Genomic DNA, 98,139 nt, shown 5'->3' on the forward strand with positions numbered 1-98,139 from the left:
CTTGTCTTATCTAACTTACTAATACTTTACTGTCTAATGTTTTTATGATACAGAAAAAATAATAAAATTGCAAGCTTAAAAAACAATTATATCCTATTCTGACATCAACTCATTGAGGTCATCAAAAGTCAGCCTAGATAGAGGATAGTCCTTTGCTTCTAACATCATATCGTAAAAATATTTCAGATTTGTTTCATTTTCAGGTTCATAAAACACATAGGCCTGATCGGTATTGTCAATGAGAAACTGGTTAAACTGTTTGAATTGAGCTGGTGATTGGTAGGCAGGAAAACTATACTTAACAAAATCGACCTGCTTAAAAGCTGCAAGTTTGGCCTGATTCGCTTCATTCCAATTCTGCCCATGCGTTTCAAATGGAAAAAGGGTGGCTAATTTCAAAGAGTAATCTTCTTGAAGTTCCTTAGCCACTTCCAACGCCCAAAATTCAAAACCAAGATTTCCAGTAAAAATTATCCAGTCTACCCCTTCATCCAAAAAACGCTTAAAATCACGCTTAATAGCTTTTTTTATGATAGTTACCTTGGGATCATTATCTTTAAAAACACCAAGTTCAAAGCTCTTATAGCCAGTTACCAGTAGTGATGTCATTCCTTGTTTTCCTCGTTCATTTTATGGTATAATGAAATAGTCTTTATGCATATCTTATAAAGAAGAAGGGAAAGAAATGGTAAACTATCCCCATCAGATATCTCGTAAGATTGCACAGGCACGTCCTAAAAAATCCAATAGTGTTGACTTTGCCAATCGGGGAATGAGCTTTGAATCTGCTATTAATGCGACTAATGATTATTATTTGTCACGTGGTTTAGCTGTTATTCACAAAAAACCCACTCCTGTTCAGATTGTCAAAGTTGATTATCCAAAGCGTTCAAGAGCAAAGATTGTAGAGGCTTACTTTAGACAAGCCTCCACTACCGATTACTCTGGTGTTTACAAAGGATACTACATTGATTTTGAAGCCAAAGAGACACGACAAAAGACATCGATGCCTATGAAAAATTTTCATGCGCATCAAATTGAACACATGTCTCAGGTTATCAATCAAGATGGGATTTGCTTTGTGCTACTTCATTTCTCAACGCTTAAGGAAACCTACCTTCTGCCCGCTAAAGACCTGATTGCCTTTTATCAGATTGATAAGGGGACAAAATCAATGCCTCTTGATTATATCAAAAAAAGAGGCTACGCAATTGCAGAAGCAGCTTATCCTCAAGTTCCTTATTTAGAAATCATTGAAAAATTATTAGGTGGTAACACATAATGGCTAAATTTAATTTCAGCAACTTTAAAGAATCACTTAACGGTTTGACTAAACGTGCTAAAAACATAAAGATCAATCGTTCAGATTCTTCTCGCTATAGTAAAGGAAAGCGTTCAGCTTCGTCTGATCAAAGTCTCGGTTGGCGTATTGCAAAATACGGATTCATTGGACTACTAACTTTCTTTGTAATCTGTGTCATCGCAGGTGGTGGGCTCTTTGCTTACTATGTTAGCAGTGTCCCTAAACTCACCGAAAACAAACTTCAATCCACAAACTCAAGTAAGATCTACGATACCAATGGTAGTCTTATCGCTGACTTGGGGTCTGAAAAACGTGAAAGTGCATCAACAGATGAAATTCCAACAACTCTCGTTAATGCCATTACTTCTATCGAAGACAAGCGTTTCTTTACTCACCGTGGTATTGACGTTTATCGTATCATGGGAGCAGCCGTTAATAACCTTCGTCATAGTAGCACCCAAGGGGGATCTACACTTGACCAACAGTTGATTAAATTGGCTTACTTCTCTACAAATACCTCAGACCAAACTCTTAAACGTAAATCTCAAGAAATCTGGTTGTCTCTTCAGATGGAGCGACAATTCACTAAGCAAGAAATCTTGACTTTCTATGTTAACAAGGTATACATGGGTAACGGTTATTATGGTATGAAGACCGCTGCAAAATCTTACTTTGGTAAAGATTTGAGTGACTTATCTGTGGCTCAAGCTGCCTTGCTTGCTGGTATTCCACAGGCTCCGACACAATACGATCCGTATGCTAATCCTGATGCAGCAACAGAACGTCGTAATACTGTTCTTAAAGAAATGTATGACGATAAAAACATTTCTAAAGACGAGTATGAGAAGGCAAAGGCAACAAGTGTATCAGATGGCCTTCTCCCACTTACGAAAAAAGCTAGCTATGAACCTTATTTAGATAACTACATTAAACAAGTTATTGAACAAGTATCTGACGATGCTAATGCTGACATCTACTCAGCTGGATTGGACGTCTACACTAACCTTAATCCTGACATCCAAAAATACATTTGGAATGTCTACAACTCAAACGATTATATTGCTTATCCTGACGATAAACTTCAAGTAGCTTCTACTATCATTGATGTTACTAATGGACATGTGGTTGCTCAATTGGGATCACGTCACCAAGACGAAAATATCGCCCTTGGTACAAACCAAGCGGTTCAAACTGACCGTGACTGGGGTTCTACAATGAAGCCTATCACCGATTACGCACCTGCTATTGAAAAAGGGGTATACACTAACACCGGTACTACCGTTTATGATAACCCTTATAATTTCCCAGGTACTTCAACTCCTGTTTATGACTGGGACCACAAGTATTACGGAAGCATCTCTCTGACTTATGCGCTTCAACAATCACGTAACGTCACTGCGGTTAAAGCCCTTCAAGCGACTGGTTTGGAGTATGCTCAATCCTTCTTGAAAGATTTGGGTATTGAATACCCAGAGATGTTCTACTCAAACGCCATCTCATCTTCAACATCATCATCAGATTCTAAATATGGTGCCTCAAGTGAGAAGATGGCAGCCGCCTATGCAGCCTTTGCCAATGGTGGTACTTACTATAAACCATCTTATATTAGTTCAATTAAGTTTGAAGATGGTTCAACGAAATCATTTGATTCTAAAGGTACCAAGGCCATGTCGCCACAAACAGCTTATATGATGAATAGCATGTTGAAACAGGTTTTGACAGGTGGTACGGCGACTGAAGCTTATGTTCCTGGTACGATTAATGCCGGTAAGACAGGTACATCTAACTACGGTGATGATGAGTACTACCAAGTACAACGATCAAGTGGTGTCTATGCTGACCTTATGGTTCCTGACGAAACGTTCGTTGGTTATAATACTAAATATGCAATGGCCATTTGGACAGGTTATAAAAACCGTAAAACTCCACTTTATGGCTCAGACCTTGATATCGCTAAACAAATCTACGGTATCACAAGTAGCTATCTGAACCAAATGTATGGTGCCGGTTCTGAAGATTTTGATATGCCTAGCGGTGTTTATAACAATGGTAGCTATGTCTTCCTTACTGGTTCTTCGACATCAAACGTCTATACAGGTTCACTTGGAACTTCTAGTTCTTCATCAAGCCTAGGTTCAAGTCAAAGCAGTGATTCATCAAGCTCACAAGATAGTCAACAGTATGGCCCTGATGCATCAACAAATCCTTCAACATCGGGTTCTAACAGCTCTGAACATTCAAATTCAAACACCTCTACAGCTGATGAGTAAAAGCAATCGAAAAGAGTTATCCATTGGATAGCTCTTTTTTACAACCATAAATTCTAATGAAGCCAACTAAAAACACTGGATAAAATTCCAGTGTTTTTGAAATATCCTCTTATTTTGAAGCAAGGGCTCCCATTGGATCCCAAGGCGCAAGCACTTGTGGATCTGCTTCATAGGCAGCCAATTCTTCAGCTGTAAGGAAGTCTTTGCGAACAACGATTTGATAGGTGTATTCATCCATCCAAGCATCGGAAGCAACAAAGTATCCTTTTTGTCCGACCTTATCTCCCCAAGAATTTTCAACCTTCCATTTAACCGATTTGCCATCAGCGTCCAAATCCACTCCGGTCAATACCATGGCATGGGTCATGAGAGATTCACTGTAATCCAAACGTCCTGCCTTGTCTTGCGTCAAGTTAATATCCATGCTTGCTGTAAAATCATATACATTAGTTGCAAGAATACCTTTTTGACGATCTGAGACTTGACCAACATCTGAACCAAACCAAACAGTTTCTCCTGACTTCATTTGTGCAATAGCAAGCTCTTTGAAACGATCCATCGGAAGGTTAAGATAACGAACACTTGGCGCTCCTACAACATTTCCCAACATCTCAACAGTGTATGATTTTCCATAAGGTTTATCAGCTGTTGGAGCATTGATGACTGACACATAGTCGCTAAGTTTAAGACCTACATATTTCTCAAAGAAAGCTTGTGGAGTGATATTTTGCTCAGATTGGTAGTTGTTATCTTTATCACGGTAAGCAAAATCAAACTGACGTGGTGGTAAGCCAAGAGTCATAGCTAGATAATTGAAGATTTCTTGAAGAAGTTCTTCTTTCTTAGCTTGAACAGCAGCTTGATCAGCACCACCAGCAATCAAATCACGCAAAATCTGAGCATCTTGGCGAAGGAGTTTATTAAGGTATTGGTTAAGTTCGCGACTATTACTTGAAGCTACAGACTCTGGATATACTGATTTGGGAACGACACCATATTTTTCGAAAAGTGATACGACCATATCCCATTGTCCACCATCTTGTTGAGGGGTATCCAGAAGGAATTTAACCTTACGACTGCCAATCTCTTGATCTGCTGTAGCAATGATTTGTTCCAAGAACCAATTTGATTTTTCATACTTGTCCCAGAAGAAAGTATGAGCTTGAGAAAGCTCAAAGCTTTCCAATTTGAAGTCTGAAATCAATTTGTGACGGAAAGTATTAAGTGCCGCAAACATCCAGCAACGACCTGAAGCCTTTTGGTTAGACACTTCATCTTTAGTCAAATCAATTGAAAATACATGATCATTTTCAACTGCTGATTGACGTGTTTCGATGGATTTAAGCAAGCCGTTGTGTGTTACAGCATTCTCAATAGCACTGTATTTAGCATTGGCTTCATAATCCGCAAATAGTTTATCTGTGAAATCTCTTGATAGTGAAGTCATAAGATTCCTCCTTTTAAGCCTTATTCCTTACTATTTTATCACTAATTTCTGAAAATTCAATTTAAAAATAACCCTAGGTCAAACCTAGGGTTACCAACAATCTTATTCCGCTTGATTAAAAACTGTTTGAGGCTCTGCTTTACTTGGCATACAAGACATGATTAAAAGTGCAATGCTTCCGAAAATTGAGAATAAAGCCACGATCGGTATGAACCCCATACAACTTAGAAGTACCCATGCTGGATGAAAGCCTGCATCTCGCAAGCGACGTGTTTGGAGGGACAATTGTGGGATGAGTTCAATTAAACCAAAGAGCATGACTGGCCATGCATAGCCCATAATCAATTGTCGCAGTTCAGCCGGATTATTTAACAGAGCTGGGTCGTTAAAATCAACATTACTGAACAATGGAATGAGAATACAAAATACGACAAGAATGGTCATAATAATGACATTAACCAAATAAGTCCACCAAAAATCTGGACGTGTTGAACGTCCTCTAAAGTCAAAAGCACGCTTCCAAAAGTCAATGTAAGCTTTAATCATAAATCATATTCTCCTCTTATTTCCAAAAATCGTCAAAAATAGTGATTGGCAAATGGCGTTTGTGTTGACCTTTACGCCACCAATTTTCAATGGTTTCTTGAGCTTTTGCTGATACTTCCTTGCCTTCAAGGTAATCATCAATCTCACGATAGGTCACACCAAGAGCCACTTCATCAGCGATTCCTGGCCGGTCCTCTTCCAAATCTGCTATTGGCACTTTTTCATAGAGAGCCTTGTCAGCACCAAGTTCCGCAAGAAGGGCTGCACCTTGACGCTTGTTCAGACGAAAAAGTGGCAAGATATCGGCACCACCATCACCAAATTTTGTGAAAAAGCCTGTAAGATTTTCAGCAGCATGGTCTGTACCAATGACTGCTCCACTATTTTCACCAGCAACTGCATATTGAGTAATCATGCGTTGACGAGCCTTAATATTTCCCTTGTTAAAGTCAGAAATACTTACACCTGCCCTGGCAAGCTCAGCAACCTGACCATCAACAGCTTCCTTAATGTTAACCGCAAGACTCACATCTGGCTTGATAAAAGCAAGGGCATGTTGGGCATCATCCTCGTCTGCCTGCACTCCATAAGGCAAGCGAATGGCAATAAACTGATAGTCTTTCCCTGTCTCTGCACGAAGCTCTTCAACGGCAAGTTGGGCTAGACGGCCAGCCAAGGTAGAATCTTGACCTCCGGAAATCCCTAAAACATAAGACTTAAGGAAAGGATGTTTGAGCATATAAGCCTTCAAAAAATCAACAGATTTTCGAATTTCTTCTTTTGGATCAATGTTAGGTTTAACCCCTAGTTGATCAATAATTGTTTCTTGCAAAGTCATAATGTCTCCTTTTACTCTGGCAAGTTATGGGCTTTCTTTCGTACATTGTCAATAAGGGTCATCTTGTTATCCCATACGTCTTTAGCTAAGTCAACTGGATAATCTTGAGGGTTTAGCATGCGCTTGTACTCATTCCAAAGCTCATCCAATTCCTTAGTCGCATAAGCCTTGATTTCATTAAGACTAGGCAAGTCATAGATGAGTTGACCCTTATCGTAGATAGGTACCAAGAGTGGTACCGCATCAAAACCACGGACAGTTTTATTGATGTAGGTGTAGGTCGGGTGGAACATATTAATTTCTTCTAAAGCATTAACATCTGTGTCCGCAAAGGTGATATAGTCACCTTCTGATTTACCCTTAGCACGACTTGTAATACGCCAGACTTGCTTCTTACCTGGTGTTGATACCTTCTCAGCATTGTTGGACAATTTGATAGTATCATGCATGACACCCTGATCATCCTCGATTGAGACAATCTTGTAGACAGCACCCAAGGCTGGTTGGTCATAAGCAGTGATAAGTTTGGTACCGACACCCCAAACATCAATTTTGGCCTTTTGCATCTTCAAGTTAAGGATGGTATTTTCATCAAGATCGTTTGAAGCATAAATCTTGGCATTAGGGAAACCAGCCGCATCTAGTTGCTTACGTACTTGTTTAGACAGGTAAGCCAAGTCACCTGAATCAAGACGGACACCCAAGAAATTGATCTTATCACCCAGCTCTTTAGCTACACGAATGGCATTAGGAACACCAATTTTGAGAGTGTCATAGGTATCCACAAGGAATACACAGTCTTTATGAGTAGATGCATAAGCTTTGAAGGCATCGTAATCATTGCCATAGGCCTGAACAAGAGCATGAGCGTGAGTACCAGAAACTGGAATGCCGAAAATCTTACCGGCACGAACATTTGATGTCGCATCCGCACCACCAATCACAGCTGCACGGGTACCCCAAATTGCTGCATCCATCTCTTGTGCACGACGTGTTCCAAACTCTAAAAGAGGGGCATCACCAATTACTGAGCGGATTCGAGCTGCCTTGGTCGCAATCAGCGTCTGATAATTGATAATATTAAGCAAAGCAGTCTCTACGAGTTGACACTGGGCCAAGGGACCTTCCACCTGGAAAATCGGTTCATTAGCGAACACTAAATCTCCCTCAAGTGACGAATTGATGGTCAATTCAAGTTTTAAATTAGCTAGGTAATCTAGAAAATCAGCAGGGTAACCAAGGTCCTTCAAATAGGCAATATCGGTTTCTGAAAACGTCAGATTTTCAAGATAGTTAACAATACGTTCCAAACCGGCAAAAACGGCGAAACCATTCTTGAAAGGGAGCTGACGGAAAAAGACTTCGAAAACAGCTTTCTTATTATGAATGCCTTGGTTAAAGTAAACCTGCATCATATTGATTTGGTACAAGTCGGTATGCAAGGTTAAACTATCATCTTTATACATAGAATTTCTCCAATCTAATCGGTGCTTCATTTTGTTGTCAATAGCTTTTACATGCGACTATTATAGCATTTTTGGGCAATTGTCTCCACTTTTCAGAAAGTTAATTATTATTTGGATTTTCAAATTTTTCTAATGTTTGTATATTAAAAAAGAGTAGTCTTGGTGAACTACTCTTCATTTCTATTCATATCTTAGGGACTCGACAGGGTCCATTTTACTGATTTTACGGGCTGGAAGGTAGGCTGATACATAGCCCATCAAGAGCGAGAAGCCAAACATGATAAGAATTGATGTCAGGTTGAGGTCAAATACCTTGCTGACACTTGGGTAGAAATGTGAAACAATCATATTGGCCAAGCTTCCAACTCCCTGCGATACAAGGAGGGCAAGAGCCAGGGAGATACCCGTGATCCAAAGGGCCTCGTAAACAAAGATGGCTTTCACATCACGATTAAGGTAACCTACGGCCTTCATAACACCAATCTCTTTTGAGCGTTGCATGATATTGATATAGATGATAATCCCAATCATAACAGCTGAAACTAGGATAGCTTGTGACGAAAGGATAATCAAGAGAGCCTGGATAACACGGATGAATTTAATAATCACATCTAGGATGGCCTGTTGAGAAAGCACCAGGTACTTTTTGTTTCTCTGCAATTTTTTAGTGACTTGCTCAGTCTTGGCTGGATCCTTAAGTTCCAAAAGCATGTAAGAGACTGTCTTGGTAAAACCATTTTCTTTGAGTAGGGCTTCCAATTGTTTGGCAGGCATATAACTAGTGCTTTCTTCAGCATCCTCGCTGTCATCAACAATACGGACAATCTTAGTCTTGATATCCGCTACTTTAGTTTCCTCAGCAGTATTTTCAACAATCTGAGCTGAGATTTCTTTGTCGATAAAGTCTTTAGCCTTGAGCTTCTTGCCGGTTTCTTGGTTGTAGTATTTGACAAAGCTCATCGGAAGGGTCAAGCCCTCTTCATCTGCAGATTTAAAAGGTTTCCCGGCTGAAATCTTATCCTTACCATTGCGAGATGTAGATATTTTTGTGTTCTTGTAGAGACTGATAACCTGAGAATAGTTAGGAAGGTCCTTGCTGAAATCCATGGTCTTACCATCAAGGGTAAGACTGGTCATATTCATGCCAAAGGGACTTTCCAAATATTTAATGTCATCACTCTTAATCTGGCTACGAATAAACTTTTCGTCATCTGCATTGAGAACCCCTCTGCCTGCTGACTTAGCACTAAGACTAATCTGAATTTGAGATGGAATGTTACCACCATCGGTACTGTCATTAATCATACCAACAATAGCATTTCCCAAACCAAAGGAAATCAAGACACCAATAAAACCAATGGATGTGGCCGTCGCAATCAAAAGATTACGCCACTTACGTTCCATAAAGTTGTTCAATGACAATTTAAGTTTATGCTTGAGGGTCAACCCCTTATTTTTCGATTGTTTCAACGACTTCACCATCCTTCATTTTAATGACAACATCCGCATAATCCGCCACTTCAGGGTTATGGGTTACGATAATCACAGTTTTGCCTGCCTCAGCTAGCTCTTTAAAAATTTCTAGAACATTTTCCTGAGACTGAGAATCAAGAGAACCTGTCGGTTCATCCGCTACAATCATTTCTGGATTATTGACCAAGGCACGGGCAATGGCCACACGTTGTTTTTGCCCACCAGAAAGCTGCTTAACATTTTTCTTGATAAAGCCTCCAATTCCAAGACGATTGAGCTCTTTTGCCGCAATCTCGACCATCTCTTTGTCAGTCATATTTTTAACGTAAAGAGGCATCTTGACATTTTCAAGGACTGATTGATGAGGGATCAGATTGAAATTTTGAAAAACAAAGCCAATATGGGCCTTTCTAAAATAGGTCAGGTCACGCTCTGAAAAATCACGCATGTTCTGATTCTTGAAATACAGATTTCCCTGATAATGACTATCCAAGCCGCTAATAATACTGAGCAGACTGGTTTTACCACAGCCAGATGGACCGTAGATAGCAGTAATCTTGCCTGGTGCAATCTCAAGTGTGACATCGTTCAAAGCGCGCTCTTGGTTTGTACCATCGAGATTATAGTACTTTGAGATGTGGTCAATGGTTAAAATGGACATGATTTCCTCCGTAAAATTGATTTAGATTAGATTTTGATTAGATTTCCTCTGGTTATCTGTAAGAAAATTTCAAGCAAAATAGCAGAAAAACTTAACTAATCGCCTTCTAAAACGATACATTAATTATAAACATTAAATGATTATAAAAATAGTGACATAAATGTCACTATGGCATGAGAAAAAGCCAAAGTCCCTAAGACTTTGGCTTTGGCTTTAGTTTATTGACAATAAATACGAATGGCTTCTGCAAGGAAGACTGCAGTACCTGGTCCTCCGACTTTATCGATAAAGCTAGAAAAGCGATTATCTGTTTGGTACATCTGACCTAGACCAGCTAATACCGTTTGGTCACATGGATAAAAATGCTGACTAATATAATCTTGTAGCACCTTTACTTGCTCCTGAACACTATTGTCATTAGGATTAGACTCCTTGAGCTGTCCAAAGGTAGACATGATTGCAGTCATCTCTTTGGTAACTTCAGGGAAGGACTCTTCCCCCTTAGCCGCAAAAGCTTGATAAGCTTCTGTCTGACCCCATCTAGCCTGAGCTTCTTCCTGAAATGCTTCCACAGCTTTTTGATCAAATGCTTCAAATGACATTTCTTCTTCCTCCATTTGTAAGGCCTTGGCATGGGCTATGACGGCTTCTAAACGGGACTTTTTCAGCTCTAAAAGCTTGATTTGGTCCTTAAGCGCTTGGACTTTATCATAGCCTGCTTGACCTACGATTTCCTTAATTTTTTTGAGAGGAAAGTCTAACTCACGGTAAAGCAATATTTCCTGCAAACGGACAACCGCATCGCGATTATAGTAACGGTAGCCATTCTCAGCCACAACTGACGGTTTCAGCAAATCAATTTCGTCATAATAATGAAGGGTGCGCACACTGACACCTGATAGTTGGCTCACTTCTTTTACAGATTTCATTAGAACTCCTCTCTGATTAAGAGTATAGGCTATGACGTGACGTGAGGGTCAAGGGGCTAAAGAGTCTTTTTTGAAGTTCGTATAATTTCTTACTTTTCTTTCTTTTTCTGGCTTCGACGATGTAATAAGGCTTGGTTAATACGTTGGGTTCTCATATGCATTTGCCAAATGAGGTAAAGCCAGATAATAATATAAACGGAAATGAAGACAACCCATAGGATAGGATTCAGCACAGCATCAATCCAACCCGCTATTAGACAAGTCCCTATCAGTACAATCGCCGTCAACAAGAAATGCAAGATTACTCTAAGTCTGTAGGACATACGGTCAAGGTCTTCCAAAATCCACGAGAGCATCCCCATTAAGCCACTCATCATAAAGAGGGCTAAAATATTTCCCACACTAACTTTTGGATAGATAATCTGGGGAAATAATTGACCTAATAAAAGGAGGGCAAGATAGAAGAACGATCCCGTTCTCACGCCGGATACAAAATAAGCAATAAAACGTTTCATAGGTTCCTCCTAGACCCCTAAATAATCCATCAAGGATTTGACATATTTTCGGCTGACACTAGACTTCACTCCACCTGTCATTTTGGCCATCATATTGCCAGAAAAACTATCTGATAGGGATTCCAAATGGTCTATATTCATAACAGCATGACGTGATATCTGTAAAAAACTTCGACGATTGATGCGATGCTGAAAGTTTATCAGTGTCTCTTTGATCGTATAGGTTTTGTCTATTGTATAAATCGTTAACACATTCTTATCAATTTCAGCTAGGATAATATCATCAATTTTTACCATAACCAAATGATCATCCGTTTTAATAGGAATCACCACTTGATTTACAACTGAAAAGTGTTCGAGGTAATCCATTACCTCTCGTGCTTGATCAGACAATCGCTCTGCTTGGATAACCACACAGGGGTCCTTTGTCGAAATATCTGATTTTTCTTCAAAACGAAGTTTCATTCCTATTCCAACTCTCACTTATTTTTTCTTACTAGACTTTTTCACTAAAACAGCCCAAAGAATGCCTACTAGAAGAATACCTCCTAACACTATAAAGTAAGTATTTTCCTTTGTCAACAACTCTTGCCACTTGAGTTGAACACCCATTTTCTCTTGGAACTCTTGGCGAAGATCATCTTGACCTTTAAAGGTCTCACTTAATGTTTCATTCATGAGGACTTGCCGATAAAGTGCAGCAATATAAGTTGCTGGGGTAGATTTCATTAGTAGTTGAGCAAAATTAGGTAGAACGCCCAAAGGTACATAAGTCCCTACCAAAAAACCGGAAGCTGTACCCACTATGGTCGCAAACTTTCCAAGACTATCTACTGATTGGAAAAAGTGAACAAAAATGGCATTCACCAAGCTAGAAAGCAGGCTACTAAGCAACATAATAAGGAGAACTTCAGGTAGTATGGATAGTTTGGGAACTTCTCTAAAATAGCCACACATCAGCACATACATAAGGACCTGCATGGCAAAAGAAATGATGATTGCACTCGCTAGATATGAAGATGGTAACCGCCATTTTCCATGATTCGATAAATAAAGGTCCCGATCTACTTGACGTTCACGGTCCTTTACTAACTGAGTCAGGGCAGCCAGACTTGTCGTAATCCCTGTCACAGCCAGCGTCCCACTCATCAGCCAATTATTTAACAAAGGACCACTATTGGGAAGCTGAGCCCAGGCATCTGTTAGATTCTTTTGAAGAAAAATAATATAGAGAATAAAGGAAATCAAGGCTCCCAACAGGGAGAAGAAAACCCCTGAAAGATTCCTAAAATACAATAAAAAATTCCGCTTTAGTAAGGCTAGCATTAGCGAACCTCCCTTCCTGTAAGTGCAATAAAGGCATCATCCATGGTCCCTGGACGAAACTCAAAATGGGCTATTTTATCTCTAACTTGCGCCAGGTAATCAATGGCTTCCCTTTCACTCTCGGGTTGAAGAACATACTCCAATTGACTTTGTTGCTCTACTGACATTCCCAAAGATTTGAGACTTTCTATCTGCTGTCTCTCCTTGAAGCGAATCTTCAAGATGTTTTTTGCATACTGACTCTTAATATCTAATGCCGATCCTTGAGCAATCACTTTTCCATGGTCCACAATATAAATCTGATCAGCTTCATCTGCTTCATCAAGATAATGCGTGGTCAGTACAACGGTCATCCCCTCTTCCCTCTGCAATTGATAGAGCAAATCCCAAATAGACTTTCGAGTTTGGATATCCAAACCCGTTGTTGGCTCATCCAAGAATAAAATATCTGGTTGTGAGAGAAGTGCACGCGCAATGTCAACCCGACGCTTTTGGCCACCTGAAAGCGTCCCGTATTTTTGTTTTTGGAAGGCTGATAGACCTAATTGATCAATGAGATCTGACACACGATTAGGTTTAAGACCTTTATACTGTTTAGCACGAATAATCAGATTTTCCCTAACCGTCAGCATCTCATCTAAAACACTGGTTTGGAAGACCACTCCAATTTTAGTACCGGGTTCATAGATAATTTCGCCTTGCGTTGGTTGCTTCAAACCAATCAACATGGAAATTGTCGTCGATTTGCCGGCCCCGTTCGGACCTAGAATCGCATTGAACGTCCCTCTTTTAAATTGTAAGTGAATATTATCCACGGCAAGATGATTTCCGTAACGTTTGCTTATGTTTTTAGCTTGTAATATCATGTTCTCTCTCCTTTTGATAGAACCAGTCTAGCAAAAAAGCCGTTTAAAAAACGGCCTTTTGGGATAAGTGGTCAAAATGAGAGTCCAAGTGGTGAGATGGGAGAGATAAAAATGAGGACAAATTTATTGCAGCCATTCTTTACCCCATTGATTCAAGTCCCTTAAAATCGGCATTAGTGACTTGCCTTTTTCTGTCAGCTCATATTCTGTATGAAGTGGCATAGACTCATAATCATATTTTTCAACCAATTGCTTCTCTATTAAAACATCTAGTCCACGTGTCAAACTGATAGTTGTAATCCCTTCAACTTCTCTTCTCAATTGATTGAAACGAACTTTCTTATGCTTATTTATAACCCATAATATATTCATTCTCCATTTCCCACCAACCACATCTAATACCCGAGACATACTGCAATTCCATTTTTTATTTGTTAACATTTTTTCTCCTTACAAAAATGTGCCTACTATTCAATTTATTTGTAGAGTATTATAATCTATTTATCATTCATTTTAAAGGAGTCACTTATGTTTATTGTAAATCTTACCTATATTAAGCCCCTTGATACAGTTGAAAAATTCTTAGAAAAACACATAGATTTTTTAAATCAGTATTATACAAAAGGTCATTTTATCGCATCTGGAAGAAAAAATCCAAGAACTGGCGGTATCATTCTCATGAGAGCTAAAAATAAAGAAGCCGTTCAAGAAATCATTACACACGATCCATTCTATCAAAATGAGATTGCTCAATATGAGATTATTGAATTTGAGGCAAGTAAATATTGTCCAGAATTTGAAACTATCGTCAGTAAATCTTTTGACGACAAGTAGGTTTATTAGGAATCTATATACAAAAGGAATTTTCAACACAAGTAAAAACAGCTCTTTTTATACGAAAAGAGCTGTTCTATTTTATGAAAGAGAAAGTCACTAGTGACCTTTGTGCTTCTCTCTTCGTTTTTGCTGTTTGCGTTCAAATTTCTCTTGTTTGAGCAATTGCTTTTGGACACTAGATTGATGTTTTGAAATCTTTTTCCTTTCCTCATACTGCAACTGCAATAGTTCTTTCGACTTGGAAGAAACTTTCTGATTTACTTGTTTCTTCACCATTCGCTGTAATCGTTTAGGATTCTTGACTTTTACATGTTGCTTAACTATAGCTTCTGGACTAAAAGATAATTGAGTAAACTGAGTCTGTAAGATCTCTAGAATTTCATCATCTTTTGGCTTCTGACCAAATGTCACACGACAAACTTGATAAGTTTCTAGATACACTTGTTCGAACAAACCATGCCAAAATCCATCTTCAAAATAAACTGTCAATCCAATTGAAATTGTTTCCACGACAGCACCTCCTTAAATCTATCCCTAAGAATGGACAACCAAGGAGGAAGGTTACTGATAGGCTTACCTACGTCTGGACTACCAACCAGAACTGTGTTTTTATCTTAGTTGGGACTATTATAGCATATAGCGATACAAAAAATCCCCCAGAGCTTAGCTCTGAAGGATTCATTTTTATTTAACAACGATGTTAACAAGTTTAGTTGGATCAAACTGTTTGGGAAACTGTTTGAGGTTGCAAATGAGCAAATAAATTGGTTATTTTACAACAATATTAACGAGTTTATTAGGTACCGCAATCACCTTAACAATTTCCTTGCCGTCAATCTCTGCTTTGACTTTGTCGTTAGCAAGAGCTACTTCTTGCAACTCTTCGCGTGATAGGTCTTTAGCAACCATGAGTTTAGCACGGACTTTACCTTTGATTTGGACGACGATTTCGATTTCGTCTTCAATCAATTTGCTTTCGTCCCATGTTGGCCAAGCTACGTAAGAGATTGACTCACCTGTTGCTGCGACTGTTTGCCAGAGTTCTTCTGCCAAGTGAGGAGCAAATGGGGCAATCAATTGGACGAAGCCTTTGGCGTAATCCACATAGAGTTTGTCTTCCTTGTTAGCAGCATTGACAAAGACCATGAGTTGGGCAATGGCTGTGTTGAATTTCATAGACTCGACTTGCTCAGTAACAGATTTAACCGTTTCGTTATAAACCTTGTCAAGAGCGCCATTGTTTTCCGCAACGATTTCTTTACTTGTGATCAAACGGTAAACACGGTCGAGGAATTTACGACTTCCTTCCAAGCCTTCTTCAGACCAAGCGATAGAAGCATCGAGTGGTCCCATGAACATTTCATAGACACGAAGGGTATCCGCACCGTATTGTTCCACCACATCGTCTGGGTTCACCACGTTCTTGAGGGATTTAGACATCTTGGCTGGTGCTTGCTCCAACTCTTCTCCTGTTTCCATGTGGAAGAAGGAACCGTCACGTTTTTCAACCTTGTCAGTTGCCACAAGAGCTCCACGGTGGTCACGGTAGCTAGTTCCTAAGATCATTCCTTGGTTAAAGAGTTTTTGGAATGGCTCTTTAGTCGGAACAACACCGAGGTCATAGAGGAACTTGTGCCAGAAACGAGCGTAAAGCAAGTGGAGAACGGCGTGTTCTGCACCACCCACATAGATATCTACTGGCAACCATTGTTTGAGGAGGTCCTCATCAGCCAATTTTTCTGTGTTATGTGGGTCGATATAGCGAAGGTAGTACCAACTTGAACCAGCCCATTGTGGCATGGTGTTGGTTTCACGACGACCTTTGACACCATCTTCGCGAGTCACTTCCAGCCAGTCGGTCAAGTTAGCCAATGGGCTTTCACCAGTACCTGAAGGGCGGATGTCCTTGGTGACTGGCAAGACAAGTGGCAATTCACTTTCTGGAACAGCTGTTGAAGTTCCGTCTTCCCAATGAATGATTGGGATTGGTTCACCCCAGTAACGTTGACGGCTAAAGAGCCAGTCACGAAGACGGTAAGTGATTTTTTCTTGACCGAAACCTTTTTCTTCCAACCAAGCCACGATTTTAGCAATCGCTTCTTCTTTGTTGAGACCGTTCAAGAAGTCAGAGTTGACGTGAAGGCCATCTTCTGTGTAAGCAGCCTCTTCAACGTTGCCACCTTCAAGCACTTCTACGATTGGAAGATCAAACTGTTTAGCAAATTCCCAGTCACGTTCATCGTGGGCAGGTACGGCCATAACGGCACCTGTTCCGTAGCTAGCAAGAACATAGTCGGCAATCCAGATTGGAATTTCTTTACCATTGACAGGATTGACGGCATAAGCACCCGTCCAAACCCCTGTTTTTTCCTTGGCAAGGTCTGTACGAGCCAAGTCTGATTTCAGGCTAGCTTGGTGTTTGTAGTCCGCTACAGCCTCAGCTTGTTCAGGTGTTGTGATGGCATCTACTAGTTCATGCTCAGGTGCCAAGACAGTGAAAGTTGCACCGAAAAGGGTATCTGGACGAGTCGTAAAGACGGTGAATTCCTTGTCAGTCCCTTTCACTTTGAAAGTGACATTGGCACCAGTTGATTTACCAATCCAGTTGCGTTGCATGTCCTTAATAGATTCTGGCCAGTCAAGGTCATCCAAGTCATTGAGCAAGCGCTCTGCATAGGCAGTGATTTTGAGCATCCATTGGCGCATTGGTTTACGGACAACCGGATAGCCACCACGCTCAGAGGTTCCATCTGGAAGAACTTCTTCGTTGGCGATGGCTGTACCCAATTCTTCAACCCAGTTTACAGGCACTTTAGCTTCATAGGCCAAGCCTTTTTCGTAAAGTTTGGTGAAAATCCATTGCGTCCATTTGTAGTAGTTTGGATCTGTTGTGTTGACTTCACGATCCCAGTCGTAAGAGAAGCCAAGCGCATTGATTTGGCGTTTGAAGTTGGCAATATTCTCTGCTGTGAATTCTGCTGGGTCATTCCCTGTATCCATAGCGTATTGCTCAGCAGGCAAACCAAAGGCATCCCAACCCATTGGGTGAAGGACGTTGTAGCCTTGTGCACGTTTGAAACGGCTGAGGATATCAGTTGCTGTATAACCTTCTGGGTGTCCTACGTGAAGACCCGCTCCAGATGGGTAAGGGAACATGTCAAGCGCATAAAACTTAGGTTTTGAGGCATCTGTTCCTGTCTTAAAAGTGTGATTGTCAGCCCAATATTTTTGCCACTTAGGCTCGATTTCTTTATGATTGTAAAAACTCATGGTTTCTCTCCAATATTCGTAATGCTTCTATTATAGCATTTTTGAGGGATTTTTAAAGATGATAAGGGAACTTTAAGAGGCAAATTCACCCTAGTAAGTTTTGCGCTTTTTTCGTTCTTTTTAAGTTTTTTTGCGACTTTATGTTGCAAAAAAGCAAAAAGATGCTATACTAGAATCAGAAAGAAGGTGACTCATGTATCAGGAACAACGATTTGAGAAAATTTTGGATCTCTTAGACGAGCGAGGAAATCTATCCGTCAAGGAAATGGTTGACGCATTAGGTGTTTCCAAAGATACCGTCAGAAGAGATTTCGACTGTCTCAGCCAGAGGAATCTGGCTCAACGTACCCATGGTGGCATTCTGCCAGTTAAAAATACCACTGTTCTTGGCTTCCAAGAACGTCAGAAAGGACTAACAGAAGACAAGAAAAAAATGGCAGACCTAGCACTTAGTTTTGTCAAAGACCAATCTCTCCTCTTCTTTGATGTCTCTACCTTGATGCTTGAGGTTTCTCAAAAGCTAGATAAAAGCGTTACCGTCTACTCCCACTCTTTGGACAACGCCTTGGTCCTAAGTGGCAAGGATGGCATTGATTTTCATCTCTTGGGTGGAAAATTCTACAGCAAAAACCGCTTCTACTATTCACTTCACGAAGCCCAGTTCCTGCAACATCTACAATTTGACTTAGCCTTCTTTGGAGCGGCTAGTCTCAGTCAAGGATTGGTTAGCTTTGAAGATGAAGAGGACGTTGCCATCAAACAGCTAGCCATGCAGGCTGCCAGAACCAAGATACTTATTGCTGAAGTAGACAAGTATGAAAAACATTCCAAATATATATTGGGCAAGATTGAAGACTTCGACTACTGGATTACAGATAAGAAACCTGAGCCTGATTTAGTCGAAGCTCTTAAAGACAAGGTAACAATTTTATACGACGGGAAGGAAAGCAATTATGAGTAGTATTCGTTTGATTATCAGTGACATTGATGGCACTATTCTCACCAGTCACCACCAGGTAGATGAGCAGCTGATTGAGGTCATGCCAGAGCTTGAAAAGGCAAAGATCCCCTTTGTTTTAGCTTCTGCCCGTTCTCCACTAGGGATGCAACCAATCGCTCATAAACTGGGACTTCCTGAAAATCCTATCGCCTGCTACAACGGCGCCTTAGTACTCGAGGATAATCGTACTATCATCGAACATCCTGTGGATAAAACTGAAATCCAAGAACTTCTTAGATACTTATCCACAGACTACCCGAGTGTATCTGTTAATATCTACTCTGGCAAGGATTGGATTACCAACCAACTAGACAAATGGTCTCAGCTGGAAGCAGGTATCACAGGTGAATCTCCTATTCTTAAGGAACTACAAGAAACTGTCTCAGACTCTGAACCACCTATCCACAAGCTTTTGTTGATTGATGAACCTAAAGTTATTCAGGACCTCCATCAAAAACTCCTAAGCATGGATTTTCCACAGACAGCCTTCTACTTATCCAAAGATAACTACCTTGAAGTCACAGCCAAACATGTTTCTAAAGAGCATGCTCTCCTTGAGGTTGCCAAATATTATGACATCCCGCTTGAACAGGTTATGACTATTGGTGATAACTTCAACGATAGCCCTATGCTGGCTCTGGCTGGACTAGGAATTGCTATGGGCAATGCACCTGAAGGGGTCAAGGAAACTGCAAACTTAGTAACGGCTTCAAACGATGATAATGGTGTCGCTCAAGCCATTACAGAGCACGTCCTAAACTAAATACTATTCAATGCTGGAAACAACTTTTAATTGCTAACTCGATTTTAGAACAGAAGGAAAGGTACCCTAAGGGGCCTTTTCTTTTTTCAAGGAAAAAAGCCTTCCTCTATCGAAGAAGACCAAAATTTTCTAAAGGTAAAGAAGGAGACCTACAAGAATTCCAATGACATAGCCTGCCAAAACATCACTAGGATAATGAACGCCACCTAGCACACGCAAGATAGCCAGAATTGCTGCCAAAAAAAGCATAGTCCCACCTAGACAGGGGTTAATCATCAGTGCCAACATAGCAATGACAGTCGCTGAGAAAACATGCCGACTGGGAAAAGATTTGCCAAGACTGTCCTTCTTAATAAGGGGCTGAATATCCCAAGTCTGATAAGGGCGTGGGCGATTATAGAGCCTACGACTAAGAGAAAGGAGGAAGAAGCCTCCTCCCATAATAAGCACTGTCGTAAAAAGAACAAACCAGCCATTCCTCAGCCAAATCAAACTAAGAAATATAGGAAAAAGTAGGTAAAAAGTCCTAGTTATAACCTTATTAAGCCTCTCTAAAATACTAGTATAAGGACGCAATGGACCGCTAATCCTATCGTAAAATTGTTTATAATTCATCATCATCCGTTAGAAAAAGGGAGTGACACAGAACTAAATTTAAAAAATCTAGCTTCTTGTCTCTCCCTCATGTTTAATGAGATAGTCTTCCGAGGTTGAAATCTCTATCTCGACCTCTTTTTGTCTATCTTAAAGTTCAGCGATTTGGTAAAGTTCAAGTTCGGCTGCTGTTTCAGAACCAAACATGTTAATCATGATTTTAACCTTGTTATTGTCAATTTCCACAACACGGCCTTCTTGACCCATAAAGGCACCATCAATGATTTGAACCACATCACCAACCTTGATATTAGTATCAAAGACATCAACAGTTTGACCCATTGAAATCAAGATTTGACGAATTTCTTCTTCCAAGAGTGGAGTAGGTTTAGAACGGTTACCGTGAGAACCAACGAAACCAGTAACGTTTGGAGTGTTACGAACAACGAACCATGCTTCGTCTGTCATTACCATCTCAACAAGAACGTATCCTGGGAAGCGGTTTTCTTCCACTTCTTTAACCTTACCATTTTTCTCAACATTGACAGTTTGAGTAGGGATTTCAACGCGCAAGATATTTTCAAGCATGTTGTAAGTCTGAGCACGTTGCAAAAGGTTTTCTTTAACTTTGTTTTCGTATCCTGAATACGTTTGAAGGACGAACCAGCCCTTATCGAATGAATCTAACATTTTAGGATTCCTTTCTTTTTTACTAAAATGGCACTTAGACTCAGAGGAATCTGGATGAGATAGCCATCTGAGTGGTAAAAGCACGTGGAGTATCTGTTTTCATTCAAAGCCTAATAAAAAAGCCTCGTGGCCTTTGTTTTCGCTTTTATCTGCACTTATTATAACAAAAAAGAGCAGGCATTCCTACTCTTTTTGTATTTTCTTTAGAAAAAGTTAATCAGTGCTGACATAGCGCGACTCAACAATACATCAAACGCATAGATGATGACTGTGAAGAACGCAGTATACTCAAGAACTGAAATAAAATCGTGCCAGCGTTGTTTGCGATCTGGCCAAGTCGTGTCTTTCAAGACTTTGAAAATACTTCCAGTTTGTCTCACGGTGTCTCCTATCTTGTTTCTTTATGCAAGGTATATTTTTTACAATTTTTACAAAACTTGTTCACTTCTAGTCGTGTTGGTTTGGGAGTGCTACTAACACTAATCGAGTAGTTTCGGTTCCCACAATCTGCACACGCTAGGCTTGCTTTTTTTTGTGCCATAACGCCTCCGTTCTTTTTATCTTACCACTTTTAAACTTAATTGACAAGCTATCTGAATAGACCTGAGAAGGAGTCTGAGATCTTATCCCATAGGCTACTTGCCTGGTCTTTGACATCATTCACAACGTCAGAAGCCTTGTCTGTCCATGACTTATTATTGCTATTACGTGAATCGTTTGGATTTGCTGTATAATCTAAGGTTTGACCATCAGCCGCATAAGCATTTTCAACAGTAAACTCAGTTCCTGGTGTATTTGGCAAAACATCTGCAGCGATATAGCTGAAAATAGTTGAAGCCGTTCCTGAGCTAGCCCCTGTCAAGTAGTGACTCTCATCGGTCTTGTCAAAACCAATCCAAGTTGTCATCACCACATCAGGCGTATAACCAATCACCCACTGGTCACTGGTCAAATCTTTGTTAAATTCTGCCTGAACAGTACCTGTCTTACCTGCCATAGTATAACCTGTATAATTGGCATTAACAGCAGAACCATTTGAATAGGTTCCAAGCATCATGCTGGTCATTTGATTGGCAACTGACTGGCTGATAACACGTTTAGACTTCTTACTATGAGTAGCGATGATATCTCCACTGGCATTTTCAATTTTAGTAATGAAATAAGCAGTGTTCATCTCACCACCGTTGGCAAAGGTCGCGTAAGCCTGAGCCATTTGAAGAGGACTAGCTGTCACACCACCACCAAGGGCAACTCCCAATTCTTCTGGGACATTGTCAAAGTTAAGACCAAATTTCTGACCATAACTAATTCCTTTTTGAATACCGATTTGATTAAAGAGGTAAACTGCTGGGATATTGTACGAATTAGCCAAAGCTTGATACATAGGCACATCCTCTGTCTCAACACCACCGTAGTTGGTTGGCGTATACCCGTTGTAGTCAATCGGTTTATTTGGAAGGTCCTTGTTAATACTCCATCCCGAAGCAAGAGCTGGGGCATAGACTACCAAAGGTTTGATGGTCGAACCAGGACTACGCTTCCCTTGAGTGGCATAGTTGAAGTTACGGAAGGTTGCATCACTGGTACCACCTACACGACCGACTAAACCACGGACTGCTCCAGTCGACGGATCGAGGGCCACACTGGCTGACTGAGCTGTACTACCATCACTTTCTGATGTTGGGAAGAGATAGGTATTTTCATAGGTCTGTTGCATATTAGCCTGTGAATTGGCATCCATCTCTGTATAGATTTTATAGCCGTTCTTAACAATCTCATCCTCACTCAAGCCGTAGGTCTTAGTGGCTTCTTCGATGACGGCATCAAAGTAAGAAGGATACTTGTAGTCATCACCAGTTCCTTGATAGGTATCATCCAAACGACTCGCCATATCTACTCCAGCAGCACTGTCAGCGTCAGCCTGGCTCAACTTCTTGTCATCAACCATGTTGGCAAGGACTGTGTTTCGACGGTTGGTCGCATTTTTGATATTGTCAATGGGATTGTAAATTTCAGGTCCCTTAAGCATACCAGCAAGGGTAGCCGCCTCATCAACGGTTAGATTAGCAGCACTCGTACCAAAATATTTTTGGCTGGCATCTTCAACACCCCAAACCCCATTGCCGAAATAAGCATTATTAAGGTACATGGTGAGGATTTCTTTTTTGCTATACTTCTTGGTTAATTCCAAAGAAAGGAAGAATTCCTTGGCCTTACGTGTCACTGTCTGCTCTTGAGTCAAAAAGGCATTCTTAGCCAATTGTTGCGTAATGGTTGAACCACCACCAAAGTGTCCCATAGACACAATCGCCAAGAGGAAACGTTGAACATTGACACCACTATTTTTGTAGAAAGTCCGGTCTTCTGTTGCGATAACAGCATTTTCCAAGCTATCACTAATAGCATCAAGCTCCACATAGGTTCCTTTTTGTCCTGACAAAGAACCGGCTTGATTGCCATCTTTATCATAGATAACCGTAGTTGCCTTCAGAGCATCTTGAAGATCTGAGACATTGGTTGTCTTAGCAATGTAAAAGAGGTAGGAACCTATAGTCAGAACCAGTATAGCCACTAAAATAAAGAGAATCTTGCCAATATGATAGCGACGCCAGAAACGACGAATAGGATTTCTTGGTGAAAGGGTGAATTTGCTCAAGAAAGCCTGAACCTTACCCAGTGGCTTGCTTGTATCAATAGGTTTCTTTTGCTTAGAACGTTGATAACGTGAGGTTTCTTGATTTTCTCGAGACATATCTAGGTCTTCAACAGCCTGTTCGACCTCATCAGGCTTCTTGGCGAAAAGACCCTTAATCTTGTCTTGAAAATCCTTAGATTTTCCTACAGATTGATCATTCTTAACCCTTTTGCCATTTTCTTCTTTAAAAAGTTTGTTTTTTAGATTATCAAAAAATGTCATAACTCTATTATACCAAGTTTTAAGGGATTCTGTCCTCTTTGAAGCGTTCATGATATAATGAAACCATGACTTTACACGTAGATATTATCAATCCCTATCCCGCAACAACGGTCAAAGACCTGCTTGAGTCAAAACTCCTTATTCCTCGTAAAATTCGTCATTTCCTACGCACTAAAAAACACGTGCTCATCAACGGAGAGACCATTAATTGGCAAAGTCCAGTTGAAAAAGGCGATAAAATTAGCCTGACCTTTGACACAGAGGACTATCCTGATAAAACTATTCTCATGGGGGAAGCCAGTCTTGTAGAACCTCTCTATGAGGATCAGCATCTCATCGTTGTCAATAAACCCGAGGGGATGAAGACGCATGGTAATGAGCCTACAGAGATAGCCCTGCTTAACCATGTCTCAGCCTACTGTGATCAAACCTGTTATGTTGTTCATCGACTAGACATGGAGACCAGCGGAGCTGTTCTTTTTGCTAAAAATCCTTTTATTCTGCCAATTCTCAACCGACTCCTGGAAGACAAGCTAATCCAACGTCAATATTGGGCTTTGGCAGAAGGAAGGTTTCAGACTAAGGAAACCGTTTATAAAGACAAGATTGGTCGTGACCGCCACGATCGCAGAAAACGTGTGGTGGACCCTCGAAAAGGACAGCGTGCTTATACGACGGTCACGCGCCTCAAAACCTTCAATGGTGCTAGTCTGGTCAACTGTCAGTTGAAGACCGGCCGTACCCACCAAATTCGTGTTCATCTAGCCCATCATGGGCATGCTATCTTGGGAGATCCACTATATAGTCGCCGACATGCATCCCGTCTCATGCTCCACGCCCACTCCCTTAGTTTCACCCATCCCTTAACACTCGAAAAAATCACTGTACAGGCTAGATCAGAAAGTTTTGAACAAGGGTTGAGAAATCACAAACCATAGAAGCAAGCTCATTCTCAGACATGGTGCGAAAGGATTATTCTTATTTATAGGACAGTGGAAGCTTGCAAATAAGTTGCTTTTATTGACTTCGCAAGCCTTGACCACCTTGAATCTCCCTAGACATTATGTTAAGCTTTACATATCATATAAATTAGAGGAGTATTTCATTATGAATCCAGCAGATCAATGGTTAGCTATCAATGCCAAGTATTTCCCAACAGAACAAGTTCAATATATTCGCCAACGTATTGAGGCTCTTCCAGAGGCACAAGTCCAATTACTCTATACACTTAGTTTCTAAGACCCAACCATGATGTTGGTTATCTCACTTTTCGGTGGATCTCTTGGAATTGACCGCTTTATCTTAGGACACGTGGGATTAGGTGTTGGTAAACTATTGACAGGCGGTGGCTGTGGTATCTGGACAATCGTTGACTGGTTCCTTATCATGGATGCTACTCGTCAAGCAAATGCTCAAAAACTTTATTCTCTTATCGGCTAATGAAAATTTATTTCACACGCTTGTGGGCTTACCACCAGCGTTTTTTTAGACTGTACCTCTTACTTTTAGTGGCTATCTACGGAATTTATCTTCTACACCTTCCAACACCACTCAGCCTTATCCTTAAACCTTTTGGCATAAAAAGTTGGAGTGCCGGATTAACACGGGCTAGTGTTAGGCTTTTTCACCTAGATTGGCAGGGAGCTTGGGACTATAATCCCCTAATCTATCCTCTGGTGATATACATCTTTGCCTATGTCTTTCTTTTTCCTATTTTCAGCGATAAGAACGTTAATACAAAAGTGCCAGGCAAATAAAGTAACCATTCCTATATGACTCCCATTGCACATCATTAACACTATTGCTATAATTGTAATTATCAAATTTTATAATCAACTCAAACGGAGGTTAAAAACATGAATCAAAAAGATTGGATTGATTTTTTCCAGGCAGTTAACGGACGCAATCCAAGTATCCAAGAAATGGCTGACGCAGCCAAGAGAGGCGAGTTTGTCCGAGAAAACTCTAAAAGACAGGAACAACCTGTTGAAGCAAACAAACTTGAGGAAACGGTAGAAATCAAGGAACCCTTGGCACCTGTCGAACCAGCCAAAACTGAAAAAACAGTAGAAACGACACCCCCTAAAGAAGCCGCAGAAAGTATTGAACCTGTCGTTGAGAGCTATGATGTCGCTGAAGAACCCTTAGTTGATTCTAGTATTGAAAAAAGACAAACTTTCCAAACTCCTAACCTAGGTCAAGAAGCTCCAACAGCTAACTTTCAAGCGCAAGTAAATCCAATACAAGGCACTACTAATAAGTCTTTAAATTCCTTTGCAGAGCAAGCTAATGCAAGCTTCCAACAAACAAATAGCACCCTCAACCAGCCTTGGAAGAAACCAGAAAAGAAATCCCCAACAAACCTCATCATGATAGCCATCGCTACCATCCCTGTTATCCTTTGGGCTCTTGGGATGTTCATACTTGGAGTTGTTGGAGACGAGTCTAGTATGGGCTTGGGTTTGGCATTTTGGACTTTGATTGTGGGTCTACCAGCAATCATTATTGACATCCTACCAGCACTTCTAAACAAAACAGATAAGAAATGGCTAATCTTTGTTTTCTCAATACTATTAAGCTGGACTTTCCTTGGATGGATCATCTTACTCATTGTTTCCATCAACATGAATAAGGAAGCAGAACGTCTTAAACAGCAACAAATGATGATGCAGATAACAGGAGAACCCGGAAACACTGCTGCCTACAATTCCTTCCAAACACAAGCAAGGACAGCGCAACAATTCCAAGATGCTTCGTTTGGCCCTAACTCAAATCCAAATAATAATAACTAAATTTCCTTAGTTGACACAAAAAACCTAGAAAAGTGAAAACTCTTCTAGGTTTTTATTGTTTATTTCTTAAAATCTTAGTAACCCATCATACCTGGATCCATAGCTGGCGCTGCTGGAGCCTCTGGTTCAGGCTTATTAGCAACGACTGCTTCTGTTGTCAAGATAAGACTAGCTACAGAAGCGGCATTTTGAAGGGCAGAACGTGTTACCTTAACTGGGTCAATGATTCCTGCTTCAACCATATCTACCCACTCACCGTTGGCAGCATTAAAGCCTGTACCAACTGGACTATTCTTCAATTTATCAATGATAACTGAACCTTCATAACCAGCATTGAAAGCAATTTGACGAACTGGTTCTTCCAAGGCACGAAGGACAATGTTACGTCCTGTAGCGTCGTCACCTTCAAGGTCAAGTTCAGCTACCTTAGCAATAACATTGACTAGAGCTGTACCACCACCAGCTACGATACCTTCTTCAACAGCGGCACGAGTGGCATTAAGGGCATCTTCGATACGAAGCTTCATTTCTTTAAGGGCTGTTTCAGTAGCTGCACCAACCTTAACGACAGCAACCCCACCTGACAATTTAGCCAAACGTTCTTGAAGTTTTTCACGGTCAAATTCAGAAGTTGTTGTTTCCAATTGAGATTTGATAAGGTTGACACGGTTGGCAATAGCTTCTTGGCTTCCTGCTCCTTCAACGATAACTGTGCTATCCTTTTCAACAGTTACTTTCGAAGCTTGACCAAGCGCTGCCATAGTCGCATCCTTAAGCTCAAGGCCAAGGTCTTCTGTGATGACAGTTGCTCCTGTCAAAACGGCAATGTCTTCCAACATCGCTTTACGGCGGTCACCAAAGCCAGGGGCCTTAACAGCTACGACATTGAAGGTTCCACGAATCTTGTTAAGAACAAGTGTTGGAAGAGCTTCACCATCCACGTCATCAGCAATAATCAAAAGTGGACGGCTTGTCTTAAGCACTTCTTCCAAGAGTGGAAGAACATCTTGGATATTTGAAATTTTCTTGTCAGTCACAAGGATAAATGGATTATCAAGGTCAGCTACCATTTTTTCATTGTCAGTCACCATGTATTGAGAAAGATAACCACGGTCAAATTGCATACCTTCGACCACTTCCAGTTCTGTCTCCATACCACGAGACTCTTCAATAGTGATAACTCCGTCATTACCAACACGTTCCATAGCTTCTGAAATGTATTCACCAACTTTTTCAGAGCGAGATGAAACCGCTGCGACTTGAGCAATAGCTTCCTTATTGGCAACTGGTTGGGCAATGGCTTTAAGCTCTTCCACAGCTGTAGCTACAGCTGCTTCAATCCCACGACGGATACCAATTGGATTAGCACCAGCTGTTACGTTTTTGAGCCCTTCACGGACAATAGCTTGTGTCAAAACGGTTGCTGTGGTTGTTCCATCACCGGCAATATCATTCGTTTTTGAAGCCACTTCGCTAACGAGTTTGGCCCCCATATTTTCAAAGTGATCTTCAAGTTCAATTTCTTTAGCGATTGTCACACCATCATTAGTGATAAGAGGTGATCCAAAAGCCTTTTCCAAAACAACATTACGACCCTTAGGGCCAAGCGTTACCTTAACTGTATCAGCTAAAGCATCAACACCACGCACCATTGCTGCGCGTGCATCTGATGAAAATTTAATATCTTTTGCCATAGTTACTCCTTCTTTATCTTAGTTTATATTCTGATTAGCAATGCCTAGGCTAGGACTGCTAAAATATCTGCTTCACGAATAATAGAAACGGAATCATCACCGTCTTTAACAGTGACACCTGCACCATTTTCGACAAGGACTTTTTCGCCTGCTGCAACACTAGGTGCAATCAATTCACCAGTAAGCGTACGAACGCCTTCACCTACTGCCAAAACCTCTGCAGTCTTTGTAGCTTCATGACTAGCTCCTGCCAATACAAAGCCACTGGCTGTTTTTTCTTCTGTTTCTTCAAAACGGACGACGATGCGGTCGCCCAATGGTTTCAATGCCATACCAATTACCTCCAAATGTTATTTCGTATAAGTAACGTTTTAAACGTTGTTTTTAGCACTCGTACACGATGAGTGCTAATCTATATATTCATTTTAGCACTTGGTCAAAAATAGTCAAGAAAAAACTACCCAAAACATAAACTTTGGATAGTTTCTTTTCTAATCTCTTAACCAAGTACCAAGGCATCGTCATTGAGGACCTGTCCACTATTTTTATGGAAGAGATCCATAAGTTCTGCCACAGTGAGGTTTTTCTTTTCTTCACCACGCACATCTACGACGATCTTACCATGATAGAGCATAACTAGACGATTTCCATATTCAATGGCGTGTTCCATATTATGGGTAATCATGAGAGTCGTTAACTCTTGTTCTTCGACAATCTTACGAGTTAGGTGCATGACCATGTCACTTGTCTTAGGATCTAGCGCCGCAGTATGTTCATCTAAGAGCAAAATCTTTGGACGGACTAGGGTTGCCATAGCAAGTGTTAAAGCCTGGCGTTGACCACCTGACAAGAAATTGGCATCGGTCTTCATACGATTCTCAAGACCAAGACCAAGGTCTACCAAGGCTTCCTTGAAAAGTTGGCGTTCACTTTCGGTGATTGACTTTTTAAAGAAGCTACGTTTCTTACCACGACGGTAGGCAATCGCCATATTTTCTTCGATAGAAAGGTTGGTCGCTGTCCCCATTCGAGGGTCTTGGAAGACACGGCTAATATCCTTAGAACGCACATCTACAGATGCTTTCTTAATAGACTGCCCTTCTAATAAGATATCTCCCTCATCAATGCTGAGGACACCAGCGATGGAATTCATCAAGGTTGATTTACCAGCACCATTTCCTCCGATAACAGAGATAAAATCTCCTTGTTCGATGTCAAGATCCAAACCACGTAGGACGTGATTTTCATTGACTGTCCCTTTTTCAAATGTTTTATGAATCTTTTGTAAACTAAGCAGAGCCATTACTTGTCACCTCCTGGAGTCAATGATTTATTGGGCTTGATTTTCAATTTTCCTCGCACTTCAGGTACATAAAGAATGATAGAAAGCAAGATAGCTGAGGCCAATTTCAACATCTGTGCGTCAACGTTCATAGCAAGGATGATAACCAAAACCAAACGATAGAGAACAGCACCTAGGACAATTGACCAGAGACGTTTGCCAAGTGGTAAGTACTTAACAATAACTTCAGCCAGGATGATAGCAGCCAAGCCGTTTACGATTGTACCAGTACCCATGTTCATATCTGCATAGCCATTATTTTGGGCTAAGAGGGCACCTGAGAGGGCAATCAATCCATTAGAAATCATGTAGCCAAGAATTTTCATACGGTCTACCTTGATACCATTGGCTTCACCCATAGCAAGGTTATCACCGGTCGCACGAAGAGCTAGACCAACCTGCGTATTGAGAAGAACAACCAACATGAGCACGACTAGGCTAACAAAGATAAGCCCGAGTAGAATGACACCATTTAACTTAGACAAACCAAGCCCCATAACCATGGTCACGAGCGTGTTATGCCCTGCAAGAGAGACGTTGGCGCTACCAAGAACCAAAAGGTTAACTGAATAGAGACCGGTCAAGGTGATGATCCCCGTTAAGAGAGCCGGTATTTTCATTTTGGTATGCATAAATCCAGAAACAGCTCCTGCAAACATACCAGCTACAAAACCACCAATAGTCGCAAAGATTGGGTTAATCCCACGGATAATCATGATAGTTGTTGTCGCAGCACCAAGTGGGAAAGCCCCTTCAGCTGTCAAATCAGCAAGGTCCAAGATACGGAAGGTAATGAACACCCCAATGGCCATAATGGCCCAGAGAAGACCTTGAGAAATAGCTGTCAACACCACATTCGATAAACCATTTTTAGATGATTTCTTCACTTGAAGCTTGATGACACCCTTGTCTTTTTTAGCGATAGGTTTGTCATCTTTCATTGCAGAATTAGATTCCTCATCACTAATACTAGACATATCAATACCGAGTTCCTTGGCCATGTCATGGTTAATCACAACATTCAAGGTCTTAGGATATTCGGCATCTACATCCTTGATTTTCTCACCTCGGATAACACGACCTGCCAACTTACCGGTTTGGCGACCAAGTGCTTCATAGTTCGTTCCGTAGGTAAAGAGAACACCTTTTTCAACACTTCCAGCATCACCACCGACAACTGGTATCTTCGTCTCCTTCGAAAGGTCGACCAAGGTATTGATTGCACTAACAATGGTATTGTCAGTCGGGATAAAGATAACTTCTGTCTGACTCATTAAGCTCTTGGCTGTATCTTGGATATCATTGGTTGATGAAATTCCCTTAACAACTGTCTCTATACCAGCTTTCTTGAAGTATTTCTTGGCTTCTTCAACCTGAACTTCTGAATTACGCTCACTAGTCGTGTACATAATCCCAACTTTTTTAGTGTTCGGAAGGACCTTTTTCAATAATTCAACTTGTTTATTGATAGGTGACATATCACTCGTTCCGGTGACATTGCTACCAACATTGTCCATAGACTTAACCAACTTAGCTGAGACTGGATCCGTAACAGCTGTAAAGAGAATGGGTTTATCCTTTGTCAAACTACTCAAAGACTGGGCCGCAGGGGTTGCGATAGCCAACATGAGATCGTTATCTTCAATGAGCGATTGAGAAATCGTCTGTAAGTTAGACTGATCTCCTTGCGCATTTTGATAATCAATCTTGATGTTCTTACCATCGACATAGCCTTCCTTTTTGAGTTCTTCAATGAACCCCTTACGTGCTGCTGACAAGGACGGGTGCTCCACATATTGGAGAACACCAACGTGAACCATTTTTTTGTTAGAAACATTGGAACATGCAACCAAGAGGACAGCTGTGAGAACAGCCATCATACTGACCAAGAATTTCTTCATCTTGTATACCTCTATTTTTTTATTCTATCTATTTTCGATTCCTTTTTCTGAAGCGGTCAGACTACAAACATGCGTCTTCGTCGTTTCATTGTTTACTTCAAGGAAGCACTTTCCCAAGTCATCCATCAAGTAAACACTGGCACGCTTTACATCTCAGCGACAAGTAACCAAGATATAGAAAATGCGTGTGGTAAAAAGAGATATCAAAAATAGACCACGGCATGGAAAAACCAGCTAGGACAGGCCCAACTGGTTTTCTGCATCTTGACTAGCATAAGCTAGCTTATGTCACCGGTTAGACCTATTCATCTAATCGGCTAATCCACCACAAAATGCTTTAGCTTCATAGATACAAACTGACTGACGCTTGTATCCTGAAACACAAACGTCCTATCTAAAGAAACCAAAGTAATAAAAAGCTTTAAGATTTCCCAAATGGGTCGCTTTATTAAGCATGTGATGCCTCCGTAGTTAAGATAGTTTTAAGTTTACACTATTTAGACAATTCTGTCAAATTGGAATTTGTCTCCTTCTCCTTTCTTAACCATATTTACACTTAAGACAAAAAATCTCTTCCTGCTCCTGCAAGAAAAGATTTTTTAAAGATTAAAGCATTTGTTCTGTTGTCAAGATAGCGAGTGTTTCAATCAAGTTATCTGCGTTAACTTCAATAGTATCACCAGTTGCCTTAATTTTAACTTCAACAACACCTTCGCTGGCTTTTTTACCAACTGTCACACGGATTGGAAGTCCGATGAGGTCACTATCAGAGAACTTAGAACCGACACGTTCGTTACGATCATCTGTCAAGACATCATAACCTTCAGCCATAAGAGCAGCTTCCAAACGTTCTGTCAAGGCAGTTGCTTCCTCGTCTTTAGTGTTAACCGTAATCAAGTGAACATCATAAGGCGCCAATTCTTTAGGGAAATTAATACCCCAAGCATAACGGTATTGACCTTTTGGAGTCTTGTTAACAAAGAGACGTGCATGTTGCTCGATAACCGCTGATAAGATACGGCTAACACCGATACCGTAACATCCCATGATAATTGGAACTGCACGACCATTTTCGTCAAGAACATTAGCCCCCATACTTTCTGAGTAACGCGTACCAAGTTTGAAGATATGGCCGATTTCAATACCACGCGCAAACTTAAGAACTCCTTGACCGTCTGGAGAAATCTCACCTTCTTTGACTTCTCGAATATCCACGTATTCCGCCTTGAAGTCACGCTCTGGGTTAACTCCTGTCAAGTGGTAGCCATCTTCGTTAGCTCCAGCGACAGCATTAGCCACATCTTGAACCTTACGGTCGGCAATGATACGAATATCGTCAGGAAGGTTGACCGGACCAAGAGAACCAAAGTTAGCACCAAAGACTTGACGAGCCTCGTCTTCTGTAGCTGGTTCAAGGAAGTCCGCTGCAAGGAAGTTCTTCAACTTCACATCATTAACATGATCATTACCCACGAGGAGGGCCACTACAGGCTCATCATCCGCCACAAAGAGTAAGGTCTTGATAGTTTGTTCTTCTGGAACATTCAAGAAAGCAGCAACTTCATCAATTGACTTGCAATTTGGTGTTTCAACACGAGTCACTTCTTCTTGCGTCACAACCTTGGTCGCTGGTGTGTAGGCATTTGTTGCCATCTCAAGGTTAGCGGCATAGCTTGATTCTGTAGAGTAAGCAATCGTATCTTCACCTGATACCAACCATGATGTCAATTCATGCTTGATGTCTTCCATGACATCTTCTGGGATTTCATCTAATGAAGCGATTGACTTGTCAAGAACGACCCAACGATCAAGGTCTGTACGCTCAGGAGTAACCGCCATGAATTCTTGAGAATCCTTACCACCCATGGCACCACCGTCACCGATGATACCCTTAAATTCAAGACCAGCACGTGTGAAGATAGCCTCATAGGCCTTACGGTAGTCTTCATAAGTGACATCCAAATCTTCATAGTTTTGGTGGAAACTATAGCCATCTTTCATGATAAACTCACGTGTACGGAGAAGACCGTTACGTGGACGTTTTTCATCACGATATTTAGATTGGATTTGGTAGAGGTTAAGTGGCAATTGCTTGTATGATTTAACCGCATCACGAACCAAGGCTGTGAACGTTTCTTCATGAGTTGGACCTAAGATAAAGTCAGATTTATCACGGTTTTTCAATTTATACAGGTCTTCACCATAGGTTTCATAACGGCCTGATTCACGCCACAAATCTGCTGTCAAAAGCGCTGGCGCCAACATTTCAACCGCACCGATTTTTTCAAATTCCTCGCGCATGATCGCTTTGAATTTTTCAATAGCACGATTTGCTAATGGCATATAAGCGTAAATACCAGCAGAGACCTGACGCACGTAACCCGCACGTACCATAAGGGCATGACTGATAACTTGAGCATCACTTGGCATTTCACGAAGTGTTGGAATCAACATTTTACTTTGTTTCATCATTTACATACTAAGGAGCTGGCCCTTGGGTCAAGTCCCTTAGACTTCCTTTCATTTCCATTTTTGTTTCTAATTAAAAGAAAGCACGTATAATATCATTCCAAGTGACTGCAATCATGAGGACGACCATGACCGCAACACCTGCAAGTGTGATATAGCTTTCAATTTCTTGATTAAGGGGTTTACGACGAATGGCTTCAATAAGGTTCATGACAATTTTACCACCGTCAAGGGCTGGAATTGGAATAAGATTGAAAATTCCCAAGTTAATAGAGAGCATTCCCATAAGATTGAGAATATCAACCAACCCATTTTCAGAAGCTTGAGCAGACATCTGGAACATGGCAACAGGTCCACCGAGCTTGTTCAAACTAAAGTGGGTAATAAGGCCCTTCAGCGCCACAAGAATGGTTGTTGTCCCTTCCCAAGCCATTTGGAAACCACCAAAAATCTTATCTTTAAGACCTGTCTTTAAGGCAGGAGAGACACCCAAAAGATAGCTACCTTGGCTCTCCTTCGGTTTAATAGAAACTGTTTCTTCCTGACCACTACTTCTCTTAACTGTCACAGAAAGGCTGTCACCTTTGGAGAATTTTTGAGTATTACTTGTCAAAGCTGCTTTTAAACTATCCCAATCCGTAACCTTGTCCTTATTGATAGCCTCAATGGCATCTCCATTTTTCAAGCCTGCCACCTGAGCAGCACCACCATCTGCCACTTGAATACGGTTGGTTGATGTGTCGTGGACACCTCCTTGAACAAAGGCTAAGATAATAAAAACAAGCACTCCAAGAATGAAGTTATTCATAGGACCAGCAAAGTTGGTTATTAAACGTCCCCAAATGCTAGCATTTTGATATTGGACGTCCTTTGGAGCGATACGAAGTTCTGTACCATCTTCCTCAACAATAGTAGCATCATGGTCAACGTCATAAGTCTTGGTTTCATCTAGAACTAGACCAGTAATGGTCAACTTATCTTCTAAATCATAGGCAGTGACATTCATAGGCAAAGCCGTCTGGTCAACCTGACGATTAGAAAGATTAATACGCCTTACCTTACCATCAGTCCCAATCGTTAGACTGGCAGGGCTACCCGTCTTAATCTCAGTTGTATCTTCACCCCAACCAGCCATACGGACATAACCACCCAAGGGGAGGATACGAACAGTATAAACGGTACCATCCTTACCAGTGTGGGCAAAGATTTTCGGTCCCATTCCGATGGCAAATTCACGAACCAGAATGCCCGAGCGTTTGGCAAAGAAGAAATGACCAAATTCATGGAAGACGACAATTACACAGAAAATCAGTAAAAAAGTAATAATAGCTTTCATTTAGACACCACCACCCTTAAAAAAGTCCTAGGAAGTGCATAATTGGGAAAACGACAATCCAGCTATCACAACGGTCCAAAATACCACCGTGCCCAGGAATGAGATTTCCTGAGTCTTTAACGCCGAAATGACGTTTAATAGCTGATTCCACCAAATCACCAAATTGACCGAAAATACTAAAGAGAATCGTACAGATAAGCAACCAGAAGAAGTTGTGTGGAGCATAGACTCCATGGTTAATCAAACCAAAAACAAGTGCTACAATGATTGCTGATAAGATACCACCAACACTACCTTCAATGGTTTTGTTTGGTGATACTTTTGGCAATAACTTATTCTGACCAAATTGACGCCCAAAGAGGTAGGCTCCAATATCTGTCGCCCAAACAATGAAAAGCGCAAAAAGAACTTTTTCCCAACTATCCAAACGTGCCGCAATAAGATTTTGGAAACCGAAACCAACATAAAAGGCAGATGCGATCGGATAGGCTGCATCGTCAAAAGAATAGTGGTCGCTATTAAGGACAATCCCTGCTAAAATCAAAAAAGAAATAATAGCAAAGCCTGTCACACTGGCATTTGTCGGAAGACTGACAAAGTAATGGTCAATCGGCACTGCCAAAATAAAGGCTGCCAACATAGACAAAATACCTTCGATAGAGAAAATCTCCAAGTGCTTCATACGAAGCATCTCAGACACTGCAACCATGGCCATAGCCCCAACCAAAAGCTGGAAAGGAAGACCACCGATAAAGAGCAATGGGAGGAAAATGGCTGCTGCCACACCCCCACCAATTAAACGTTCTTGCATGAGAGGTCCTTTCTAGACACCACCGAAGCGACGGTGACGTTTATTGTAGTCAGAGATGGCTTGGCGTAGCCCTTTCTGGTCAAAATCTGGCCAGAAAACATCTGTGAAGTAGAACTCACTGTAGGCAGACTGCCAAGGTAAGAAATTACTTAGACGAAGCTCCCCACTCGTACGAATAATCAAATCCGGATCACGGTAGAGGTACGGCAACTTATCCGTCATCAAATGCTTTGCAATAAGATCTTCATCAATAGCCTCAGAACTAAGTTTACCTGCTTCAACTTCTTTAGCAATGGCTTGAACAGCAGACACAATCTCCGCACGGCCACCATAATTAAGCGCAAAGTTAAGAACCAGACCTGAATTATGTTTAGTCTGCTCAACCGCCTTTTCAAGAGCCTCCAAAGTTTCCTTAGGTAGACGACTATTATCCCCAATCGTCAAAATACGAACATTGTTTTTGTCTAATTCTGGTACATATTTGTTAAAAAATTCAACTGGCAAATTCATGATGAATTTTACTTCATCTTGTGGGCGTGACCAGTTCTCCGTTGAAAAGGCATAAACCGTCAACACCTTGACTCCAAGTTGTGACGCTTCGATGGTTACCTTTTGCAAAGCATCCATCCCAGCCTTATGACCCATCACACGTGGTTGCAGACGCTTTTTAGCCCAACGGCCGTTCCCATCCATAATAATACCAATATGGTTAGGAATCTTGTCTAGAACCTCTTGATGAGATTTTTTTCTAAATTTAAACATGGAATATCCTCTAAATATAGTTTACCCTTTATTTTACCATATTTTTAGGGGTTCTGAACAGTTTTTAACACTAGGGAGATTAGAAAACGTAAAAAGAGGCTGGAACAAAAGTCGCCAACCTCTGAATTGGAATTATAACTTCACAACTTACTTTTCATCAGAAGACTCAATGGCTGAATCTTCTTCAATGACAGTCTCTTCACTAGTTTCTGTTTTTTCTAAACTTGGTGCAGGCGTAATCACTTTCATGATTGAACGGCTCAAATCGAAGGTCAAGAAAACACCTTCAGCATCCAAAACGATACGATTATTTTCTTTATCAACCTCATCAACGATAGCAATTAAACCACCAATTGTTTCAACTTCAGCACCTTTAGCAAGACCTGAAAAGCGGTCTTCTTGAGCTTTTGCCTGACGACGACGGCTATAAGCGATGTAAGCAATAAATGCAATCACATAAATAGCAAGAATAGGTATTATTTTCATATTTCGTGTTCCTCCAATAATTCACTTGGCTACTACTATATCAGATTAAAGCAGGACAAGCAAGGCAAATCTTTAGACAAATCACATAAAAACACTTTCCATTCTGAGGAAAGTGTTTAATCACATTACAAGTCTGCTACGTTATGATAAACTTTTTGAACATCGTCATCTGCTTCAAGTGCATCAACGAGTCCTTCAAAGACCTCAAGGTCTTCACCTTCGAGAGTAACTTCAGATTGTGGAATCATTTCAAGTTCAGTGACTTGGAATTCCTCTTGACCATTAGCACGGAGAGCTTCCAAAGCTTTGTGAAGGTCTGTTGGTTCTGTGTAAACAGTAATTGTTCCATCTTCTGCTTCTACATCTTCAACGTCTACATCTGCTTCAAGCAACTGCTCAAAGATAGCGTCTGCATCTTCGCCAGCAAATACAATAACACCTTTTTTATCGAACATGTATGATACTGAACCTGAAGCACCCATGTTACCACCGTTTTTACCAAAGGCAGTACGTACATTGGCAGCTGTGCGGTTAACGTTTGAAGTCAAAGTATCTACGATGATCATAGAACCATTAGGCCCAAATCCTTCATAACGCCCCTCAACGAAAGTTTCATCTGTGTTACCTTTGGCTTTATCAATGGCCTTATCAATAACGTGTTTTGGCACTTGTGCTTGTTTAGCACGTTCCAAAACGAATTTCAAAGCTGAGTTTGATTCTGGATCTGGTTCACCTTGTTTAGCAGCTACATAGATTTCAACACCAAACTTAGCGTAAACCTTTGAGTTAGCACCATCTTTAGCAGTTTTCTTAGCAACGATATTAGCCCATTTACGTCCCATGGGATTCACCTCTTCTAAGAGATGTTCTGACATCTCTGATTTGTTTTTTTCTTTTTTGAAAATAGCAAAACACGCTAAATTCACAATCCCTTACATTATAGCACTTTGACTGCCGTTAGTAAAATTGAAATAAAGACGAACCACTTAGCTTACAAAACATCTACTCATCACTCTCTCCCAAACGAACAATCTTATCAAAATATAGTTCATTTCCCTTTATAAGATGGTGGGTAACCGTGATAAAAGTGATATCGGGATCACTTAATAATTGGTACTCAATACGAGTAGCATTATCATGGTCAAGATTTGCAGTAGCTTCATCAAAAATCACAACTGAACTTCCTTTTAAGAATGCTCTTATAAGACCTATTCTTTGTTTTTGTCCCTCCGAAAAGCTTCCATCATTTACTTGCTCATCTATACGACTTAGGAAAGATAAAAGATTAACTCTTTCAAGAGCTTCCTTGATGTGCGTATCAGTAATAGCATCATTCCAAAGAGTTAGATTATTCCTCAAGGTGTCATTATAAATATGGGTTTGACTCCCAACATAGGCACATGAAGACACGATTGAATTCTCATCAATCTCTTTTGACTCCAATTTTCCAAACAAGATTTTTCCTTCATAATCTTTAAGATTTCCTAGGAGCAAATTAATCAGGGTTGACTTCCCACTACCTGAGCATCCAGTAATAGCGTATTTACCTCCCTCTTTAAAGGTTTGAGTGAATCCCTTAATAATAGCATTTTCTCCAAAAGAATAACGCACATTCTCAAAATTAATATCCTGAAAAATAGGTAGGTCAGACTTTGAGACCGTAGGATAATCTTCGAATTTTCTTAAGATAGGTTCAACAGACTTAATGGTTACTTGTAGCTGATTAATAGTTGATAGAGAGTTAAATATGTTACCTGAAATCTGACCCACAGAAGCAATGGTACCTACAGCAATATTCCCAAAAATAATTAACAAACCGGTTAAGAGTAGTATCAACATCTGAGCGATGACTGAAAACAAGGACATCAGAGTCTCTGTACTAGTGCTCCTTTTTGTATAAATGATTTTCTGGGAAATATAGTCCTCAACAATAGATTTCACTTGTCTAAGAAAAATATGTTTACGACTGGCGTAATAAACATCTGCATATCCATATAACTGGTCACTTATTCCTGAGACAAGTTCCTCATTCGCTTTGGAAAATCTCTCCATTGCTTTCTGCATTTTAGTGGCAAATGGTTTAGGAAGATAAGTCAGGCACAAAGTTAATAAAATGACTAACAGAACAATCCTTACATCATAACTTAATAAGGCGATAATCGAAAATAAGGTAGTAAAAACCGTTGAACAAAGGATATAAATACTTGTAAAGCCGTTCGATTCAATCAATTGAATATCATTATTTAATACTGAGAGATGTTCTCCAATATCAATCTTTCTGAATTCACTAAAAGAATGATGAGTAATTTTACTAAGATAAGATTGCCGAATCACCAAAGACATCTTCTGAATTAATTTTGCCTGATGAACTGTGATAATATAATTCAAAACTAAATAAATAACGTAAAGTCCTACCTCCAGACCTAATAAGGCCAAAAAAGATTGGATTTGCTTTGATACCAGCTGATTAGTCATTAAAGCTAAAGTAACCGAAGCACTCACAAAAATAGCGGCATTCAGCGCTAACAGTAAGATATGAACTAAGTTTTCATACTTGTATTTAAGAATATGGGTTCTCATAGACTTCCTCACAATCTACATCACCTTAGTATATAGCTAGTTGGATAAATCGAAGACATTGGAATACCTTGTATCCATTGAAATTTAAAAACCATAGTGATGTTGTACTATGGTCTTAGTTTATCCTATTTTTTTGCTCATTCTATAAAATTGTCATATAGTGGAATTCAGCAACTCTTGATACTCCGCATCCTTCATAAGCAATAACTTTTCTGCACCTAAATTTCTAAGTGTTTCTAAACACCCCTCAATTAGATTTCTTCCTTCAGCAACTTCACCCGACTTTATCAAGTAGAACCCCATTACAAATATCAACTCATGTCTTTCATATAATAAAACCTCAGGAATTCCAATATCATTGACTAAATCTAAATAGTATTTCGCAGAATCTAATTCATCACGTCGTAAAAATTCATAAGCTGCATTAATGAGAAGACTAAGTCGAACTCTTTGATTTGAGTCGCTATTTCCAAAAAGGCTAGTTCTATACACTATCTCCTTGGTCAAAATATTAAGTGTCTGGGTGGAAATAAATGACATACTATTTCCGAATATGATTAACTCTCTTTTTCCCCATTGTTCAATGCTAAAAAGATAGTCTGTTAACTCCCTTATCTTATTTTCATCAACTTCTTTATTGGAAACACTTGCCGAAAAAGATTCTAGCATAATACTGTTATAGAGAAATGATTTTTCTTGTGTGAGCTCAAATTTATGACGCTCTTCTCCTGCATACTTCTGTAACAATAAAACATCGTTTTGATAATACGCCTTACTAGCATTTTCTAATAACTTTTCGGTATGAGTTGGATTATCTTGATATAAAATGCCATAGAACTCTTCAATACTGACATCCAACTTATCTAACAAAAGAAAAAATCTAGATAATGAGATATCAGATTCTCCACGTTCAAACTTGGATAGGAAAGATACTGATAAATAATCACTAGCAAGTTCTTTCAATGTTAAATTCTTTGATAAACGAATTTTTTTCAATAAAGCACCCATTTCCGTAGGTCCAATCATAATCCATCCTCCTATGATGAATTAATTATAGCAACAATCATCCCTAAATTAAAGAGTCATAAAACCCAACTAGCCGGTTCAAACATGTTTAAAACAAAAATCGTAAATTAACCTACAAGAAATAATTAATGGAGAGTTTTAGCCTACAAATGGATAAAAAAAGACCAGCCAAAGCTGATCTTATCTGATAATTACAAGCGAGCGTTAAGTTCTGCTCCAAGTTCTTCAAATCCTGGTTTTCCAAGAAGAGCAAACATGTTTTTCTTGTAAGCTTCTACACCTGGTTGGTTAAATGGATTAACAGCATTCAAGTATCCTGAAAGAGCAATCGCAATTTCAAAGAAGTAGATGATGTAACCCAATGTAAAGGCATCTTGTTCAGGGATAGTGATGAACATATTTGGCACGTCACCATCTGTGTGAGCAAGAAGAACACCGTCTGTTGCTTTTTTGTTAACAAAGTCAACATCTTTACCTTGGAGGTAACCAAGTCCATCAAGGTCTTCTTCCAATTCAGGAATAATCACGTTCTTACGTGGTTTTTCCACACGAACAACTGTCTCAAAGAGGTTACGTGTACCTTCTTGGATAAATTGTCCAAGAGAGTGCAAGTCTGTTGAGAAGTTTGCTGATGTTGGGTAGATACCTCTTTGGTCTTTACCTTCAGATTCACCAGCCAATTGTTTCCACCATTCTGAGAAGTATTGAAGTGATGGTTCGTAGTTAGCCAAGATTTCAGTTGTGTAACCTTTACGGTAAAGGATGTTACGAAGTGCAGCGTATTGGTAAGCTTCGTTTTCAGAGATTTTAGATGAAGAATACTCTTTACGTGCAGCGTTAGCACCTTCCATAAGGGCTTTGATATCAGCACCTGAAGCTGCGATTGGCAAGAGACCTACAGCTGTCAATACTGAGAAACGTCCACCGATGTCATCTGGAACAACGAAAGTTTCCCAACCATTAGCATCTGCTTCAACTTTAACTGCACCTTTTTGGCGGTCAGTTGTTGCGTAGATACGTTTGTTTGCTTCTTCTTGACCGTATTTCTTAACAAGGAGTTCCTTGAAAACACGGAAAGCGATAGCTGGTTCAGTTGTTGTACCTGATTTAGAGATAACGTTAACTGAGAAGTCTTTATCTTCAACATACTCAAGCAAGTCTGCAAGATATGTTGATGAAATTGAGTTACCAGCATAAACGATTTGTGGTGCTTTGCGTTCTTCTTTTGTTTGAAGGTTAGCAAAGTGATGGTTCAAGAAGTCAATGGCTGCTTTGGCACCAAGGTAAGAACCACCGATACCGATAACAACCAAAACATCGCTTTCTTCTTTGATTTTTTCAGCAGCCTTCAAAATACGATCAAATTCTTCACGATCGTAGTTTTCTGGAAGGTCACGCCATCCAAGGAAGTCTGCCCCTGGGCCAGTTCCTTTGCGAATCATTTCGTCTGCTACTGTTACTTGTGCTTGAAGGTTGTCCACTTCGTGTGGTGCTACAAATTTATCCAAAACTTTTGAATAATCAAATGTAATATGAGCCATTAGTCTCTCCTTATAAAAATTCAATTATAGCTTCTAGTTTACTCTTTTATTTGTCTTTTGACAATGTTTTTTACCCTTATTAGGTCATAATAGGATACAGTTTCTACTTAAATGTTAATTCTGCTTCAAGACCATAGTGGTCACTTACCAAAGGTTGGTTATTGCCATCAAAAATCACACTAAGGCGCTCTACTGTCCAATCTTGGCTAGCAAAAACATAATCGATACGTAAAGGCTCTTCATTGCCCTTCCAGCCATCGATACCTGGTCCAACTGTATAGCTACCAGTTGTTTCTTTGGCTACTTCAAAACTATCTTGAAGATTGAGCGAGCTAGCCAAAATGGCTTTATGCCCTTCGCGACCTGCTGGGTTATTAAAGTCACCTGCTAGAATGAGCGGTTTCCCAATAGCTTTGAAACGTTCTTCAATACGTGCCCACTCTTCTTGGAAACCTTTGTCCCACCATGAAAGGTGAACACTAGCAACAGCAACTTCTCGGCCATCTACAGTAGTTTCAGCAACTGCTACACGGCGTGTATGGTAGTCAGTTGGATCATCAACATCTGAAACCAAGATTTCACTCGCTGTCAATGGTTGACGTGACAAGACGGCAACCCCCTCATTAAGGTGATCATAACCAATGTGATTATAGGCCCAAGTCCAATGGTATTGAAGTCCTTCTTCAGCTAACTTTTCCACAAGAAGACGGACAAAGTGATCTTGGTGTATTGGTGTTGCTGATGGAAGTGCATGATAGTAAGCATCCGTGTCCACAACAGAAGTCTCTATTTCTTGGTTAACTTCCTGGAAGCAAATAATATCATACTTAGCCTTTAGGATCTGTTTCTTTAAGGTTTGGAATTTTCCTTCTGCATCTTCTTCCATCCAACTGTGAGTATTTAAAGTTAGAAATTTCATAAGTTTATCCCTCTTCTGACTTGCATCTAGAAATGACATAGGGTCATTTACAAACAAAACAGCCCAAGGGCTGTCTGCTTGTTTATCGTTTAGCAAATTAAAGTTCTACTTTTGCAACTGGAGCGTTAGCAGCCAATTTACCTGTATGTTCTACTTTAACTGATTTAATTGCATCTGCATTTGTAAAGACAACAACTGTAGATGTTGCACGACCTGCTTCACGGATAGCATCAAGGTTTGCTTCAACCAAGAGGTCACCTGCAGCAACTGTTTGACCTTCAGTAACTTTAACGTCGAATGGTTTACCTTCAAGACTAACAGTGTCAAGTCCGATGTGAACCAAAACTTCAAGACCATTATCTGTTACCAAACCAAGAGCGTGTTTAGTTGGGAAGATGCTTGTCACTTTACCAGCTACTGGTGAAACGATTTTACCGTTTTCTGGTTCTACAGCGAAGCCGTCACCCATCATTTTTTGTGAGAATACTGGGTCTTTAACATCTTCGATGTTGATAACTTGACCATCAGCAACTGAATGCACTTCATCAGTCACACCTTTGAAGTTAGCTTCTGCTTTTTGAACAGCAGTCATTTGACTTGGAAGTGTTTCAGGAATAACTTCACCTGAATCAAGAACGTCTTGGATATCAGATTTCAATACGTCTGCTTTAGGACCATAGATAGCTTGAACCCCTTGTCCTTTCATGACAAGACCCATAGCTCCTTCAGCTTTCCATTGTTCTTCAGTTCCGACTTTTTCAGCATCTTTAACAGTAACACGGAGACGAGTCATACATGCGTCAACATCGACGATGTTAGCACGTCCACCAAGAAGGTTGATAATGTTGATAACTTGTGAGCTTGCTGAGCTTGTTCCAGCACTTGCTGAGCCAGCAGATTCTGATGAAGCATCATCAGCTTGCTCATAGTTACCGTTACGTCCTGGTGTAGCGTAGTCAAATTTCTTAATCATGAAGTTTGCGATGAAGAACATGATAACACCAAAGAGTACAGTTACCCAAATGAAGTTAACGATATCCATCGCCAAACCAGCGTTAATAGCAAGTGGTGTACGTGTCAAGAACTCGATAGAACCGAATGAGTGAACACGAAGGTTAACGATATCAGCCATGGCAAAGGCACATCCTTGTACCAAAGCATAAACAATGTAAAGTGGAGTAGCCACGAACATGAACATGTACTCGATTGGCTCTGTTACCCCTGTCAAGAATGTTGCAAGTGCAGTTGCAGTCAACATCCCTTTGTATTGATGTTTTTTATCATCATCGACGTTACGGTAGATGGCTACTACGATACCCATCAAGATACCAAATGAACCAATCATTTGACCAACTTTAAAGCGGGCTGGTGTGTAGGCTTCAAGAAGGTGTTTGTATTGATCTGGATGCGCACCTTTAAGGTTAGCAAGGTCAGTAACCCATGCGAGCCAGAGTGGGTCTTGACCCAAAACTTTAGTACCTTTTGCAGCACCAGTCAAGACTTCATAAGTACCACCCAATTGAGTGTAGTTAATTGGGATAGTCAACATGTGGTGGAGACCAAATGGCAAGAGAAGACGTTCCAAAGTACCGAACAAGAACGGTGCCAAGATTGGAGCAGTTTCTTTTGAGTTGGCAATCCACATACCAAAACCGTTAATTCCAGATTGGATAATTGGCCATACAATAGCAAGAACGATAGCTGCAATAGCTGAACGAAGAATAACTACGAATGGTACAAAACGTTTACCATTGAAGAATGACAAAGCTTCTGGCAATTTACGGAAGTTATAGTATTTATTGTAAGCAGTAGCTCCGATGAAACCAGAGATGATACCTACGAATACACCCATGTTAAGGGCTGGAGCTTCCAAAACACTGATGAAGTAATCAGATACCTTGATTGATTGGCCAAGAAGTGTGTGTACCATAGCACTCTTATCAGCAAGAATATCCGAAGTGACACCAAAGATTGAACCAGTCATGCGGTTAATCAGGATAAAGGCAAGACCTGCTGCAAAAGCACCTCCTGCACGTTCCTTAGCCCAACTACCACCAATGGCAAGGGCAAACAAGATGTGAAGGTTACCGATAACCCCCCAACCAATTTGCTCAATAAATCCACCTGTAATAACGAGTGGTGCCACGTTTGGATTAATCATGGCAATCGTTTTACCGATAGAGATCATAAGACCTGCTGCTGGCATAACCGCGATAACAACCATGAGGGCTTTACCGAATTTCTGCCAGAACTCAAAGCCAAATTTTTCTTTTAGCTTATTCATTTCATTTCCTCCTACTTTTGATGCAAACGTTTGCATACCTTATGTAATTATTATAGCATCTTTTACTGATTTGTAAAGCGCTTTCCTTAACTTTTTTTGATTTTTTTAAAAAAAGTTAAAACCCCAGTAAAACCGGGGCTTTTGATACGTATTAAGCCATCAAAACCATGAGAATAGGAATCACCACCATGGTTGCAAGTGTTGTCTCCGTCACCATGACTGCAGCGTAATCACTATCTGCTCCGTAGAGTTTGGCAACCACAGGTGCATTGGTCATAACAGGCATAGCGGACTGGATGATAAAGACTTGCTTCATCAAAGTTGGTAAGGGTGACCAATAAACGATGGCAGCCATCAAAAGTGGGGCAACCACAAAGCGACCAAGCAGAATTAAGACTTGATCCTTTTTAAGAGTCAGTTGCTTCACACCTGCATTGGAGACCGACAAACCAATAAATATCATAGATAAGGGAGTGGTTAAACTACCTAGATACTGCAAATCACTGGCTAGAAAAGCGGGGAACTTAATATGTAGAATAACGATAAGAAGCCCCAGCATAAAGCCCATCAAAGGAGGTGAAAACACCTTTTTCAAGCTTGTTTTTAGGTCAAACTCAGCTTCTCCTTCACCATCACGCTGGATGAGATAGGTCCCCAAGGTCCAGAAAAAGGTCGTATTACACATGTAATAGATCAAAACATAGGGAATACTAGCATCTCCAAAAAGGGCCTGATTGATGGGAAGCCCCACGAAAATCGTATTGGAATTAAAAAACATGGAAATAAAGAGGCCACGGCGGTCCTGTCTCACGGCAAAAATCCTAGCCACGGCTGTCGCAATACCAAGTAAGATAACCATAGATAGCGCTGGAAAACGTAAATCTGGCAACATTTTTAGGAGGTCAGCCGCTGTGAAACGTTGCGTGATGGTATAAAGCATATAGCAGGGCAAAGCAATTTGAGTAACCAACTTAGCGATTAAACCACGCGACTTGTCATCAAACCAGCCCTTTTCACCCATGACAAAGCCCACTAAAATCATACCCAAGATGACTAGGATTCCAGATATACTTGTTAAAAAGATTTCCATGTTTTCTCCTTTTTATTATTTTTATGAGGGAATGATAGACATTAACAAATAGCCAATGGATTTGTTTGACCACATTTAACGCCTTTTTCAAACAATATCTCAAAAACTACTTTAGTATATCACAAAAAGAACTTGATTTCTCAAGCTCTTTTCTTCTATTTATTCTGCTTTTAAAAGGGGTTCAAAGATTGATACCAGTCCAAAGAAAGCAATGAAGATCAGTGTGATGGTCGCACTTGCTGGCGTTTCCCAATAATAGGAAATGAAGATACCAGAGAGCATACCGACCAATCCAATACCAATGGCCCAAAAAATCACGGATTTGAAGGTTTGACCGATTTTCATGCCGATCGCTGCTGGAAGAATCATAATAGTAGAAACCAAGAGCGATCCTGCTGCTGGAATCATCAAAGCAATGGCTACTCCGGTTACGATATTGAAGAGGAGAGACATAAGACGTACTGGTAAGCCATCGACATGAGCAGTATCCTCGTCAAAGGTCAAAAGATACATAGGACGAATAAAGAATAAGGTCAAGACCAGTACAATCGCCGCAATCACAAAGAGGGCACGCACCTGTTCGGAGCTAATGGTGATAATAGATCCAAAGAGATAGCTATCTAAGCTCATGCTACTGCTACCCGCCTTGCTACTGATAATCAAGGCTACAGCCAAGCCCATAGACATAAGGATAGCCGTTGAAATCTCCATATAGTGCTTGTAACTAACCCTTAGATACTCTAGGACTAGAGCAGCAATCACCACAACCAGCAAGGTGGTCCAAGTAGTTGATTGCCCCAAGAAAATTCCCACAGCCACCCCAGCTAAAGAAACGTGACTCAAGGTATCACTCATCAAGCTCTGACGACGAAGAATCAAAAAGAGTCCCAAAATAGGTGAAAAGATACTGATAGCGATGACGGCGAGAATAGCACGCTGCATAAAATCATAGGTTAATAATTCACTAATCATGTTTGTGCCCCTCTCCATCTTTTTCATGGACGTTAAAACAACGCCAAGGCAATTTCTGATTACGAACCAGATGGATATTACGGTCCGTGTATTCCTTGACCTCTTCTGGGTCATGGGTAATCATCAAGACAGACTTACCATGCTTATGAGCTGAGTGGTGCATAAGTTCATAGAAGGTATTGGCTGTTCCTGCATCCATCCCTGTCGTTGGTTCATCCAAGACAAAAATATCTGGATCTGAAGCGAAAATACGAGCAATGACGGCACGTTGCTTTTGCCCACCTGAGAGATGTCCAATCTGCTTGTGACGATTTTCCCACATACCAACAGATTCTAGAGCACGTTGAACATGCTCTAAGTCATGTTTGTTCAAACGACGGAACCATCCCTGATGGGGGTAACGACCTGACTTGACAAACTCATAAACGGTACTTGGGAATCCTGCATTAAAGCTGGCAATTTGTTGTGGTAGATAGGCCATTCGAAGCTTCTTGCCATCTTTGTTAGTATCAGAAATCGTCACAGTCCCCTTCTTAGGTTTGAGAATACCCAGGGTTGCCTTGATAAGCGTTGATTTGGCAGCACCATTTTCCCCAGTCAAGGTCACAAACTCTCCAGAGTCCAAGTGATAGTGAATATTATCCAGAACGGGCTCCGCATCATACTGGAAGCTCAGTCCTTCAACTGTAATATAACGCATCTTATTCCTCGATTTTTTCTTCTAATTTCGTCAAGAAACGCCCTATAATCTGACGTTCTTTACTATCAAACTGCTCCAATACAGAGCGATAGACGCCTAACGTTTCTTGGTGGTGTTCCTCATGCTCCTGGGCAATGGGTTGAGCCTCTTGTGTCAGGACAAAGTAGGTCACCCGTCCATCATCCTTATCCTTCTTGGCCTCCAACATTCCTTCCTTGACCAAGGTCTTAACAGCCTTAGTAACAGCAGCCTGACTGACATTTAAGGTCTTTGCCAGCTCCGAATTGGTCTTGCGACCCTCAGCCAAAAGCATCAGAATATGTTCCTGAGTATTAGTCAATTTAACTTGACTACGGCACTGCCCAATAAGGAGCTCATGCTGATTTTCAGACTTGAGCACGATTTGATTAATCAATTGATTGACTTGTTCTTCTAGTTCTAGCATTGCTTTCTCCATTTACTTAACCAGTTAATTATATCGAAATTACAGAGGTTTTGCAAGGGAGGACGAAAAAAAATGGAAAAACTCTATCAATACTATTAAGGAAGAATAGACGGAAAATAAAAACCTAACCAATCTGGTTAAGTTTTCATCATATAGAAGCTTATCGCAAAGTCGCAAAGATTTCTTCGACCTGAGCGACAGACTCAGCACGTGAGACTTCGCCACGAACCTTAGCTGCTCCTGCTGTTCCACGAAGATAGTGTGGTGCCAGACCACGGAATTCACGGACAGCAATCTTTTCACCTTTAAGGTCTACCAAACGTTTGAGGTGGTCTTCAGCGATGTCCAATTTCTTATCAAATGGAAGCTCTGGCAACTCCTCTCCTGTTTCGAAGAAGTGGTTGATTTGCGTGAAGATATAAGGATTGTTCATAGCTGCACGACCCACCATAACGGCATCTACACCAAGTTCTTCAATCATGAGTTTAGCGTCTTGAACGCTACGAACATCACCATTTCCGATAAATGGAATCTTAGTGATAGCCTTAGCAACACGAGCCAGAGTCTCATGATCACAGTGACCTGTGTACATCTGCTCACGGGTACGACCATGCATGGCAAGGGCAGAAACACCTGCGGACTCAGCTGCAAGAGCGTTTTCTACAGCCAAATCACTGTCTGACCAACCCGTACGCATCTTAACAGTCAAAGGAATATCAAGTACTGACGTTACTTCCTTGACAATGTGGTAAATCTTGTCTGGATCTTTGAGCCACTTGGCACCAGCTTCATTTTTGACGACCTTATTGACCGGACAACCCATGTTGATATCAACAATATCAGCCTTGGTATTGGTCTGAATAAAGTCTGCTGCTCGCTTCAAGCCTTCAGCATCACCACCGAAAAGCTGAATAGACATTGGATGTTCATTCTCATCGATATGAAGCATGTGGAGGGTCTTCTCATTATTGTAGAGGAGCCCTTTTTCAGAAATCATCTCCATCACCACAAGACCAGCACCAAACTCCTTTGCAATAGTACGGAAGGCTGAGTTGGTCACACCTGCCATCGGAGCTAGCACTGTACGATGAGGAATCTCCACATTCCCAATCATGAAGGACGAATTAAGTTTAGTCATTGATGAGTTCCTCCAAGTCAGCTTCTGAAAATTCATACTTGTTTTGGCAGAATTGGCAGACGATTTCAGCACCGTGATCTTCATCTTTAATAGCTTGAAGTTCATCCTTACCTAGACTCAAGAGAGCATTTTCAAAGCGTTCACGTGAGCAATCGCACTCAAAGCTAAGCTCCTCTTCAGACAAACGCTTGAAAGGCTCATCCCCATAGATAGCATGCAGAAGCGCTTCAATATGGTCATCAGATTCCAATAGTGTTGAAATGGCAGGCATTTCTTGGATACGTTTTTCATAACGAGCGATTTCTTCCTCGGTGGCTCCTGGCAAGACCTGAAGCATAAAGCCACCGGCAACCTTGACCTTGTCCTCCTCGTCGAGAAGAACATTAAGACCAACGGCAGACGGGGTTTGCTCAGACTCTGTTAAATAATAGGCAAAATCTTCACCAATTTCACCAGAAATAAGTGGTGTTGATGACGTGTAAGGATTACCAGTTCCATAATCGATGATTGAAACAAACTGACCTTGTCCCATGAAAGGACCGACTAAGACTTCACCGGTCGCTGTTTTCTTGATGTCTACACCTGGATTTTGGATGTAGCCCTTAACATGCCCCTTGGTATCGGCTACAGAGATGATATGTCCAAAAGAGCTGTTTCCGATAACCTTTACCGTAATCTTGCTATCACCTTTTTGGTTAGCAGCTAGGATTTGATTGGCAATAAGGGTACGCCCCAAAGCGACTGTTGATGATGATAATGTATTGTGTTTTTCTTGTGCGGTTCTAACTGTTTCAGTACTATCAAGAACGTAAGCACGGAAAGAACCTGATTCTGAAATTGTTTTTATTAATTTATCCATAGTGATTCTATTATAACACAAAAAAGAGGGTGGAAAAGTCGTAAACGCTTGGCGTCTCCTCTCCCACTCTCTCTAGCAAATTACCATGAAAATTCTGAAAGTTTAGCTTTCCAGTCCATTATTTGGCGATTATCAAGTTGATGTTTTTCCCTTATTAACGGCGGTAAATTCTCCAAATAATCAATATAAACACTCACCAAAAGCTTATAATCATTAGGTGTCAAACGTTTGAGTTGACCATGGACAAATTCAGTTGCTTGACGGTATTTGGAACGAAGCACCAAATCATCAATATAGTCATTCCCACTAACCATTTGACCATTTTCATCTTCGACCTGACCCAAATCAATATCCAGACTCTCAAACTTAAAAACCTTACTGACGACGTTGGCTGTCCCACGAATCTGATTGAGCAACCAGTCGTTATTATACACTCCCATGTTAGTCCCCTTTCACTATTGCTGTATCACCTTTATTATACTGTTTTGCATATGTATTGTAAACGTTTGCTCACCTAAAAAATAAAAAGGAGGCGACTAAGGAATCACCACCTTTTTACTGTTTAATTTGCCTTGGCTTCTTCTTTGTAATTTTTAGCCTCTGCTTCTGTAGCATAAACAAAATGTCCTGGTCGGATTTCATACATCTGTCTACTTTCCCCATCATTTTCAATAGAGGAATCGTAAATCAAATGTTGACGCTTACGCTCTCTTTCTGGATCTGGTTCTGGAATTGCAGATAATAGACTCTTCGTATAAGGATGAATCGGGTTATGATAAATCTCATCTGCAGGTCCTACTTCAAGGAGTTTACCCCAATGCATTACACCAATACGATCGGATATATATTTAACCATTGATAGGTCATGGGCAATAAACAAATATGTTAATCCCTGTTCATGTTGCAACTTCTGCATCAAATTAACCACCTGTGCTTGAATAGAGACATCCAAAGCAGAAATCGGTTCGTCTGCTACGATAAAATGAGGATTAACCGCTAAAGCACGCGCAATACCAATCCTTTGGCGTTGACCACCAGAAAACTCATGAGGATATCTTGATAAGTGATCTTCATTTAATCCTACCAAATCAATGAGCTCTTTAACCTTGGCTTCACGTTCTTCTTTGGTTTTAGCCAATTTATGAATATCAATACCTTCAGCAATAATATCACGGATTTTCATGCGTCCATTAAGACTAGCTTGAGGATCTTGAAAAATCATCTGAGCTGTCTTACGGAATTCATGAAGGTCTTTCCCTTTTAAGCTTGATATGTCATTACCTGCAAAGGTAACAGTACCCGAATCAATATCATAAAGCTTTAAAATAGAACGCCCAATGGTTGTTTTACCTGAACCAGATTCACCAACTAGGCCAAAAATTTCACCCTCATAGATATCAAAGCTAACGTCATCAATGGCTTTAACTTCGTTTGATTTTCCTTTATTAAAAGTTAGAGACACATTTTTTAGTTCTACTAACTTCTTACGTTCTTGTGTCATCTTATTTCTCCTTCATCTTTGACCATTTTTCCCATCGTTTCAATATTGGTGAAGGAGGGGTTACTTTAGGAGCTCGTTCATCCAAGAGCCATGTTGCTGCAAAATGCGTATCTGATACCTTAAACATTGGCGGTTCTTCCTGATAATCAATATCTAAAGCAAAGGCATTTCGAGCAGCAAAGGCATCACCTTTAGGAGGATAAAGCAAATCTGGAGGAGTCCCTGGAATAGCTTCTAAGCTACCAGATTCTGTTTCTGTTGTAGGCATAGAGTTAAGAAGACCCCATGTGTATGGGTGTTGCGGATTGTAGAAAACCTCATCCACAGTCCCATATTCCACTATTTTACCAGCATACATTACCGCCACACGATCAGCCATCCCAGCAACAACACCCAAGTCATGTGTAATAAAAATAATGGATGAATCACGCTTTTCTTGGATTTTTTTCATCAGATGAAGAATTTGTGCTTGAATCGTAACATCTAAGGCAGTAGTAGGCTCATCAGCAATCAAAATTTCAGGATCTGCAGCTAGAGCAATGGCAATTACTGCTCTTTGACGCATTCCCCCTGACCATTGGTGAGGGTAGTCATTTATATGTTCTTCGGCATTAGGTATGCCAACATCTTTCATTAATTGTAAAGCCATATCTAAGGCTTCTTTTTGAGATACCTTGGTATGAAGCATGATAGGCTCAGCAATTTGGCGCCCAATTTTCATAGTAGGGTCAAGACTGGTCATAGGATCCTGAAAAATCATAGCAATATCATTTCCACGAACCTTAACCCAATCTTCCTCCTTCAAGGTTTGCATATCACGCCCATTAAAGGTAATGTCTCCAGTTACCTTAGCGTTTTTGTCTGATAGACCCATTAGCGTCCTTGTCGTTACAGACTTTCCTGAACCAGATTCACCAACAATCGCTAGTGTCTCACCTTTTTTCAAGTCAAAATTGACATCACGAATCGCTTTTACTTCTCCAGCGTAAGTATGAAAATTAACATGGAGATTTTTTACACTTAAAATCGTTTCTTTCATCATTATTACGCTCCTATTAGTTTTCTTTGTTAGATTTAGGGTCAAACGCATCACGCAAGCCGTCCCCTAAAAGAATAAAGGCAAGAGAGATAAAAACAAGAGCCAAGGCAGGAATAACCACCTGATAAGGGTAGTATTGGAGATTTTCAGAAGCATCTGTAATCAACGAACCTAAAGAAGCTGTTGGTGGCTTAACCCCCAAATTGATAGCTGACAGAACCGCTTCGTACATAATAGCACTTGGAACTGTCATCATAATTTGAACAATAATGATACCTGAAATATTTGGTAAAACATGTTTAAAAGCTATCTGGAATTTATTTTCACCCAAAGCACGTGAGGCTAAAACAAATTCACGTTCTCGGTAAGATAGGGTCAAATTACGTACTTGACGCGCCATGGACGTCCATCCGACTATGGCAATTGAGATAATGATTGACAACACACCACTACCCAAAAGAAGCCCTAACATCGTTACTATGACCAAGTTAGGGATAGATGAGATGACCTCAATAACACGTTGCATGAAGAGGTCAATCTTCCCACCTAAGAAACCTGACACCAGACCATAGGTCACTCCAATAATCAAATCAATTAAAGTAGCAACGATGGCAATTAAGAGAGAGATACGTATACCAACAATCACACGTTTCGCTAAGCTGCGTCCCAGATTGTCAGTTCCCAAAATAAATTTATCATCTTTTGGAACTGATTGATCAGAGTACACATCATTAGGCTCCGTATTACCTGAAAATACAATACTACCATTCCAGAATGGTAAGCTATCTGATAGTTTAGGTGGTAAATTACGATATGTCTTAACTTCATCACCATTAAAACTATTAGCATCCTTGGCATTAACAAAGAAATTTGAGCCAATTGAAAAGACCAGTAGAATGGCTAAAAACCAAAGGGATATGGTCGCCAATTTATTTTTTTTCAGACGTCTCCAAGCATCTTGTGTAAAAGAGAGAGTCGGTTTTTCAATTTTTTCTTGTGATTCAGTATTTCCAGCACCAACAAGTTTAAATAGTTGTTTTTCTTCCATGATACTCTCCTTACTTCAGACGGACACGTGGATCCACAAAACTAGTAATGATATCTGTCAATAGGATAGCTACCATAAGCATAACGGCATAAACGATAGTGGTTCCCATAATGACAGGATAATCTTTTGTTGGAATAGAGGTAACAAACTGTTGGCCAATTCCAGGAATTGAGAAAATCTGCTCTATGAGTGCTGAACCTGTTAAAATATTAGCAGCCATTGGACCGATTAAGGTAAGAACAGGAATCATTGAATTGCGATAAGCATGTCGATTACTAATTTGACGTGCTGTTAACCCTTTAGCCCTAGCTAGTTGAATATAATCAGTATTCATGGTTTCAATCATTTCACTACGGAAAAAACGGGTGACTTGAGCAAATACTGGAATAGCAAGAGCTAAAGTAGGTAAAATCGTTTGGCTAAATGAACCCCATCCAGATAAAGGAAGAACTCCCCACTTAAATCCAAGGTAATCCAAAAGCAAAAGACCAATAATGAATGAAGGTACTGAAATACCGAGTGTTGATAGCACGCTCAAGATATTATCAATCCAGTTATTTTTATTACGTGCTGACACTGCTCCTACAAAAAGACCAGACAATACCCCAACGACAAGGGCTTGAATACCCAGTTGCGCTGAAACTGCCAAACGCTGACTAATCATCATGCTAACAGGCTGATTTGCAGACTGATAACTTGTTCCTAAATCACCGTGCAGGACATTCCAAAGATATTGCAAATACTGTTGCCATACAGGCTTATCTAAGCCATATTGCTTATTCATAACCGCAATCATATCATTCGTTAATTTGGGATTATTGAATGGTGACCCCGGCATAACTTGCATTAGGAAGAAAGATAGAGTGACAACCACCCATAGGGTAACTAGCAAAATAGCTATCCTTTTCAATAAATATTTCGTCATAAAATTTCCTTTATGTAACAACGAAAGAAGCTGGGACTAAAGCCGCCAGCTTCTTAGTTCATTTTGCGATAAACGTACATACAGTAGCTGATGAATGTTCTACTTTACTCTGTCATTATAATGATAGCAACTATTTATCTTTATAAGCATAGGTGAAGTCAACATCAAGACCAGTTGAGTTACGTACAAGTCCTTTGATTGAAGGATTTTGCAAGCCTTTTGTAAATCGGAAGTAAATCGGATTATACATCGCTTCATCATAAAGTGCTTTTTCAGCAGCTTTATAATCATTTGCAGCGGCTGTTGGATCTAATGCATCCGTTGAAATAGCTTTTTCATAGGCTGCGTCATATGTAGAGCTATTTGCCTTACCATAGTTATAAGCGGAATTTGAAGTGAACAAGCTATAGAATGTTGATCCTTCTGGATAGTCACCACCCCAAAGAACAAGAGCAACATCAAAGTTTTGATTCTTAGTATCTTCAAGACGTTGTTTAAATGTCACAAATTTTTCTTCAACAGTCAAACCAGGAAGAGCTTTTTCCCAAGTTTCTTTAATGTAATCAACTGCAGCTTTAGAAACAGGTGAATCTGAATCTGCTGTAATTGTCAATTTCAAGTCACTTAAACCAGCTTCAGCAAGACCTTCTTTGAAGAGCTTAGCTGCTTCTTCCTTGTTATAGCTATAGCCAGGTGCCACATATTTAGATAAATCAGTACCATCAGGTAATTTTTCCAATCCAGTAGGTGCAAAACTAGTTGCTGGGACTGAACCTGTATCAACCGCAGCTTCGACAATACCTTTACGGTCAGTAGCAAGGTTGAGAGCTTGACGGATTTTAAGATTATCTAGACCTTTAACTTTACCAGTTTCATTATAGGTCATATAACTTGTTGTTGCTTCTGGAACTGTAACAACATCTTTGTTTTTCTTATTGGCATTAAAAATAGCAGACGTATTTGAAATATTTGCAAAGTCAAGTTGACCTTGTTTATACATTTGGACGGCTGTATCAGGTTTTTTAACCGTTTGAATATTGATTGTCTTTGTTTTAACGTGCTTAGCATCCCAGTAATTGTCATTTTTGACAAGTTTGAAGCTACCGCTTGTACCATTCCAATTTTCAACTTTAAAAGGTCCAGAATAAATTTGTTTATCAGACTTCGTTCCGTATTGTTTTCCAGTCTTTTCTACAAATTCCTTATGTTGTGGAACAAAGTTTGAGAATGACAAAAGACTCTTGAATTGTGGAGAAGGATTTGACAAAGTAAAGATAACTTTATTTCCTTCAGCCTTAACACCCAATTCATCAACGCTCTTCTTACCAGCAATAATGTCTGCAGCATTAACAAGGTGAGAATCTGAAGCAAGGTAAGCATACTCAGAAGCTGTAGCGGGATCAACCATACGTTGCCAAGTATAGACAAAGTCCTCAGCAGTAAGCTTAGTACCATCTGAATACTTCAAGTCATCTCTAAGAGTCGCTGTATAAGTCAAACCATCGGCTGACACATCAACTTTTTTAGCCAAATCAGGTTGCAACTTTCCATCTTTATCAACACGAAGCAAGTTACTTTCTGAGTTCCCAAGCGCCAAGGCTGAATAGTGATCTGTATTTTTAGAAATATCAAGGGTCAATATTTCAGTAGGGGTGTACCAGTTAATTTCATCTTTACTTGAGGTTGATTTTGAGCCACAAGCAGCAAGAAGTGTTGCAGAAGCTAAAGTAATTACTCCAACGGCTACAATACTCTTAAAGTTACGTTTCTTAATCATAATTATAAGAAACCTCCTCCAATAAAAAATTTACTTTCGTGTATAATTATACCTCAAAATAAGCTAAAGTAAAGACGTAATTCTTAATAATTCGACAATTCAGTCATTTTTGTCTTTAAAAAGACTCGAAATATCCCAAAAATGATGCATTTATAGCTCTTGCTTCGCTATACATAGGCGATTTACAATCAATGCCAACAAAAAAGGCTAAGATGCCTATCTTAACCTTTTTTGTTTTGAACTAAATTCTCAGTTTACTCTGTATTTATACACAAGCTTACTTCTTACCCAACTGATCCTTCCATTTCATAACTAATCAAGCGGTTAAGCTCAACAGCATATTCCATTGGAAGCTCTTTGGTAAATGGTTCTACAAATCCCATGACAATCATTTCAGTAGCTTCTTGTTCGGAAAGACCACGACTCATGAGATAGTAGAGTTGCTCTTCAGAAATTTTAGAAACTTTGGCTTCGTGTTCCAAAGCCACTTGTGAGTTGTGAATTTCATTAAATGGAATCGTATCTGACTTAGATAAATCATCCATCAAGATCGTGTCACATTCAATGTGAGAACCAGATTTCTTAGAGTCCTTATTGAAAGTTACTTGGCCACGATAGTCAACCTTACCACCATTACGGGCAATTGATTTAGAGACAATAGATGATGATGTGTGTGGCGCATTATGGATCATCTTAGCTCCTGTGTCCTGGTGCTGACCAGCATTGGCAAAGGCGATAGAAAGCATAGTCCCACGCGCACCTTCACCATCTAGGTAAACTGATGGGTACTTCATTGTTTTCTTAGCACCAAGATTACCGTCAATCCACTCAACAGTCGCATTTTTCTTAGCAGTAGCACGTTTGGTTACCAAATTATAGACGCTATCTGACCAGTTTTGAATGGTTGAATAACGCATATAGGCTCCTTCAAGCGCAAAGATTTCAACGATAGCCGCATGAAGGCTGGCTGAAGTATAGGTTGGTGCCGTACAGCCTTCCACATAGTGAACGCTGGCCCCTTCATCAACGATGATGAGTGTGCGTTCAAACTGAGCCGTAGCTTCATTGTTAATACGGAAGTAGGTTTGAAGTGGGATATCTACCTTAACACCTTTTGGCACATAAATAAAGGTACCGCCTGACCAGAAGGCTGAGTTAAGGGCCGCAAATTTGTTATCTGTTGGAGGAACCAGTTTTGAGAAGTACTTCTTGAAGAGTTCTGGGTACTCTTTAAGAGCTGAGTCTGTATCCGTAAAGATGATTCCCAACTTATCGTACTCTTCTTTCATATTGTGGTAAACCACTTCTGATTCATACTGAGCCGAAGCCCCTGCTAGGTAAGCACGTTCAGCTTCGGGGATACCAATACGTTCAAAGGTTTCCTTGATTTTTTCAGGAACATCTTCCCAGTCACGAGCAGGTCTGTCTGACGCTTTTTGGAAATAGGTCAAGTCATCAAAGTCGATTTCAGAAAGGTCTGGTCCCCACTCTTGCATAGGCATTTTGTTAAAGGTTTCCAATGATTTCAAGCGGAATTCAAGCATCCACTCAGGTTCCCCTTTTTCAGCAGACATGGCACGAACCACGTCTTCACTGATTCCTTTTCCTGTTGAAAAGACTGGTGTCACATCATCATGGAAACCGTATTTATATTCCCCAAGATCAATGGGTTTTGGTTCTACTTTTTCATTTGTTTCAGTCATAGTATTTTCCTTTTTTAAAGGGTTGATTAGTTTTCTTATTTTAAAGCTCGCTTCTCTCTATAGCCTTTTTGAGAGCATTCCAAGAGAGGGTTGCACATTTGATACGTTGTGGAAATTTGGAAACTCCTGCCAAGAGCTTAGCTTCACCTAATTTATCTGTATTGATGTCATGTTCTCCTTGAATCATGAGCGAGAAAATTTCCGCCAGTTCTAAAGCTTCTGCCTTAGTCTTACCAATAACAGCATCCGTCATCATACTTGATGAGGCTGTCGAAATGGTACAACCATCGCCAGCAAAGGCAATGTCTTCAATCACGTCCCCATCAAATTTGACTGACAGATTGATAACATCTCCACAAGTCGGATTATTCAGTTGAAGTTGCTCCACATCAGGCAAAACACCATAATGGTGAGGGCTCTTAGAGTGGTCGGCCACAACAGCCATATATAAACTATCTAGTCTAGAGAGTGCCATTGAAAAACTCCTTCGTCGCAAGAATTGCCTCCACAAGCTTGTCACAATCCTCTTTGGTATTGTAAACATAGAAGCTTGCACGGGCAGCTGATGAAATACCTAAATGAGTGATCAACGGCTGGGCACAGTGGTGACCTGCGCGCACGGCCACCCCTTCATAATCAAGGGCAGTCGCCACATCATGGGGATGAAGTCCATCAATATTAAAGGCAATAACACCAGTATGTTGATTAGGATCTTCTGGGCCATAAACCGTCAAACCTTCAATTGCTTGAAGCTTAGGCAAAACATAGTCAACCAATTCTTGCTCGTAAGCATGAACATTTTCCATACCCAGGTTAGTGAGGTAGTCCACAGCAGCACCAAGAGCAATAGCTCCTGCAATATTAGGTGTCCCAGCCTCGAATTTCCAAGGCAGTTCCTTCCAAGTAGCTTCTTGTTCGTAGACGAAATCAATCATCTCACCACCAAACTCAATAGGATTCATCTGGTTGAGAATTTCTTCCTTGCCATAAAGCACACCAATTCCTGTTGGACCTAACATCTTGTGCCCAGAAAGGGCAAAGAAATCACAATCCAAATCTTGAACATCAATGGTCATGTGAGGGGCAGATTGGGCACCATCCACAACCATATAAGCCCCAACTTGATGGGCTAGCTGGGCAATCTCCTTCACAGGATTGATACAACCTAGAACGTTAGAAACCTGAGCCAGACTTACAAATTTTGTCTTTTCTGTAATCTTGTTGGTCAAGTCTTCCATATCCAACTGACCGTCTTTTAAGTAGGCATAGACAAGCTTAGCACCCGTCTTCTTACAAGCTTCTTGCCAAGGAATGACATTGGAGTGGTGCTCCATAATGGAAATAAGCACTTCGTCTCCTGGTTCAAGAACCTGCTCCGCAAAACGACCAACCCAGTTAAGACCGGTTGTCGTTCCACGTGTAAAGAGAACTTCTTTAGTCGTTTTCGCATTGATAAACTGACGTAACTTTTCACGACTAGCTTCGTAAGCAGCTGTTGCACGCTCTGCCAAGGTATGCACGCCACGGTGAACATTGGCATTATCCTCATGATAATAGGCCATAAGGGCGTCTAGAACTACTTGAGGTTTCTGAGTCGTCGCTGCATTATCCAAGTACACCAAGGGCTCATCATTAACTACTTGATCTAAAATGGCAAAATCTTGTCGAATCTTATAGGCATCTAAAGTTGACATCTTATCTCCCTATCTAGATATATCATAAGTTAGACTATCTGTGTCGATAGTTCCTAACGTTTGTTTAGTTTGGTATCTGTTACAGAAATCATCTCGTCACGCACTTCTTTAACTGGGATTTCAGTGATAACTGCTCCCAAGAAGCCACGAATAACCAAACGTTCTGCAGTGTCTTGATCAAGTCCACGACTCATGAGGTAGTACATATCCTCTGGATCCACCTGACCGATTGAAGCGGCATGTCCTGCTGTAACTTCATTTTCATCAATCAAAAGGATTGGGTTAGCGTCTGAACGGGCCTTGTCTGAAAGCATGAGCACACGGCTTTCTTGTTGCGCATCAGCACCCTTAGCACCTTTGACAATGTGACCAATACCATTGAAAGTCAAGGTACCACGTTCTAAGATAACCCCATGTTGTAGGATATGACCCACAGAGTTGTTACCATAGTTAGTCACACGAGTATCAATCCCTTGAACCTGACGGCCAGATGAAAGTCCGATAACCTTAAGATTAGCATGGCTACCATCACCAATCAAGTCACTATCAAAGTCTGCAATGACATTACCCTCGTTCATAATACCAAGAGCCCAATCAAGACTCGCATCACGACCGATACGTCCTCGACGACTGATATAGGTTGTCACATTTTCACCCAAACGGTCAATGGCCGCAAACTTAACTTGGGCACCGTCTTGAGCAATAACTTCTACAGAAATATTAGCACTGGCTTTTTCAGTCGCTTCACCTAGGGTTTCAAAACGTTCAAGGTAAGTCAATTTACTGTTTTTACCAGCTATAATTAAAATGTGTTTGTTAAACGGAACATTTGAAATCCCATCTTGGTAGAAATAGCCCTCAACTGGCAAATCAACTTCGACATTATCTGGCACGTAAAGGACCGCTGCACTATTGAAGTAGGCATAGTTATAAGCTGCCAATTTGTCCTCATCATAGGCTACGGCCTTACCAAAGAAGGCTTCAACGACTTCTGGGATTTCCTCAAGAGCAGTTGTAAGGTCTGTGAAGACCACACCTTGGCTAATCAAGTCAGCTGGCAATTGTTCAAGAACAGTATTTGTTCCTACTTGAACCAATTTAGGGTTGTTTCCGAGCGCTGTAAAGTCAGGCACATTGGCTGATGGTTCATTTTCAGTAAGCGTGCCATCACCGAGATTCCAACGATGGAATTTTACACGCTCAATTCTTGGAAGATCCAAGCTTTCAAGCTTATCAAAGGCTGCTTGACGAAGGTCTTGCAACCAGAGTGGCTCTGCTTTTGCTTGAGAAAAAGCGATAATAGATTCTTTTGACATAGGTTACTCCTTTTCTAGTTATTTCGAGTAACTGACTTAAGCTTCTTCGTGGTACTCGTAGCCGAGCTCTTCAGCGATTTTCGCATACCCTTCTTGCTCAAGACGAGCAGCCAATTCAGGACCGCCTGAAAGAACCACTTTCCCTTCCATCATCACGTGTACCACATCTGGAGTGATGTAGTTCAAGAGACGTTGGTAGTGAGTGATAATCATGGCACCAAAACCTTCACCACGCATGGCATTAACCCCTTTTGAAACTACTTTAAGGGCATCAATATCAAGACCTGAGTCAATTTCATCAAGAAGGGCAAATTTAGGTTCCAACATGAGCAATTGAAGAATTTCGTTACGTTTCTTCTCACCACCTGAGAAACCTTCATTAAGGTAACGCTCAGCCATTTCTTCACGCATACCAAGTAATTCCATTTTCTCATCCAATTTAGTGATGAAATCAAGGACAGAAATCTTATCCTCATCTTCTTTACCAGCGTTCATAGCCGCACGGATGAACTCAGCATTCGTAATCCCTGGAATTTCAGCTGGGTATTGCATGGCAAGGAAAAGACCGAGACGTGCACGTTCGTCAACTTCCAAGTCAAGGATGCTTTCACCATCAAAAAGGATGTCACCTTCTGTAACCTCATAGTTTGGATTACCCATGATAGCAGCTGAGAGGGTAGATTTACCTGTTCCGTTAGGACCCATGATGGCAGCAATCTCACCCGTTTTAAGGGTCAAATTGAGACCCTTCAAGATTTCCTTATCTTCAACAGAAACATGAAGATTTTTGATTTCAAGTACAGACATTGTATACTCCTTTTTCATATATACAGCGAGACTTAGCTCGCAAAATACCATTATTTTTGAAAACAGCATTGCTATTTTCTGGAAAATAGGAAACAAATTCCATCTTCCTTAATTAGAATCATTATAACAAAAAAGCCATTACTTGGCTTTTCAAATGTTTATTTTTTTCGTTCTTGCTTCCATTTCAACATGGTCGCTTGACGATAGTCGCTATTCCCGATAAATTTCAAGAGATTAAAGAGTGGTGTCCGACCAACGCCCCAAATCTCAAGCCCTTCAATCAGAATTTCCATTCCCAATATCAAGCTTAACAGTAAGAGAATACCACCTAGACGGCTAGAAACATTGAGCAAGAGGGCAATCAATGAAAATAGGATAGCGATAGCATAGACTACTAGAACAGCTCCTCGATGAGTGAACCCCATAGCTAAAAGTCGGTGGTGTAAGTGCATCTTGTCAGCTTCCATAGCTGGACGCCCAGACAACTTACGACGGACAATGGCCACCACCGTATCTACAATCGGTACCCCAAGGATAATAACTGGCGATAAAATCGCTACAGCCGTTGCATTTTTCAAACCCTGAAGCGATAAGACACCAATCATAAAACCAATAAAGAGAGCCCCCGTATCACCGAGATAAATAATAGCAGGGTGATAGTTATAAGGGAAAAAGCCAACAATAGCCGCCACCAAGACAAAGATGGTCATGGTCAAGAAAATATCAGTATCATAGAGGAAGAAATAAGAAATTACCCCCATCGTCATAAGGGAAATGATGGAAACTCCTCCGACCAAACCGTCCAAACCATCAATCAGATTAATAGCATTGGTGATGGCAGTAATCCATAATACCGTTAAAATCAAGGTCAATACTGGCCCAAAATAAATCATAGGACCACCAAAAGGAATCTTAAAGCTATCAAATCGGAAGTCCGTAAAAGCCCACACGACGATTGCTCCGGTCATAATACCAATCATCTTAGGCAGAGGCTTTAATTCTAGAATATCATCAATAAAGCCTGTCAATGCGACGATAGCCCCCCCCACGACAACGGGTAGAATGTACCTAATATATGAAATATGCCAGATTTCCTTATGGATGACCATGGGCATGAACACCAAGGTTGATAATACAAAAGACAACAAAATGGCTAAACCACCTGCACTAGGCATTGGTTTTTTATTAATACGTCTAGCATTTGGATTGTCAACGGCTCCGACACGAAAGGCCAAAGAGCGAACTATAGGGGTCGTCACAACAGCGATTAAAAAAGCCCCAATCAAGACAAAAATATAGTTAATTGTCCAAGGCATATCTTAGCTCCATTTCGTTGCTTGTAATACCGGTAAGGCGTCCTCTTCCATCAAGATTATTGCATGCTCTTGTAGGTAGGCACGTGTGCGATCTGCCACATTTGCATATTCAAGGAAACGCGCATACATATTGTTCGCGTAGTAATCAGGCTCATCGGCCAAGTAAAGAAGGATTGTCATATAGTAGACATCGCCAAGTTTATAAAGCTCAGAACCTTCTACAGGCACATCCTTCAAGCCTTGCGTAAAGGTCACCACTTGATCAAAATCAGAGAAAGCCAAGACGTAGTGGGTATAATCTTCACGAATGTTTTCCTCAGCTTCTTCTTTGCTAGGTTCTGTCATTGACTTATCAACTTCTTCCAAAGTCTTTTCGAGTTCTTCAAGCTTATGGTGAGCCTCAATATCTCCCTTATCCATGAAGTTTCCTTCAAGAGCCTTGAGGAACTCTTCTGGAGAAAGGCCAGAGTACTCATCCATGTCAGACAAATCGTTGAAGTCAAGCTCTTCCTTAATATCTGATTTGGTTACGAAAACATCCACACGGTCCTTGCGTGGCGTGACACGAAAGCTCAGCATTCCGCTATTTTTAAAGTTATCTGGCAAGTCCAACTCATCCATAACAGTGTAGAAAAATTCCTCTGTTTTTTCCTGGGGAATCAAGAAATCTTTCAACTCCATACCATGCTCTTCAAGATCTTCCATGGTAATCATGATTTTTAGAGTTGTCTCGCTTATTTGTTTCATTTCCATATGTAAAAAACCTCGCACGAGTAGTTATTTCATTATACTAGAAAAGCCAAGAGATAGCAATTTCTGAGCAAGTTTAGATCTTATTTTAAGAGGCTTTTCTAAAAATTCTCTAATGCTAGCAAAGACCTGAATTTCCCTTTTTATAGCCGTCATCTATCCTAGAAAGGAGTATAATAAAAGTGGATATATAGTTGGAGGTGATGACCATGACTACCTATAAAAAAGGATGGCTTCGAGCTAGCATTGCTGGAGGAATAACGAGTTTTTTGACGCTTTTTCTCTACTTATCCGGGCAACCTCATCAAGTAAACAAATCTACCTTTCTTACGGGGCTAATTGTCGCCATCATACTAGCAACTGCTCCCATTTACGACGATAACCGTTTGACACTCAGACAACAATCACTGCTTCACTTCTCAATCATGTGTGTTACCATCCTTCCAATTCTATGTTTATCTGGATGGTATCCCTTGCATAATGTCGTGGACTTCTTGAAAATCCTAGCGAGTTTCTTAACCTGCGGACTGGTCCTTTGGACACTAGCTTATCTTATCTTTGGAAAACTCCTCAATAAATAATCTCTAGACCAGATAAAAAGGACTTCAATCGATGTCCTTTTCAGTTTATTTATCCAAAAATAAGTTTGATCGCTCCATAGAGAAGCACGATAATACCAAGTACAATACGGTATTTCCCGAAAACTGTGAAGTCATGTTTCTTAATGTAGTTCATCAAGAAGCGAATGACAAACAAGCTGACAACAAAGGCTGTCACACTAGCTACCAAGAGAATAGCTACTTGTCCACCTGTCAAAGTATTTCCGTCAATAAAGTACTTAACCGCCTTAAGCCCACTGTAACCAAACATGGTTGGAATACCAAGGAAGAAAGTAAAGTCAGCAGCTACGCTACGGCTAGTACCAACGATGATACCCCCAAGAATAGTAGCACCTGAACGGCTTGTCCCTGGGATGATACTCAAAACTTGGAAAAGACCGATATAGAAAGCTGTCTTGTAAGACATTCGTGCCAAATCGGTTACCTTAGGTTCAACACGTCGATTACGGTCCTCAATCCAAATAAAGGCAATCCCGTAAACCACCAACATGATGGCTACAACAAGGAAATTACTGAGGTGAGCTTCCATCCAATCATCCCAAAAGAGTCCAATGAAAGCTGAAGGGATACAAGCAATGACTACCTTAAGCCAAAGTTGCCAAGTCAATTGCACTTCACGTGCTGTCTTACCAGGTTGGAAGGGATTCAAACGTTTAAAGTAGATGACCATAACCGCCAGAATAGCTCCAAGCTGAATAACGATATTAAACATATCAATGAAGGCTTTACTTTGTCTCAAGTTCAAGAATTCATTAACCAAAATCAAGTGACCTGTTGACGAAATAGGCAACCACTCAGTGACTCCTTCAACAACCCCTAGAAAAACCGCTTTTAGTAATTCAATAATATACTGTGCCGTTTGCATAATTCACTCCGTTTTAAAATGTTAGTCTTATCACACTAATAGTGAGTAAGGCTCTAAATTGTCCTTCCCATTATATCAAATTAGCAACTGTATTTAAAGACAATCCTGATATACAGTTTCTTTCTAGTCTTAACTTATTGTCATCAGTCCTAATTTCCTGTAAAATAGTAAGGAATGACATTTTTATAGGAGACATTGTTTCAATGAAAAAAATTATTGTAGCCTGCTTTGCAGCACTTCTTCTCATTTTTGGTGGGGTATCAAGCGCTCAAGCAGACGAGTATCTCCGTGTCGGGATGGAGGCTGCCTACGCACCTTTTAACTGGACACAGGACGATAACTCAAATGGAGCTGTTCCAATTGAAGGAACAAAACAGTATGCCAACGGTTATGACGTGCAAATCGCTAAAAAAATCGCTGAAGCTCAAGGTAAGAAACCTTTAGTCGTCAAAACAGCATGGACCGGTCTCATCCCTGCCCTCACATCTAGTAAGATTGATATGATTGTTGCAGGTATGAGTACAACTGCTGAACGCCGTAAAGAAATCAACTTCTCAGATAGCTACTATACGAGTGAACCTGTAGTTGTGGTCGATGCAAAAGGTAAGTATGCCAATGCAAAAACGATTGACGATTTCAAGGGGGCCAAGATTACTGCCCAACAGGGAAACTACTTGGTAGACCTAATCACACAAATTCCAAATGTTGATAAACAAACACCCATGAGTGACTTTGGTGCCATGCGTCAAGCGCTATCTTCTGGCATTATTGATGGGTATATCTCTGAGAGACCTGAAGCACTTACAGCTGAGGCAGCTAGCTCAACTTATAAGATGATAGCTCTCAAAAAAGGTGACGGATTCAAGGTCTCTAACGACGACATTTCGATTGCCGTTGGTCTTCGTAAGGACGATACAGAAACACTCACTCAAGTTAATAAGGTCCTTGCCACTATTAGTCAAGATGACCGAGCTAAACTCATGAACCACATCATTAGTATTCAGCCTGCTGAAAAACATGATGAAACAAAGAAGACTGGCTTCTTTAGCCAAATGGCAACTATTCTAAGTAAAAACTGGCCACAATTCTTACGTGGTACAGGAATTACCCTTCTTATCTCAATTATCGGTACAGTTGTGGGTACTTTCATCGGTCTTATGATCGGTGTTTACCGCACAGCTCCAAAGGCTGCGAATAAATTGGTGGCCTTGCTCCAAAAACTCTTCGGTTGGGTTCTTAATGTCTATATCGAAGTTTTCCGTGGTACGCCAATGATTGTACAATCTATGGTTATCTACTACGGTACTGCCCAAGCCTTTGGTATCAATATTGACCGTACCCTAGCCGCTGTTATTATCGTTTCTATTAATACCGGTGCCTACATGAGTGAAATCGTTCGTGGTGGTATCTTCGCAGTAGACAAGGGACAATTCGAAGCCGCAACTGCTCTTGGTTTCTCTCACGGTCAAACCATGCGTAAGATTGTTCTTCCACAGGTTATCCGTAACATCTTGCCAGCCACTGGTAATGAATTCGTTATCAACATCAAGGATACTTCTGTTTTGAACGTTATCTCCGTTGTCGAACTTTACTTCGCTGGTAATACTGTGGCAACACAAACTTACCAATACTTCCAAACATTCTTTGTTATCGCAGCCATCTACTTTGTCCTTACCTTTACAGTGACACGTATCTTACGTTACGTAGAACGCCGCTTTGACCAAGATACATACACACAAGGAGGGGCTCACTAATGACTGATACGATTTTAGAAATCAAAAACCTCAAAAAATCATACGGACAAAATGAAGTCCTCAAAGATATCTCCCTCAGTGTTAAAGAAGGGGAAGTTATCTCAATTATTGGTTCGTCAGGTTCAGGTAAATCAACCTTCCTTCGCTCCATTAACTTGCTTGAATCACCTTCAGGCGGTGAGATTCTCTTCCATGGAAAAAATGTTCTTGAAAAGGGCTATAATCTTACTGCTTATCGTGAAAAACTAGGAATGGTGTTCCAATCCTTCAACCTCTTTGAAAACCTCAACGTTTTAGAAAATGCCATCGTGGCTCAAACAACTGTTCTCAAACGTGATCGCAAAGAAGCTGAAAGCATCGCCAAGGCAAACTTGGAGAAAGTTGGCATGGGTGAACAATACTGGAAAGCTAAACCAAAACAACTTTCAGGGGGACAAAAACAGCGTGTTGCTATCGCTCGCGCCCTCTCTGTAAATCCAGAAGCCATCCTATTTGACGAACCTACCTCAGCCCTAGACCCAGAAATGGTTGGGGAAGTTCTCAAGACCATGCAGGAACTGTCTCAAACTGGTTTAACCATGATTATCGTAACCCATGAAATGGAGTTCGCACGTGACGTTTCAGACCGTGTCATTTTCATGGATCAGGGTGTTATCGCTGAACAAGGGAGTCCAGAACAACTCTTTGAAAATCCTAAAGAAGAACGTACCAAGGAATTCCTCAAACGTTTCTTGGGTTAAAAACGAAAAAGTTAAGGTTTCGACCTTAACTTTTTTTAGATTCTCAAATATATAAAAAAAAAACGGCAGATGCCGTTTTTTTGTCTATGATTAGTTACGACGTGTACGTCTGTCAACAAAACCAAGGAAGGCCAAGATGGTCATAAAGAAACCTACAAGGCTAAATCCTGCTGCAGCTGACTCACCTGTTGCTGGCAAGCTATCTGCTTCTTGTACAGGAGCTTGTTTCTCAGCTTTGGTTTGAACATAACTTACAGGAATTTGATCTACTGTTTGAGCTGCCTTTTCTTGTGTTGTGAAAGCGACAACCTTACCATCTGCATCATAAACAGGTACTGGTGTAAGACCTTTAGATGTGACGTCCGCAAACTCTTTAGCCAATTCTGTTTGACGTTCTTTGTCCGCCTTAGCTTTCATATAGTTATCAAAGACAGTTTGAAGAGTCGTATAGTCGCTTGTTAATTTATCACGTTTAGCTGACAATTCAACAAGTTTCGCACGCTCAGCTGAAAGATCACCTTTCGCCGCAGTCAATTTATCGAAGGCTGTTGCACGTTCTGCCTTAGCCTTAGCTAGATTACCTGAAGCATTCGTAAGGGCTGCTACACGGTTCTTAGCAGCTGTCAAAGCTTGGTTTGCTTGTGTCAAGGCTGCTTGTTTCTTAGCAGTGTCTTGTTTAGCAGCGTTATAAGCATTTGTCAAACGTTGCAAGGTCGCAGAGCTTGTTGCAAGATTAGCTTTAGCTGTTTGAAGCTCAGCTTGTTTTTCATCAAGAGCTGCTTGAGCTTTGCTGAGAGCTGCTGCTTTTTCTTGTGCGTTAGCATTAAGGTTGGCAACAGTAGCGTTAGCCTTTTCCAATTCTGATTTGGCTGTTGCAAGGGCTGCTTGTTTTTCAGAAAGGTTAGTCTGAGCTGCTGCTAACTTACTTGCTGAAGCTTTAAGAGCAGAAAGTTCTGATTGTGTATTATTAAGTTTAAGAGTTGCAGACTCAGAGGCTGCTTTCTTGCTTGCTAAATCACTTTGTGCTTGATCATTAGCTTGTTTAGCAGCTTCATATGCTTGCTTAGCAGCTGTTTGGTTTGAGCTTGGAGCTGGTTGAGATTGGTTAGTCTCATATGGATTAGGAATCTTAGTCGTATCAAAGTCACTATCAGGACCAGTAGAGTTTTTATTCACATTGTTAACGTGAACGTTAAAGGCACCTGCAACGACACTGACATCTGTACCAAGGTAAGTTTCGCCTCCATCTGCTAAAAGCCCTGCAATAGAACGAGCGTGGTTCCACTCTCTACCATTAAACATGAAGTCAAGCATAGCTTCAAATACATATTTCTTAAGGTCATTAAGAGTGAACGGACCTGTCAAACCTTGCCATGTGTTGAGGTTTTCACCAATACTTACACTATGGAAAGACTTACCAGCACGGTCAAGAGCTGCACCATCATGTTGGTTATTACGGATAGATTCCCAACCCCAGTTGTCAGCAACATAACCATCTGTAACACGGTCTGCTGCCAAAACACTACCTTTTGATACAGATGTTTGAGTTGTACCAAAGGCTGTACGGATTTGGTTAACCAAACTTGAAGCGTACAATGACAAATCTGTAATTTGAGCTTCACTAAGATTGTTCAAATCACTGATTGTCACATTTTTATCTGCTTCATTATCTTGGTAGCTATTGTTACTACGATCACGTTTGTTAACGTTCTTCAAAGTCTGTTCAGCTTGTGCTTTTTCTGCTGCTGTAGCTGTTTTTGACTCATATGTCTTAAGAGCATTGACATACTCTGACGATACTGTGAATCTTTGGCGAGCATTGGCTGTAGTAGCTGTTGAAGCTTCTGCTTTTTTCTTAGCTGCTTCAGCGGCTGCAAGGGCGGCTGCTTTTTCATTGGCTACTGTTTGAGCATTTTCATAAGCTGCTTTAGCTTGGTTAGCTGCATTTTGATCTGCAGTCAATTGCCCTTCTTTAGCTGCAATAGCAGTTGCCTTTTCTTTATCAGCTGCCTGAGCGGCTGCCAATTCTTCTTGTGCTTTTTTCTCAGCTACCGTTGCTGCATCAAATACAGTCTGTGCTTTAGCCTGATTAGAGGCTGCATCAGCAGCACTAGAACCATTAAGAGCAGCTTTAGCGGCATCAACTGATTTTTGAGCATTGGCAACTTCTGTTGCTTTAGCATTGACCTTAGCTTGGTCTGCATTTACCGCAGCTTGTTGCTTGTCTGCTGCAGCTTTAGCAGATTTTTCTGCTGATTGAGCACTAGAAACTGCTGACTTAGCGTCATTGGCTGCTTTTTCAGCTGTAGTTACTTGACCTTGAGCAGCTGCAATAGCTTCTGGACTTGCCTCATTGGCTGCTGTTTGCGCCTGTTGCAAGTTGGCATCTGCTGTCGCTAGGTTTGCTTGCGCCTGGTTAACAGTCGCTTCGTTATTAGCAACTACTGATGCTTGTTGTGATACTGCTTGATTAGCAGTGTTAGCTTGTTCTCTAGCCGTTTCGACTTGGGCTTGAGTTGGGACAGCTTGTGTAGCTGTCGATGATACTGATGCTGTTGTTGAGGCTTGATCGTTTGTCGTTACCTCATCAGCTTTAGCAACTGTGGCAGAAACCGCAAGAGCTGCAATTCCGGCTGTCGCCAAAACCTTTTTATTCATAAGACGAACTCCTTTTTATGTTAAAAATTCACTACTATATAATAACATTTTAATAATATTGAAACAAGATGTTGACTCCTAATTTTTAAAATTTAATTGTTTTATAAGCTTTCACAGCTTGTTTACAAAAAATATTAAATTGTTAGTCAAAAGTAGAAATGCTGTTTCAAAGTCCTTTTTTAGTCTTTGAATTTGCCTTATCCATTTATTTTACCAAATTTTCGTTACAGTTTCTTAACTTTCTTTAAACGATTTTTTGATATAATGTGTACTCATCACATGCAAAAGGAGGCTTACGATGGCAAAAGGATTAAAATCATTGGGTGACATCTTACTCGGAATCGTTTCATTCGGCTTATCTTACTGGTTTTACAGAGGCCATCTCGAACAGTACGTTCATTACATCGCCCATTATGGCTTCTATTTTCAAGTTCTACTTAACATTGTAATCATCGTTTTGCTGAGTTATGTCATCTACGCCTTCTTGAAACTCCTCCTGACTAGAAAACTTAAAAAGCAGACTTTATTCTTACTCTATCTGATTTACTTTATAGCCCTCTTTTATCTGCTTTTTTTGAAAAATATCGGCCTACAAGGCCTCTCGCTTAACCCCCTTTCTTTCGCCCGAGAACTGTACTGGGGAAGCCACTTTGTTCCCATCATGAACCTACTAATGTTTATTCCTCTAGGGCTCCTCTTCCCTTCACGGTTAAGTAACCTACTGCTTTGCCTTATTGCCCTATTTTCTATCGAATCCATTCAATACTTTGGGCATATGGGAATATTTGATTTAGGAGATATTGTCTTAAATATGTTAGGTATTCTTATTGGAAATGCCATTCATCAACTTCCTCAATTTCAAACACTCATCAAAAAAATCTTAACATAGAAGATGCCTCCAGACCTAAAATCTGGAGGTCATTTTTGTTTTATGTTTAAGTCATTGTTACTAATTGTAAACGACATTTTGAGAGGAATACACCCTCCCCTGAACTCGGGCTAAAATCCTAGTGAAAAAGAAAAGCTACCCTATAACAGAGTAACTTAACTTTTTTGTATTCAATCGAACACGGCCTAAGCACTTGGCAAAAAAGATAAAATTTCCTAGAAACTGAGGTTTCTTCGTCAATTTTCCTATTTTTGCTTTGTGCTTTTGACGGCCTTTGTATCTTGAATTAAACATAAACCAAAAGACAAAAATAACAGCCCTCTGAGTCTAGAGAGCTGTTTTGAACTCGGGCTAAAATCCTAGTGAAAAAGATGAAACTCCTTGTGTTCCTTGAACACGACGTCGTTTCCCTATTTTCATACGGATTTTCTACGCCCTTAGTATCGTTATTAACGACGGAGTCCGAGTGAGCTGATCAACTCACGGTAACGGTTAACGTCTGTGCGGCGAAGGTATGCCAACAAGTTACGACGGTGACCGATTTTTTTCATCAAACCACGGTAAGTAGCGTGGTCTTTTTTGTGTTGTTTGATGTGGTCGTTAAGGTGGTTGATTTCCCAAGTAAGTACAGCAACTTGAACCTCTACTGAACCAGTGTCACCTTCGTGACGTGCGTATTGTGCAATGATTTCATTTTTTTTCTCTTTTGAGATTGCCATGTTTTTTCTCCTTTTTTTGCTCCATCCGAGTCTTAGGATTGGCTCTCCTAAAACCAAGAAAGAGTTGGTTTGTCTTTACGACCTCTCTATTTTAGCTTATCTACTAATCTTTGTCAATCGTAAGATTCCCTGTTTAAGACTTTCATGGCCTAGGCTTTTTTGACCATTTTTGAATTCAGAAGGAATCCTAGGAAAAGTAGAAAACTGACCACAGCATAAGCTAGGAAAATCCAACTAAAACTTGGAGAGACCAGTGCCAACAATTTTAAAACATAAGGAGATACGGCTGAGCCTAAGTTGCATCCTAGGAGAACATAAGCCGTCGCCTTATTCAGCAAATTTCTAGTAACACGTTCAGAAAGACGGTTAAAGATAATGGTCAAAACAATATTGTAAAAGAAACCAACACCAACAGAAAACAGAATCAATATCAGCAAGTTGTTAGCTAGGGATATTCCAAGTAGGCAAGTAGATAGGCAAAACAGCGCCATTGGCAAGAGACGGTGCTTAATGTGACCGATTAGTGAGGCAAAACTAAGTCCAGCTACAATCCCAATTCCCTGCTCCAAACTAAGGACCAGAGCTGATTGACCACTTGCAATGGTCTTACCATCAATTTGAAACAGGGGCACGCGCAAACTAATCGATGAATTAATGCAAATCACAAAGCCTGCTAAGAGGGCCATACCTAAAATCATAGCCAAATCTTTTTTATCCAGACCTTGTTTACTTTTTTGTGCCTCTTTCTTCTCTGTCTGCTCCATTGGTGGTACAAAGAGGAGGTACATGGCTAGGATGATAAAACCAAAACCATAGATAAGAAAAGCAAGTGTCCAATGAATTTTCAGTAATTGTCCAACCAAAAGGGAACACGATGCCCCACCAATCAATTCCACGGAACCTCGAATCCCAAGCATCTGAACCCTCTCTTTGCCCTGATAACGCTGACTAATGATAGAAATAGCCTTGGCATTGATTAAACCGATACCCATTCCAAAAATAAGACGTGACAGTAAAACAAGTGGATACAATTGAACAAAGAAGGGGAAGATTCCAGCACTACTTAGTAAGATTAAACCTGTCATAATCAATTGTCTGTCATTTAACCATTTGTCAACCAAAGGGTTAAGTAAGAGCATAGCCACTACAGAAAATGAAGGAACAGACACTAAAAGCTCGACTTGAGAAGCAGTATAGGTTGGACTATAGTAGTCCAACATAGGTGGTAGAGCGGTTGAAATCGAGAAGGCCGAAATCAAAAGCAAAGATAGCCCAAGCAGGCTTATTTTTTCTAAAATTTTTGTCATAATATCGGGATAAGATCATCCTTTCTTTACTTGTCTGATAGTTATTTTTTCATTATAATCTAAGAAGAGCTAAAAAAATAGGACCTAGGTCCTAAAAAGGAGACATATGCCTAATCCCACTACAAGACCTCAGCTTGACCAGGTCTTTCCTGCAGCCTACCTTAATCAATTACAAAAGGTCACCTTTCAGAAAGGCGACTACATATGCACACAAGGGCAAGCTATCACTGAGCTAACCTACATTTTATCAGGTAGAGTAAAAATTGTTCGCTCCCTATCCAATGGTAAAGAACATATCCTAGAAATGCTTCACCAACCACAGCTACTGGGAGACGTTGAACTCATGACTAATCAATTAGCGGGTTCCTCAGTCATTGCCCTCGAAGACGTTCAGGCAGTTCAACTGCCATTAAATGATAAAGAATCGCTCCTCGAAGACCCAGTTTTTCTCTATCAAATTGGACGTAACCTAGCAATGGCACTACATAAGCAAGGTATTACTGCCTCAAGAAATGTTAGCTACCCTGTCAGGGAGCGTTTGGCTACCCACATCTTGAGTATTGAGGAAGAGGGTAACTTCCAACTGTCGCCATCTATTTTAGCAGCCAGTTTTGGGACTAGCTACCGCCATGTCCAAAGAGTCATCAAACAGTTTATCGACCAAGGAATCATTGAAAAGGTAGCCTTTAAGACCTATGGTATCTTACAGCGACAGACCTTGGAAACACTAGCTTTTATTGATTAGAAAAAGCTTTCGCTGAACCCTTGATGGTTTAATTTTCACCCCTTTTGTGCTATAGTTATAAACAAGTAAATCAAAGAAAATAGAGGTAAATAAATGGACGCTCAAACTAAAATTATCCGCGCCAGCCATATGATTGATATGAATGATATCATTCGTGAAGGTAACCCAACCTTGCGTGCTGTCGCTGAAGACGTAACCCTTCCACTTTCAGATGAAGATATTATCCTGGGTGAAAAAATGATGCAATTTCTTCGTAATTCACAGGATCCTATCATTGCTGAAAAAATGGGGCTTCGTGGAGGTGTCGGTCTAGCAGCCCCACAATTAGATATTTCAAAACGTATTATCGCCGTTCTCGTTCCAAATCCTGAAGACGCTGAAGGCAATCCACCAAAAGAGGCCTACAGCCTTCAAGAGATTATGTACAACCCTAAAGTCGTTGCCCATTCTGTTCAGGATGCTGCCCTAGGTGAGGGAGAAGGATGCCTTTCAGTAGACCGTGATGTCCCTGGCTATGTTGTTCGCCACGCACGTGTAACCGTTGAATACTTCAACAAAGAAGGTGAAAAGAAACGCATCAAATTCCGTGGCTACAATTCAATCGTTGTCCAACACGAAATTGACCATACTAACGGTATCATGTTCTACGACCATATTAACAAAGACAATCCATTCGCCATCAAAGATGGACTCTTAATTATCGAATAACGACAATAGCCCTCAGTAGAAATACTGAGGGTTTTTGATTGGAAACAAGATTTTTTTCTATTTACAAATAGAAAAAACCAACTTTCGTCGGTTCTTTTCTCCTTAGGTAAACCTGTCCTCAGACAAGCATATTGTAAAGTGTTTCATTACCGTGAAGATTAATGTAACTTGGGTCAAAGTCCGAAAGACGTTCAAGCAAGCCGTCATAATCATTCTTATCACTAAGAGCCACGCCAATAAGAACTGGACCTTTGCCTTTATTGGCACGTTTGATGTACTCAAAACGAGTGATGTCGTCATTTGGTCCCAAGATATCATTTACAAATTCACGAAGGGCACCTGGACGTTGTGGGAAATTAACCACAAAATAGTGCTTGATGCCATTATAAATAAGGGCACGTTCTTCCATCTCTGGCATACGGTTGATGTCATTGTTACCTCCTGAGATGATACAAACGATGGTTTTTCCCTTAATCTCATCTTTAATCACTTCAAGGGCCGCTACAGAAGCTGCACCTGCAGGTTCTGCAATGGTACCAACTTTAGAGTACATATCAATTAAGGTTTCTGAAATCAGCCCTTCATCAACACCCAAGAGGCGATCCACATGTTTACGAGCCACCTCGTAAGTTTTGGTTCCCACCTTTTGGACAGCAATCCCATCCGCAAATTTATCGATTTCTTCGAGTTTTACAGGATAGCCACGGTCAAAAGCTGCTCTCATGCTACGAGCGCCACTAGCTTCAACACCGATAACCTCCATAGATGGTGCCACATCTTTGATATAAGTAGAAACACCAGAGATGAGACCACCACCACCTACTGGAACCAAGATACTATCAAAGGAAACACCCTCCTCTTGAGCCTGCTCATAAATTTCATAAGCAACTGTTCCTTGACCCGCTTGGACATTATAATCGTCGAATGGAGCAATGAAAGTCATGCCTTCAGACTTGGTATATTCCTGTGCTGCTTGGGCAGAAGCATCAAAGGTATCTCCCACCAATTTGATTGTTACAAACTTGCCACCAAAGAAACGGACTTGACCAATTTTTTGGTGAGGCGTTGTCACTGGCATAAAGATGGTTGCCGGAATCTTCATCTCATTACAAGTATAAGCAACCCCTTGAGCATGGTTGCCGGCTGAAGCACAAACCACACCACGTGCCTTATCCTCATCGCTTAACTGATGGATGGCATAGTAGGCTCCACGCAATTTGAAAGAGCGCACCTTTTGCATGTTTTCTTTTTTAATATAGATGGTTGCTCCGTATTTTTCAGACAAATAGCGATCAAAATCTAGTGGTGTACGTTCCACTACGTTTTTTAAGACTTCGTTAGCCTTTACGATATCATTTGCAGTAATCATTGGCTCTCCTTTGACACAATATTCAAACTATTTCTATTGTATCACAATTTTCAGAAAAATAGCAGTCTACCCAAAGAAAACTCCTTGTTGGCACAAAGAGTTTTACCTATTATTTGTTATCTTTTTTTGACATCAAGAAATTACGAAGGGCTGCCAGTGCGGCTGCACCTGCTAGAACAATGGCTGTAAGGATAGCCACAGCATGTTCCCCCCACTTATGAGATTTTGCTGTTTTGACAATTGTCTCTTTGAGACCTTCTGTCGTTCCTTTGTCACCTTTTTGTGTTGTGGTTTTATTGGCAACATTAAGATTTTGACTACCACTGTAGGTGTTATCTGATGAGGCTGTGTTAGCAACTTCTTGAAGGGTCCCATGAGTGTAACGAACATTTGTCGTGATGCTATCAATCATCTCAACAATATTTCTAATTGTCCTTGCATCATATAAACCACCCTCAGTATCCTTTAAAATAGATACTGCTAATTTTTCAATAGAAGCTTCTGAAGATGCTGCTACCATAGAATGAACTTCTGAGCTTGCTGTTTCTGAATATCTTGCATAATTGCTAAAGAGCGACGCTGCTTCTGTGATTGTTTCTGAAGTACTTGGCAAGGATTCCGATACACGTGGAGAATCAGGGAATCTATTCCAACTATTGATGTTTTCTGATAGTCCACCAAGGATGACTTCCTCTGATGTACTGACTGTTTCTGATGTCTCCGAAGTCGCTTCTGAAGGGCTCACTTGACTCTCTGATTCTGTCAATGAAAGGACTGGTTCAGCAACTACATGTGATTCCGAAACGACTGTTGTCGTTGCAATGGCCGACTCTGAGACCATGGCACTGCTTGCAGGCTCTGATTCAGATATTGAAGATGCTGAAGCCCTTGTGCTGACTGAGGTTGCTGATGATACCGTTGCACTTTCTAAAATGTCTGATGATGCTTCTGAAGTCGCTAAGCTTAGGGCCTCCGAAGCTAGTGTATTTACTGAAGCTGATTCTAGCGCTCCTTGACCAGAGTTAGATACCAGGTCTCCATCTTTCTCATCAAATGGTGCTTCTGATTCCATAGATACTGGGATAGCTGCTGATTTTATGAGTGTATCAACTGATGGTGCTGGTTGCATTGTTTCATCTGGTTGAACATGTTCAACAATCGGTTTCACATCTGTAGAAACTTCTGAACCTTTGTTTACTGTTGTATTTTCGGATTTAGCTGTTTCTGAACTTGCTTCAGCTGTTACGGTATTATCTGCTTTCTTACCAGCTTGGTTAGTAACTGGTTTTAAGACAACTGGTGCTATCGGTGTTGCTCTTGTGTCTTCCTTGATGTAAAGCATGTTCCAGAGAGTCAACTTAGGAACTGAAATGACAAGGACTGGTTGACCATTGTCATCTGTTTCAAGGCTTGCTTGTGCCTTCTTCATGCTTGAAGTTGCCCAATCATCTGGTGATGTCACATAGACTTGATTGGCAATCTTAGCGGCTTCTTGAGCTGTTTTACCTGCTATGCTAAGACGAACTGTGAGATTTTCTTGTGCATCCGGTGTTTTATTATCCGCATACCCCTCTTCATTATGCCAGCCCGCATTGATACCCATCATGTTAATCATTTGAACAGTTGAGAAACCTTTTCCTGATTTAGCAAATGTCCAAACTTGATTTCCTGTCACACCTAGCGCATCTTTAGAAAGGATTTCACCAGCAACATTCTTGGTAGACACAGCTTGAATGCTGTTAGTCACACCCTCGCCACGAAGAAGGTTTTCATAAGCAGTAATAAACTGTTGGTAATTGTAAAGCTTACGAATAGCATCCTTAGCCACACTCAGGTATTGAGTTGGGTAATAAGCACTTTGAAGTACGTTTAGAGCTGCATTAGCATTGGCAAGGGCTGCAATGGACATGTGGTAACCACCAGTTGCAGCTACTGTCGCATCTACCAGAAGGGTCGCATCGGTCTGCAATGGCTGACCAGCCAGGGCATCTTTACCAGCACCGTTAGTTGCTTTTCCGCCAGGAACAGTATAATCAATACCTGGTTCTTCCATGTAGGCACCGACGATAAGTGATTTACCAGTTTTATTGCGGACCATATCAATGCGTGCTTTCAAATCCCCATAGGCAACTTGCATACGTCCTGGAAGCACTGAACCACCGTTTGTCCAGAGCTCATTATAAACAACATCTTGACGTACCTTGGCTAATTTATCATCATTACCGCCATTGACATCATTGATTGTGATGTAATAGTTCTCACCAATAAGGGCTTTCATGGCATTAATAAATGATGCATATGAATCAGACATCATGTGTGAGTCAGCTTCGTCTGTGCTGTGACGGTGCTCATAATCTGTCACACGGTTGTCACCAATTGTATCACCTTGCCAACCATCAAATCCCATACGGTCCATAGCTGATTTCATGACACCTGCAATGTATTTTTGCCAATCAGGATTAGCTGGATCATAGTAAACTTGAGTTGGGTTGTTACCGATAGTATAAGTCATCGGCTCACCCTTCTTACCAAAGCTGTCATAAAAATTATAAACCAAAGCAGCGAGCGGAAGGGCTGGATTCTTTGGATTTGAATCTGCTGAAATCATGTTATAGAGCATGGCAACAGCGCCAGACTTATGTACTTGATTCACCAATTCTTTAACGGCCTTAGTGTCAACCTGGGTGTGACTCCAGGTATTCCATTTTTGAACAAAGCTATCAACACCCTTTGGGAAAGGATTGGTAGCTTCACTATAAGCATCGTAGAAGAAATATGAGTTAATATTCATAGACTTCATAAGCTCAAGCTCTTTACGGTAGGCCTTAAAATTTTTGACAAGGATACTATTTTGATCAGTCGGTGAACCTGCTACAATACCGTAACGTGGGAAGACTGTCCAATCATCTTCAACAGATAAGCCAACACGTTTACTTGTCAAGGCTTTACCCAATTTGTCGTTGACACTAATTGTCACCAAGTAACCTGTGTTGTTTGTCAACCATTCTGACGCAACAGTCAAATTTGAAACCTTAACCGAAGCCCCCGCTGCCAGTGTCACATCAACATTATTTTGACCGATGATTTCTGAAGCCTGTTGAAGGGTCAAGTTGACAGTCAAAGTTTGAGTTTCTGCTGTTGGGTTAGATACAACAACAGAGTAGTTAACATCACCATCAGCCTTACTATAGGCTGCTTTTGTTGTTTCTGGATCTGTCAAGTAAGCATCGCCATTCAAGTTTTGTTCTGTCACTTCAGTAACTGGTGTTACTTGGGCTGTTGAATGACGTCCTGCTTCCGTAGCATTATCAGATGATGATGTGATGGTTTCCACAGCAGCTGACTCAGGAGCTATCGCTTCACTAGCTACAAGAGTTTCTGAGCTAGCGCTCTCTGTTGGTACCGCTTGGGAAAATACTGTGGTAGCAGTCGCAGTTGTTGCCGTATCTGTCGTAACAGCTGCAGACGATGGACTTATTTCTGTTGTTGCAACTGGAGCAACCACCTCAGTTGGTACCACGACCAAGTTATCTGCCTTGCTGGTAATGACGGGGTTGGTTGCTTCGGAACTGACAACGTTATCTGCCTTGGCTACTTGACTAATTCCCAAGACACCACCAGCTACAAACAAACCTGATAATAATTTAGTTGACGATACTTTCTTTGACATCTATCTCTATCCTTCTACAAAATCTTTATCACCTCGGCGTTTCAAATTATCACTATTTTATTTGCATGCAGTAAACTCGAGTTGTTTTTAGTTTCATAAAAACCGCTTGGTGTTTCTTATGAAATTAATGTTAACTTAATCTTTTTTGTAAAACAAGGGAATTTCCGGTAATCCTCTTAAACGGTAACTTTTTCATCATGAATGGTCAGATTTTTTTAGAAATTCTAGAGCAACGTTTTTTAATGTCATTAAATATTCTTTATTTTTATCTCTCCAAAATGACAAAGATAATTCATAAATGCTGAAGATTCAGTCTAGCAACTTATAATGTCTTGAAGGTCATCTAGAGTAGCAAAAAACCACTTCCCATACAAGGTGGGAAATGGTTTGCTTATCTATTTTTGGTATCTAAAATGATGGTCACAGGCCCATCATTAACTAGACTAACCTGCATATCTGCACCAAAGCATCCTCGTTCTACAGGAACATGGGTTGACAAGGATTGATTGAAATCGTCATAGAGTTGGCTAGCCATATCTGGCTTTGCAGCTCCTGTAAAGGCTGGTCGGTTCCCTTTTTTCGTATCCGCAAAAAGCGTAAACTGAGAAATCGACAAAATCTGGCCACTAACATCCTTAACAGAGAGATTCATCTTGCCAGCTTCGTCTGAAAAAATACGCATATTGACAATCTTACGCACCGCATAATCCAAATCCTCTCTGGTGTCCTCTGGACCCACTCCGACCAAGAGTAAGAGACCCTGATTAATAGCACCAACTGTATGATCCTCAATAGCTACGGAGGCCTTTTGAACGCGCTGAATCACAATCTTCATAGCAAGAGCTCCTTAACCATTGGTACGTTTAACACTGTAAACATCTGGAATAATTTTAATTTTATCCACAAGACCAGTCAATTCAATGAGGTTGGCAATTTCAAAACTAACATGAATATTGGCAAACTTCATGTCCTTAGTTGGTTGCGCATTGACCGTCGCAATACTCTTAGTCGTATTTGACAAGATTTGAAGAACATCATTCAACAGACCTGAACGGTTAAGACCATAGATGTCAATCTCAGCCAAATAAGATTTATTAGCATTACGCTCATCCCACTCTACTTCGATTAACCGTTGTTCATAACCTTCCTGACTCTTGATATTATGGCAGTCTGAACGGTGAATGGCGATACCACGTCCTTTAGTGATGTAACCTTCAATTTCGTCTCCAGGCACTGGGTTACAGCACTTGGCAATACGCATGAGGAGACCTGAGGCACCTTGGATGATAACCCCATTTTCACTCTTGACCTTAAGAACCTCTTTCTTCTCAGTCTTGACTTCGCCACCCTTCATTAGCTCTTCAGCTTCAGCCTTAGCCTTAGCACGCTCTTCTTCACGACGTTCTTTTTCCGTCAAACGATTGAAGACAGCAGCAGCACTGATTTCACCAAAACCAACGGCCGCATAGAGAGCCTCCTCACTGCGTACGCTCATACGAGGAAGAATTTCCTCTATATGCTTCTTGTCCAGATATTTATTGGCAATGTAGCCCTGCTCTTGGAAGTAGCCAACCAAAAGCTCACGCCCCTTGGTGATAGAAGCTTCTTTGTCTTGATTTTTAAAGAATTGACGAATCTTATTTCTGGCCTTGGTGGTCTTAACCATCTTAATCCAGTCACGGCTAGGACCAAAAGAATTAGCATTGGTGACAATCTCAACCACGTCACCTGTCTTGAGCTTAGCAGTCAAAGGAACCATACGACCATTGACTTTAGCACCTGTAGCCTTTTCACCGACTTGGGTATGGATGGCATAGGCAAAGTCAATAGGCCCCGAATCTTTAGGCAATTCCTGAACAGCTCCATTTGGTGTAAAGACGTAGATACGTTCTGAGAAGATATCCTCTTTAACAGAGTCCACAAATCCCATAGCATCGCCATTTGAAGCATCTTGGAGTTCCACGAGATCTTTAATCCAGTTCATTCCCAATGCAGACTCTTTCGAATCTACCTTGCCCTTGATACCTTTCTTGTAAGCCCAGTGAGCTGCAACCCCGTATTCGGCAACTTGGTGCATTTCCTTAGTACGGATTTGAATTTCAATAGGCCCTTTTGGCCCATAAACCGTTGTATGGATAGACTGGTAACCGTTGGATTTAGGATTGGCAATATAGTCTTTGAAGCGACCAGGCATGGGGCGCCAAAGCTCGTGGATGTAGCCCAACATGGCATAAACATCACTGTGCGTCTCCATGACACAGCGAATGGCAATCAAATCATAAATTTGATCGAAGCGCTTCTTCTTATCACGCATCTTACGATAAATTGAGTAGATGTGTTTGGGGCGGCCATAAATGTCTCCGACAAGTCCCTGTTCAGAAGTATAGGTCTTGATTTTAGCGACAATATCATCCACAAGTTCCTCACGTTCACGGCGTTTTTCCTTCATCATATGGGAAATTTTGTAGAATTCCACCTCGTTAAGGTAACGGAAGGCCATATCTTCCAGTTCCCATTTGATACGACTGATACCCAAACGGTGAGCCAAGGGAGCATAGATTTCCATTGTTTCACGAGAAATACGCTCTTGCTTGTCCTTACGAAGATGCTTAAGGGTACGCATATTATGCAAACGGTCTGCTAATTTAACCAAGATAACACGAATATCCTTAGACATGGCCATAAGCATCTTACGGTGATTTTCAGCTAGTTGCTCTTCGTGTGACTTGTACTCGACCTTACCAAGCTTGGTAACACCATCTACGATATTTCGTACATCAAGGCCAAAATCTGCTTCCAAATCATCTAGCGTCTTTTCGGTGTCTTCAACGACATCATGCAAGAAACCACAGGCCACTGTCACTGCATCAAGGTGGAGATCTGCCAAGATACCTGCCACTTGAATAGGGTGGATAATATAAGGTTCTCCTGACTGACGAAATTGCCCATTATGAGCCTCCGTCGCATAATGCCAGGCTTTTTCCACTAATTTTAAATCATCTGCTGACATGTAAGCCGAGCAAATGTCTAAAATTTCTTCGCCTGTTATATTTTTATCTTTAGCCATGATTTCTTCCTTCGCTACTTTTTAATTATCCTTTATTTTATCACTTTTACAAGTAAAGAAAAAGAGCTAGATAGGCAATTCTTAGTCAGAAGGAGGCAACTTGAAAAACACAATATCTTGTGTTAGAATGATTGAGCAAACACAAGATATAGATAGAAAGAGGACACTTATGTCTCAACTTACCCTCGTGTATATTAGTCTTAGTGGCAATACCCAAAGCTTTGTCAAACGGATGTCTGATTATTTATCCCTAAAACACGGAATTGCCTGTCGCCAAATCAATATTAAAGAACTCAATCATGAAACCTTCCAAGTGGACGAACCCTTTGTTGCTCTATTGCCAACCTACCTTGAAGGAGGCAATGGCATCGACAATGGAGATGTCGAAATCCTAACTAATCCACTGGGAGACTTTATCGCAGCCCATGATAACTACAAACGTTGCTTTGGTATCATCGGTTCTGGTAACCGCAACTTCAACAATCAATACTGCCTAACTGCTAAGCAATATAGTAAACGTTTTGGTTTCCCTATGTTAGGGGACTTCGAGCTTCGTGGTACACAGTCTGATATCGAACGTCTGGCACCCATTATCCTAGAAGCACAAAAGAACTTTAAACAACTATCAAACTAAAGCCAAAAAGCCCTGATAGGGGCTTTTTATCTTGCTTAATTTTTCTCTTGCTTTTTGATTCCAAAGAATCCAGCCAAGGTCAAAAGAACCATTCCAGCTAAAGTTGCTGACACAGATTCGTCTGAATTCGTGTTTGGCAAGCTCTTGGCTGAGCTTGAAGGTTGAGTTTCTTGCACTTGAGCTTGAGGTAAGATAACGACTTGAGCGTTTGATAACTGGATAGCTGAAGCAGGTTTAGCCATGCTAGCAACTGCAGTAGCATTTGGTTTTACATGCTTAGTGTGGTCTGCCATCTCAACATCTTTTGGTGACTTCTCAGATTCTTTCTTAGTCGTATCCTCAACTTGATTTGCCTTTTCCTTAACAACCAAACGGTACTCTGCAAATCCTGCCTGTGTTGATGGTCCTACATAACTAATGGCATCCTGACCAGCAAGATGAGCACGCGCATTGTCAGAAGAGGCAAAACGGATGTCTGCATTGGTAATATTAGGAACGAAACTCCAATTTCCATCGGCACTTGGATTGATCGTTTTCTCGCTGACGATATAGTCAATGATGGCCTGACGATTTTCAAGATTGAGGAGACGTTTTTCTGCAGCATCCTTAACACCAGGGAAATTACCAGTCGCACGGTAGTTATTAGTCACCACAAGGAAAGTCTGATTCAAATCAATGGGTTTACCTTGATAAGCCAAGTCACGAACACGACTAGCGTCTGGGTTAACCAACTTACCTTCACGATCATATTTGTTAGGTTGTGTCAAATCAAACTTGTAAGTCAACCCATCAATCACATCGTAATTATATGAGCGATAACTACTGTTAATAAGTTGTTGTGGTTCTTTGCTGTTAGGATCAATTTGATTGAACTGTCCCGCAGACATTTCCAACCATTCTTTGATTTGTGCTCCAGTCACTTTGAGTAGGGCTGTAACATTATCGTAGAGGTAGAGGTCTGCGACATTCTTAATGGCCAATGGCCCCGCTGGAATATCAGTATAGTAGGTCGCATCACCACGAGTTCCTGCCTTGAAAGGTGCTGCAGCTGAAAGGAGTGGAAGATTCTCATCTGCTGTTCCGGCTACTTGTTTCTTAACATACCATAGTTGTGCATTATTAACGATCTGAATAGATGGATCATCCTGAACCTGAGCAAAGTAGCTAGTGATTGGTGCAGTGGTCTCACCAACTTCCTTACGGACATAGTTGATTGTCCCATTATGGTCATGAGCAGCCATGTCAATTAAGTCCTTGTCCGCAACATCTGACTTAGTGTCAATCTTTTCAAGCTTGGCCTTACTGTTGACAACTTTCCATTTACCATTCGTATAAGTCAACTTGACATCCATGATTCCGAGATGATCTCCGAACTTACCAGCCATAACCACAGGTTTTCCATTGATGAGACCATTAACATCATCTACACCAGGATATTTAGCATAAAAACTTGTGCCATCTCCATTTGGAAAATCTGCATGAGAATGCCCTGTCGCAACAGCATCAACGCCTTCAATACCAGCAATTTGGTAACCTTCATTTTCCTCGTTCTTAGTGTATTCATTGTCACCAATACCAGAGTGAGCTGCGACCAGAATATAGTCAGCTCCTGCAGCTTTCATTTGAGGAACAATTGTCTTAACAGCCTCCATTGGATCATCAACGGTTACCTTACCTTCAAGATTGGCCTTATCCCAAACCAAAATCTGTGTTGGAAGGACACCCGTAATACCGATTTTTAGTGTTACCTGTTTGCCGTCCATATCAGTAAAGGTCTTGTTAACAATCTTATAAGGATTGTAATAGTAGTCACCTGTCTTAGCATCACGCACATTTGCATTGATAATATTAATCTTAGCAGTCTTAACCATACGGTTCAAAAATTCGAGGCCATAGTTAAACTCGTGATTTCCAAGCGTTTCGGCATCATACCCAAGCATCTCAAAGGCCTTATACATAGGGTGAGTCTCACCTTGGGCAACAGGATCAATCAAAGCCTTATAAGTTCCAAAAGGAGTTCCCTGAATCGTATCCCCACTGTCCACCAAGACCGTATTGGGATTGGTTTCACGGGCTTTTTTGATAAGAACAGCAGTTTTAGACAGACCAACTGTTTGAGACGGCTTATCTTGATAATAATCATAGTTAACCAAGTTGGTATGAAGGTCTGTTGTTGACAAAATCTGCATATCAACGGTTTGCCCCTCATGAGCAGGCTCTGTAACAGGTTCGGCCTGTACTGGTACTGCTGGTGTCACCTGGTTAGCATTGGTCAAAACAGCACTGGCTTCTTGATTTGCTTGGGACGTTGAAGTATTAGATGATGGCTCTGCAGACGCATTTGCCGCTACTGGTGTTGGGGTAGCAGATACAGTCTCTGCTCCTCCTTGAACAGCTGTCTCCGAAGTTCCTTGTCCTGATACAACAGAAGTCCCGCTATCTGTCACACTTTCAGTTGAAGTAGTTGCTACTGATGTATTTGCTTCATCAGCATGCCCTAGGACTTGTGGCACAGTCAAGAGGGCAAAAAGGCCCAAAACCACAGCGGATTGAGTCACATAACGATTCGTTTTCATTAAAAATCTTCCCCTTTTATAAAGATAATACAATTATATTAAACCTAAATAAGATTATCAACCTTTTTAGAAATTACAAAGTCTATGTCAAAATGAACAGCCGGGAGTATGTCTCAGCTTAAAAGTGTCAAATACAAAAAAAGTTGGAACAAGGCCAACTTTCTCTTATTGATTCAATTCTAAAGCGTAACTCACACTGCTCAAAGTATAGAGAGGAGCTGTTTCCGTCCGCATAATACGTGGTCCAAGGCCAATCTTAACGCCACCAGCATCTTCAAAGGCGTCAATCTCAGACGGAGAAATACCACCTTCTGGTCCAAAGATAAAGAGGAGCTTCTGTCCATGTTCCACCTGAGCCAATTCACGAGCTAGAGTAGCCAACTCGCCAGCTTTAGCGGTTTCCTCATAGGCGATAAAAATCTTATCAAAATTAGCTAATTCTGATAGAAATTCCCCCTTTTTCTCGAACAACCTGACCTCAGGAACACGATTACGTTTGGATTGTTCTGCAGCTCCTAGAGCAATCTTGGCAAGCTTATCTTCCTTCTTGGCAAGCTTCTTACCATCCCACTTAACCACAGACCAGTCCGCAGGGAAAGCCCAGATAGCCTGTGCTCCAAGCTCCGTTGCCTTTTGTGTCACCAGCTCTAGCTTATCTCCCTTTGGAAAACCAGAGGCAATGGTCACTGAAACAGGCATCTCAACATTATCAGCTAAGTCTTCAATCACTTCAAAGACATGATTCTCACGGTCAGTCACACGTGCAAGATGCTTGATACCGTCTTCAAAAACTAAGACAACCTGATCATCCTCTGTTAAACGCATAACGTTAAACATATGCTTCACAGCATCCTTGTCTTTGATGATTACTGGATTTTCAACCTGCCCCTTTATAAAATACTGTTGCATTTAGCCTCCAATCACACCTGAAATATCATCTGTCTTCTTGAAGACACAGGCATTCCACTCTCCCTGAACCATGTGAGTTTCTAGGAAGAAACCAGCTTTCTCGGCCGATTCACGTACCATATCCCATTTTTCAGAGATAATTCCTGACATAATCAAGTAACCTTCATCCTTAACCAAACGGTAGGCATCTTCCGTCAGGTGGATGAGAATATCCGCCAAAATATTAGCCACGATAACATCAGCTTCTTGCGTCACGCCCTTTAAAAGATCTCCCGCAGCAACATGGATATTTTCCATACCAGGATTCATGTCGATATTTTCCTGTGCCACTCGAACCGCTACGTCGTCAAGGTCATAGGCGTAGATCTCCTTAGCACCAAGAAGAGAGCTAGCAATCGAGAGGACACCCGATCCAGTTCCCACATCAATCACCGTCTCACCACCACGGAGCACCTGTTCAAGTGCAAAAAGACTCATCTTAGTCGTTGGGTGTGTTCCTGTTCCAAAGGCCATGCCAGGATCTAGTTTGATGATTTTTTCGCCTACTAATGCCTCATAGTCTGTCCATGACGGCACGATTGTCAGGTCATGGGTAATGCGAGCTGGTTCATAGTATTTTTTCCAATTCTCAGCCCAATCCTCTTCAACCAACTCTTGAGTAGCCAAGTGAATATCTCCCGTTTCAAGACCAAAATCCGTTAACTCAGCCAAACGCTCATTAACTTGCTTGGTAATGGCCTCGATATCTGCTGATTCCGGATAATAAGCTGTAATTTTAACCGTCTCAACCTGCTCAACCTCAGGATAAAGTTCCCCAAAACGGTCCGCATTTTCCAAATAATCTGCACTATCATCAATAGCCACACCTTGGCTCCCAGACTCAATTAAAATATTAGAAGCTGCCTCTTCGACCTCACGATTAACCTCAATCGTTAGTTCTTGCCATTTGTCCATATATTATTTTCTTCCTTTTCTGATAAATAATCTTTAAATCGTTCTTGCAACTGTGGAATGATTCCTTCTGCTTTTATAAAGTCCTCTATAGGCATCAATTTAAATTCTTGGCCTTCATCTCCAAAATAAATCTCCTGATACTGCCCCTGACTGATTTGAGCAACCACAAAAACAGCTGACCTGTCTTTATCCAACATACTAGGATAGATTCTCGACCAGATAATTGATTCCTCTTTCAGAACCAATCCAAGTTCCTCCCAGACTTCACGTCGAAGACACTCAAGAGGCGTTTCCAGGCCTTCTCTTCCACCACCAGTCAATTCCCACATATTGGGCCAAGGAATAGCTGGTTTATTATCTCTGAGAATAACCAAAATACTTTGCTCTACGAGTAAGGCAGCCTTAACACCTGTAAAATCGAACTGATCTTTTAAATAAGCATACATCCCTTTTCGCTCCCTTTAATACCTTGGATAAGCAAAAAATTCCTTCTCTTCAAAGACTTATTCTTAAACGTACTTCCCTCATTTTCAAAGTCATACTTTGTAAAAATAAATGACATAACATTTTTTAAATTTTTCTTTAGCCTATCAGAATATCTAATCAATTATGACTAACTTTAACATTGATATTTTACACATTTATAAATCACATATTTAACATATCATGTAAGTATGTTTTAAGTGCAATTAAATCGACTACTTATGAATCCATAGATAACACGATTAAACTGCCTGCAATTAAAATAGTTAAAAAAGTAGTGACAATTGGATCCCAAAATATACCCCAAAAAATAATTAAGAATACAATATAAATCAAAGAGGCTATATATTTTCGTTCTTTAATCCCCCAAAAAATAAGAAATAAAAGGGATATTGCCCAAAATAATCCTAAAAATAAATGAAAATAATACCCATCTACTTGCACAATTTTAAACGCTTCACGAAGCGCTCCTAGTCTTTGTTGCTTTATACTAATAATTTCTGGGCTATGCTTAAATTTATTTATCCACCAAGACATGACAATCTCAATTATACATATCATTCCTAATTTCACTGGATTTTCCACATAATCTTTAAAGTAGTTCATAAATTCACCATCATTTCTATTTTAAAAGTAATCCTAAGAGAAAAGCAACGATTGCCCATATAAGTGATAGTTTGGGAGCTTCAATACTTTTATTTGTTCCAACTAACCATTTATAAATTGTCTCAAAAGTATCATATACTATAAGTGATACTACAAAAACTGTGACCAATAGAAGGACCAAAAAACAAGTATTCTCTAATACACTCTGCCCTATCTTCAGAATATAGGAGCTACTATTATCCAAATTAATAAATGAATCTTTGTCTTTCCAAAAGAATGTCAAATCAGCAACTAGTATAATGAACATTAATATAACATTCTTTTTTTTCTTTGGAATAAGAAACAAAAGAAATAGAATACAAAAGATTGTAATCATCAATGGTAAATTCATAAAATTATCAGTCAGAGAGGCGTGATTAATTTCTATATGAGATAGATAAGAAATGTTAGCCTTCAACCAACTTAAAGTGAAATAATTGACCATCCCCATAATTGCAAATATTCCAAGTATTTTTACCCTATTTGTCTTTAAAAATTTTACTAAACATACATATAATTGCCCAAGAAAGTCATTTAATTGGGTTGCCTTTGGTTTAGTTTCTTTTACTGAGAAAATTTTTCCTAAACGCTTGTCCATCTCCTGTGACAAGGTTACATGCTTCTTAAGTAATTTTTTGTGTGCACTCTCATAGTCTTTTGCAAATATAGAATACGTAGCTATCTTTTTTATATCTATAGCTACAACTTTTTTCTTATCTTTCTGATAATAAATTCTTTTCATGTGTTCCTTGTTTATCTATTCATTGAAATGTATTTTATTCGAATCGAAAAACATATGTAAAGTAGCAATATATGTTCAACTTAGATTTCAGTACTAGAATTATACCATATTTTTCAAAATCAAAATATAATGTTAACCGTATCTCATTTTCAATCATTTATGTGAAACTGTAAGAGTTATTCTAACTATATTAACAAAGAAAGAGACCTGCTAAAAACAAGTATCCACTCCCCCGTTATTAATGATCAACACATAAAATAATTTAAAGGAATTCTAAACAATATACATGTAAATTTCAAAAACTATTTTAAGATAGAATCCTAACCTAAGTCATACAAAGCTTCCTTGTCATTCCGAAAGATGGTTAAATTCTTATCATCGCAAAAAAATAACATTTTACAACCAGTTAGTACTCCTAAGCAATCCATAAATCTGAGCTTTCCCTCCTAATATCTCGGATATGGATAAAATTCTCCCTCTTCCAAGCCAGCTTTCCCTTTTTCGAAAGCGTCTTTGTCCCAAACCAAACCGAATTCCTCAGGTCCATCATCAGATAGGAAATCCATCAAGTCACTCAACCCTTCTGTTGCCACCTCATTCAAGGTTTCTGCAAAATAAGCTAAAAACTCACGAGATAGACCTTTCTTAGGCTCATATGGAATTGTTACTAGGTAGTCCTCCTCATCAAAACGTGATTTTGCTGGATTGTAAAAGAGCACGTAGTCTTCAAAAATAACATCCTCATCAGACACTTCACCCTTGTCATCAATAGTCTCCACATTACCACTGTTTTGCGCTTCTAGGATGAAGGTTACTTCTACAGCGTGATTCTTTTTATCCCAGTCTATCGCAAAATCATAATCCAAATGCTTATCTAATTCTTCTTCTAATACTGACAAAAAGCCAAACTTAGCCATTTGTTTTCCTCGTTCTTTCTTAGTATCCCCCTTATTTTAGCATAAAAGGAGCCAATAAAAAACAGAGTAGGCTGTCCCACTCTGTTCTAGTTCGTTATTTAGCATTTTCAACCGCTGCTGTCACAAAGGCACTGTAAAGTTCTTCAGCATGGTTTGGACGGCTATGATATTCTGGGTGGTATTGCGCTGCCACATAGAATTTCTTGTCTGGGAGTTCTACAACTTCCATCAAACGATTATCTGGTGACACACCTGAGAATACAAAGCCTTCAGCCTCAAACTGTTCACGGAATTTAGTATTAAATTCATAACGGTGACGGTGACGACGTTGAACAACTTCTTGATTGCCATAAGCTGCAGCAGCCTTAGAACCTGGTTTCAACTTACATGGGTAAAGACCAAGTCGAAGAGTTCCACCCATATCTTCAATATCAATTTGATCACGCATAATATCAATAATTGGGTATTTAGTTTCTGGGTCAAGTTCAGCCGAGTTAGCCCCATCCAAGTGAAGAACGTGACGAGCAAACTCAATACATGTCAATTGCATACCAAGACAGATACCCAACATCGGTACATCGTTCTCACGAGCATAACGAATAGCTTGAATTTTGCCCTCAGTACCACGTTGGCCAAAACCACCAGGAACGATGATACCATCAGCATCAGCCAAACGAGAAGCAACATTTTCCGCAGTCAAGTCATTCGCATTAACCCAGTCAATATCAATAGCAGTATCATTTGCCAAGCCTGAGTGTTTAAGTGCCTCAACCACTGACAAGTAAGCATCGTGAAGCTCTACATACTTACCAACAAGAGCAATTTTCGTTGTCTTCTTAAGATTAAGCACCTTATCAACCATAGCAGACCATTCTGTCATATCTGCAGCTGGAGCATCCAGTTTCAAATGATCACAAACAATTTGATCCATACCTTGAGCCTGCATATTAAGTGGTACTTGATAAATATGTTCCACATCTAACGATTCAATAACAGCCTCAGGTGCAACATCACAGAACTGAGCCAACTTATTTTTGATTCCTTGACCAACGGGTTGTTCTGTACGGATAACCAACATATTTGGTTGAATACCCAAACCACGCAATTCCTTAACAGAGTGTTGCGTTGGTTTTGTCTTCATTTCACCAGCAGCTTTCAAATAAGGAAGAAGTGTTGTGTGGATATACATAACATTATCAGAACCCACATCAGCCTTCATTTGACGAAGAGCTTCAAGGAATGGAAGACTTTCAATATCACCAACCGTACCACCAACTTCAGTGATAATAACATCAGAATCAGTCGTTGTCGCCGCACGCTTAATCTTGTCTTTCAAAGCATCTGTAATATGCGGAATCACCTGAACAGTCGCACCAAGATACTCTCCTTTACGTTCTTTACGTAAAACTTCACTATAAATCTTACCAGTAGTCACATTAGAGTATTTATTAAGGTTAATGTCGATAAAACGTTCGTAGTGACCAAGGTCAAGGTCAGTTTCAGCACCATCATCAGTGACATAAACTTCACCATGTTGGTAAGGACTCATCGTTCCTGGGTCAATATTGATATAAGGGTCAAATTTTTGAATGGTAACCTTAAGTCCACGATTCTTAAGCAAACGTCCAAGACTCGCAGCTACAATCCCTTTACCAATTGAAGATACTACACCACCAGTGACGAAAATATATTTTGTCATGTTAACTCCTTTAATATAATGTAAAACCATAAAAATAGCAGATTGATTACCGTATTCGATAATCGAGATAGTCCTTTACCAGTGTCCAACATGAGTACTATTTAGTAACTCAATATCAACAAAACCAGTAAATGACAAAAAACAAAAATGACCCCCTAGAGTTTTACTCTGGGAGTCTTGATCATGACCTCTTCAAAAGAGGTGCCCGATACATAGTCTAAACTATCCAAGACTATTTGTCAATGAAAAATTAATCATTTGACTCATCTTCATAGTCATCATCGTCATCTTCTTCAGACAGCTCAACATCATCTAAATCATCATCTGGAATAATTTCATTCAACTCAGAGTCATAAGATTCCACTTCGGCTTTCTCATCATCATCGTTATCATCATCGTATTCAAGACTATCAGAATTAGGTGTAAAGTTTTCATCTTCTGGGTCATCGTCATTGTAGTCAATGGCATCTTCATCACCATCCATGAAGGCATTAACTTTTTTATTCTTACGTTTTGGCGCATTTTCATCAGTATCTTCCAATGTGATGACTTCTTCATCAATTTCATCAATAGCGTACCATGAACGTAAGCCCCATTTGTTATCTCCTAGAGGAATGAAGCTCCCATCCGTATTCAAATCTGAATAAAAGAATGGCAAAGCTTTACGGATATCAGCATCCGATTTTTCTAAGTAATTTTGAATTTCATTGACCAAATCATTGAAATACATTTCATTATCACGACCACGTGTTTCTAAGATAGCACGGGCCACTTCAATCATTGATAATTCACTTTTTTCTTGTCCAGCAAATACGTCTAGTTCCAAAGTGGTTCTCCTTCATTCTTACTCAAGCTAATGTCGAAACAAAAATAGCTCGGCAATCAATTTTTCGCTACCCTCTATTTTACGCTAAAAAGAGTCAATAGTCAAAGCATTTATAGAAGAAAAAATCAAGTCTCAACAGAAACTTGATTTTAGTTCTATTATTTAACTTTTGCTGAGCTTGTGATAAGTTCAACAGCTTTTTTCATCGTAATATCATGTTTAAGCATCTCAGGTGAAAGAAGTGAAGAAACTTGTGATACTTCCATGTTGTATTCAGCTGCAAGATCGTTAATTTCTTTTTGAATTTCTTCTTCAGTAGCATCGAATCCTTCAGCAGCAGCAACAGCTTCAATAACAAGGTTAGTTTTCACACGTTTGTCAGCATCAGCTTCATATTGCTTGTGAAGATCTTCTTGAGTTGTACCAGTAATTTGGAAGTACATTTCAGGAGAAATACCTTGACGTTGCATGTTACCCATGAATTCGTTCATAGCACGGTGAACTTCGTCTTCAACCATTTCAGCTGGCAATTCGACGATTTCAGCATTTTCAACAGCCAAATCAAGTGCAGCACCTTCAACAGCATCGTCAAATGCGATTTCTTTAGCTGCTTCAAGTTCTTTACGATATTTAGCTTTCAACTCATCAAGAGTTTCAACTTCGTCATCAAGGTCTTTAGCCAACTCATCATCAAGAGCAGGAACTTCTTTAGCTTTAACTTCGTTAACTTTAGTAACAAATACAGCATCTTTACCCGCAAGATCAGTAGCTTGATAGTCTTCTGGGAAAGTTACTTTAACTTCTACTTCATCACCAGCTTTTGAACCAACCAATTGGTCTTCGAAACCTGGGATAAATTGACCTGAACCAAGTTCAAGAGAGTGATTTTCACCTTTACCACCATCAAATTCAACGCCATCTACTGAACCAACAAAGTCGATAACAACAGTGTCGCCATTTTCAGCTGCACCTTCTTTAACGACCAATTCAGCCAAGTTTTTACGTTCGTTTTCAAGCTTAGCATCAACATCTTCATCAGTAACTTCTTTAGAAACTTCAACTGAAACCTCAAGATCTTTATATGCACCAAGTTTTACTTCTGGTTTTGTAACAACTTCTGCAGTAAGTGTCCAATCTTGACCTTTTTCAATTGATTTGACATCAATTTTTGGTTGTGCAACAACATCAAGACCAAGTTCAGTAATCGCTGCTTCATAAGCCGCTGGAAGAATTGCATTCAAAGCATCATCATAAAGAGCTTCTTCACCAAATTTTTGGTTAAATACGGCACGAGGCATGTGTCCTTTACGGAAACCTGGTGCGTTCAAATTCTTTTTAACCTTGTTAAACGCTTGATCCAAAGCTGGTTGAATTTTATCTTGACCGATAGTAAATGTCACCACACCACGGTTAGTGGCTGTGTTTTCAAATGATACAGACATGTAGTCATTCTCCTTAAAATTTTATAGATACAGTTTAGTTTACCATATTTCAAAGCCTTTTAAAAGTTTTTTTCTCCAATTTAATCACAAGAACATCGTTACAAACTGCTTCTTTTCTCAAATTTTGATAAACTAGTGCTATGAATATTTTACAAAAGTATATCCAACAATTTAATTTCGAAGAAATCTTAATGGTACTTATTACCAAAGGAATCAAACTCCTTATTCTCCTCACTATATTCCTTCTCAGTAAAAAAATCATTGACTTCCTTTTTAAACATACTGTGGGACGATCTCTATCCTGGACTATTCAAACCCCTGCCCGACAAAAAACAATTGAGCGCCTGCTACACAATAGTATGAACTACGTGCTTTACTTTTTCCTTGTTTACTGGCTCCTCAGTATCCTTGGTGTCCCTGTATCTAGCCTCCTTGCAGGAGCAGGACTTGCTGGAGTTGCACTTGGTTTAGGCGCACAAGGCTTTTTATCAGATGTTGTTAACGGATTTTTCATCTTATTAGAAAACCAATTTGAAGTGGGAGATTCAGTAGAAGTAGGAACTGTTACGGGTCGGATTTCAACTGTTGGTATCCGAACAACACAAATTCGAGGATTTGATGGAACGCTCCATTTCATACCCAATCGAAATATTACAATCGTATCCAACAAATCTCGAGGAGACATGAGAGCACAAATTGACATCCCAGTTTATATATCGACTGATATCAATAAAGTTATGAGTATCATAGAACAAGTTAATCAAGATAACATTGAAAAATATCCCGAAATCTGTGGAACTCCAAATGTTATTGGATTAATCACAACACCGTCAGGCCAATTAGTTTTTCGAGTTGACATTTTTACACAAAATGGACAACAGACCCATATCTACTCAGACTTCCTAAAACTTTACCAAGAAGCTCTGATAAAAGAAAAGGTTGAACTTCCAAAATTTTCCGGAAATTCCATAGTTGTAAAATAATTAAGATTCAATTACTCATCACAATAATCATCAACTGAAAAAACACCCAAAAATGAATGCACTGCACCCCCTATGTTAGATTTTATTCTATCTAACATAGGGGGTATTTAGTTATGAAATCAGCTTATTAAGATAGTATTTATCGTTATAAGCTAGGGGTTAAAAGCAATCATCTCAAACTTTGATCATTACTAAAAGTGAATAGATATCATAGAACAAGATAAAAAACGTTATAAAATCGAAAATTAATCCTCCTCATTGTAAGGATCAAAATCAACCATCCAAAATCTTAACTCTCTAATCATCTTCTTTCTTCCCCTAAAACATTCACCAGCCAACAATCGATCTAACTTAGCAGAATCTTCAGCAGAAAGCTGATTACGAAAAGCCTTAATTTGCTGATCATAAACGATTCGGTCTACTGTATCTAATCCCTTATCTGGAAGACAAAAAGCGATATCTGAAATTTCTACATAACACTGCCTATTGATTTGACGCTTAACTGACTCCTGTCGTCTAACTTCGTCATTCAGTCTATTTCTAAACTTCGTTTTAAAATAACGACGTAGCTTATCATCATCACCTTCTAATTCGGGAAATTTGTTTAAAAGTTGATAAAGAGTCATCATAGCTTCTTGCTCCATATCTGCTTGGTCCCAAAGTTGAATAAAGTATTGGCGAAAAGCTTTAAGGACAATCGGTCGTACAACCTCATATGCGTGAACAAAAACTTCTTGCTGCATAAAACCTCCAATAAAAATAAAATAATGTAATCTAATTAAATTACAAATCCATTATAAATGAAGTCAGCAAAATAAAATAGCGACATAAATGTCACTATAAAATTGAAAGAAAATCCAAAAAAACTTTAAACTTCCAAAGCTTAGATAACATTAAAAAAACTACTTTCAAGTAAAAAAGTGACTTGGTCTCCAAGCTGAAAACCTTTTCCTATTCAAGTCAACCGATATAGCAGAGCTAATTTTCATATTTCATCCGTAAAAAATCTTACTACTCAATAAAATTGAAGTGAACTACTAAAAAGTATGCGCTAAGATATTAATATCCTGTGGCTCTATAATTTCTGTAGTGGGTAAAACCACCATAGAGATTATAGAGCTTTTTGAATGCAGACAAAAAGTCCCATAAGAACTATAATGAAAAGCAACCAAACCATCATTAGGAAGAACTTATGAGACTTATTAAGAATACCACAGAATTAATCGGAATTAAAGACCCACACATCATTATTTCTCTTGTTTTTGAAAAAGATACCTACATTGAGGTTCAAGCAACACTCGATTATCCTGCACCACCATGTCCTCACTGCCAAGGAAAGATGATCAAATATGACTTCCAAAAGCCTTCTAAAATTCCTCTCCTTGAACAAGCTGGAACACCTACACTATTACGTCTTAAAAAGCGTCGTTTCCAGTGTAAAAGTTGTAGGAGAGTCACGGTAGCTAAGACATCAATCGTTGAGA

The 98,139-nt window shown here is 40.3% G+C and carries 91 protein-coding genes and 1 pseudogene; 19 read left to right on the top strand and 73 right to left on the bottom strand.

Features of this window, described 5'->3' with window-relative positions:
• Nucleotides 1–93: 93 nt before the first annotated feature.
• Nucleotides 94–609 (bottom strand): DUF1273 domain-containing protein, encoded by a 516-nt coding sequence (locus tag PCY14_RS01765; protein ID WP_008535798.1) that lies wholly within the window; start codon nt 607–609, stop codon nt 94–96.
• Nucleotides 610–685: 76 nt separating this feature from the next.
• On the opposite strand from PCY14_RS01765, the gene recU reads away from it, so the two are divergent.
• Together recU and pbp1a are read left to right on the top strand one after the other, a co-directional pair.
• On the top strand, nt 686–1,282 hold the full coding sequence (gene recU, locus PCY14_RS01770; protein ID WP_008535797.1) for a Holliday junction resolvase RecU: 597 nt from the start codon (nt 686–688) through the stop codon (nt 1,280–1,282).
• Entirely contained in the window at nt 1,282–3,573 is a 2,292-nt protein-coding gene (gene pbp1a / locus PCY14_RS01775) for a penicillin-binding protein PBP1A (protein WP_021151399.1), read from the top strand. The genes recU and pbp1a overlap by 1 nt, the downstream gene beginning before the upstream one ends.
• 109 nt (nt 3,574–3,682) lie before the next feature.
• On the opposite strand, the gene pepC is transcribed toward pbp1a, so the two are convergent.
• The 12 genes from pepC to PCY14_RS01835 all read right to left on the bottom strand — a co-directional run bounded on the left by pepC (nt 3,683) and on the right by PCY14_RS01835 (nt 14,081).
• A complete protein-coding gene (gene pepC, locus PCY14_RS01780; RefSeq protein ID WP_021144973.1) occupies nt 3,683–5,020 on the bottom strand; it encodes an aminopeptidase C in 1,338 nt (445 codons plus the stop codon).
• A gap of 102 nt (nt 5,021–5,122) precedes the next feature.
• Complete coding sequence (locus PCY14_RS01785) at nt 5,123–5,566, bottom strand: DUF805 domain-containing protein (RefSeq protein ID WP_008535792.1); 444 nt, start codon at nt 5,564–5,566, stop codon at nt 5,123–5,125.
• 16 nt (nt 5,567–5,582) lie between these two features.
• Nucleotides 5,583–6,404, bottom strand: coding sequence for an ammonia-dependent NAD(+) synthetase (gene nadE / locus PCY14_RS01790; RefSeq protein ID WP_164376359.1), 822 nt, complete (start codon nt 6,402–6,404; stop codon nt 5,583–5,585).
• Between the two features lie 11 nt (nt 6,405–6,415).
• Entirely contained in the window at nt 6,416–7,870 is a 1,455-nt protein-coding gene (locus tag PCY14_RS01795; RefSeq protein WP_021151397.1) for a nicotinate phosphoribosyltransferase, read from the bottom strand.
• Nucleotides 7,871–8,050: 180 nt separating this feature from the next.
• Nucleotides 8,051–9,352 carry an ABC transporter permease gene (locus PCY14_RS01800; RefSeq protein WP_134954244.1) on the bottom strand — a complete coding sequence of 434 codons (1,302 nt, stop codon included), beginning with the start codon at nt 9,350–9,352 and terminating at the stop codon, nt 8,051–8,053.
• Nucleotides 9,321–10,004, bottom strand: a complete 684-nt coding sequence (locus PCY14_RS01805) for an ABC transporter ATP-binding protein (protein ID WP_021151395.1) — start codon at nt 10,002–10,004, stop codon at nt 9,321–9,323. The genes PCY14_RS01800 and PCY14_RS01805 overlap by 32 nt, the downstream gene beginning before the upstream one ends.
• A 218-nt stretch (nt 10,005–10,222) precedes the next feature.
• Nucleotides 10,223–10,933, bottom strand: a complete 711-nt coding sequence (locus tag PCY14_RS01810; protein ID WP_021151392.1) for a MerR family transcriptional regulator — start codon at nt 10,931–10,933, stop codon at nt 10,223–10,225.
• 89 nt (nt 10,934–11,022) lie between these two features.
• Nucleotides 11,023–11,448, bottom strand: a complete 426-nt coding sequence (locus PCY14_RS01815) for a DUF3021 domain-containing protein (protein ID WP_060933546.1) — start codon at nt 11,446–11,448, stop codon at nt 11,023–11,025.
• A 9-nt stretch (nt 11,449–11,457) separates the two neighbouring features.
• Nucleotides 11,458–11,913 carry a LytTR family DNA-binding domain-containing protein gene (locus PCY14_RS01820; RefSeq protein WP_060933547.1) on the bottom strand — a complete coding sequence of 152 codons (456 nt, stop codon included), beginning with the start codon at nt 11,911–11,913 and terminating at the stop codon, nt 11,458–11,460.
• An 18-nt stretch (nt 11,914–11,931) separates the two neighbouring features.
• A complete protein-coding gene (locus PCY14_RS01825) occupies nt 11,932–12,774 on the bottom strand; it encodes an ABC transporter permease (protein WP_060933548.1) in 843 nt (280 codons plus the stop codon).
• Nucleotides 12,774–13,640, bottom strand: coding sequence for an ABC transporter ATP-binding protein (locus PCY14_RS01830; RefSeq protein ID WP_008535780.1), 867 nt, complete (start codon nt 13,638–13,640; stop codon nt 12,774–12,776). Before PCY14_RS01830 ends, PCY14_RS01825 begins: the two co-directional genes overlap by 1 nt.
• Before the next feature lie 123 nt (nt 13,641–13,763).
• Entirely contained in the window at nt 13,764–14,081 is a 318-nt protein-coding gene (locus PCY14_RS01835; RefSeq protein WP_301363090.1) for a helix-turn-helix domain-containing protein, read from the bottom strand.
• Nucleotides 14,082–14,168: 87 nt separating this feature from the next.
• Between PCY14_RS01835 and PCY14_RS01840 the strand changes: the two genes are divergently transcribed.
• Nucleotides 14,169–14,474 carry a YciI family protein gene (locus PCY14_RS01840; protein ID WP_037600199.1) on the top strand — a complete coding sequence of 102 codons (306 nt, stop codon included), beginning with the start codon at nt 14,169–14,171 and terminating at the stop codon, nt 14,472–14,474.
• Nucleotides 14,475–14,573: 99 nt separating this feature from the next.
• Here PCY14_RS01840 and PCY14_RS01845 read toward each other — a convergent pair whose 3' ends face one another.
• Nucleotides 14,574–14,987, bottom strand: a complete 414-nt coding sequence (locus PCY14_RS01845; RefSeq protein ID WP_301363091.1) for a YjdF family protein — start codon at nt 14,985–14,987, stop codon at nt 14,574–14,576.
• A 258-nt stretch (nt 14,988–15,245) separates the two neighbouring features.
• Nucleotides 15,246–17,747, bottom strand: a complete 2,502-nt coding sequence (leuS, locus tag PCY14_RS01850) for a leucine--tRNA ligase (RefSeq protein ID WP_301363092.1) — start codon at nt 17,745–17,747, stop codon at nt 15,246–15,248.
• A 193-nt stretch (nt 17,748–17,940) separates the two neighbouring features.
• On the opposite strand from leuS, the gene PCY14_RS01855 reads away from it, so the two are divergent.
• Both PCY14_RS01855 and PCY14_RS01860 read left to right on the top strand, forming a co-directional pair.
• Nucleotides 17,941–18,708: a DeoR/GlpR family DNA-binding transcription regulator gene (locus PCY14_RS01855; RefSeq protein WP_293919497.1), complete on the top strand. Its 768-nt coding sequence runs from the start codon at nt 17,941–17,943 to the stop codon at nt 18,706–18,708.
• Complete coding sequence (locus PCY14_RS01860; protein WP_301363093.1) at nt 18,701–19,510, top strand: Cof-type HAD-IIB family hydrolase; 810 nt, start codon at nt 18,701–18,703, stop codon at nt 19,508–19,510. Before PCY14_RS01855 ends, PCY14_RS01860 begins: the two co-directional genes overlap by 8 nt.
• Before the next feature lie 129 nt (nt 19,511–19,639).
• On the opposite strand, the gene PCY14_RS01865 is transcribed toward PCY14_RS01860, so the two are convergent.
• The 5 genes from PCY14_RS01865 to pbp2a all read right to left on the bottom strand — a co-directional run bounded on the left by PCY14_RS01865 (nt 19,640) and on the right by pbp2a (nt 23,711).
• Nucleotides 19,640–20,128: a phosphatase PAP2 family protein gene (locus tag PCY14_RS01865; protein ID WP_060933558.1), complete on the bottom strand. Its 489-nt coding sequence runs from the start codon at nt 20,126–20,128 to the stop codon at nt 19,640–19,642.
• Nucleotides 20,129–20,254: 126 nt separating this feature from the next.
• Nucleotides 20,255–20,794, bottom strand: a complete 540-nt coding sequence (nusG, locus tag PCY14_RS01870; RefSeq protein ID WP_008535769.1) for a transcription termination/antitermination protein NusG — start codon at nt 20,792–20,794, stop codon at nt 20,255–20,257.
• A 203-nt stretch (nt 20,795–20,997) separates the two neighbouring features.
• On the bottom strand, nt 20,998–21,174 hold the full coding sequence (secE, locus tag PCY14_RS01875) for a preprotein translocase subunit SecE (RefSeq protein ID WP_008535768.1): 177 nt from the start codon (nt 21,172–21,174) through the stop codon (nt 20,998–21,000).
• Between the two features lie 8 nt (nt 21,175–21,182).
• Nucleotides 21,183–21,335, bottom strand: coding sequence for a 50S ribosomal protein L33 (rpmG, locus tag PCY14_RS01880; RefSeq protein ID WP_002946904.1), 153 nt, complete (start codon nt 21,333–21,335; stop codon nt 21,183–21,185).
• Nucleotides 21,336–21,383: 48 nt separating this feature from the next.
• Nucleotides 21,384–23,711, bottom strand: a complete 2,328-nt coding sequence (pbp2a, locus tag PCY14_RS01885) for a penicillin-binding protein PBP2A (RefSeq protein WP_301363094.1) — start codon at nt 23,709–23,711, stop codon at nt 21,384–21,386.
• Between the two features lie 65 nt (nt 23,712–23,776).
• On the opposite strand from pbp2a, the gene PCY14_RS01890 reads away from it, so the two are divergent.
• The 4 genes and pseudogenes from PCY14_RS01890 (at nt 23,777) to PCY14_RS01910 (ending at nt 26,503) form a co-directional block, all read left to right on the top strand.
• Nucleotides 23,777–24,649, top strand: coding sequence for an RluA family pseudouridine synthase (locus PCY14_RS01890; protein ID WP_004183780.1), 873 nt, complete (start codon nt 23,777–23,779; stop codon nt 24,647–24,649).
• Between the two features lie 169 nt (nt 24,650–24,818).
• Nucleotides 24,819–25,151: pseudogene (locus tag PCY14_RS09860) on the top strand (TM2 domain-containing protein).
• Nucleotides 25,151–25,468 (top strand): DUF2752 domain-containing protein, encoded by a 318-nt coding sequence (locus PCY14_RS01905; protein ID WP_081102571.1) that lies wholly within the window; start codon nt 25,151–25,153, stop codon nt 25,466–25,468. Before PCY14_RS09860 ends, PCY14_RS01905 begins: the two are co-directional and overlap by 1 nt.
• Before the next feature lie 99 nt (nt 25,469–25,567).
• Nucleotides 25,568–26,503, top strand: a complete 936-nt coding sequence (locus tag PCY14_RS01910) for a superinfection immunity protein (protein ID WP_231087372.1) — start codon at nt 25,568–25,570, stop codon at nt 26,501–26,503.
• A gap of 74 nt (nt 26,504–26,577) precedes the next feature.
• Here PCY14_RS01910 and groL read toward each other — a convergent pair whose 3' ends face one another.
• The 4 genes from groL to PCY14_RS01930 form a co-directional block, all read right to left on the bottom strand.
• The gene (gene groL, locus PCY14_RS01915) at nt 26,578–28,197 is read right to left on the bottom strand and encodes a chaperonin GroEL (protein WP_004183788.1); all 1,620 of its coding nucleotides are present in this window, start codon (nt 28,195–28,197) and stop codon (nt 26,578–26,580) included.
• Nucleotides 28,198–28,241: 44 nt separating this feature from the next.
• Entirely contained in the window at nt 28,242–28,529 is a 288-nt protein-coding gene (gene groES, locus PCY14_RS01920; protein ID WP_008535753.1) for a co-chaperone GroES, read from the bottom strand.
• Nucleotides 28,530–28,696: 167 nt separating this feature from the next.
• Complete coding sequence (locus PCY14_RS01925) at nt 28,697–29,500, bottom strand: ABC transporter ATP-binding protein (protein WP_021144949.1); 804 nt, start codon at nt 29,498–29,500, stop codon at nt 28,697–28,699.
• A complete protein-coding gene (locus PCY14_RS01930; RefSeq protein WP_021151378.1) occupies nt 29,500–31,440 on the bottom strand; it encodes an ABC transporter substrate binding protein in 1,941 nt (646 codons plus the stop codon). Before PCY14_RS01930 ends, PCY14_RS01925 begins: the two co-directional genes overlap by 1 nt.
• Nucleotides 31,441–31,509: 69 nt before the next feature.
• Here PCY14_RS01930 and PCY14_RS01935 point away from each other — a divergent pair, with 69 nt between their 5' ends.
• Nucleotides 31,510–31,653: a hypothetical protein gene (locus PCY14_RS01935; RefSeq protein ID WP_021144947.1), complete on the top strand. Its 144-nt coding sequence runs from the start codon at nt 31,510–31,512 to the stop codon at nt 31,651–31,653.
• A gap of 393 nt (nt 31,654–32,046) precedes the next feature.
• On the opposite strand, the gene PCY14_RS01940 is transcribed toward PCY14_RS01935, so the two are convergent.
• The 30 genes from PCY14_RS01940 to mecA all read right to left on the bottom strand — a co-directional run bounded on the left by PCY14_RS01940 (nt 32,047) and on the right by mecA (nt 64,737).
• The gene (locus PCY14_RS01940; RefSeq protein WP_301363107.1) at nt 32,047–33,909 is read right to left on the bottom strand and encodes a proline--tRNA ligase; all 1,863 of its coding nucleotides are present in this window, start codon (nt 33,907–33,909) and stop codon (nt 32,047–32,049) included.
• 73 nt (nt 33,910–33,982) lie between these two features.
• Nucleotides 33,983–35,245 carry an RIP metalloprotease RseP gene (gene rseP, locus PCY14_RS01945; RefSeq protein ID WP_008535749.1) on the bottom strand — a complete coding sequence of 421 codons (1,263 nt, stop codon included), beginning with the start codon at nt 35,243–35,245 and terminating at the stop codon, nt 33,983–33,985.
• A 16-nt stretch (nt 35,246–35,261) separates the two neighbouring features.
• Nucleotides 35,262–36,056, bottom strand: coding sequence for a phosphatidate cytidylyltransferase (locus tag PCY14_RS01950; RefSeq protein ID WP_021144944.1), 795 nt, complete (start codon nt 36,054–36,056; stop codon nt 35,262–35,264).
• Nucleotides 36,057–36,068: 12 nt separating this feature from the next.
• Nucleotides 36,069–36,818, bottom strand: a complete 750-nt coding sequence (locus PCY14_RS01955; protein WP_008535747.1) for an isoprenyl transferase — start codon at nt 36,816–36,818, stop codon at nt 36,069–36,071.
• 147 nt (nt 36,819–36,965) lie between these two features.
• On the bottom strand, nt 36,966–37,304 hold the full coding sequence (locus tag PCY14_RS01960) for a preprotein translocase subunit YajC (RefSeq protein ID WP_004183800.1): 339 nt from the start codon (nt 37,302–37,304) through the stop codon (nt 36,966–36,968).
• 125 nt (nt 37,305–37,429) lie between these two features.
• Nucleotides 37,430–38,146: a YebC/PmpR family DNA-binding transcriptional regulator gene (locus tag PCY14_RS01965; protein ID WP_021144941.1), complete on the bottom strand. Its 717-nt coding sequence runs from the start codon at nt 38,144–38,146 to the stop codon at nt 37,430–37,432.
• 160 nt (nt 38,147–38,306) lie between these two features.
• On the bottom strand, nt 38,307–39,884 hold the full coding sequence (locus PCY14_RS01970; RefSeq protein ID WP_021151376.1) for an ABC transporter ATP-binding protein: 1,578 nt from the start codon (nt 39,882–39,884) through the stop codon (nt 38,307–38,309).
• A 153-nt stretch (nt 39,885–40,037) separates the two neighbouring features.
• Nucleotides 40,038–40,910, bottom strand: coding sequence for a helix-turn-helix domain-containing protein (locus PCY14_RS01975; RefSeq protein WP_021151375.1), 873 nt, complete (start codon nt 40,908–40,910; stop codon nt 40,038–40,040).
• 191 nt (nt 40,911–41,101) lie between these two features.
• The gene (locus PCY14_RS01980) at nt 41,102–42,451 is read right to left on the bottom strand and encodes a glucose-6-phosphate isomerase (RefSeq protein ID WP_021151374.1); all 1,350 of its coding nucleotides are present in this window, start codon (nt 42,449–42,451) and stop codon (nt 41,102–41,104) included.
• Nucleotides 42,452–42,554: 103 nt separating this feature from the next.
• Complete coding sequence (locus PCY14_RS01985) at nt 42,555–43,370, bottom strand: endonuclease/exonuclease/phosphatase family protein (RefSeq protein WP_013989985.1); 816 nt, start codon at nt 43,368–43,370, stop codon at nt 42,555–42,557.
• Nucleotides 43,371–43,467: 97 nt separating this feature from the next.
• On the bottom strand, nt 43,468–45,654 hold the full coding sequence (locus PCY14_RS01990) for a PTS transporter subunit IIBC (protein WP_293919506.1): 2,187 nt from the start codon (nt 45,652–45,654) through the stop codon (nt 43,468–43,470).
• A 151-nt stretch (nt 45,655–45,805) separates the two neighbouring features.
• Nucleotides 45,806–46,744: an AEC family transporter gene (locus tag PCY14_RS01995; protein ID WP_021151371.1), complete on the bottom strand. Its 939-nt coding sequence runs from the start codon at nt 46,742–46,744 to the stop codon at nt 45,806–45,808.
• A 159-nt stretch (nt 46,745–46,903) separates the two neighbouring features.
• Nucleotides 46,904–47,716, bottom strand: a complete 813-nt coding sequence (locus tag PCY14_RS02000; RefSeq protein WP_021151370.1) for a metal ABC transporter permease — start codon at nt 47,714–47,716, stop codon at nt 46,904–46,906.
• Entirely contained in the window at nt 47,709–48,416 is a 708-nt protein-coding gene (locus tag PCY14_RS02005; protein WP_004183815.1) for a metal ABC transporter ATP-binding protein, read from the bottom strand. Before PCY14_RS02005 ends, PCY14_RS02000 begins: the two co-directional genes overlap by 8 nt.
• A 1-nt stretch (nt 48,417) precedes the next feature.
• Nucleotides 48,418–48,861 carry a zinc-dependent MarR family transcriptional regulator gene (locus PCY14_RS02010; protein WP_021144930.1) on the bottom strand — a complete coding sequence of 148 codons (444 nt, stop codon included), beginning with the start codon at nt 48,859–48,861 and terminating at the stop codon, nt 48,418–48,420.
• A gap of 160 nt (nt 48,862–49,021) precedes the next feature.
• On the bottom strand, nt 49,022–49,999 hold the full coding sequence (gene dusB / locus PCY14_RS02015) for a tRNA dihydrouridine synthase DusB (RefSeq protein ID WP_002883588.1): 978 nt from the start codon (nt 49,997–49,999) through the stop codon (nt 49,022–49,024).
• Nucleotides 49,992–50,858, bottom strand: coding sequence for an Hsp33 family molecular chaperone HslO (hslO, locus tag PCY14_RS02020; protein WP_021151369.1), 867 nt, complete (start codon nt 50,856–50,858; stop codon nt 49,992–49,994). Before hslO ends, dusB begins: the two co-directional genes overlap by 8 nt.
• A gap of 80 nt (nt 50,859–50,938) precedes the next feature.
• A complete protein-coding gene (locus PCY14_RS02025) occupies nt 50,939–51,298 on the bottom strand; it encodes a hypothetical protein (RefSeq protein WP_021144927.1) in 360 nt (119 codons plus the stop codon).
• Nucleotides 51,299–51,420: 122 nt separating this feature from the next.
• Nucleotides 51,421–52,359 (bottom strand): ABC transporter ATP-binding protein, encoded by a 939-nt coding sequence (locus tag PCY14_RS02030; RefSeq protein ID WP_008535734.1) that lies wholly within the window; start codon nt 52,357–52,359, stop codon nt 51,421–51,423.
• A gap of 1 nt (nt 52,360) precedes the next feature.
• Nucleotides 52,361–53,401, bottom strand: a complete 1,041-nt coding sequence (locus PCY14_RS02035; RefSeq protein WP_008535733.1) for an ABC transporter ATP-binding protein — start codon at nt 53,399–53,401, stop codon at nt 52,361–52,363.
• A 13-nt stretch (nt 53,402–53,414) separates the two neighbouring features.
• Entirely contained in the window at nt 53,415–54,449 is a 1,035-nt protein-coding gene (locus PCY14_RS02040; RefSeq protein WP_301363108.1) for an ABC transporter permease, read from the bottom strand.
• Nucleotides 54,450–54,456: 7 nt separating this feature from the next.
• Complete coding sequence (locus PCY14_RS02045) at nt 54,457–55,371, bottom strand: ABC transporter permease (RefSeq protein ID WP_004183834.1); 915 nt, start codon at nt 55,369–55,371, stop codon at nt 54,457–54,459.
• A 130-nt stretch (nt 55,372–55,501) separates the two neighbouring features.
• Nucleotides 55,502–57,148 carry a peptide ABC transporter substrate-binding protein gene (locus PCY14_RS02050; protein ID WP_004183835.1) on the bottom strand — a complete coding sequence of 549 codons (1,647 nt, stop codon included), beginning with the start codon at nt 57,146–57,148 and terminating at the stop codon, nt 55,502–55,504.
• Between the two features lie 284 nt (nt 57,149–57,432).
• Nucleotides 57,433–58,851 (bottom strand): Fe-S cluster assembly protein SufB, encoded by a 1,419-nt coding sequence (sufB, locus tag PCY14_RS02055; RefSeq protein ID WP_004183836.1) that lies wholly within the window; start codon nt 58,849–58,851, stop codon nt 57,433–57,435.
• 40 nt (nt 58,852–58,891) lie between these two features.
• The gene (gene sufU, locus PCY14_RS02060) at nt 58,892–59,326 is read right to left on the bottom strand and encodes a Fe-S cluster assembly sulfur transfer protein SufU (protein WP_021144924.1); all 435 of its coding nucleotides are present in this window, start codon (nt 59,324–59,326) and stop codon (nt 58,892–58,894) included.
• A complete protein-coding gene (locus tag PCY14_RS02065) occupies nt 59,313–60,545 on the bottom strand; it encodes a cysteine desulfurase (RefSeq protein WP_008535728.1) in 1,233 nt (410 codons plus the stop codon). Before PCY14_RS02065 ends, sufU begins: the two co-directional genes overlap by 14 nt.
• Nucleotides 60,546–60,598: 53 nt before the next feature.
• Entirely contained in the window at nt 60,599–61,861 is a 1,263-nt protein-coding gene (gene sufD / locus PCY14_RS02070; RefSeq protein WP_021144923.1) for a Fe-S cluster assembly protein SufD, read from the bottom strand.
• Nucleotides 61,862–61,897: 36 nt separating this feature from the next.
• The gene (sufC, locus tag PCY14_RS02075; RefSeq protein WP_021144922.1) at nt 61,898–62,668 is read right to left on the bottom strand and encodes a Fe-S cluster assembly ATPase SufC; all 771 of its coding nucleotides are present in this window, start codon (nt 62,666–62,668) and stop codon (nt 61,898–61,900) included.
• Nucleotides 62,669–62,826: 158 nt separating this feature from the next.
• Nucleotides 62,827–63,984: a glycosyltransferase family 4 protein gene (locus tag PCY14_RS02080; protein ID WP_021144921.1), complete on the bottom strand. Its 1,158-nt coding sequence runs from the start codon at nt 63,982–63,984 to the stop codon at nt 62,827–62,829.
• Between the two features lie 3 nt (nt 63,985–63,987).
• Entirely contained in the window at nt 63,988–64,737 is a 750-nt protein-coding gene (mecA, locus tag PCY14_RS02085) for an adaptor protein MecA (RefSeq protein WP_021151364.1), read from the bottom strand.
• 206 nt (nt 64,738–64,943) lie between these two features.
• On the opposite strand from mecA, the gene PCY14_RS02090 reads away from it, so the two are divergent.
• Complete coding sequence (locus PCY14_RS02090; protein WP_293919512.1) at nt 64,944–65,315, top strand: DUF3021 family protein; 372 nt, start codon at nt 64,944–64,946, stop codon at nt 65,313–65,315.
• 49 nt (nt 65,316–65,364) lie between these two features.
• Here the strand turns inward: PCY14_RS02090 and PCY14_RS02095 are convergent, their stop codons facing one another.
• Entirely contained in the window at nt 65,365–66,219 is an 855-nt protein-coding gene (locus PCY14_RS02095; RefSeq protein WP_301363097.1) for an undecaprenyl-diphosphate phosphatase, read from the bottom strand.
• 203 nt (nt 66,220–66,422) lie between these two features.
• On the opposite strand from PCY14_RS02095, the gene PCY14_RS02100 reads away from it, so the two are divergent.
• Together PCY14_RS02100 and PCY14_RS02105 are read left to right on the top strand one after the other, a co-directional pair.
• Entirely contained in the window at nt 66,423–67,973 is a 1,551-nt protein-coding gene (locus tag PCY14_RS02100; protein WP_301363098.1) for an ABC transporter substrate-binding protein/permease, read from the top strand.
• Nucleotides 67,973–68,713, top strand: coding sequence for an amino acid ABC transporter ATP-binding protein (locus tag PCY14_RS02105; protein WP_301363099.1), 741 nt, complete (start codon nt 67,973–67,975; stop codon nt 68,711–68,713). The genes PCY14_RS02100 and PCY14_RS02105 overlap by 1 nt, the downstream gene beginning before the upstream one ends.
• Before the next feature lie 90 nt (nt 68,714–68,803).
• Here PCY14_RS02105 and PCY14_RS02110 read toward each other — a convergent pair whose 3' ends face one another.
• On the bottom strand, nt 68,804–71,371 hold the full coding sequence (locus tag PCY14_RS02110) for an SEC10/PgrA surface exclusion domain-containing protein (RefSeq protein WP_301363100.1): 2,568 nt from the start codon (nt 71,369–71,371) through the stop codon (nt 68,804–68,806).
• Nucleotides 71,372–71,669: 298 nt separating this feature from the next.
• Between PCY14_RS02110 and PCY14_RS02115 the strand changes: the two genes are divergently transcribed.
• Nucleotides 71,670–72,260 carry a VanZ family protein gene (locus PCY14_RS02115; RefSeq protein ID WP_021151361.1) on the top strand — a complete coding sequence of 197 codons (591 nt, stop codon included), beginning with the start codon at nt 71,670–71,672 and terminating at the stop codon, nt 72,258–72,260.
• A gap of 449 nt (nt 72,261–72,709) precedes the next feature.
• Here the strand turns inward: PCY14_RS02115 and rpsO are convergent, their stop codons facing one another.
• Together rpsO and PCY14_RS02125 are read right to left on the bottom strand one after the other, a co-directional pair.
• Complete coding sequence (rpsO, locus tag PCY14_RS02120; RefSeq protein ID WP_008535715.1) at nt 72,710–72,979, bottom strand: 30S ribosomal protein S15; 270 nt, start codon at nt 72,977–72,979, stop codon at nt 72,710–72,712.
• Between the two features lie 149 nt (nt 72,980–73,128).
• Nucleotides 73,129–74,286: an MFS transporter gene (locus tag PCY14_RS02125; RefSeq protein WP_021151360.1), complete on the bottom strand. Its 1,158-nt coding sequence runs from the start codon at nt 74,284–74,286 to the stop codon at nt 73,129–73,131.
• A 106-nt stretch (nt 74,287–74,392) separates the two neighbouring features.
• Between PCY14_RS02125 and PCY14_RS02130 the strand changes: the two genes are divergently transcribed.
• Nucleotides 74,393–75,031: a Crp/Fnr family transcriptional regulator gene (locus PCY14_RS02130; RefSeq protein ID WP_021144913.1), complete on the top strand. Its 639-nt coding sequence runs from the start codon at nt 74,393–74,395 to the stop codon at nt 75,029–75,031.
• Nucleotides 75,032–75,124: 93 nt separating this feature from the next.
• Complete coding sequence (def, locus tag PCY14_RS02135) at nt 75,125–75,739, top strand: peptide deformylase (protein WP_021144912.1); 615 nt, start codon at nt 75,125–75,127, stop codon at nt 75,737–75,739.
• A gap of 118 nt (nt 75,740–75,857) precedes the next feature.
• Here def and ilvA read toward each other — a convergent pair whose 3' ends face one another.
• From ilvA to PCY14_RS02155, 4 genes are all read right to left on the bottom strand, one after another.
• Nucleotides 75,858–77,108 (bottom strand): threonine ammonia-lyase IlvA, encoded by a 1,251-nt coding sequence (gene ilvA, locus PCY14_RS02140; RefSeq protein ID WP_008535698.1) that lies wholly within the window; start codon nt 77,106–77,108, stop codon nt 75,858–75,860.
• A 109-nt stretch (nt 77,109–77,217) separates the two neighbouring features.
• Complete coding sequence (locus PCY14_RS02145; protein WP_301363102.1) at nt 77,218–80,778, bottom strand: glycoside hydrolase family 66 protein; 3,561 nt, start codon at nt 80,776–80,778, stop codon at nt 77,218–77,220.
• Nucleotides 80,779–81,169: 391 nt separating this feature from the next.
• Nucleotides 81,170–81,613: a D-aminoacyl-tRNA deacylase gene (gene dtd, locus PCY14_RS02150; RefSeq protein ID WP_021144910.1), complete on the bottom strand. Its 444-nt coding sequence runs from the start codon at nt 81,611–81,613 to the stop codon at nt 81,170–81,172.
• Nucleotides 81,614–81,625: 12 nt separating this feature from the next.
• Nucleotides 81,626–83,845 carry a bifunctional (p)ppGpp synthetase/guanosine-3',5'-bis(diphosphate) 3'-pyrophosphohydrolase gene (locus PCY14_RS02155; protein WP_008535695.1) on the bottom strand — a complete coding sequence of 740 codons (2,220 nt, stop codon included), beginning with the start codon at nt 83,843–83,845 and terminating at the stop codon, nt 81,626–81,628.
• A 169-nt stretch (nt 83,846–84,014) separates the two neighbouring features.
• Between PCY14_RS02155 and nrdI the strand changes: the two genes are divergently transcribed.
• On the top strand, nt 84,015–84,479 hold the full coding sequence (nrdI, locus tag PCY14_RS02160) for a class Ib ribonucleoside-diphosphate reductase assembly flavoprotein NrdI (protein WP_021144909.1): 465 nt from the start codon (nt 84,015–84,017) through the stop codon (nt 84,477–84,479).
• 35 nt (nt 84,480–84,514) lie between these two features.
• Here nrdI and PCY14_RS02165 read toward each other — a convergent pair whose 3' ends face one another.
• From PCY14_RS02165 to tig, 10 genes are all read right to left on the bottom strand, one after another.
• Nucleotides 84,515–87,055 carry a bifunctional 2',3'-cyclic-nucleotide 2'-phosphodiesterase/3'-nucleotidase gene (locus tag PCY14_RS02165; protein ID WP_021144908.1) on the bottom strand — a complete coding sequence of 847 codons (2,541 nt, stop codon included), beginning with the start codon at nt 87,053–87,055 and terminating at the stop codon, nt 84,515–84,517.
• 165 nt (nt 87,056–87,220) lie between these two features.
• Complete coding sequence (locus tag PCY14_RS02170; protein ID WP_293930895.1) at nt 87,221–87,964, bottom strand: 16S rRNA (uracil(1498)-N(3))-methyltransferase; 744 nt, start codon at nt 87,962–87,964, stop codon at nt 87,221–87,223.
• Nucleotides 87,965–88,918 (bottom strand): 50S ribosomal protein L11 methyltransferase, encoded by a 954-nt coding sequence (gene prmA / locus PCY14_RS02175; RefSeq protein ID WP_021144905.1) that lies wholly within the window; start codon nt 88,916–88,918, stop codon nt 87,965–87,967.
• Entirely contained in the window at nt 88,897–89,364 is a 468-nt protein-coding gene (locus tag PCY14_RS02180) for an NUDIX hydrolase (RefSeq protein ID WP_301363103.1), read from the bottom strand. Before PCY14_RS02180 ends, prmA begins: the two co-directional genes overlap by 22 nt.
• 256 nt (nt 89,365–89,620) lie before the next feature.
• Nucleotides 89,621–90,007, bottom strand: coding sequence for a hypothetical protein (locus PCY14_RS02185; RefSeq protein WP_042766874.1), 387 nt, complete (start codon nt 90,005–90,007; stop codon nt 89,621–89,623).
• Between the two features lie 16 nt (nt 90,008–90,023).
• Nucleotides 90,024–90,788, bottom strand: a complete 765-nt coding sequence (locus PCY14_RS02190; RefSeq protein WP_293937198.1) for a hypothetical protein — start codon at nt 90,786–90,788, stop codon at nt 90,024–90,026.
• A 446-nt stretch (nt 90,789–91,234) separates the two neighbouring features.
• Nucleotides 91,235–91,705: a DUF3013 family protein gene (locus PCY14_RS02195; RefSeq protein WP_021144903.1), complete on the bottom strand. Its 471-nt coding sequence runs from the start codon at nt 91,703–91,705 to the stop codon at nt 91,235–91,237.
• Between the two features lie 94 nt (nt 91,706–91,799).
• Entirely contained in the window at nt 91,800–93,404 is a 1,605-nt protein-coding gene (locus PCY14_RS02200; protein WP_021144902.1) for a CTP synthase, read from the bottom strand.
• A 250-nt stretch (nt 93,405–93,654) separates the two neighbouring features.
• Nucleotides 93,655–94,230 carry a DNA-directed RNA polymerase subunit delta gene (gene rpoE, locus PCY14_RS02205; protein WP_008535687.1) on the bottom strand — a complete coding sequence of 192 codons (576 nt, stop codon included), beginning with the start codon at nt 94,228–94,230 and terminating at the stop codon, nt 93,655–93,657.
• 158 nt (nt 94,231–94,388) lie between these two features.
• Entirely contained in the window at nt 94,389–95,672 is a 1,284-nt protein-coding gene (tig, locus tag PCY14_RS02210) for a trigger factor (RefSeq protein WP_008535685.1), read from the bottom strand.
• A gap of 140 nt (nt 95,673–95,812) precedes the next feature.
• Between tig and PCY14_RS02215 the strand changes: the two genes are divergently transcribed.
• Entirely contained in the window at nt 95,813–96,655 is an 843-nt protein-coding gene (locus tag PCY14_RS02215; RefSeq protein ID WP_021151354.1) for a mechanosensitive ion channel family protein, read from the top strand.
• 245 nt (nt 96,656–96,900) lie between these two features.
• On the opposite strand, the gene PCY14_RS02220 is transcribed toward PCY14_RS02215, so the two are convergent.
• The gene (locus PCY14_RS02220) at nt 96,901–97,398 is read right to left on the bottom strand and encodes a sigma factor (RefSeq protein WP_008535683.1); all 498 of its coding nucleotides are present in this window, start codon (nt 97,396–97,398) and stop codon (nt 96,901–96,903) included.
• Between the two features lie 449 nt (nt 97,399–97,847).
• Between PCY14_RS02220 and PCY14_RS02225 the strand changes: the two genes are divergently transcribed.
• The coding region (locus PCY14_RS02225; protein WP_301363106.1) for a transposase family protein at nt 97,848–98,139 on the top strand (292 nt) is incomplete at its 3' end.

Origin of the sequence: Streptococcus sp. SV2, assembly GCF_030440175.1 — a bacterium.
Taxonomy (GTDB): domain Bacteria; phylum Bacillota; class Bacilli; order Lactobacillales; family Streptococcaceae; genus Streptococcus; species Streptococcus raffinosi.

Excerpts from the sequence above, each read along its gene's own strand:
- hslO (WP_021151369.1), bottom strand. The coding sequence starts at position 50,858 with ATGGATAAATTAATAAAAACAATTTCAGAATCAGGTTCTTTCCGTGCT.
- dtd (WP_021144910.1), bottom strand. The coding sequence starts at position 81,613 with ATGAAGATTGTGATTCAGCGCGTTCAAAAGGCCTCCGTAGCTATTGAG.
- PCY14_RS02000 (WP_021151370.1), bottom strand. The coding sequence starts at position 47,716 with ATGATTAGTGAATTATTAACCTATGATTTTATGCAGCGTGCTATTCTC.
- PCY14_RS01890 (WP_004183780.1), top strand. The coding sequence starts at position 23,777 with ATGACTTTACACGTAGATATTATCAATCCCTATCCCGCAACAACGGTC.
- PCY14_RS01955 (WP_008535747.1), bottom strand. The coding sequence starts at position 36,818 with ATGTTTAAATTTAGAAAAAAATCTCATCAAGAGGTTCTAGACAAGATT.
- PCY14_RS01925 (WP_021144949.1), bottom strand. The coding sequence starts at position 29,500 with ATGGCTCTGCTTAGTTTACAAAAGATTCATAAAACATTTGAAAAAGGG.
- PCY14_RS02165 (WP_021144908.1), bottom strand. The coding sequence starts at position 87,055 with ATGAAAACGAATCGTTATGTGACTCAATCCGCTGTGGTTTTGGGCCTT.
- PCY14_RS01970 (WP_021151376.1), bottom strand. The coding sequence starts at position 39,884 with ATGAGAACCCATATTCTTAAATACAAGTATGAAAACTTAGTTCATATC.
- PCY14_RS01800 (WP_134954244.1), bottom strand. The coding sequence starts at position 9,352 with ATGGTGAAGTCGTTGAAACAATCGAAAAATAAGGGGTTGACCCTCAAG.
- PCY14_RS01975 (WP_021151375.1), bottom strand. The coding sequence starts at position 40,910 with ATGATTGGACCTACGGAAATGGGTGCTTTATTGAAAAAAATTCGTTTA.
- recU (WP_008535797.1), top strand. The coding sequence starts at position 686 with ATGGTAAACTATCCCCATCAGATATCTCGTAAGATTGCACAGGCACGT.
- mecA (WP_021151364.1), bottom strand. The coding sequence starts at position 64,737 with ATGGAAATGAAACAAATAAGCGAGACAACTCTAAAAATCATGATTACC.
- PCY14_RS01805 (WP_021151395.1), bottom strand. The coding sequence starts at position 10,004 with ATGTCCATTTTAACCATTGACCACATCTCAAAGTACTATAATCTCGAT.
- PCY14_RS02155 (WP_008535695.1), bottom strand. The coding sequence starts at position 83,845 with ATGGCTAAAGATAAAAATATAACAGGCGAAGAAATTTTAGACATTTGC.
- PCY14_RS01905 (WP_081102571.1), top strand. The coding sequence starts at position 25,151 with ATGAAAATTTATTTCACACGCTTGTGGGCTTACCACCAGCGTTTTTTT.
- PCY14_RS02195 (WP_021144903.1), bottom strand. The coding sequence starts at position 91,705 with ATGGCTAAGTTTGGCTTTTTGTCAGTATTAGAAGAAGAATTAGATAAG.
- rpsO (WP_008535715.1), bottom strand. The coding sequence starts at position 72,979 with ATGGCAATCTCAAAAGAGAAAAAAAATGAAATCATTGCACAATACGCA.
- PCY14_RS02065 (WP_008535728.1), bottom strand. The coding sequence starts at position 60,545 with ATGTCAACTTTAGATGCCTATAAGATTCGACAAGATTTTGCCATTTTA.
- PCY14_RS02130 (WP_021144913.1), top strand. The coding sequence starts at position 74,393 with ATGCCTAATCCCACTACAAGACCTCAGCTTGACCAGGTCTTTCCTGCA.
- pbp2a (WP_301363094.1), bottom strand. The coding sequence starts at position 23,711 with ATGACATTTTTTGATAATCTAAAAAACAAACTTTTTAAAGAAGAAAAT.
- sufD (WP_021144923.1), bottom strand. The coding sequence starts at position 61,861 with ATGTCAAAAGAATCTATTATCGCTTTTTCTCAAGCAAAAGCAGAGCCA.
- PCY14_RS01965 (WP_021144941.1), bottom strand. The coding sequence starts at position 38,146 with ATGGGACGTAAATGGGCTAATATCGTTGCTAAGAAAACTGCTAAAGAT.
- PCY14_RS01855 (WP_293919497.1), top strand. The coding sequence starts at position 17,941 with ATGTATCAGGAACAACGATTTGAGAAAATTTTGGATCTCTTAGACGAG.
- PCY14_RS02005 (WP_004183815.1), bottom strand. The coding sequence starts at position 48,416 with ATGCGTTATATTACAGTTGAAGGACTGAGCTTCCAGTATGATGCGGAG.
- PCY14_RS02090 (WP_293919512.1), top strand. The coding sequence starts at position 64,944 with ATGACTACCTATAAAAAAGGATGGCTTCGAGCTAGCATTGCTGGAGGA.
- tig (WP_008535685.1), bottom strand. The coding sequence starts at position 95,672 with ATGTCTGTATCATTTGAAAACACAGCCACTAACCGTGGTGTGGTGACA.
- PCY14_RS01820 (WP_060933547.1), bottom strand. The coding sequence starts at position 11,913 with ATGAAACTTCGTTTTGAAGAAAAATCAGATATTTCGACAAAGGACCCC.
- PCY14_RS02125 (WP_021151360.1), bottom strand. The coding sequence starts at position 74,286 with ATGACAAAAATTTTAGAAAAAATAAGCCTGCTTGGGCTATCTTTGCTT.
- PCY14_RS01860 (WP_301363093.1), top strand. The coding sequence starts at position 18,701 with ATGAGTAGTATTCGTTTGATTATCAGTGACATTGATGGCACTATTCTC.
- nadE (WP_164376359.1), bottom strand. The coding sequence starts at position 6,404 with ATGACTTTGCAAGAAACAATTATTGATCAACTAGGGGTTAAACCTAAC.
- PCY14_RS01825 (WP_060933548.1), bottom strand. The coding sequence starts at position 12,774 with ATGCTAGCCTTACTAAAGCGGAATTTTTTATTGTATTTTAGGAATCTT.
- PCY14_RS02220 (WP_008535683.1), bottom strand. The coding sequence starts at position 97,398 with ATGCAGCAAGAAGTTTTTGTTCACGCATATGAGGTTGTACGACCGATT.
- PCY14_RS02200 (WP_021144902.1), bottom strand. The coding sequence starts at position 93,404 with ATGACAAAATATATTTTCGTCACTGGTGGTGTAGTATCTTCAATTGGT.
- PCY14_RS01995 (WP_021151371.1), bottom strand. The coding sequence starts at position 46,744 with ATGGAAATCTTTTTAACAAGTATATCTGGAATCCTAGTCATCTTGGGT.
- PCY14_RS01840 (WP_037600199.1), top strand. The coding sequence starts at position 14,169 with ATGTTTATTGTAAATCTTACCTATATTAAGCCCCTTGATACAGTTGAA.
- dusB (WP_002883588.1), bottom strand. The coding sequence starts at position 49,999 with ATGACTAAACTTAATTCGTCCTTCATGATTGGGAATGTGGAGATTCCT.
- PCY14_RS02185 (WP_042766874.1), bottom strand. The coding sequence starts at position 90,007 with ATGAACTACTTTAAAGATTATGTGGAAAATCCAGTGAAATTAGGAATG.
- PCY14_RS01980 (WP_021151374.1), bottom strand. The coding sequence starts at position 42,451 with ATGGCTCATATTACATTTGATTATTCAAAAGTTTTGGATAAATTTGTA.
- PCY14_RS02080 (WP_021144921.1), bottom strand. The coding sequence starts at position 63,984 with ATGCCTTGGACAATTAACTATATTTTTGTCTTGATTGGGGCTTTTTTA.
- PCY14_RS01810 (WP_021151392.1), bottom strand. The coding sequence starts at position 10,933 with ATGAAATCTGTAAAAGAAGTGAGCCAACTATCAGGTGTCAGTGTGCGC.
- PCY14_RS01835 (WP_301363090.1), bottom strand. The coding sequence starts at position 14,081 with ATGTTAACAAATAAAAAATGGAATTGCAGTATGTCTCGGGTATTAGAT.
- PCY14_RS01785 (WP_008535792.1), bottom strand. The coding sequence starts at position 5,566 with ATGATTAAAGCTTACATTGACTTTTGGAAGCGTGCTTTTGACTTTAGA.
- PCY14_RS01865 (WP_060933558.1), bottom strand. The coding sequence starts at position 20,128 with ATGATGAATTATAAACAATTTTACGATAGGATTAGCGGTCCATTGCGT.
- PCY14_RS01985 (WP_013989985.1), bottom strand. The coding sequence starts at position 43,370 with ATGAAATTTCTAACTTTAAATACTCACAGTTGGATGGAAGAAGATGCA.
- PCY14_RS01935 (WP_021144947.1), top strand. The coding sequence starts at position 31,510 with ATGCGTCTTCGTCGTTTCATTGTTTACTTCAAGGAAGCACTTTCCCAA.
- PCY14_RS02030 (WP_008535734.1), bottom strand. The coding sequence starts at position 52,359 with ATGACACAAGAACGTAAGAAGTTAGTAGAACTAAAAAATGTGTCTCTA.
- PCY14_RS02010 (WP_021144930.1), bottom strand. The coding sequence starts at position 48,861 with ATGCTAGAACTAGAAGAACAAGTCAATCAATTGATTAATCAAATCGTG.
- groES (WP_008535753.1), bottom strand. The coding sequence starts at position 28,529 with ATGGCATTGAAACCATTGGGCGACCGCATCGTCGTCCGTTTTGAAGAA.
- PCY14_RS02180 (WP_301363103.1), bottom strand. The coding sequence starts at position 89,364 with ATGTATGCTTATTTAAAAGATCAGTTCGATTTTACAGGTGTTAAGGCT.
- nusG (WP_008535769.1), bottom strand. The coding sequence starts at position 20,794 with ATGTTAGATTCATTCGATAAGGGCTGGTTCGTCCTTCAAACGTATTCA.
- PCY14_RS02190 (WP_293937198.1), bottom strand. The coding sequence starts at position 90,788 with ATGAAAAGAATTTATTATCAGAAAGATAAGAAAAAAGTTGTAGCTATA.
- PCY14_RS01830 (WP_008535780.1), bottom strand. The coding sequence starts at position 13,640 with ATGATATTACAAGCTAAAAACATAAGCAAACGTTACGGAAATCATCTT.
- rseP (WP_008535749.1), bottom strand. The coding sequence starts at position 35,245 with ATGAAAGCTATTATTACTTTTTTACTGATTTTCTGTGTAATTGTCGTC.
- ilvA (WP_008535698.1), bottom strand. The coding sequence starts at position 77,108 with ATGATTACTGCAAATGATATCGTAAAGGCTAACGAAGTCTTAAAAAAC.
- rpmG (WP_002946904.1), bottom strand. The coding sequence starts at position 21,335 with ATGGCACAAAAAAAAGCAAGCCTAGCGTGTGCAGATTGTGGGAACCGA.
- PCY14_RS01950 (WP_021144944.1), bottom strand. The coding sequence starts at position 36,056 with ATGCAAGAACGTTTAATTGGTGGGGGTGTGGCAGCAGCCATTTTCCTC.
- pepC (WP_021144973.1), bottom strand. The coding sequence starts at position 5,020 with ATGACTTCACTATCAAGAGATTTCACAGATAAACTATTTGCGGATTAT.
- PCY14_RS02035 (WP_008535733.1), bottom strand. The coding sequence starts at position 53,401 with ATGATGAAAGAAACGATTTTAAGTGTAAAAAATCTCCATGTTAATTTT.
- PCY14_RS02145 (WP_301363102.1), bottom strand. The coding sequence starts at position 80,778 with ATGTCAAAGAAAGTATCGTCAACTAAATTATTATCAGGTTTGTTTGTA.
- PCY14_RS02025 (WP_021144927.1), bottom strand. The coding sequence starts at position 51,298 with ATGGGAGTGTATAATAACGACTGGTTGCTCAATCAGATTCGTGGGACA.
- nrdI (WP_021144909.1), top strand. The coding sequence starts at position 84,015 with ATGTCTCAACTTACCCTCGTGTATATTAGTCTTAGTGGCAATACCCAA.
- PCY14_RS02105 (WP_301363099.1), top strand. The coding sequence starts at position 67,973 with ATGACTGATACGATTTTAGAAATCAAAAACCTCAAAAAATCATACGGA.
- sufB (WP_004183836.1), bottom strand. The coding sequence starts at position 58,851 with ATGACTGAAACAAATGAAAAAGTAGAACCAAAACCCATTGATCTTGGG.
- sufU (WP_021144924.1), bottom strand. The coding sequence starts at position 59,326 with ATGGCACTCTCTAGACTAGATAGTTTATATATGGCTGTTGTGGCCGAC.
- PCY14_RS01795 (WP_021151397.1), bottom strand. The coding sequence starts at position 7,870 with ATGTATAAAGATGATAGTTTAACCTTGCATACCGACTTGTACCAAATC.
- PCY14_RS01960 (WP_004183800.1), bottom strand. The coding sequence starts at position 37,304 with ATGAAAATAATACCTATTCTTGCTATTTATGTGATTGCATTTATTGCT.
- PCY14_RS02170 (WP_293930895.1), bottom strand. The coding sequence starts at position 87,964 with ATGCAACAGTATTTTATAAAGGGGCAGGTTGAAAATCCAGTAATCATC.
- PCY14_RS01990 (WP_293919506.1), bottom strand. The coding sequence starts at position 45,654 with ATGAATAAGCTAAAAGAAAAATTTGGCTTTGAGTTCTGGCAGAAATTC.
- PCY14_RS02050 (WP_004183835.1), bottom strand. The coding sequence starts at position 57,148 with ATGATTAAGAAACGTAACTTTAAGAGTATTGTAGCCGTTGGAGTAATT.
- PCY14_RS02215 (WP_021151354.1), top strand. The coding sequence starts at position 95,813 with ATGAATATTTTACAAAAGTATATCCAACAATTTAATTTCGAAGAAATC.
- pbp1a (WP_021151399.1), top strand. The coding sequence starts at position 1,282 with ATGGCTAAATTTAATTTCAGCAACTTTAAAGAATCACTTAACGGTTTG.
- PCY14_RS02100 (WP_301363098.1), top strand. The coding sequence starts at position 66,423 with ATGAAAAAAATTATTGTAGCCTGCTTTGCAGCACTTCTTCTCATTTTT.
- PCY14_RS02115 (WP_021151361.1), top strand. The coding sequence starts at position 71,670 with ATGGCAAAAGGATTAAAATCATTGGGTGACATCTTACTCGGAATCGTT.
- prmA (WP_021144905.1), bottom strand. The coding sequence starts at position 88,918 with ATGGACAAATGGCAAGAACTAACGATTGAGGTTAATCGTGAGGTCGAA.
- leuS (WP_301363092.1), bottom strand. The coding sequence starts at position 17,747 with ATGAGTTTTTACAATCATAAAGAAATCGAGCCTAAGTGGCAAAAATAT.
- PCY14_RS01910 (WP_231087372.1), top strand. The coding sequence starts at position 25,568 with ATGAATCAAAAAGATTGGATTGATTTTTTCCAGGCAGTTAACGGACGC.
- PCY14_RS01940 (WP_301363107.1), bottom strand. The coding sequence starts at position 33,909 with ATGAAACAAAGTAAAATGTTGATTCCAACACTTCGTGAAATGCCAAGT.
- PCY14_RS01930 (WP_021151378.1), bottom strand. The coding sequence starts at position 31,440 with ATGAAGAAATTCTTGGTCAGTATGATGGCTGTTCTCACAGCTGTCCTC.
- PCY14_RS02110 (WP_301363100.1), bottom strand. The coding sequence starts at position 71,371 with ATGAATAAAAAGGTTTTGGCGACAGCCGGAATTGCAGCTCTTGCGGTT.
- PCY14_RS02095 (WP_301363097.1), bottom strand. The coding sequence starts at position 66,219 with ATGCAAACGGCACAGTATATTATTGAATTACTAAAAGCGGTTTTTCTA.
- PCY14_RS01815 (WP_060933546.1), bottom strand. The coding sequence starts at position 11,448 with ATGAAACGTTTTATTGCTTATTTTGTATCCGGCGTGAGAACGGGATCG.
- PCY14_RS01765 (WP_008535798.1), bottom strand. The coding sequence starts at position 609 with ATGACATCACTACTGGTAACTGGCTATAAGAGCTTTGAACTTGGTGTT.
- def (WP_021144912.1), top strand. The coding sequence starts at position 75,125 with ATGGACGCTCAAACTAAAATTATCCGCGCCAGCCATATGATTGATATG.
- sufC (WP_021144922.1), bottom strand. The coding sequence starts at position 62,668 with ATGTCTGTACTTGAAATCAAAAATCTTCATGTTTCTGTTGAAGATAAG.
- PCY14_RS02045 (WP_004183834.1), bottom strand. The coding sequence starts at position 55,371 with ATGACGAAATATTTATTGAAAAGGATAGCTATTTTGCTAGTTACCCTA.
- groL (WP_004183788.1), bottom strand. The coding sequence starts at position 28,197 with ATGGCAAAAGATATTAAATTTTCATCAGATGCACGCGCAGCAATGGTG.